Raw genomic sequence first — 109,513 nt, 5'->3', positions numbered from 1 at the left:
AAAGAAGGGCAAGTGCCGGTCCTTTGCCCATTCCTGCGCCTAAAAGACCTTGTAATATTGGTACTTCCGTTAGCGTGGCAAAATACATGAAGGCTCCAACGATCGAAGCAAAAAAGTTAGAAAAGATCGAGTTGCCGCCCACCAGATAAGAGACGTAAGCGCTTGGGATGATGCCTTCGTGTCCGGGGCGTCCGAAAAGAAAGCCTGCGATCAGTACGCCAACAAAAAGCAAGGGCAATACTTGAAGCGCATATCCCCAAGTTGCGTTGAACCATTCAGATCTTTCCTCCCTTGTAAACCATTTTTTTGTTGCGAAGGCCGTAAAGGATACGCTGATGAGGGCTAATATCCATTTAACGTCATAAAGGTATGCCCAAAAACCGATATTTGCATCCGGAGCTGCAAGATTTGCGAATATCAAAAAGCAAATCATACTAGCCATAACTGATGCCAGTTGCCACAAAGGACGAGATGTGGTATCTTCGACCGAAACAGCAAAACTTTCCTGCCTTTTTTCTTCGTCTTTTCTAAATATAATTGACATCGCTAATCCGATGACTACGCTGAAAAGAATGGCTCCGATTGCTCTGGCCAAGCCCATCTCAAGACCCAGTACCCTCGCTGTCAAAATTATGGCTAACACATTAATAGCCGGTCCTGAGTAAAGAAACGTAGAAGCAGGGCCTATTCCGGCTCCCCTAGCGTAAATTCCTGCGAATAAAGGAAGAACGGTGCAGGAACATACAGCTAAAACTGCGCCCGATACCGCTGCAACTGAATAAGATATGAATTTTTTTGCATTGCTTCCGAGATATTTTATAACGGATTGTTGACTGATGAAAACGGAAATGGCACCAGCTATAAAAAAAGCAGGGATCAGGCAAAGCAGAACATGTTCTTTGGCATATTCATGAAGCATTGCCAGGGCTTCCGAAGCGGCAATCGATACCCTAGGTGAATCGGCCGGTATAAAGTAGAAGAAGAGAAATGCAAGCAGGATCAATGCGAATTTTTTGCTGTCGCTCATCGAAATACCTCCTTTACTGCTTGTTTATTTTTGATAAATTTCGCTATTGTCTCTGGAGCAAGAACATTTGTAATCAAATTGAATTTTGACCGGATCGCCCAAAATGATACGTTCTATGCATTGAAGCATAGGAACTAAGCAACGCAAATTAAGTTTGTAATAGATGTATAATCCATCCCGTCTTTGTTCGATAATTCCCAAGTCTTTCAGAATGGCCAAATGTTTGCTGACGGTAGTTCTGTCATAACCGAACAGGCTGGCAATTTCACAGGCACACATCTCTTTTTCGCCCAACAATTCAATGATTTCTAAGCGGACTGGATGCCCCATGGCCTTTAATAGCTTTGCTTTTTTACGTTGAGTTTCGATATCCATAGCTATCTTCCCCCCCCTGATAAATATGTGGCAATATTATCACATATAATACAAATGCGCAATTTGCGTTTTAGCCAGATTGGTATGGTTGGGATCTTTTGCTGGTATTACTAAGGGAAGGTAAGGCATCGTACCATTTACGTGCCATTTAGGATGCACCAGTGGGTAGTCCCTAAAAACCTTACACAAACTTGATGTGGTTACGATAGACTGCAGTCCCCCTCATGAATGATGAATGTTGTATGTTCCAATAGAATTGGATGATATTCCGGGTTTTTTATGGGAAGTATAGGTCGTAACTGCTAAAATTTTTGTTATGCGGAAAATATTGGATTATAATCTTTATAGGCGTCAAGGTGCATTTTCTTAACTAAACTTCACGAAGCATTAGGCATGGCAAGCAGGGCATCATCCCTGCGGTGGTAGTTGTTTATAGGTATTTTAATAAAGGAGGTCGAACCGTCATGTTAAAACCACGTAAGCTCGTAATGATACCTGGCCCTACCCCGGTAGTGCGTTCCATTCAAGACCAAATGGGTCGTGAGACGATTGCTTTTGGAGACCCCGATTTTATTGAGGATTTCAAGAGTGTTGTTAGAGATTTAAAGGAGCTTTGGCAATGCAGCGGACAGGCATTCGTTCTCGCTGGTTCCGGGACCCTTGCCATGGAGATGGCAATAGCTAATATATCTAAGGCGGGAGACAAGGCGCTTGTGTGCTCAAATGGTTTCTTTGGCGATAGATATGCAGAAATATGCAGGCGACGTGGCCTGAAAGTGGACGTGCTAAGCGCTGAGTGGGGAAGTTCGGTGACTCCCGAAGATGTCAAAAACAAGCTATCGGAGAGTAAGTACGACATCGTCACAGTAACTCACGTGGAAACTTCAACGGGGGTTATGGCACCTATAGATGAAATTGGCAAAATTGTACAGGAACACGGGGCTCTTTTTGTGGTCGATGGCGTTGCTGCCTCCGGAGGTGCAGAAGAATATGTTGATCCCATGGGCATTGATGTGCTCATTAGTTGTTCACAGAAGGCCTTTGGGGTGGCTCCGGGATTAGCTATATTGTGGGCTTCTAAAAAAGCATTAGAGAAACGAAGATCACTAGGGACGATCCTTGATTCCTATATGGATTTCGAGAAATGGTTGCCCGTAATGGAAGATCCATCGAAATATTGGGGAACTCATCCTATTAACATGATATGGGCTTTAAAGGAATCTTTGCGGATTATAAAAGAAGAAGGCATTAAAGAGCGCTATGCCCGTCACGCAAGACAAGCGGTTATGGTAGATGAAGCCATCGCCTCCATGGGGTTTTCAATATTGGCCGATAAGAATTTTAGGGCTCCAACGTTATCGGTGTATCTTTATCCAAAAGAGGCCAATGTTGATGACGCGAAATTTAGGGCGTTGGTAGCTGAGGAAGGGGCTTATATTGCTTCTTGTCTTGGAGATTATGCCGGAAAGGGCTTTAGGATGGGTCATATGGGTAACATTGATAAGCATATATTAATATCTGCGGTAGCTGCGATTGAGAGGGCAGCTATGCGCGTCGGAATTAAACTAGAGCCAGGCAAGGCTTTGGGAATTTTGCAAAGTGGTTTTGTAGAAGAAAGCTCCAATTAGGTCTAGACGCGCAATTAATCTTATGATATCTTTAGCTAAGAAGTGCCGGGGTGGCGGAACAGGTAGACGCAGTGGACTCAAAATCCACCGGTACGTGGTACTGTGCGGGTTCGAGTCCCGCCCCCGGCACCAGACGTGAAAAAGCCGCTTTTTTACTCTCTCCCATCGCCAATGGGTGAAGGGAGAGAGTTTTTTTATGTCCGTAATTCCGTTTCGTGGAAATATGTTCTTTGAAAGATGCCGTGTGAATTCATTTATTTTAAAATGGCAGACTACAGGTCGAAGTGCATGATCAGTGGATAGTATTTATTAAAAAAGCTATACTTATTCTTGAGAATGGCATTGATTAAGAAGGGAAGGTTAATTTCTATGTTCAAAGTTTTAGTGACCGGCGGAGCGGGTTTTATCGGATCGCATATTGTCGATGCGCTTATTGAAGATGGACATAAAGCTGTCATCGTGGACAACCTGTTGCAAGGCAAACCTGAAAACATTAATCCTAAAGCCCTTTTTTATAATCTTGACGTATGTGATCCAGCGCTAGAAGGCGTCTTTGAGAAGGAACGTCCCGATTATATTTGCCATCACGCTGCGCAAATTGATGTCAGAAAATCAGTTGCCGATCCGCTGTGTGACGCTAGGATCAATATTTTAGGACTCCTTAATATCTTGTCTTCTTCGATGAAGACTGGCGTTAAGGGAGTGATATTTGCCTCCTCAGGCGGTGTAGTCTATGGTGAACCAGATGTTTTGCCGGTGCCAGAAGATCATCCCAAGGGCCCGCTTTCGCCTTATGGCGTAAGCAAGCTTTCGTCAGAATATTATTTATATTATTATAATAATGTTTTCGGGCTTCCCTATATTGCACTTCGATATGCCAATGTGTATGGCCCAAGACAAGATCCTATGGGAGAAGCGGGAGTTGTTGCCATATTTTCTAATAAGATGTTGCGTGGTGAGGAGCCCACTATCTACGGTGATGGCAATCAAGTGAGAGATTATGTGTTTGTAGGGGACGTGGCAAGGGCAAATTTACTATCTTTGCAACATTTAAGCAAAATGGGTTTTCCTTCCTCCATAGATGACCACGCTTTTAATATAGGAACATCGGCTGGCACATCAGTCAATGAATTGTACGCTCTTTTAAGTGAAATCATTGGTTTTACAAAAATGGCGAACCGTGATGAACCTAGAAAGGGAGAGCTGTATAAAATATATTTAGATATCAGAAAAGCAAGAGAGAATTTAGGATTTAATCCTTCCGTCTCTTTGCGCGATGGTTTAAAAGCGACGATAAGTTATTTTACTGGAATACGGTGATCTTGAACTGAGGAGTGAATCAAATGACTATACAAGGAATAAAAAAAGATCTCGCAAAGAAGGCCGCTAAGGCCATGGTTCCGCGTTTGAGAGAGGAATTCCTAAGTAAGGGAGGTCAGTTGGAGGATTTCGATGAGGAATTGGCCACAAGTAAATTGTGCGCCTTTTTTGAATCGCAACCTCCAGTTTTTTGGGATCAAATCGCTATCAGCGAAAATGCTTCTTTGGATGAAATTGCACAAGATATAGCTGATAGTTTAGAGGAAGCAATCTACTTAGAGAAGATGTCGGCCAGAGATATTATTGACATGCTCATGGAAGAAGAGGGAATTTCACGGCGTCTGAAGAGTGTTAAGCAATAATGAGAATGAACCGGCAAAAATGTCTTTCAAGGCATTTGCTAAATCATCTCAAAACCAGGGCGGTAAATTAAAACTGAACAAGGCGCATGACGAGCGATAGTGGTTGTGGTGCTTCCAACCAGAATATGTTCTATTGTGCTATGTCCTTTGAATCCAACTATTATGAGGGAAATTCCTTCCTCCTGCGCCTTCTGAATGATCACTTCTCCAGGGGATCCCTCTTCAATTAAGATCCTGTGTTCGTGAGGGGGCAAATCTTTGAATTGCGCTTCGGCCTTTTGGATCCAGTAGGATATCTTTTTGTGAGCAATGTGCCTGGCTTCATCCCCTATTTGTGGCGGGATCCAGGGCTCATAACCCCTCCATATCGAAGAAATACGCGGTAGGACATGAATATATATTACTTCATCATTAAGTCTATGTGCAATGCTGTGGGAATAAGCAATTAAGGATTCCGACATTTTGCTCATATCGATACCAACTAATATTTTTCTTGTCAATTTTTATCACCTCGCATCTTTAGATTTATCGAAGAATCGTGAAAAAACTCTTAAAGTATGCAATCTTCATTACTAAATTACTAAAGCATGGTTTATCAACAATCAGTCGTCTATTATTTTGTAAATAGAAGGGTACTTAAGAGCCAATCCTACCTTTTAGTAAGCTCAGTAAAAATGAGACTTGGCGTTTGAGTAGAAGGATTGAAAACAGATCCCGAATCATGCTTTATCTACACTTTAAAGCCATTGTATCACAAATAAACACCCATGTGGCGAATGGAAGCGAAGATCATCTTTTGCCCATATTTTTGAGTTGCTGCCCAGGAAAAAGATCATGTTTTTAGTATTAGTCCGTTTTTAAGTATTAATCTGTATGGTAACTTTGCGTGAAGGTTTCATGATTTATAATATGATATGTAATATAGTAAATGCAATTTATTTGTGTTTGAGTACAAAAGAGCTTTATATGCTTCGATAAAAGGTTGTTTTGGTCGTTGTGCTTTGACATGATGATTGTTTGTGGGAGTGTGGTTTAGGTTTGATACTATTTGAAAATGTTACTAAAAAATACGGCGATACCGAAGTTTTAAGGGGCATCGATCTTGAGATGCGAAGGGGTGAAATCACAATACTTATAGGCCCCAGTGGTTGTGGCAAGACAACCACGTTAAAGATGATAAACAAATTGACAGAGCCCACGGGCGGGAAAATTTTTATAGAAGGGCGAGATATTGGGGAATTAGATCCCATCGAACTTCGGAGGAACATCGGATACGTAATACAGCAAATAGGCTTGTTTCCTCATATGACTGTGGGCGAAAACATTGAGCTCGTGCCTTTTTTAAAAAAATGGCCCAAAGAAAAGAGGGTAAAGCGTGTTAGGGAACTATTGGAGCTTGTTGGAATGCCAGAGGCAGAATTCATGGATAGGTACCCAAGCGAACTTTCAGGGGGACAACAACAGCGTGTGGGTGTGGCGAGGGCTCTGGCGTCCGATCCGGAGATAGTTCTCATGGACGAGCCGTTTAGCGCTTTAGACCCCATTACGAGGGAACAACTTCAAGAAGAACTATTTAACCTGCAACAGGAGCTTCATAAAACTATAGTTTTTGTAACCCACGACATCGATGAAGCCCTCAAGTTGGGAGATAGGATTTGTATAATGAAAGACGGTAAAATTTTACAATTTGACGTTCCAGAGGTTTTGTTAAAAAGTCCAGCCCATGGATTTGTTGAAGAATTTATCGGAAAAAAACGTTTGTTGAGTTCGCCTGAGCTCATGACAGCGGAAGATGTCATGATCAAAGATCCTGTGAAAGCACATCCCAAGAGGACGTTGGCTCAGGCTGTTGAGATAATGAGAAGTCGCGGAGTTGACAGCGTGTTAATTGTAGATGAGGATAATAAGCTTTTGGGAATAGCAACGGCAAGAGATATCAGCGAAAGATTTGATGAAAAAAAATATTTAGAGGAAATATATACAAAAGATGTCATACACGTTCCTCCAAATGAATCACTATCAAAAGTTCTGAAAATAATGGCAGAAAAGAAGATTGGTTATATCCCGGTTGTGGATGAAGAGGGCATTTTGGTGGGTTTGATAACTAGGAGTTCTTTAATTAACGTTTTGGGCGAAAGCTATTTTTAAAGGCGTGATAATTATGAATATTTTGAGCGAATACATAAGTTTTATGCTTGAAAGACAGGATCAAATTTTATCTTTAACGGGTCAACATATATATCTGACATTCACAGCGGTTTTCCTGGCAATTTTGTTTGCCGTTCCGCTGGGTATAGCGATAACCAGATTTGAGAAAGTCGCTGGCATAGTCGTCGGAATTGCCAATGCCGTTCAAGCATTGCCCAGTTTGGCGCTTTTGGGCTTTTTAATTCCCATCATGGGGATTGGCTCTAAACCATCGGTTGTCATGATATTTTTGTATTCCCTACTTCCGATCATAAAGAACACCTACACTGGCTTAACGAACGTTGACAGGGCAATTTTAGAAGCGGGAAAGGGAATGGGCATGACGAACTGGCAATTGATGCGAATGGTACAACTACCCCTGGCTTTGCCTGTAATAATGACCGGGGTGAGGATATCCGCAGTTACGGCGGTAGGATTAACAACTATCGCTGCCTTAATTGGCGCTGGTGGTCTTGGCCAGCTGATATATCGCGGCATTTCCATGGTCAATAACAAAATGATAATTACGGGTGCTGTTCCGGCCATGGTACTGACTTTGATCGTGGATTATTTGTTAAATATTTTAGAACGGGCGGTAACGCCCAAGGGGATAAAGAAAAAATAAAAGAGCAGGAGGAGATTTAAGTGAAAAAGTACACGTCAATAATGTTAGCAATTCTTTTTGCCTTCGCTCATATCGTTTCTTTTAGCGGTCTGGCTTATGGCGCAAGCCCCGCCTCAGGGATCATCGTGGTGGGCTCCAAAAATTTCACCGAGCAGATGGTAGTGAGCAATATTGCAGCCGAATTACTCGAGGCACAGACCAATTTAAAAGTTGAAAAAAAGTTGCATTTGGGAGGCACTAACGTCTGTTTTGAGGCATTAAAAAGAGGAAGCGCAACCAACGGCATCGACATTTACGTCGAATATACGGGCACTGGCTTAGTCAATATACTTCAAATGGAAGCGAAGACCGACCCTCAAGAAGTATATGAGACGGTGAAAAAGGAATTTAAAAATAGATGGAACTTGATTTGGCTTGAACCTTGGGGATTCAATAACACTTACACCTTAGCCGTCAAAGAGGAATTTGCAAAGCAAAACAACATAGAGACTTTCTCCGATCTGGCTAAATTTGCTGATCAATTGATCTTTGGTTGCACCATGGAATTCATGGAGCGTCCTGACGGATATCCTGGCTTTAAAAAGGCCTACGGTTTTTCCTTCAAAGAAGCAAAGGCTATGGATCCAGGCCTAATGTATGCCGCGATCGACAACGATTTAGTCCAAGTTATAAGCGCTTTTGCTACCGATGGATTGCTTGTAGCCCATAACCTCAAGATTTTAAGAGACGATAAAAATTTCTTCCCCCCATACCATGCAGCGCCTTTGGTTAACGGCGAAGTTTTAGAGAAATATCCCGGCATCGCCGAGGTCCTTAACAAACTTGCAAACTCAATAACCGATGAGGACATGCAAAAATTAAACTACAAGGTTGACGGCGAAGGTAAAGATCCTGCTCAAGTAGCCAGAGAATTTCTAAAAGAAAGAGGAATTATTTAGTTTTTAATCCGGCTTGTGATTTTAGCGATCTGTCATTGTGGGAGTTTGCTTTAAAAATACAAAGGACCATCTAAAAAGTCAATTTTATTGAGCGAGTTGATTTTTTGAAATTCGGAGGCTAAGATAGTAAGCGGAGAAAATAAAATAACATGATCGTTTCGGTAACGGGAAACCGGTGAAAGTCCGGTGTGGCCCCGCCGCTGTAACCCTGACGAAATCGCAATATTGTCACTGCCTTTAGGTGGGAAGGCGCGAAAAGTAGGAAGAAGGGAAGCCAGAAGACCGACCGAAATGATAGTAGTGCCAGCGTCGTGCGGGGGGCGTGACGTGGCAGGGAAAAAGGGGTAACCTGTCGATTTATGGTAGGTTACCCCTTTTTTGATTTTATAGATCTAATGTAACGAATGGAGGGAAGGCATGTGAGGTTAATTTTGCGGTTTTCAAAGTTAGCAGCTTTTTTAAGCGTTCTTTTTCTTTTAAGTGTCGCGGGCGAAGTTTTAGCGCAGGAAGAACCTATCACGGTGGCCCCAGAGCTTGTGACTGGAAGCAGATTGGCCGAATCTCTGGATGAGGTCCCCCAGGCTGCATATGTGGTTACGGCTGATGAGATCGAAAAAAGTGGGGCTAAAACGTTGAGCGAGATCTTGGACAAAATCCCTGGCGTATCGACTTTAAGGAAAAATTCTTGGTCGCAGGACGACAAAGTTAAGATGCGCGGTCTTGACCTTGAGGTGTTGGTATTGGTCGATGGTGTTCCCTTTATGCCAACTCATTATGACGATATGTTTACCACCGATTTAAGATCTATCCCTCTTGAATCCATAGAGCGCATCGAAATCGTCAAAGGCGCCGGATCTGCGCTTTATGGCTCAATGGCTGCAGCGGGCGTCATCAATATCATTACGAAGACGCCCGACAAATACAAGACGTCCATATTGGCCGAGGGTGGCAGCAACGATTGGCGCAGGTATTCCGCCTCGGCTGGGATCAAAGGAGAGATATTTGATGTAGGGGTTCGTTATAGTCACAGAGAGGAGGGTGAAGTGCCTATACAGTATTTAGGGAGTAAAATTCTTAATGCCCTCGACTATGACCAAGATTCGGCAAGCATTAATATTTCTAAGGGCAACTGGCGCTTTGGTGCTGATTTTGGGTCTTATGACTCAAAGTGGGAAGCTGGCAACCCCTTAATTGACAAGCAGGAAGACGATTATAAGAGATTTTATTTGAGATATGCAGACCTCAGAAATGAAATAATAGCCTATGCCCATTTCCTTGATAAGAAATATATCCGAGGAGGAGAAGCTGGCTCATCTGATCCCGCTAGGCTGTTGCCTTACGACTATGACGAAGACATTTGGGGGTTAGAGTTTACTCAAAGGACTTCAATGGGAGATATTCCGCTTGCTTGGGGAGTTGCTTATCGCTTCGAAAAGCTTTCTGTTAATGGAGAAGGTTTCGATTTTAATACGTATGAATTTTACAATACTTCTTACAAGGGCGAACGATATAACATCGCTCCTTTTGCACAGTTTTCTTTTCTTTTAGGTGACGTTTTTGTGGACATAGGTTTGAGATATGAAAATTGGGATGTCGATGACGGAAAGGACGAGTCTGAATTTGCTCCTAAGATATCTTTTTACCGCCAGGCAGTTGATGGCAAGTTATGGTATTTAACGGCGGGCAAATTTCTTGCAATGCCCAGTTTGTATCAATTGCATGCAAAGGATTCCATGACTGAGCCTAACCCTGAGTTGCTTCCTGAAAAGGGGTATTCCTACGATCTTGGAGTCAAGGATCCAAATAATAAGTGGAACATAAATTTGTTTTACCTGACAATGGATGACAAGATAAAATGGGAAGACTTGGATCCTAATGATGGTATTTATTATGGCAAATATATCAACCTAGCTGAATTTCGTTCCTGGGGCATCGAAGGGCAACTCGAAAAACCACTCACCACTAACCTAAGTTGGATTAATGGAATGACCTGGCAAAAGGTGGAAGAGAAAAAAACTTCAAGTGACCCTTGGAGGAAGGGCGGCACCCCTCAGTGGGAGATTTATAGCGAACTCAATTACGATAACGGTCCCTGGTACGGCAGTTTGAGCGCTCATTATTATGGTGGGCGTGATATAGATGTCTTGGGACCTTATGATAACGACAGGGCAGACGATGATTTCATCATAGTTGATGCCTTACTTTCCTACAACATGAAAAACGACAGAATTACCCTGGCTGCCTACAATATCTTCGATAAGGAATACATCGTTGATACTGGCGGGTTTATAGGTCCTGAACGAAGGGTATATTTAACTTTAGAACATCTTTTTTGATTAACATAATTACAAAAGCTTGTGGTTTATATTAGTTTTACAAAAGACCGTTTGAAGCCAAGCGGTCTTTTGTGCTTTTATAAAGAGCAGTTCTGTTTTATCGCTTGTTATCAAGATGCGTTGAGCTATTGCAGTTTTTTCTAATTCGAGGTTTTAATAAAGGGCTTTTATTTCAAGGCAGTTTTGACCGGTTTGTTTTTTATGATAAAATTCACGATGTAAAGCGGTGATTTTTGATTATTGAAAAAAGACTTATATTGGTAGATGAAAAATTGCGTTTTCGGACATAATAAGATCGGTGACGGCAGATCCTTATTTTAGTTACGCAGATGGTGCCGCCAAGTTGGGAAGGCTTTGCCTGAAAGTTTAAGGGAGACATCGAAAGGAGGTTTTGTTGCAACGTCAGAGACAAAATCGCTTCCTTGATCTAGATTCAATCCCCCTAGAGATAACAAGCAGAGAAAGAGGTGTCTCAGTGATCATGACGAAGGTATTTATTTGCGGTCGTGGTGGCAGTGGAAAAAGCACTATTACTGCAATGCTTGCCAAGTTTTTAGTTTCAGAGGGAATGCGTGTGCTGGTTATTGATGCTGACGAAAGCAACCGCAGTTTGTATAAAATGCTCGGTTTGCAGGCTCCTAAAAGCACCTTAATGGAAGATTTAGGTGGCAGGGTTGCTGTAAAAAAGGTCGTGTTCGAAAAAAAAGATAATATGACTGCTGAAGAAGCTAAGCTTCATGTAGATGATTTGCCCCTAAGTTGCGTGAGCAGGCGGGATAATTTAGCGTTTTTGGCCATTGGCAAGATTGACAAGCCCGATGAAGGATGTGCTTGTCCTATGGGTGCACTTGAGAAAGGATTTCTTGAGAGGCTACATGTCCCTGGTTGGTGGGTTTTGGTGGATTGCGAAGCAGGCGTGGAACACATCGGACGCGGCGTATGGCATCACGCAGACATCTTTTTGGTAGTGTTGGAACCTTCTCATGAATCTATGGAAATGGCTAAATTTATGAATGAGCTTGCAATTGAGGTGGGTCGTCCAATGTTGACAGTTGTAAATATGGTCGACGAGGATATAGCCGAAAATGTCAAAGCGTCAATGAAATCAATTGACATAGACGTAAATGCATTCTTTCCGCGTGACAAAAGAATTGCCGCTGTCAATTTGAGTGGAGAGCCAGTGCCTTTATTGCCTGAATTCATGCCTCTTTTGCGATCCTGTCTGGACGCGATTTCAGACAAGGTTAAAGGAGGCGCATTATGAAAAGAGACGTCAATTTTGGTTGGGCAATATTTGGCATCTACGTTGCATCTTGGATAATAGGTCTTTGGCTTTCATCATCCTTTGGTGCAAGTGGCAAGGCTATTTTATGGCCGGCTGTGGTGTTTGTCATAGCATCTGCTATTTTGTTGGTAGGACTCAAGCTAAGAAGGCGTGATGAAATAAAAATAGTTCAGGTGTTTTTGGATCTGACCAAACGACTTGGCGTTAAAGATTTAACTTTGAGAGCGGATATCATAAAAGAAGGCTTTTTATCCCAAGCTAGCGATGGTTTGAATAAAATGGTTAAAACTATCTTGGGTATTCGTATATTTGCTAGCAAGATCGGAATAGCCACGGAGGAGGTGGTTGAGTCTGCCAAATTTAGCAGCGATACAATGCAAAGTGTAGCAGCCTTCGCTTCGGAGATCGCTGAGGCGGCTGACGAGATCAGCTCATTGGCTTCCGAGACAAGCATGAGAGTCCAAACTTTTTCGGCAGGGGTTCAGGAATCATCGTCTACAATAGAAAACGTCGCAACGCAGGGCAGATTTGTAGAGTCAGAAGCCGAAGAGGATGTGAGATTAGTCAAGGAAACGACCGAAGGCATAGTGGCTGTAGATGAGGCAACTAAACAGGTTTCTGAAGCGATCGGTCAGATGCAGAAGGTCTCGAGAGATATAGTAGAAATAGTTGGTAGTATAAAGGGCATAGCGGCGCAGACCAATTTACTTGCCCTAAATGCCGCCATAGAAGCAGCAAGGGCAGGAGAGCATGGGCGAGGTTTCGCAGTTGTCGCCGAAGAGGTGCGAAATCTGGCTGAAGAGTCCTCCCGAGCGGCTTCTAATATAGAAAATTTAGCGAACAATATTAAGGCTCTGGCCGAAGAGGGCGTAGGAAGCATTAACCTTGCAAGCGAGAGGGTGAAAGAAGCTAATGCTAAGGCCGGAGTTATGAGCGAAAGCATAAAAAAGGTTTTATTCATAGTAAGAGATTTGATTAAAGAAATAGAGTTAACGTCGGAAACGTTCCAAACTCAGGCCGAGTCAAGTGTAGAAATGGCCAATCTCATTATGCGTATAACTGAGAAAGTCGAACATCAAAACGAAAGGCTCGATGAAATCAATGCCCTATTGTATGATGAAGCGACATCTTCGGAAGTGATGGCTGAAAGGATGAAATTAATGCTTTCTTCAGCCCAGGTCATGGAAAAGGCGCTATTTGAGTTCAGGTTAAGTACTGGTGAGCTTTCCTCATCTTTGCTGAAGCAAAGAGGAATCCTGCGAATAGGTGTGGAGAACGTGGACCTGGGACGTTTTCACTTTTGGAGGGACGGTAAGGCTCAAGGGTTGGACATAGACTTAGGCAGAGAAATAGCAAATGCCTTGGGAGTTAGGATGGAGATCGTTCCAATTATCTGGGGCAACGGTGAAAAAGGCACTCTATCTGGCACGTGGCTTTCGGGGGATTGGAGTGAGTTCGATACTGTAATTTCAGGTATAACTAAACTTCCAGCCCGAGCTGAAAAGGTGACGTTTTCTGCTACCTATGCATCGATTGGGCTAAAGGTTCTCTTTAGAAAACAAGACGGATTTAATTCATTGAAAGATCTTGCTGACAAGAAGGTTGGCGCTCAGAAGGGCTCAACGAATGAGGCAGTGGCAAAAGCGAGGCTTACTGGGGCAACAATTGTGCCATATCCCGGCTCGCACGATCTCCTAGCGGCCTTGAAAAAGGGCGAAATCTGCGCTGCTGTGATTGATAGTCCGACCGTTCAAAACTATCTAGATGAAGATCCTTCTTTGTCGTCTCTTAGAACGGTTCTGGCATGGGAACATTTTGGCGTAGTGTTGCCCAAGTTTGTTTCTGGCGAGCTGAAGGAATTGATCGACGAAACTGTCTTGAAAAACAGGGATGAATTGGCTAATCAGTGGTTAAATACAACTCGAGAAAAAGCATCTTTAATTCCTTTGCGTTAGCAGGATTTTGTCCCTTGATGCTTTTAAAATCCATCAACGGAGGTGTTGGGGATGTCTTTACGAGAGGATCGTGCGGTACAAGTTATTTTGGGCAGAAGAAGTATAAGAAAGTTTCAGAAGGACAAAAAAATTGAGCCAGAAAAGCTGGATATTATATTAGAATGTGCTCAAGCAGCTCCTACGGCTGGAGGCACAAGGCCGTGGCATTTTGTGGTAGTTGACGATAGGCACCTACTTGATGCCCTGGCGGAAGCACATCCTTACGGTAAAATGCTTCGCGAAGCTTCATTGGCGATTGTTGTATGCGGAGATCCAACTCTGAGCGACAACGCAAGGCGATACTGGGAAGAGGACTGCTCGGCAGCTATGCAGAATATCTTGCTGGCGTCTTGTGCATTGGGATTGGGTTCGGTATGGCTTGGTGTTCATAACTCTCCAGGCCGTCCTGAGGCGATAAGACAAGTTTTAGGAATACCAGATTATATTAATGTACTGAGCATAGCCGCAATTGGCTACCCGGCCGAACTTAAAGAGCCTCACAGGGGTTACGATAGCAACAAGGTTCATCATAACAAGTGGTGAGAAAAGATCCCAATAACATGAATATGTGTGTTAAAATAGTTAGTGCAAGCGACGGGCTTCTAGCGACACCGTCGCTTATTTATTGCTAGTTATTATTGAAAAATCGCATTGGTTGATTTTGGCGGAGGTATTAAGATGCTAGAAAATAACAATATAGGCAAGGTAATAAGATTACCCATTGAGGAGGAAGTAAAGCATAGTTATTTAGACTATGCCATGAGTGTAATAGTAGGCCGAGCTTTGCCTGATGCTCGAGATGGGTTAAAGCCCGTGCAGCGCAGGATACTTTATGCCATGATGGAATTGGGCTTGAGATCCAATCAACCCTATAGAAAGTCTGCCAGGATAGTTGGCGAAACGATGGGAAAATATCACCCTCATGGTGATGCAGCCATATATGATGCCATGGTGCGAATGGCCCAAGATTTCTCCATGCGATATCCGCTGGTGGATGGTCAAGGCAACTTTGGCTCGATAGACGGAGATCCACCCGCAGCCATGCGTTATACCGAGGCCAGACTTTCTCCTTTGGGAGAAGAAATGTTAAGGGATATAAATGAGGACACGGTGGATTGGGGTCCTAACTTCGACGAAACCTTGCAGGAACCTCTCGTCTTGCCCTCGCTGCTGCCAAATCTTTTGGTCAACGGTAGCTCAGGAATTGCCGTGGGCATGGCAACCAACATCCCACCTCACAATTTATCCGAAGTGGTTGATGCTATTTGTTTGCTCATCGAAAGAGGAGAGGACCTGGAACTTGGGGATATAATTGAAGTCTTGCCAGGCCCGGATTTTCCCACTGGTGGATCCATAGCGGGGAGGGAAGGGATAATAAACGCCTATACAACTGGCCGGGGAAAAATCATTCTTCGAGGCAAGGTCTCCATTGAGCAGATGAAACGCGGCAAAGCTAACATCGTGATAACAGAAATTCCCTATATGGTCAACAAAGCATCGTTGTTAGAGGCTATAGCCAAGGGTGTGCAGCAAGAGCACTTATCGGGAATTGCTGATCTAAGGGATGAGTCCGACAGGGACGGTATCAGGATTGTGATTGAATTACAGCGAGACGCAGACCCTCATTTAGTGTTGAGACAGCTTTATAACAGGACGCCTCTTCAAACCACCTTCGGTGTAATAAATCTTGCCCTAGTGGATGGAATACCGAAGGAATTAAACCTCATTGATATGCTTGAGATATTTCTTGACCACCGAAGAAATGTTGTTCGTCGCAGGACAAATTATCGACTTAAAAGAGCGGAGGAAAGAGCCCATATAGTCGAAGGCTTGGTAAAGGCTTTAGATGTAATAGACGAGATCATAGCCCTTATAAAAAAGTCAGCAGATGTTCAAGAAGCAAGAGAGGGCCTTGTGGAACATTTTGGTTTCACGGAACTGCAGGCACAAGCTATTCTGGACATGAGGTTGCAGCGACTTACGAATTTGGAAAGAAATAAACTTGAGGAAGAGCTAAAACAACTCCTACAGGACATAGAAAGGTATCGTTCCATCCTTGACAATCCTTCTGTGTTGGATTCGGTTGTCCGCGAAGAGTTAATCGAACTAAAAAGGCGATATGGCGATTCCAGAAAGACGGAAATATTGGACGAAATTACTGAAGTGTCGGAGGATGATCTTATACCTGAAGAGGATATCATGGTGGTTTTGACCAGGGACGGATATTTGAGGCGAGCTTCCCTGGGAGATTATCAACTGCAAGCCAGGGGAGGCAAGGGAATAAAAGGGCTTAAACAAAAAGACGACGAAATAGAGATGTTTTCTGCCACAACGACGCATCATGACATATTTTTGTTCACCAATATGGGCCGTGTATTTGCCATAAAAGGGTATTTGCTTCCTGAGCCAAAAAATGGTAAGGGCAAACATGTCAGTGCCTTTTTCACGTTAGAAGAAAACGAACGCGTCGTGGCAATAAAGGATGATACGATGCGGGGTGCAAAATATGTGTTCTTTGCAACCAGGATGGGCATTGCTAAGCGGCTTGATGTAGGAGAGCTGGCAAATTTGACTCGCGCAGGGAGGCGCGTCATAAGCCTGGATGAAGGAAACACCATCGCCAGGGTAAGGTTTACCTCTGGTGATGACGAACTTTTATTTGTCTCTGCGAAGGGGAAAGCCTTGAGAACCAAGGAAGACGAGTTTCGACCTTTGGGTCGTCAGGCTAGGGGAGTCCGTGCTATGCGCCTCTCGCGGGGTGATGTCTTGGTCGGTTGCGAACCCCTACGTGAGGGAACGTCAATTTTGCTCATAAGCGAAAAAGGTTTGGGCAAACGGACCCGCTTTGATGAGTTTCCTTTATACCACCGGGGTAGCTCTGGAGTAAGGGCAATGAGATTATCGAACCGTACGGGATTGTTGGTAGGGGCGTGGAATGTAATCGAGGACGATGAGGTGATGATTGTAACGAGCAAGGGACGAGTAGTGCGCATAACTGTAAAAGATGTGCCTATATTGTCTAGAACTGCGATGGGCAATATTTTAGTCAGGCTTGATCGGGGTGACAGCGTAGCTGATGTAACTATTATTCGCGAAGACGCCATGGAGGAGGTCTAACGGGGGTGGCCTTGGCTCGCGAGGGAGTGGTGCCGGTAGTAACCGCAGCTTTTATGACGTGCGGGGCTTGGTTTGCCTCTTCCCTTTTAGGAGTTATTTTGGGCACCTGTACAATTTTTTTGGCCTGGTTTTACAGGGAACCCCGCGTAAGCATACCAAGGGATCCCTTGGTATTTGTCAGCCCGGCGAGCGGTAAGGTCGTTGAAATAATGGATGTTGACGATCCCTTCGTGGGGAGATCTGCTAAAATAGGCATATTCATGTCCGTTGCCGACGTGCACGTTAACCGGATTCCTTATGATGGCAAAATATCATTTTTAAAATATAAGCAGGGCAAGCATTTGGTAGCCTTTGCGCCCAAATCTTCCGAGGTTAATGAAAGGTTATATGCGGGACTAGAGACAAAATATGGCAACGTCTTGTTAGTGCAAATCGCTGGGTTGGTAGCCAGGCGAATAGCATGCAGAGTCAAAACTGGACAACTCGTGTCCAAGGGAGAAGCTTACGGTATGATCAAGTTTGGTTCCAGGGTGGATGTATATTTACCGCCTATAGTGAAACCTGTGGTGAAGATTGGAGATAAAGTCAAAGCGGGATCCAGCGTCATAGGTCATGTTTTTAAAAACGAAGGGAAGTGATCTAGGTGTACGAAAAGTTTTCTAGGAAGCGAATGATCAAAAAACCGATTCCTTTTCGCAGATTAGCCCCTAATATGATTACTAGCGGTAGCATTTTATGCGGAGTAATGTCTTTAGTATTGGCCTTTCATGGGCATGTAGTACCGGCTGTATGGTTAATTTTTGTGGCTGCCTTTTTTGATTTGATGGACGGAAAAGTCGCTAGATCTTTAGGAGGAGATAGCGCCTTTGGGATGGAATTCGATAGCCTCGCTGATGTAGTCAGCTTTGGAGTTGTGCCTGGCTTGATTTTTTATGTGTCCTATTTATATGCCTTCGGTGGAGTTTTAGGGGCTTTGGTTATATCGTTTTACGTTTTATGCGGGGCGTTGAGGCTAGCTCGTTTTAACGTGGTCCATTCCAGCGGTAACTTTCAGGGTCTTCCGATACCTGCCGCGGGGTTGTTTTTAGTATCCTTTGTCATGTCAGGTATTGCTTTGCCTTCATCGGCAGCTGCGATAATAGCAACTACGATAGGGGCGTTAATGATTTCCAGTATCTCCTACGGGAATATAAAACAGCTAAACAAAAACAACATCAACGTCTTAAGACTTTTGTTTCTGATTAGTTGCGTCGTCACCATTTCGGTATTTTTAAGGGAAAAATCCGCATTAGCTTACACGATGATATATGTCTTAAGCGGTCCTATTGGAATCGATTGGGGAAAGTGGCTTTCCTTGAAACGTAACGAGGTTACGGACAATCGATGATAATAATAAAGAGGGGGAAATTTCCCCCTCTTTATTATTATGCCCATTTAGAGATGTCCAGCTCCCCTTCGGTCTTGGCCACGATAGCCGTCCCTACAAGATCACCGGTAACGTTTATGCAGGTTCTTCCCATATCGAATATTGCGTCAACTCCCAATATCATCGCATAAGCTGCGGCGACAGGAGTGCCTGGATCAACGGGTAGTCCGACTGAATCCAAGACTAAAAGGAGCATGATTGCACCTGCACCCGGTACGCCGGCAGTTCCTATCGAGGCGAGCAAAGCAGTTACTATAATGATAAGTTGATCCGAAAGTGGCATGTGACGACCTACGGCGAAACAAATGAAAAGAGCGCAAACCCCTTGATAAATTGACGTTCCATCCATGTTGATCGTAGCTCCAAGGGGAAGCGTGAAGGAATAAATTCCCTTAGGTATACCCATGTTTTCGGCGCACGCCATCGTCACTGGTAAGGTCCCGCTACTGCTCCTGGTAACAAAGGCAGTTATCATGGCTTCCTTTGCGCGTGCTAGAAACTTGGTTAAACGTAGACCATAAAGCCTCAATACTAACCCGTAAACTAGTGCTACGTGAACGACTATGGCCAGATATTCCGTTCCGACTGCTGTTGCAAGCGGTCCGATTACCCTGGGGCCTTCTTTTGCCAGGACCACAGCCACTAATGCAAAAACTCCAATGGGGGCGTATTCCATTATTCCTCCTACAATTTTGTACATGACCTCGGCTGCGCCATTGGCAAAATCAAAGACCGTTTTTGCGGATGCCCTTAATTCTTCGTTGTCGCTTTCTAACAAAAAGGAAAGTCCTAATCCGAAAAGAAGCGCAAAGAAGATAATTGGCAAAACGTCGCCTTTGGACAAAGCCTCGACGGGGTTTGTCGGGACTATATTTAAAAACGTTGTTACCAATGAAGGTTTTTTAAGCTCAAATCCTGCAACTTCGCCTACGGCGAGCTCTAATCCCAACCCCGGTTTGAATAAATTAGCAAAAATCAAGCCTATAGCGACGGCAAAGACAGTAGTGAGTAAATAATAAACTATTATTTTTACGCCAACCTTGCCCAAGCGATAGGGACTGATGCTCGCCGTTCCAACGATAAGACTAAACAGTATCACTGGAACGACTATCATTTTTAGGAGCCTGATGAATAAATCCCCGAAAGGTTGGACCCAAAGTATCTTGTCCTTAAACAAAAGCCCAGCCACGATGCCAAGTATAAGTCCAATCAATATGCGCATCAACAAGTTTGACCCGAAATACCAACTCATGAAACCTCTTTTTTTCTCTCCCTCCGACATTGCTTCACCCTCCTTTTGTTTTTATAGTAATTTTGATGGGCTATATTGCGATGTTATATTAATTATAACTTATTATGCTAGGGTTTTTATGGTTTTAATTTAAAGACAACTGGAACTAAGATCTCTCTTTCCTCCGTGCTTTTGAAGACCCATTGTTTGACGGCTTTTAGCGCACTTTCGTCTAACAAGTCATATCCACTTGATTTATAAACGCTGGCCTCAATGACAGTGCCGTCAGATGAAACTCGCACGTATATTGTTGCGGTTCCTTCTTCGCCGTGCCTCCTTGAGATCAGAGGATATGCGGGTTTTACGCTTCTAAGGATATCAAGTTCGCTAGCCATTCGTAGCGACTTTTGTGGCCAGCTAGAGGAGTTGTTTGAAATATCATTGCTTAAGTTATCAGCACCGACCTGGCCGTTATTTTTTTCATGCTGTATCCCTTTCGTTTGAGAGAGATCGGTTTTTTGTACTGACTCGCCAGAGTCGCGATTTAGCGTTTCTTCCTGAACGTCTTTTCCGTTTCTACTTAAATGAGTAACTTGCGCATCGATGGAAGAGGGTTTTTTCGTGGGAATTTCTTTTTTAGTTTCGCTCGAAGATTTGATAGTTGCAGATTCTTTTTTTTGCACTGTTGGTTCCTTTTTTTCGTTGAGGGTCTCTGTGGGAGAAATTTTTTTTGGCATCACTTCAGAGGTAAGGAGGTTTTTGACTTCATCTTTAGAGTTTTTAGCGCTGCTTGCAACTTTGATCGTTTCGGCTGGCTCAAATCTTGCCAGCTTGACATTAAGGGGCTTACTCACGCTTGGCGTCTTGACTCGAGCGTGAGGAATCTCGAAGTTCCAAATTATTACAGTGTGTATTAGTAAACTTAATAACAGAGGGGCCATCCACTTTCCGATATTGTCTCTCATGGAATCGTTTTTTCGCCTCCACCCACTGCCAACGAGACTTCTTCAACTCCAGCTTGCTTTAATGCGTCTAATACACGAATTATTGCTTCATAGGGGGCCTTCTTATCTCCGGCTAAAAGTATCGATTGGCCTTGCGATCTTTCTTGTCGAGCAAGCACGACCGCGTCGTCAATGTCAACCGTTTTCTCGTTAATTATAACAGCACCATGGCGATCGACGTTTATCACAAAAGGTGTCCGTGATAAGGAGTCTCCAGTGCCTTCCGGAAGCATAACTGTAATGCTTCCTTGGACAAAGGTTGCAGTTAAGACGAAAAAGATGATCAATTGAAAGACGACATCTACTAAAGAGGTTAATTCAATTTCCGGAGAAGTCCTTCTTTTTGATCTCATCAGAGGGAACATTCCTCCTTAGAGGCCCTGTTCAAGGCTTTAATTAACATATCCGCACTTTCAAGCACTCTGGGTCCAGGGTGAAGGAGCACTTCTGCTTCGAAGGAGACAATTCCTCCATTTTTTGCCTTAATTGGCAGATCCCCCATTATGCTTATGAAATCCCTTGCCGTAATGGACATGCCCTTGCTTGCTTGCACCAAAAATATTACATCAGGGTTGAAGGACAGCAATTCTTCCTTGCTCATCACGGGAAAGGAAAACCTCTTGCTTCCCGCGGTATTTCTAATGCCCACTGCTTCCATGATATCGCTGATGTAACTCCACCCTCCGGCAACTATTAACGGGTCATGCCATACTACCACCAGCATCGACACGGGTTTTTTCAGATTTTTTGACGTCAAAAGCTTTCTTTCCTCTAGTCCTTTTTCAATTATTTCCCATACTTCCCTTGCTTTCCTCGTCTTGTCAATTTTAGCTGCTATCGCAAAGAAGGCTTCCTTTACGTCATTTAACCTGTGGTGCAGCGTCAATTCTAGGGTGTCAATGTTGAAGGTTCGGAGGCGCTCTAGCAGGTCGTGATGAAAAATCTTTTCGCCTATGACGAGATCGGGTTTTAAGTTAAGTATTTTTTCAAGCGAAGGATTTATATTGCCGCCAACACTTTGTATTTTTGATATTTCAGGAGGAAAGATATCATAATCCGTTACTCCCACTACGAAATCAATGCAATCCAAAAAATATAACGACTCGGTGATACTTGGTGCTAGCGAAACAATTCTTTCGTACTTTTGGTTTGCCGCTGCCGAGGGTAAAAAAACCCAACTTAGGATTGCCCACAAAAGATAGGCCCAACATGCCAGTTTCTTAAAATTATTCATGCTCCATTTTCCCTCGTAATAGCTTTTCCCTCAAGATGAAATCAGTCCCTCTCCAAAGGGATTCCTCCGCAGCGTCGATTTTCGATGAAAACCATGAATAACATAATACCGCAGGTATTGCGACGGACAATCCGGCAACGGTGGTTAGCAAAGCCTCCCAAATGCCTGAAGCAAGCAGAGCCATATTAGCTGCTCCTTCGGACTCTGCAACAGCTCGAAAGACATTGACAATCCCCAAAACAGTGCCCAAAAGTCCCAGCAAAGGTTCAACGCGGGCAATCGTAGAAAGAAGGGTTAGCCCCTTCTCCCACCTGTAAAGCTCATGTCGGACCTCTTGTTCTAATAACATTTTTAGCGCCTCAGATGGCGCCTGCCAATGATCTACCGCTGCCCGAAACAGGCGATGTAGTGAAGTCTCTTTTTCACGAACTAAGGAAGACGCCCCTTCGGCATCTCCTTTGTATAGCAATTCACCCAGTTTGCGCTCCAGCGGTTCCGGGTTTGTCCATGACTTCGTGTAAAACCAAAAGCGTTCGATGACAACTGCCAATCCGATTATGGAAACCAGCAATATTGCGTACATACACGGACCGCCCATTTCCATCAGGCGCATGAAATTCAAAGATTATCACCCCTGTATTTTTATATCAAAAAGAGAATAGCATCATATGCTCGATCTGCCAATGTTTTTCTGAAACCAGCCGGCCTTGCTAAAAGCGAGGAGTAGTGCAAACCCGAGAAGAGAGCCAGGAACGCTACTTAAAAGAAAGGCTGACATTATTAACCACAGCGCTGTCTCCTTACCGATTGCCGGCGCCAAGATATAAACGCTTATAATAGCTCCTATTATTCCCGTGCCCAGAGGTTCCGTTAAGGCGGCGTAGTGTCTCTTGTTTTTAAGGAGTCTAGCTGCGATGCCCACAACTAAAGCTCCTGGTATGCTGCCTGGAAAGGCAAATAACGTTCCTGTGCCTAAAGCATTTCTGATTATACTCGCAGTTAAAGCTGCACCTGCCGCCCACCATGGTCCAAGCAATACCCCAGATATAGCGTTAATAGCATGTTGAAAAGGGAAACAACGAGTTGGGCCTACGGGGATGCTAAATCCCGAAAGAAGAACTGCCATTGCAGCAAAAAGAGCCGCTAGAATAAGGTTTTTCAACGTGGTCTTCATAACTTTTATGTGCCTCCTTTGACCCGTTTTTGGGTTTTAGTCCTTCCACAAAAGCTGTTTTACGTCAACATGGTGTTTTATCAGCCCTACTTGAAGCGCAAAGTCTGCGAAGGCTTGCCATCGTTCAGCCTCAAGGTTTTGGTTTTCGGCGTAAAAAGGCAAAGTCTTTTCGAAAGCGCGTTTTTCAAGTTCTTTGTCCGATTCGGGTACGGCCTTGAAGTAATGGTCAAGAGCTTCTTCGGAAGTATCCTTACTTATTTCTATTGCCTTAGATAAAGCTCTTCTGAAGGAGGAGATCGCCTTCTTGTTTTCTTTGGCAAATTTCGGATTAGCAATTACTACAAGTTCATCGTAATCGGGGAAGCCATATTCTTCCAGTGCAAAGTAACCAGGCGCATATCCTTCAAGCTCTAGTTCCACTACTTCATAATTTCTAAAACCGCCCATCACGGAATCTATCCTTCCCGATACCAAAGAGGGTACGATCGCAAATTCCACATGTATTAGGGTGTAATCTTTAATTTCGTTTAGTTCGCAAAAAGCCCTGGCCAGCACATCTTCCATTCCAGCGACGGTATATCCCATTGACTTCCCATTTAGGTCTTGGGGTTTTTCTATACCGCGATCTTTGATGTACAAAACAGTTGATAGAGGATGGCCTATAAGCCTACCTATGACTAATACTGGAACACCCTCGGACGCCGCAACTAGAGCTTGTGGCTCGTAACTGATGCCTAATTCCGCTCTGCCTGCTGCAACCAGTTTCAACGCGTCAGCGCTTTCTGAGGGTGACGTTATGTTTACCTTTAGACCTTCCTCTGCAAAAAAACCCTTTTCTTGTGCCACATAAAGCGGCAAGTGGTCAACGTTTGGAAACCAGTCCAATACTAACGTCAAATTCTCTCCTCTCGCCGGAATCGCAAAAAGGAGAAAAATCAATACCGCCAAACCTATGCGTTTCACTTTTAAATCGCCTCCTGTCTGAATGTCGTTTAATTAACTAACGTAACATTTCATAGCGTTAAGTTAATCTTTCATATCGTTCAGCCAAAATAAAAAATGCTCTTCCAACTTGCTTACCAGCAACCATAGTCCCATGCCCATGACGCTTAGCCAAACCAGAGCCGCAAAAAGCATGTCAGTTCTCAATCTGGCGTTCATTTGAATCATCAAGTACCCTAAGCCCTTTTGAGCGCCTACCCATTCCCCGAGTACTGCCCCGATTGTAGCGACGGCGACGGCCATCTTAAGCCCGGCAAAAAATGAGGGCAGGGCGGCAGGCCAATAGAGAAGGCGCATCTTTTTCCAAAAAGATGCATCGAGGAGGTCGAAAAGCACCTCATAATCCGGGTCAACTTGTTTAAAACCAGAGTGCAGTGAAACGGTCAAAGGAAAAAATATTACTATAGTGGCCATGATGATTTTGCTCAAAAGTCCGTATCCAAACCACACGACAAGCAAAGGAGCCAAAGCGAAGATTGGTATGGCCTGCGATATGACGAGAAAGGGCGTTACTGCGGCATCGATGCTTGGAAAATTAAACATGACCATTGCAAGGGGTATGGATATGGCAAGGCTAATCAGTAAACCGAGTAAAATCTCGACCGCGGTAACTAGCGTGTTTTCTAAAAGCAAAGGTGCTTGAGAAAAACACGTATATAAAATAAGACTTGGAGCAGGAAGTATGAATTTAGGAATGTGCAAAAAGTTTACCGAAATTTCCCATATCACAAGGATAAATGTTAAGACTAAAAAGGATGTTCGCCTATACATTGACGAGCTCTCCTTTTAGCGTGGAAAATATATTTTCTGCCATCTCCCTTAACTCGAAGTCCAAATGATATCTGGGCTTTGGCAAATTGCTTAAGTCGATCTCCTTTATTATGCGCATGGGTAAGTGTGAAAGTAAAAATATCTTATCCGCAAGCATTAAAGCCTCCATTACGTCGTGGGTGATCATCAATACGGTTTTGTCGAATTCCAACTGGATGCGCAAAATTTCGTTTTGAAGCAATCGCCGGGTAAGTGCGTCAAGAGCTGAAAGAGGTTCGTCTAGCAAGAATATTTCTCTGTCAAAAAGCAAGGTGCGGACCAAAGCGGCTCTTTGGCGCATGCCTCCGGATATTTGATATGGAAAGTAATGCTCGAATCCTGATAAGCCAAATCGGGATAAAAGACGTTTTGCTTTGACTTCTCCGGCCTTTAAATCTCTCTTTAAAGTTTTTATCGGGATCAAAACGTTGTCCAAAATGTCGAACCACGGAAGCAGCAAATCTTTTTGGAGCATCATTGCGGTATTTTCTTTCAAGTTTAGTGCCTTTAGCCCCTCCCACTCTATGTGACCACCATTAGAGGGTTCTATCCCGGCAATGACACGAAATAAAGTACTTTTACCGCATCCAGAGGGTCCTAAGAAGGCGGCAAAACCTCCCTTTTCTACCATGAAGCTTATATTTGTAAATACCGTGAGATCTGAGTAAATTTTGCTGATGTCGCAAACCCTTAACAAACTAAAGCCGACCTCCTTATTTAAGGATCAGTCAGCATATTGGGGAAGGAATTATTTTTTGAAGGCCTAAAAATTTACACCTTCCCTACGCCGGCATGACCCGGATCAGGTTCTAAGGGTCGAAGCTTTTTAGCTTCCTCTCAGTCGGTAAACCGACTCCCCCAGGACACATTTAAAATTTTAACACAAAGTTTACCGCCTGTTAAATAAACATCTTTAAGTTTATGTTTTGGCAAGCTTATTTGGGTGGATCACATTCTTCAGTGAGTACGTATATCATTGACGGCTTTACGCTGAATGAAACGTTTTGGCCTTCGTTCAGGTTTAAAGTGGAATAAGAATCTTTGGGATGCTCCGTGTGCCATTCTATTCCGGCACTATGAATGTAAAGCCGTACTAAGTGGTTCATCTCAATTCTTTCTATTATCTTTCCCTCCATGACGTTGGGCTTTAATTCCGGGTCAACGGGAAGATCTGGGTAAAGCAATTTGATGTGCTCGGGAGGTATAAAAACGGTGGCCTTTCCTCTTGCCGGACTCGTGGGTTGTAATAGCTTTAGTTTTCCCTCAGGCCACCTGAACCAATGGTTTCCTTCTTCCGTTATGATTTCGCCCTGTATCAGTGTTCCCCAACCCAAGGAATGCCAAACATTTTCCTGGCTTTGGGGGTCCCAAAGTTTGTTTGCATCGATGGTGGCGGTTATAGACCCGTCGCGGATTAAAAACACCCTGGTTGCCAGTGAGCACACGTCTTCTACGTCATGAGTGACATATAAAGTCGGGATCTTTATTTCAAGAAATAAGTTTTTTAACTCTCTCCTTAAGGCCCGACGCATTGGTCCTTCCAGCGCGCTAAAGGGCTCATCAAGTAGCAAAAGATCGGGCTTGGGTGCAAGTGCTCGAGCTAAGGCAACGCGTTGCTTTTGACCACCTGACAGCTGATGAGGCATTCTCTCGTAAAGTCCGCTCAGTCTCATCTTGTCAAGCCACTCCTTGGCAAGCTGCCACTTATTTGGTTCCTTTAATCCGTATGCAACATTTTCTATCGCAGATAAGTGAGGAAATAGGGCCAATTCCTGAAAGACTAACCCGATCTTTCTTGCAGCCGGCTTCAGAAATACAGAAGAGGCGGAGTCGTACAAGATACGTCCCCTGAGGGTTATTTTACCGCGATCAGGTTTAACGAGGCCGGCTAAGACATTCAAAGTTAGACTTTTTCCGGCGCCGCTTGGACCAAAGAGCACACCTATTTCCTCTCCCAGATAGAGCGAAACATTTAAATGGAAATTTCCAAGGGTTTTAGAGAAATTTGCCTCAAGACAACTCTGCATGCTTTCCCTCCAACTTTTTAACAATTGATAGACTGGCTATTCCAAGAATAGTCAATAAAAGGGCCGCTAAGTTTGCCTCGAAAAACTTCATGGCCTCAACTCTGCTGTAAATATAAAGCGGTAATGTCTGAGTTCTTCCGGGTATGTTTCCCGCTATCATAAGCGTAACACCGAAATCCCCGAGGGCCCTCATGGAAGCCAGGGCAAGGCCAGCCATCAAGGAAGACCTTGCCAAAGGGAAGGTGACTCTACAGAACACTTTAAGTTCATTATCTCCTAAGGTGCGAGCGGCTTGTTCGAGCCTCTCGTCTACAGAGCAAAAGCCAGACTTCGCAGCTTGTATCATTATTGGCAAGGAAGGAAAAAGAGGCGCTAAAGCGGCTGCCGGAAAAGAAAAAAGTATCCTGGATTCCCTTATAAAAGGAATATGAGACAACGTCATAAGGAGGTACAATCCTAAAACGGAAGGCGGAAGGACGATTGGCAGCACCACTAGAGTATCGACTATTGCCCTACCCTTGAATTGCTTCTTAGCTAATGTCCAACCCATTAAAGTGCCGATGAAAAAAAGTATAGGAACATCTACTGCCAGCACCTTTAGGCTTATAATGAAAGATGGCCTCATCTTTATCGCACCGGCTCAAAACCCCATTTAATCCAAATGTCATAGCTAGCTTCGGACCTGATGTAATGCCAGAAAGCCTCGATATTTTTGGTGGCCTTGCTCTTTACAAGTCCACCGCTATTTTCTAGTGGGTCTACGGGTAAGATAACGTAACTTCCTTCATTTAATTTTTTTGCGACAGATAGCGAAAACATCCCGATATCGGCCCCGCCTGTTTTAGCTGCCAAGGCGGCTTGCTCTACATTGCCCATTATCACCAACCTTTTTTCTTTTAAAAGCTCGTCATAAATTCCTATTGCATTCAGATATTCTGCAGCGGCTTTGCCAAAGGGAGCTGCTTCCGGATCTGCAATGGCGATGCGAACGTCTTTTCTTTCTATCGTTTCCAAAGTGATGGTTTCATCTTTTGGCCACCATGCCACGACCGGGGACGTTGCCATTGGGAACACCTCATAAAGCAGTCCCTCGCTTTCAAGTTTTTTGGTCCATTCGGGGCTTGCCGATAAAAATAGCCCAAAAGGGGCTCCGGCTATTATTTGGGATGCTAGTTTGCCCGATGCTCCGGAAACGATTTTTGGGGAGGTTCCCAGACCATAGCTTTCAAATTCAGTAGCCAATTCGTTTATGCATTCGTGCATGCTCGAAGCGACAGCTACCACATCATCTGCTGAGTCAGCAAGGGCAAAAGAGGGGAACAAAAATGATACTATCACCACCATAACTGCTAAACCTTTACTTAACCGGGACAACACGAAAGGACGCCTCCTTTAATTGTATTTAGATGCTTTAAGTGATGCAATTTTGCAGGTCTCGTCGTCAGCATCTAAGCTTAAATATAAGCTACAGAAAGAGGAAATGCAACTATGTTGCAAATAATTAATTTCGTCCCGGTCATCCTTGCTAAATTGATTACCATTCTGATGTGTAATCGTCAAAGTAGCCCTGCACATGCACAATGGGAGTGCCTTTGTCTCCGCTTCCGCTTACAAGGTCGCATAAACTTCCTATAAGGTTGGTGTACATGCGTGGGGTGGTACCTAATGTTTCATTGGCATCCAAATTTGAAGCTTTTTTCTTAAGGATATGGTTTTTGACTATCTCATCAACACTACCTTCTTGCGCCTCAAGTTCTTTGTCGATGACGTATTTTAATTTGATCTCGCGGGGCGTCCCGATCAAGCCTTTGGTAAAACCGGGTGAGACCACTGGATCTGCAAATTCCCAAATTCCCGTCTTTGGATCCTTGAAGGCGCCGTCCCCGTACACCATGACTTCCACCTCAACTTGACAGGTATCTTTGATTAGAGACTGTATTTTCTCGCATATTTCTTGGCTGTTGCGGGGAAAAAGTTTCAACCTGTCTTCCGATGCCGTATTGGATCCCAGCAAGCCGTATTCCGGGTTATAACCACTGCCATTCACAGGTTCGGTGAGCAGGTCGTCCAAGCCGAGCACCACGGAAGCCCCAGCCTGTTTTGCGATCTTTTTTGTCCAATCCCTTTCATGAATGTTGGCTACCAGAATTTCCTTTGAGTATTTTAAGGCGATTTTCGGGTCGTTTGAAAAATATATGTGCATTTTGCCCTCAGGCGCAACGCTTTTATATAGATCGACGTAATCAACGTTTGTGAATGGATGTCTTAGCGAAAGTCCTTTTATGGACCTATAATCTTTTTCTTCGAGCGTGTCAACGTAAGGGTTTATGCCCTTCTCGTACATTACCTCTCTGTTCATTAGTGGGTTGCCAACCTCGTCGTTAGGATAGTTTAGAAAAAGATGAATGGTTTTGCCTGTCGCAATGATGCCTTTAAGGATTAAAAAAAACCTATTTCGGCTTAAGATCGGAAAAAGGACCGCGATTTCATCTGCCTTCATTTTTCGGGATAAATCATTAGCTACGTCGTGTATTGTTGCATAGTTACCCTGAGCTCTGGCGACAAGCGATTCAGTGATCCCTATTACGTCTTTGTCTCGCAAAGAAAAACCTTCTTCTTTGCATGCTCTTTTGATGGAGTCTACGACCACCGAAACTATGTCATCGCCTGTCTTTATCAAAGGTGCCCTGATGCCTCGCGCTACTGTGCCGACCCTTCGCGCCATGGCAATCACTTCCTTTCGATTCGATCGATGTCTTAACCCTTCATGACCGATGGATAATATAGCACAATTCGTTGTTTTTTATTTAATTTAGCCCAATATTTCTGAAGTTGCGACGTCTTTTTTAGGTATGTTGCATTTGTGTGGTACTTGGGCTACGAAAAAAAATATTAAGTTGGCAACGAAAGCCCAGATATCCCCTGAGAGGAAGAATGTAAAAAATACTGATATGATATGTCAAGTCCTTTATGATAATTTATATTAATATTGCTGCTATTCATGATTTGTTAAAAAATTTTTATAATGTTCTTTCGAGCTTGAAGGACATCTAAGGCGGTGATTTAGGGTTCATGACTAAAGATCTGATATGGTTTGGCATACAATATCTTAGCGTTCAATCGCGCATGTTGCCTCATTCTGCTGCTTTGTCCCTGGGTGGAAGTTTGGGGCGTATCGTGTGTGCGTTAAGTAAAAAGAGGGTCTCAAAAGCTGTCCGCAGATGCTCAAAGATCTTGGGTTGCAATTTAGCGGTAGCAAGAGATATTGTTACTAAATCTTACATCAATTTGGGCCGCAGTGTCGTGGAATTTCTCAGCCTGCCTAAATTAAGTAGCAGAATTGACGAAATAGTTACTGCACATGGCATAGAAAATCTCAATGATGCCCTTGCATGCGGTAGAGGGGTGATATTGCTTACGGCTCACCTCGGCAATTGGGAGCTGGCGGCGGCCTACTTGGGTATTAAAAGATATCCTATAAAGGCGATAGGCGCGGAACAAAGGGATCCCCGCATTACTGACTTAATTTCCGATCTTAGAGCTTCATGCGGTGTCGAAAGCATTGGGAAGGGCTTTGATTTAAGGAGTGCCATTCGTTGTCTTCAGGAGGGAAATATCTTGGGGGTGTTGCTAGACCAAGACGCGCGTGACAAAGGAATAATCGCTCCTTTCTTGGGGCATCCGGCGAGTACGCCCTACGGGCCTATAAAGATGGCACAAAAGAGGCGGTCCCCCATCGTCCCACTGTTCATAATTCGCAGGAAGGATGGCATCCGGCATGATTTATACTTTTTGCCTACTTTGGAAGAAACCATCAAGGATTTTTACGACAAACCCATTGAAGAAAACGTGCGCATATGCAATGATATCTTGTCTGACTGGATTTTGCGACATCCTGAACAGTGGCTGTGGCTATATCCCAGATGGGCATCTACGTTAGGTGATAGGTAATGTATCTAGGTTTGGACCCTGGCAGAGATAAGGTTGGTTTTGCCTTCGTAAATGAAGAGGGCGAACTCCTTTGTTCTGGCATATTTCAGGCGGAATCTTTTGAAGCATTCTTATCGGCTTTGATAGGGGAAAATTGGGATTACATAAGATCATACAAACTCGAGGGCAGTATTTCTGCACTTTTCGGCCAAAAACTTGAGGTTGTATTGCTTGGTGGAGGGACTACATTTAAGGATTTCGAACGGCTCTTGCGAAGATATGGAATTAGGTACGAAATTGTGGACGAGTCTTTCACAACGCTCAGGGCGAGGAAGGCCTACTTCCAGATTCACCCTCCAAAGGGGTTACGTAGATGCATACCGTTGTCTCTTTTAATTCCAAAACGAGATGTGGACGATTTGGCGGCTTGGGAGCTTGTCAAAAAATGGTTGCAGAATAAAGATATCCACGGAGGCGTATCATATGGATGCTGAACTTTTCGCAAAGATTGTCAATAGTTTTGCAGGGGCGCTTGTATCTGTTTGCAAAAGCATGGGCGTTGATATCACATTGGATAAATTGGCCATTACTTCCGACGTGAGCGTTGCTGGAAGCAGGGTTGCCGCGCTAATAGGCTTTGTAACGACAGCGGTTAAGGGAACAGTTGCTGTTATGGCAGACGAGACAAGCTTTAATCGAATTGTAATCGCAATGTCAGGAGGAAATATTACGCCCAAATTGGGTGATCCTCTTTCCATGAGCGTGTTGGGAGAGCTGGCGAACATGACTAGTGGACAGGCCTTCATTAAGCTCAGCGAAGTGGAGGGTCTAAACTTGACTCCCCCTCAGTTGTTGGTTGGCGAACATATTAAATCCATTCCTCCCAAAGAAAGATCTACACAAAGTTTTACTCTGCCCTTTAAACTAGACGGAGGAGGGATTTTATATATGGTCTTAACAGTGAGTTGAGGAACTTTATCATATGTTGCTTGTTAATTCAAATTTCTTTTTTCGATATAAAGTAAAGCATAAAGCAAACTTGTGGTTTATCGGCAAATTATACTAGCGAAAAATGCCGTGAGCGCGGCTAGCAAGCCACAAGTTATAATTCCCAGGGGAGGACGCTTGTTTATCCGCGTATTTAGCAACAGGAAAAATGCCAAGGGTGCCAACAAAAGATAAATTGGCCTGTTCAAGGTTGACGAAAATAACCTTAGAGTACTTGTCGTTAGAAGTGCTGCTACCCCAGGACGAAGCGAGAGCTTTGCATTTTGCTTGGCTGTTTCGCCGATTGGAAGGATTTTGATGATTAATAGCAATATCAACAATAATATGAGGGGAGTTGCAACTATAGCAGCAGTTGCGATTATGGCTCCGGGAAATCCTCCCAGTTTTTTGCCCACATAGGTAGCAGCGTTGACGGCAATTGGGCCTGGAGACATTTGCGCTAAACTTATCATTTGCTCAAATTCACCGGAAGTGAGCCATTGGTAATTTAGCACAATCTCATGATATATTAAAGCTATGGAGGATAACCCGCCCGCAAAGCTCCCCAAAGATATTCTCGCAAAGGCCAAGGCAAGGAAGAAAAGTTCACGCATCTTTGTTCTTCCTTGCAAGAAGCATGTTCATCGAAAAGCCCACAAAAAGAGCAATGAGCGGGTGAACTTTGACCAGCATCAAAATTGTCATCAAGATAAAACTTGCAAAGCTCACAAAGCCATATTCAAAGGCTTCCTTTATCCATCGCAAAGCTGTCAAAAAGACAAACACTGCTACACCAACTAGGCCGCCGTAAAAAAAAGATTCTATGAATAAACGAGTGGCTTCTTGATTCAAATTTAACAGGAGTGGCGCTAAGAAATATATTATTATAAATGGTGGCAAGATTGACCCTGTCACAGCTGCAAGACCACCTGTTATTCCAGCAAGTTTTTTGCCGATAAGATATGATAGGTTCGTAATTATTGGGCCAGGAAGGGATGTAGTGATTGCGATTAAGGAGTCGGTATCGCATAATGAGTCCCAGGATTTCTTTTTGATTTCGGCATCGATGACTCCGATGAATACGAAACCTCCTCCCAAGGCCCACAGACTTGCTTTGAAAAAAAGTAAAAATATATCTTTTATCACAATTATTACCCGCTTTCATAAATATCTCTTTCTTCATCGGATTTTCAAGTAAAATTTTATATGGACACGTTGCTTAACTTGGGATTTTTGATTTAAGCTTAATAGAAGCAGCTCTTTAGGTAAAGGCTTTAAATTAAATGACTGACGATGAGGAAGATGAAAATGTCTGAATGGTATACAAAGGGCTTGTTGGCATATATGTTGGGTCTTGGCGAGGAAGAAATAGAAGAATTGATGAATAAGTATCTCGAAGAAGTAGGTGTCGAAGACCCGAGAACTTTATTTGCCTATTTAATGAGGAAGTGCAAAGAATATGTAGCATTGTGGGCTTTACTATCATTTTCTAGTCAGGTTACCTTGCTACAGGTAGCTGTAATAGGTCCTGATGGCCAAATTATATGGACATCTCAATCCACCCTGCCCTACACAGCGAAAAATCTTTCTTTAAACAAGTGGTCTACCGTAGCTAATATCCTTACCAAGGGGTCAGAATTTTTGCCTTCATCAGTAAATGATGCCGAATTTATAGCTGCACAACATGCAAATCTGCAATTGAGAAAGGTGTGGCCTGATGTTGTAGATGAGGCATACATAGAATTTTTGCAAAGAGAACATGCAGATGCTTCGGTAGATGAGGAATTTTCGCCCAGAGAAAAGTTAATGGAGTTTGAAAAAAAGTTTCGCGAGGCCACCGGAAGGACCATCCCCATCGTAGCATTTAAATTTGACAAGCTGTCTTTGCCGGAGCTCAGGGAAAAGAGCATCAATTTGTTGTCTCTGGATTCTGCAATAACTAGATATCTTAAACAAGTAGTAAAAAAAGAAGAAATCGGCTCATATATTATAAATGAGCCGATGGATGGCGGTGCTTCGTTAATCGAGATAGATCCGCAACTAGATCCTATCAGGGGAATACCTCTATCCGAACTTCATCCTGGGGATGTTATTTTCCTTGCAAATTGTGATGAAGAGATAGCTGCGAAGGTCTTTATGATACGACTATTAAAAGATGGCCGATATGAAGTCCACGGTACGATAGAGGAAGAAGACAAAGAGGTTTACTTCAGATTTGTAGCGCCAGGAGATATAAAGGTTAAGGCTCTGCAATCAGGCGTAAAAAGCGGTTTGGATGCCGGGTTAATATTGTCTTTATTGTTTGTAATTCTAGTGTTTATAATTGTTTTGTTTTTGCCTTTTTAAAAGGGCTGCCAAAATAACAACCGAAATGGCTGCTATGTTAGTTAATTATCCCTGGTTAATATGGCAAAAATACTTTTTTAGATAAATCTAACCTAGAGCGCATCGTTGTAAATGATCGAAATGCACTTTAATGCCAAGGCCTCCAAGCTAGAGATCATTAAATCGGTATCCAGGTTGGTGGCTTTAAACGCCAGGGGAATTTCCGTACAAGCTGCTATGAACGGAAGATCTCCTTTCTTTTGCAACGAGAACAAAACCCTGGACAGCATGGATGCTGCCCCCCGCAAATCGTTTTTCTTCACAAGCTCGATGCTTCCATGAACTTCCTCTTGTTCTTTTGGATCGGGCAAAAAAAGCTCAACTTCCATTTGCTTGGCGTACTTTTGATAAAGTTCGGTCTTTATGGTTCCATTGCTAGCGAGAAGCCATGCGCCAGAAGGTGACTTTTGCTTTGTTTGTTCCAAGGTCGAATGAACTATGTGGACCAGGGGTCTAGGTAGTTGGTTTTTCATTTTATCAATGAAGTAGTAAGCGGTATTGCAAGGCACTGCCAGCAAATCAGCCCCCCAAGAAGCAAGTTTATTGAGGCCTTCCAGCAGGTAGGGCGAAGGATCTTTCCCGCCGTATAATATCGCCTCTGTTCTGTCCGGAATTTGTGGCCATGAAAGCAAAATTACCCGAGGGTGTTCCTGGTCACGACTTGCGGGCGCTAGTTTGGCCAATAAAACCATGAATTCTGCTGAGGCAGCAGGGCCCATGCCCCCCAATACACCGAGTGTCTTTTGAGGCACCATGTTTTAAACCTCCCTTAATTTTTAGTTAATCCATATAGCAGCCAGCGTTAACGTCTAATACCTCGCCGTTTACGTAATCGTTTTCAATTAAGAATCTCACCGCATGAGCTATTTCTTCGGGTCTGGCCAACCGGCCGTTGGGAGAAAGACTGGCGAGTCTTGATTTATCTTCCGGAGTCAGAAGATCTGTGTCTACCGGTCCCGGAGCTACCGCGTTGACCCCTATGTTATGTTCTAATAGTTCTCTGGCCAGGTGGAAAGTCATGCCAACTAGACCTGCTTTGCTTGCCGCGTAATGAACCCCCATGATGCCCCCGTCTTTTCCTGCTAAGCAGCTTACGTTGACAATTTTCCCCCCTTCGTTCCCTATCATATATGGCAAAACGCACTGGGTTAATATGAAGGCGCCTTTTAGGTTGACGTTTAAAACTTTGTCCCAGTCTGCTTCGTCTATTTCAAGCAAAATGGTGTTTTCCCCAAGAATGCCCGCATTATTGACCACTATATCGATGGTATCAAAATCTTCCACTATTGCTTGGACACACTTACTGATTTCAACTTTTTCAGTAAGAGCCATCTTATAACATTGTGCCTTTCTGCCTAGTTCTCCGATTTTCCTGGCTGTTTCAAGGGCATAAGCATCGTTTTTGTTGTATGTAAAGGCGACGTGAGCCCCATGAGACGCCAATTCAAGGCAGATGGCCTTACCTATACCTCTGCTTCCGCCAGTTATCAAAGCTACCTTATCCTTGAGCTTCACGGCGCTTCCTCCTTATATTCTATTTTAATTAAAGAGATATGAATTACAATCCCAAGTATAATAAACCAAAGAGTTAATTTTTTGGTCGGAGGTCAGTGTCATGTTTAGGAAGGTCAAAAAAGTCATGATCCTCATCGTGTTTATTTTTTTTGCCTTGTTTTTTGTGACTTCAAGTGCATTTGCTGACAGGGGAATTGTTTTAGCCCTTTCGGGAGGGGGCGCCAAGGGTTTGGCACATATAGGAGTCATTAAAGCTCTCGAGGAAGAGGGAGTGAAGATAGTCGGGATAGTGGGAACAAGCATGGGTGCTATTGTTGGCGGTTTGTCTGCTAGTGGGTATGACGGCGCTGAGATAGAGCGGATATTTCGGGATCTGGATTTGTATGAACTGTTTTGGGATGGCAGAGATGGCAATTCACCTTCCTCGGCAGAGCGGCCAATTATTAGGCTAAGTTACGATGAAGAAAGTCGGATAATGGGCAGGATGGGGATAATCGAGGGAAGGGATTTGTACGGGGAGATGTTGAAATATGCATCTCACATCAAAACTTATGACTTCATGAAGTTGCCCGTTCCCTTTGCTGCCGTAGCCACCGATCTTGAGACGGGCGAAATGGTTGTTATCACAAAGGGGAACCTTGCCTCCGCCATGAGAGCTTCCATGGCATTGCCGGGTATTTTCTCTCCTTGGCTATATGATGGCAAATTACTCATCGATGGTGGTTTGGTGGCAAATTTACCTGTTAGGGTGGCAAAAAATATATTTCCCGGTTATCCAGTTTTAGCAATAGACGTAACCGGTAAATTGGTCAAAAAAGAAGAGATCCGCTCAATGATTGATGTATTAGGCCAAACGGTGGGGATAATGACTGCCAAAAACGTTGAAGAAGATTTGCAATACGCCGATGCTGTCGTAAGACCCGCTGTGGATGATATATCTTTGATGGATTTCAGTAATATAGACGAGTTGATCGAGCGTGGAGCCAGGGCCACATTTGAGCAAATGGATCGGATAAAAGCACTCGTCGTAAAGGTTGTTGATGATGAGCAACCCCTTAAAAACCCGATTGTAAAGGATGTCAGACTGACTGGCATTCCCGACATACAAAAATCGTTCACAAGAGAAAGAAGATCGTGGATAGGTCGACCTTTGGACATGAAAGAAGTTAACAATACCCTTCTTGAGCTTCTAAAGCATGATCGTGTCGCTATGGCTGATTATAAACTCATAGAAGAAGATGAAAAGGTGATTGTGGAGTACGTGGTGAAAAGAAAACCTCAAAAAGAATATGCCTTTTCTGGCTATAGCACTAATATCTCTTCAGATAACAGATGGGCGACATTGGAATACATGCAAAGGGATTTATGGGATTCGGGCGATGAGGCTCGTTTGCAGTTTTGGCTTGGGGAAAATTTCTTTGCAAGAGCCAGTTACGTTGGAAGCGAGGGAAGTAGCTGGCGCTTCGAGTCAAGTTTGGCCTTTCAAGATTGGGAGATAACTCCAGAAAATTATGGCAAGGTCAGCTGGAAAAGGTATTTTGCTTACCTAGGGTTTGATAACGTCGGTGAAGACTACATATCTTTTAGCGGTGGCATTGCCTTTGATCACGTGGATGACGGCAAAGATGAACACCACTGGGGACCTATGATTAAATTCTCGTATAAAAACAAAAAAGACGACAAATCCGCTGGTTATTTCGAAACTGAAGGGCTTTTTTGGTATCCAGAGGGAGAAACATTGCTAGGTCGCGTTATCTTTGCGTCCTCTTTACCGTTAGGCGATGAGTGGAGTGCAGCCATTTCTGGAGGGGTAGAAAAGGGAGATGCGAGCACGCCCGCGTGGGCTGCTTATTTGGGAGGTTATGGAGAAATGCTTGGCCGATTGGGGCACCCCGTTATGGCAGAAAATGCTGCTTGGGTAAGGGTGAGCGTGCAAAATGCTTTGACTAGAGGTTGGTGGGGTAAACTGGAACCCGAAATTTTTGGTGCTATCGGCTATGCCTTGGACGATGACTGGCATAGGATCCAAGAGCTATGGGAAGTCGGGATAGGAGTGAATATTCCCAATAGGATTATTGACTTAAGCGTATTTGCTTTATATGATGATCGTAGCGATTGGACCTTTGGCTTTTCAGTGGGGACGCCGCCTGTTTCTTATGGACCGGTGATGCCATAGTCCTACTTTAAATCTTGGAAGGATTCTTTGAAGTTGACAAACTGCTAAGTCCTTGTATAATCATTCTCACAAGCCGGTGTACATGGTCGGTTGCGGGGGGATAGCCAAGCGGTCAAAGGCAGCAGACTGTAAATCTGCCGGCGTCTGCCTTCGCAGGTTCAAATCCTGCTCCCCCCACCATTAGGCCGACTTAGCTCAGCAGGCAGAGCACTTCCATGGTAAGGAAGGGGTCGCCGGTTCGATTCCGGCAGTCGGCTCCAGGAAGTTAGAGGTCCGAGACGTTGGATATGTTTCGGATCTCTTTTAGTATGTTGCCGTGAATTAGGACTATTGAGGACTTACTTGCAGCAATGATTGAATGAGGGGAAAATTCTGTTAGTATTTGGATAATGTTACAGGCGAATGGATCATTTAAGTGTCGTTATCGGTTGCAATCTACGATTAGGATAAGGGAGGCTGACAAGCATGGCAAAGGCAAAGTTTGAGAGGGTAAAACCACATTTAAACATAGGAACCATAGGGCACATAGACCACGGCAAGACTACCTTGACCGCTGCCATAACGAGGGTGCTGTCCACCGTAGGGTATGCCGACTTCACGGCCTTCGAAGAAATAGACAAGGCACCCGAGGAAAGGGAACGGGGAATAACGATAAGCATATCCCACGTGGAATACCAAACGGACGAGAGGCACTACGCCCACATAGACTGCCCCGGTCACGCTGACTACATAAAAAACATGATCACCGGAGCAGCTCAGATGGATGGGGCCATACTCGTGGTCTCAGCAGCAGATGGACCCATGCCCCAGACGAGGGAACACGTCCTTCTGGCAAGACAGGTCAACGTGCCGGTCGTAATAGTCTTCATGAACAAGGTGGACATGGTAGACGACGAGGAGTTGCTTGACCTGGTGGAGATGGAAGTAAGAGAGCTTCTTTCAAGCTACGACTTCCCCGGAGACGAAGTTCCCATCATAAGGGGTTCTGCCCTAAAGGCCCTAGAATGCGGATGCGGCAAGAGGGAGTGCGAGTGGTGCGGCAAGATATGGGAACTGATGGATGCCTGCGACAGCTACATACCTCTCCCCGAAAGGCCCATGGATCAACCCTTCCTCATGCCCATAGAGGACGTATTCTCCATAACGGGCAGAGGTACCGTGGTTACGGGAAGGGTAGAGAGGGGAAGGATCACCCCCGGAGAGGAAGTAGAGATCGTCGGAATGAGGGAAGACAAGATAAAGACCGTTGCCACTTCCCTTGAGATGTTTAGAAAAATACTGGACGAGGCCATAGCAGGCGATAACATAGGCATACTCCTTCGAGGCGTGGACAAAGATGAAGTAGAAAGAGGTCAAGTCGTGGCAAAGCCGGGGACCATCACTCCCCACAAGCGCTTCAGGGCCGAGATCTACGTCTTGAAGAAGGAAGAAGGCGGAAGGCACACTCCCTTCTTCAACGGATACAAGCCTCAGTTTTACTTCAGGACGACCGACGTCACGGGCGAGATAACCCTTCCCGAGGGCGTCGAGATGGTAATGCCCGGAGATAACGCCAACATAGAAGTCAAGCTCATAGTTCCCGTAGCACTCGAAAGGGGACTGAGGTTTGCCATAAGAGAAGGCGGTCGTACGGTAGGTGCCGGCGTAGTGACCGAGATACTGGAGTAATCCCCTTAAGGTGAAAGGGGGGACGTGGAATGGCCGATGTAGTGGGATTGGAGTGCACCGAGTGCAAGCGCAGAAATTACGTTACGACAGTGAATAAGAAAAAACAACCAAAGAAACTTGAAAAGAAAAAATATTGTCGTTGGTGTAATAAACACACCTTGCACAAAGAAACAAAGTAGGATAAAATAGTCTAGCGAGCAGGTCCGTAGCTCGAATTGGCAGAGCACCGGACTCCAAATCCGGGGGTTGCAGGTTCGAGTCCTGCCGGGCCTGCCAGAAATCAGTCCCTGACAGCCTTCTTGGCCTGTCGGGGATTTTTTATTTCCAATTTAGGAGCGCCGGACTGGGTTTTATATGGCAGCGATTTAAATGACTCCTAAAAATCCGCATCTTTCCGAAATGTAAGGTTTTCCCTCCCTTCGCTTTGTTTGGTATAGTATATTATAGTTAGTTTATATTCTATTTCTCTGTGTTATTCAAGCTCGAAGTTTGCCTTTGCATAATTCAAATAGGTGCTTGCGCAGCGCTCCTGCCGCCCGCAAACTACAGGACGCGGCCTCAGACCCGACAGAAGGCCTTAAAAGAAGGAAAGACGAAGGACGCATCGTCTCAACTGAAGATGGCGCCTCAAAAAGGCTCCTGGAGCTGATATACAGAGGTATGTTTACGTGGCTGCGCGGGTTACGCGTTCATGTCCCGCATGTCTGGGCCATACCGATCTTGCAATGACCAAACGTTACGTAGCCTACACGCTAGGCGGCATAAAAGAACAACATGCCCATGCCTCGCCTGTCAACAAGCTCGTGTCGGCGAGGAAGAGGGTAAGGAGGACAAAACAACCTTAAAACATGGGCAACAGATCGCATCGTTGCTTGTATGTTTTTCCATTGCGTAAACCGTGTTTCTTATATGAGGGTGTCCTGCTAATTTAAAGCCGAATATTGTTATAACGCAGCAAATAGGAGTTCAAAAATCGTTGTTAACTAGATATAATTTATTACAACATATGTCTGACTTTTGCGAATATTAGATATGCCATGATAAAGCTTAACGGCATTATGGTTTATATGTGGTGTGTCTTTTTGTCCTAATAGATATATTTCAAAAAAATGGAGTTGGTGTAAGTGGCAAAAAAGCGGGTCAATAATAATCAACGGGCCAATAATAATCAAGAAGAGCCTTTGGAAAAGCAGCTTTGGAAGGCTGCCGACAAGCTTCGCAAGAACATTGACGCTGCGGAATACAAACACGTAATTTTAGGCCTTATATTTTTACGGTACATATCAGAGGCCTTCGAAGAGTTGTACATGAAACTTAAATCAGGCGAAGGAGAATACGAAGGAGCCGATCCGGAAGACAGAGATGAATATAAGGCAGAAAACGTCTTTTTCGTCCCAGCGGAAGCTAGATGGTCCTACCTGCAATCAATGGCAAAACAGCCAGAGATAGGCAAAATTGTAGATAATGCAATGGATGCGATCGAGAAGGGAAACCCATCACTTAAAGGAGTCTTGCCCAAGGTATATGCCCGTGGCAACCTAGATCCAACAAGCCTTGGCGAACTAATAGACCTGTTTAGCAATATTTCCCTTAAGGAAGCTAAATCGAGGACCGGCGACATTTTAGGCCATGTGTTTGAATATTTTTTAGGAGAGTTTGCCCTTGCCGAAGGGAAAAAGGGAGGGCAGTTCTATACGCCGCGAAGCGTCGTTGAGCTTTTGGTTGAAATGCTTGAGCCATACAATGGCAGGGTGTTTGACCCATGCTGCGGCTCAGGCGGAATGTTCGTCCACTCCGAAAAGTTCGTAACCGAACATCAAGGACGAATGAACGACATATCCATATACGGGCAGGAAAGCAACCTTACCACGTGGCGACTTTGCAAGATGAACCTGGCTATAAGGGGCATCGACAGTTCTCAAGTGCTGTGGAATAACGAGGGTTCGTTCTTAAATGACGCTCACAAAGACCTAAAGGCTGACTACATCATCGCTAATCCGCCCTTTAATGATAGCGATTGGGGTGGGGAGCAACTTCGTAACGACGCTCGATGGAAATACGGCGTGCCGCCCGTTGGAAATGCGAATTACGCCTGGATTCAACACTTCATCTATCACCTTGCGCCAACCGGCATGGCTGGGTTTGTCATGGCCAAGGGGTCGCTTACGTCGAAAAGTTCGGGTGAGGGTGAGATCAGAAGGGCGATCATAGAGGATCGCCTCGTTGACTGCATAGTAAACTTACCCCCAAAGCTTTTCTTGAACACGCAGATTCCGGCCTGCCTTTGGTTTTTGAGCAGAAATAAGGCCAACGGAAAATACAGAAGCAGAACCGATGAAATACTTTTTATTGACGCAAGAAATATGGGATATCTCATCAATCGCAGGACACGCGCACTGTCGCGAGAGGACATAGAAAAGATTGCCAATACCTACCACAACTGGCGCAACCCTGACGGTCATTATGAGGACGTAAAGGGATTTTGTAAGTCCGCAACGATAGAAGAAGTGCGAGAGCTTGATTATGTGCTCACACCTGGTCGTTACGTTGGCTTGCCTGAAGAGGAAGACGACTTTGACTTTAAGGAGCGATTTACAAAGCTTAAAGCCGAGTGGGAAGAGCAACTTAAAGAAGAAGCAAGGCTTAACGCCCTCATCGCTGAAAACCTAAAGAAGGTGAAGGTGGATGAGTGAGTGGAAGGAAATCGAACTTGGACAAGTAGCAGATGTAAGGGGTGGAAAACGACTGCCAAAGGGTGAAGCTCTTTCTGAATTTCCAACAAATCACCCGTATATTAGAACAAGAGATATAGCGAATCATAAGATTAAAATAAACGAATTATTATTTGTTCCCGATGATATTTTTTCTTCCATATCAAATTACACTGTTGAAGAAAATGATTTAATTATATCAATTGTCGGCACAATCGGGCTTTGCGCTGTCATTCCAAAAGAACTTCATTTGGCAAGCCTAACTGAGAATTGCGCTAAGATAGTAAATATCAACAACAAACAAATTAATAGAACATTTCTATTTTACTATCTGATATCTGAAGAAGGACAGGCAGAAATTGAATCAAGAAGTGTTGGTTCCACTCAGCCTAAGTTACCATTGTACAATATTAAAAGTATAAAAATACCAGTCCCTCCCCTTCCCGAGCAGCGCGCCATTGCCTCTGTCCTCTCCAGCCTCGACGACAAAATAGACTTGCTCCACCGAGAAAACAAGACGCTTGAAGCTATGGCAGAGACGCTCTTTCGGCAGTGGTTCGTGGAGGAGGCTAAGGATGAGTGGGAGGATGCCAAACTGGGCGAAGTTGTAACAATTACTTATGGTAAAAATCTACCAATAAAAAAGTTGTTAAAGAGTGGGTACCCTGTATTTGGGGGCAATGGTCAAATTGGTTTTTATAACAAATATTTATATGTTGAACCACAGGTTTTGGTTTCTTGTAGAGGAGAAGCGTCAGGGAAAGTTAACATTAGCTTGCCTAGATCATTCATCACGAATAATTCTCTAATTTTGGTACGGGATAAAAGAAAAGAGATAACTTTTGAATACCTAAAATATCACTCTTTAAACTATGATTTTACTCTTCACATATCAGGCTCTGCACAACCACAAATAACAATTGATAATTTGTATGATGCGGCGTTTTTAATTCCGCCAGTTGATTTGATTAATAAATTTACTGAAGTTGTTAGAGGATGCGAAGAAAAGCGCGCTAATAACTTGAAACAAATCCACACCCTCGAAAAACTCCGCGATACATTGCTTCCTAAACTAATGAGCGGCGAAGTAAGGGTGAAATACGAGGAAGAAGAGATGGCGTCATGTCGCGCATAACAGAATCCGCCATCGAGGATTTTGTCATAGAGTTACTGATATCTCAAGGCTATCAGTACATCGGCGGTCCGGACGTCGCTCCTGATGGTAGTAAACCGGAAAGAACAACCTTTGGAGATGTAATTTTATCTGGCCGACTGCGAAAGGCCGTCGAGCGGATAAACCCTCATATACCGACAGAGGCAAGAGAAGATGCCATCAGACAGCTTCAACGGTTCAGTGCGCCCGACCTCGTCGCCAACAATGAAGCCTTTCACAGGATGCTTACAGAAGGGATAAACGTTAGCTACCACAAGGATGGCATCGAAAGAGGCGACCTTGTGTGGCTGATAGACTTTAACAACCCGGAAAATAACGACTTTCTTGTCGTTAATCAGTTTACCGTCATTGAAAACAACATCAACAAGCGGCCTGATGTGATCATCTTCGTTAACGGTTTGCCGTTGGTGGTAATCGAGCTTAAGAACCCGGCTGACGAGAATGCGACGCTAAAGTCTGCTTTTGACCAAATTCAAACCTATAAACGGATGATACCGAGCCTATTTATATACAACGCATTTATAGTCATCTCTGATGGCCTGGAGGCGAAAGCCGGCACGATTTCATCAGGCTTCAGCCACTTTATGGCGTGGAAATCAATTGACGGCAAGACTAATGCCTCGCATCTGATCGGTCAAATTGAAACGCTCGTAAAAGGTATGTTGAATATCCCCACATTGCTTGATATCACGCGTTTCTTCATTGTTTTCGATAAAACAAAAACCGAGGATAAGGAAACCGGCCTTACAACCATAAAAACCGTGAAGAAGCTCGCATTTTATCACCAATACTTTGCTGCAAACAAAGCCGTCGAGAGCGTAATGAGGGCAGCATCCGAAGGCGGGGACAGAAAGGGCGGCGTCATCTGGCATACGCAAGGCAGCGGCAAATCTCTCTCTATGGTCTTCTTGGCCGGCAAGCTTATTCTCAAGCTAAATAACCCGACAATAGTTGTCATTACCGATAGAAACGACCTTGACGACCAGCTATACGATACCTTCGTCTCTTCAAAGCAACTTCTTAGGCAGGACCCGGTCCAAGCTCAAAGCAGGGATGACTTAAAACAGCTTTTGAGGGTGGCATCCGGCGGAGTGGTCTTTACGACTATTCAAAAGTTCTGGCCCGAAGAAGGAAACGCCTATCCCATGCTTTCAGACAGGCGAAACATCGTCGTCATCGTCGACGAAGCGCATAGGACGCAATACGGTTTCAAGGCGAGAGTTGTAGAGGAGAAAGACGAACAGGGCAAAGTTATCGGCAACAAAGTCGTATATGGTTTGGCGAAATATCTGCGCGATGCCCTGCCAAACGCGACCTACATTGGCTTTACCGGCACGCCAATTGAAAAGGAAGACCGAAACACACCGGCAGTCTTTGGCTGCTATGTCGATATCTACGATATAGCCCAGGCTCAAGAAGATGGCGCCACTGTTAAGATTTACTACGAAAGCAGGTTGGCAAAGATCGGTTTAAGTGAAGAGGGCAAGAAGCTGATCAAGGAGCTTGACGAAGACCTGGCGTTGGAGGACCTGTCAGACATCCAGAAAGCCAAATGGACGCAGCTTGAGGCCTTGATCGGAAGTAAAGAGCGCTTGAGGCAGATCGCACAAGATATAGTGGCCCACTTTGAGGAGCGTCAGAAAGTCTTTGAGGGCAAGGGCATGATCGTTACTGCGTCAAGACGCATAGCCGCAGATCTTTACGATGAGATCATAAAGTTGAGGCCGGAATGGCACGATGACGACATCAAAAATGGCGCGATCAAGGTAGTTATTACGTCATCATCTTCAGACGGACCTGCTATAGCCAAACACCATACGACAAAAGAACAAAGACGAGTGCTGGCGGATCGTATGAAAGACCCTAAAGACGATCTTAAGCTTGTAATCGTTTGCGATATGTGGCTTACGGGGTTTGACGTTCCCTGCCTTCATACGATGTACCTCGACAAACCGATGAAAGGCCACACCCTAATGCAAGCCATTGCGAGGGTGAACCGCGTCTATAAAGACAAACCCGGGGGACTGATCGTAGACTACCTGGGCGTTGCGGGAGACTTGAAAGAGGCCTTGGCCTTCTATTCAGAAAGTGGCGGAAGGGGAGACCCCGTCGTCCTTCAGGAAGAGGCTGTTAAGGTTATGAAGGAAAAGCTAGAGATTGTCTCTCAGATGTTCCACGGCTTTGACTATAAGAGCTATTTTACGGCGGACACATCACAGAAGCTTTCTATCATCCTTGCAGCGGAAGAGCACATCCTCGGCCTTGAGGATGGCAAGAAGCGGTTTATTGACCAGGTTACGGCGCTATCTAAAGCCTTTTCCATAGCTGTTCCTCATGAAGAAGCCATGGCCGTCAAAGACGAAGTGGCATTTTTCCAAGCAGTGAAGGCACGACTCGTCAAGTTCGACAGATCAGATGTACGCAGGGGTGGCGATGACTTAGAAGCCGCGATTAAGCAGGTTATCGACCAAGCCCTTGTTACAGAGCCCGTAATAGATATATTTGACGCAGCTGGTATAAAAAAGCCCGACATCTCCATACTTTCGGAAGAGTTCCTCATGGAAGTAAAGAACATGCAGCACAAAAACATAGCTCTGGAGACGTTAAAAAAGCTTCTCAACGATGAAATAAAAGCAAGGAGTAAAACAAATTTGGTCCAGAGCAGGACGCTAATGGAAATGCTCGAGAATTCCATCAAAAGGTATCAAAATAAGATAATTACTGCCGGAGAGGTTATCGAAGAATTGATCGAGCTTGCTAAAAAAATCAAGGAAACGGACAAGATACCGGAAGAAATGGGATTAACCGATTATGAATATGCCTTCTATACTGCTATAGCCGACAACGAGAGTGCCAGAGAATTAATGGGAAAAGAAACCTTACGCGAACTGGCTGTTGTTCTCTATGAACAAGTAAAAAAGAATGCCTCCATTGATTGGACCATAAAAGAGAGCGCAAGGGCTAAGCTAAGAGTAGTAGTGAAAAGAACTTTGCGGAAGTACGGCTATCCTCCGGATATGCAAGAGTTGGCCACAGAAACCGTCATCAAGCAGGCGGAAATGATCGCGGATGAGCTGGTGCAGTCGAATCTTATACAAGCGGGGAGCGCATAGTGGCTTAAATAAGGTGTGAGGAATAATAGAGAAGTAATAAGGTTACTTAGAAGGCTTGAGAAAATGGTGCTTTGGTCAGTCATATTTTTACGGTTTAATCTGTTTTTAAAGGGAATCTACCGCTATATTTAAAAGTTTTCCCGTAAGCATCAAGGATCTCGATCTCAAATGTTCCCTCTATAATAGCTTGTTGCTCCTTTACGGGGAAAATGACACTACGGGTAATATAGTCCCCGGGTTCGAGTCGTGTCGGCTTAAAGTTTGCGCAAATAAGTCTTAAGTCTTTATTAATTATAGCAACTATTTGTTTGATCGTGGTTGCTTTTTCGCCTATGTTTGAAATCGAAAGCTTAACATTGTAATAACTAGGATAAGGAGTAATAAATGCAACAGGACTTCCTGGTTTATTCTTTATCAATCTATAGCAGAAGCAGGTTACCTCGACGGTAAGTTTAGTTTTGGTCAAGCGATTGAAAAGCTTGTCTCCCAATTTGCCGAGAAGTGCACTAATGACACTTTCATGCAACATATTAGATATAATCACTCCCAACTGCCAGTATATTAATCACTTTGATATACGTGATAATCTCTTTAGTTTTTGCTTTCTATTATTTATTTTATCGTCTTTCTCAAAGTTCCACCAATCAGTGCTGTTCTTCCTTATCGTTATTGGAAGTCCTAAGGTTGAGCGTCATCCACTAATAAACGCCCTGACAACATAGCTTGATCAAACCAATTGTCTATTTCCCGCTCTTCGGTCATCGACGTAAACGGCTTTTCAGTAAGTATACGCATTATACAGATGATCGTTAATTCTCTAATCTTTCCAACATCCGCATCGGTCACCTCATAATGGCCAGAGTGAACGATTTTTGACCTTATGCCGTATAAATCTCTGACTTCCTTTTTAATTTCTGCCCGCTTTTCCGGTGTATCTCCAGCCAAAAGCGCCGTGTGCATGCTTAACCGATACGCAAGCTCATCGTGTTGCCGGCGTCCTAATATTATGGTCTCAAGTGCGATAGCATAATGGAGGAACGCCTCTTCGGGACGTTGTTGCAGTTCTACGACAGCTCTGCCTGCCCATTGAACGGATGCCAATATTCGCTCATCAATTGGGATTCTGTCATCTTTTGCAAGGATTTCATTTATACGATAAAAACCTACCTTTTCTGCTCTGGATGGTTCTATACCTTTTAAAGATAAAAGGACGAAAGGCCCTACGTTCCTGAATTATTTGAAAGAGACTCCTCCTCGTCCAATTCAATCAAATCATAGGAAACGCGTGTAACTCCAATTCCATGTTCAACCAACAATAGAACTAGTTGCTCTCCGTTCATTAAGGCAACCGGTATAGTGTCTGGACGAGCAGCTTCTTTACGTGCGCCATCACTAAAGTTGCTGGTGGTAATTATTAAACCTTGCTCATGGGCGCCGAGGCTTCCTCTTACTTGCTGAACTATCGGTGCTTGGATATTTTGCTTCCATCTCTTAACCTGAATGGCCATGCGAGTACGAATTACATCTCCTACTACTAAGGTGCCTCGCACATCGATGCCCCCATCCCTGGTGGAGTTGGTAACTTCAATGTCTTCAAAGCCAATTTCGGCCAAAGCCTGCCAATTAACTCCTCGAATTTATACCATTCCATATTCAACAGGCGATTGCGTAACTCCTGACGCACTTTTTTATTATGTTGTTCGATTTTGGAAACCAGGCCATGTTCTATCCATCGTGAAAGGCTAATATATCCTTTACCATGCTGGACAAAACGCGGTTGTTCTCCGCGTGCCCTGTAGCGTTTTATCTCGGAGATAATTTGTGCGTACATCGTGGCTTCGGGAAGTTTTACCCTCGGTGGTTAACAACCCCATTTCTAAGGCCTTTTTCGTTATATCACGATAATGCATAGGTTCCCCCTTACCGAACTCTTCCAGCACTTTTTCGGCTGCATTGGTAAACGAATACGTTTTTATGCTTCTATGATTTTCTGATCTTAACTGTTTTTCATAAGTACGCAGGCCAAAAGTCCCAGGAGCTGTTAAAACAAAGGGAGATTGCTCCCCCTTGTTTTTGATATCCATATAAATTCGAGCACCTACAGTACGGTCCGGGGTTTTTCCCTTTGTAGTCCATAGATTTTTAGAAAGAATGCGTCGTGTTATTTCAGTAATATGAAGCGGTTCGCCCGCCTCCTGCAATACCTGAATGACAGCATCAAGCAATTTCATTATTGCTTCCTCCTATTTATTATTACACGACTTTGTCTTTGCATGAGCATTCTTAAGCAATCGACTTTTTCTGGCAAAAGTCAGATGTTTTTTATGAACGGTTCGAAGAAAAGACTTGTGATCAAGATCGCCACAAGCACCAGGAACTTTTAGTAATTAATTTATCAGAAATCGTTATCCAGTAACAAGGTTTTATAACTATATCTTTAATGCTAATCTAACTAAATTATACCGTCCCACGTGGGTCCTTGCACACCAACCCAAGCTCTTTGAGCCTTATCTCCATGGCCTGCATGGAAACCATGTAGCGTCGGGCAAGCCCTCGAAGGCTGTATTTGTGCGCCTCGCGGGACAGGGCGATTTTGGGCATTAGAAACTCGGCGGGCAAAGGCGTTGGCCGCGCGTTCTTGTTTTGGGTCGCGCTTTATCATTCCCTCTCCGCCGCTTCCTGAAAACAAAAGCGAGTTGTGTCCAAGGATGTAGTGTCCTATCTCGTGCGCAATAGAAAACCGCCTCCTGCACAGGGGGCGAGCAGAGTTGACGGCTATGACGGGCCTGCCGGGCGGGATGTGGACGAGCATGGCGTCAACCTGGTCTGCTTTATCCTCGATCAACACGATATCGAGCTTCCTCAGTGCCAATACGACAACATCTTCATCGCAGGGCGCCCCGATCTCCTCCATGAGTCGGCGCGCCGCTATTGACGGGTTCATAAGAGCTCCTCCTGTTATATGATTGTTTTATGGACTTTATTATTCTAAACGATCTTTTACCGATTTCAGCGCAAACGATATGGTGTTGATGATAAACTTTTTATCCGCCGGCGGCAAGCTTGTCCCAGTTTTCCATGACGCTCCGCAAATTTGCCACGGCCTCGGCGTCGCGCTCCATCAGGACGGCCAAGAGCTTTTCCATCTCGGCCGTGTACTCGTCCGCTGCTTTCGGTCATCTCCTCTTCCGCACCTGTCAGGAAGTAGGAAACAGGGACATTTAATGCCTTTGCGAAGGCCACCAGCTGGGGAATTGTCGTAAAACGCCGGCCCGATCTCTATCGCGCTGATGCTCATGCGGTGAAAACCTACCTTCTCGGCCAGGTCTTTCTGCAGCATGCCCGCCTTGAGCCTGGCTATCTTTATCCTCAAGCCTATGCGCTTGGCAAGCTCCATGCCTTCGTGTTCTTCCTTGTCTTCCTTTTTCTTCAAAGGCGTAGCCCTCCTTTTCCGTATTTGCCAATTCTCATCTCTTATGTCTCTTAGATTATATATTATTCCAAATAGGCGCATTTTACAATATATATACTTGCGTTATTCATAGTATATCATACTGACTTACCTATTGATAAGTAAGCCAAAAACCCGTATAATGATAAAGTATTATTTACTACAAAAGGAGGCAGTCTTAATGTATACCTGGGACAAGAGGAAGATCGGCAGGAACCTCAAGCTCATGAGGGTTAAAAAGGACATTTCACAGATGGAGCTCTCCAAGGCGCTCGGCATCGCTCAGGGCCACTACTCAAACATAGAATCGGGCAAGCGTCAGCTTTCGCTGCACCTCCTTGCGAAGATTTGCGAGATGTTCGGCGTCAATCCTTCAGACATCATCGCCGACACGGACGACGAGGGCGACGCCGTCAGCTTTGAGCCTGAGGCAGCGGTAGAGAAAGAGCAGGATTAGGCGCCATGCTTACGCTTGAACTGGCAGCGAAGTTGGGCAAGGGCAAAAACAGGGTTGCGTGCGTGTATCGGCAGGCAGCCTGGATGCTCGTGCGCAAGTTCGACATGCCGGCAAACCCGGACGAAATATTATTCCTCGTCGACTGCGTATCGAAGAAAGCAAAGGAGGCCGCATCCGTTTGGCGCCTGCCCGAATGGGTGGAAGACGTCTTGTACCAGGCGACAGGTGTCAGGCTCAAGTTCGCCATTAAGCTCCGCCTCGCCATGTTAGACCGCCTCCCGCCGTCTGCCGTTACAGCCGTTTTATATCACCAGCTGAGGCACATAAAGGAAGACGCAGACGGGACGACTTACCTCGACATGCGCCATGACGTCGAAGACTTCCAGGAACTTGTGCCCTTCCGCAGGCTACGCTTACGGCGCCGACATACCGAACCTGCTCGAAGTTGACCCGGTGGAAGTCTTTGCGGACGTCCCGCTGCAGCTTCAGCTGCCGGTGAGCGGAAGAGAGCAAGAGCGCAGGCACGGACGCGGTGGAAGGCGAAGAGGTGGGAAGCTATGAAGTGGTTTAAGCACGACACGGCGGTGTCAAGAAACGAAAAGCTGGCCATGCTTAAGGCGACATCCGGCCTCGAAGGCTACGGCTTTTACTGGAACGTGCTTGAGATCATAGCGGAGAAGACGGAGGAAGTAGGCGAGAGTGCGGGAGGTTCCGTGCGCTTTCCGCTTCAAAGTTGGTGCGGATTTGTCGGAGTTTCGCCTCAAACCTTCCGAAAACTCGCCGGAAACTGCCAAGAACTTGGCCTGTTTTCGGTGAGTTTCAGCGAAGTTTCCGGAAAAGAAGTTGCGGAAATATCCACAGACGGCCTTGAGGAGATAGCGGACGAATACAGTACACGCAAGGCTTCCAGGAAGAAAAGGCAGGCGGAAACTTTAGAAGATTGTCGGGACAATGTCGGGACAATGTCCCGAGCAGATAAGAATAGAATAGAAGAGAATAGAATAGATAAGAATAGAGTAAGTACTTCTTCCGCTTACGCGGAAACGTCCGCGGACGAATCCGCCGGACAATCAAGTAGGACAGAAAAACCGACAGGTACATCTCAAAATACGGCAGATAAAGCAAAGGCCGAAACTTCCGAAACAAAACTGACGCCGAAGTCAAAAGAAGCCGAAGACAGCCTTTGCCCTAACCAGCCTAAAGATCTTGAAACCGACGCCACGGGTGGCCGTGCCGGCTCGGTTGGCCCGCAGGCTTCAAGCGGGCAGGCGTGCCACCGCAGACGGCGATGAGGCCTACCCTGACGGCGAAACTTACCCGGCCCGTGATGCCGGCTCACCGGAAGGCAGGACAGACCGCGCACGCAGCGGTCACTGCCACAGCTCAGACGACTGCACGAAAACAGCAAAGAAAAAACCAAAGGCCTTTTCCGTCCCGGCATGTCCGCACAAAGACATCGCCGCACTCTACCACGAGATCTTGCCCGAGCTCCGCTCGCTTAAGGTCTGGAACTCGACGAGAGAAAAGCGCTTGAGGGCGAGGTGGCGCGAGGACAAAAGCCGTCAGACGCTCGACTGGTGGCGGAAGTACTTCGAGTCCGTGAGGCAAAGCGATTTCCTGATGGGCCGTAAGACCGACTGGTCTGCCGACTTTGACTGGCTCATTTGTCCCACGAACATGGCCAAGGTGCTTGAAGGCAGGTACCGCAGCGTGCCTCATGCGCCCTCCCTGCCCGAAGGGTTAGCAGACCGCCTTGAGGCCCTCTTCCGCGACCTCGTATCGGCCTGGCCCGCAGACAGGGCAGGCGACACGAAGGAGGCAAGAAGGCTCTTTTTCGCCCTCTTTTCGCCCGATGTGCTGGCCGACAAGGCACGAGCAAACGGGCGGCTTTCAAACATCGAAGCCTGGGCGCAGGTCGTCTTGGGGCGGGACGCGCAGTACGTACCGCGCCTTGACCGCTGGATGTCAGGCCTGGACCCTGACATCGCGCCTGCAGAGGCGCAAGAGGAGGAAGTGGCATGACTGACGAAACACGCATGCAGGCAGAAACCTGCCGAAGCGGCAGAAGATCCCACCTGGGACACGAAGCTGGACGTCTGCAAATGTCAAGGTCGAACCGGAAGAAGGCGAGTCGGAAAATGAGCGGATAGCGCGGATCGTGTACTTCACGAAGACCATGCTCGCCGAGATGCCGGCAGAAGAGGGCAGATTTGTCATCGAGCAGATGGCAGAGTCCGAGACAAAAAGGCTTTACGGTTTCGGCTGGAAGGCACATGACATCGTAGGCTACGTGCGCTACATCCTGACCAAGGTCGATTATGCCATGTCTGATACCGCCTTGAGGCGCCTGGTGACGCGCTCGGCAGTGCCAGGAGGCAGGTGCCTCGCATGACAGCGCGTTCCTGCTCACAGTGCCCGCATACGTACGGCGCCTCAAAGAGGAGGTCGGCAGGCTGGGACGAGGCGGACAAGTTCGGCTTCGGCATTGACGAGCTTGACAACTCCTTCGGCCGGCTGCTTCCCGGCGAACTGCTGGTCTTAGTCGGCGCTCAAGGGTCGATGAAGACGTCGCTCATGCTTTCAGGCGTCGAGCACTACCTGCAAAACAACCCGAACGGCACAGCCATGCTTTTTTCGCTGGACATGGCGCCCGAGGTGGTCGCGGAGAGGCTGCTCCAGCGCGAGATGCACATGACGGCGGAACGGGTGCGCTGGCACGCCCGCCGGGAAACGGAGCAGTTCAAGGACGCAGTAACACGGATGCGCAGAAAGTTCTCGGACAGGCTTTTGATCTACGGGTCAGAGCCGCCGGGGTCTCAACTGCTTGGCAAGTGCGAGCGCATGACCATAGAAGACGTCCGAAGAGAAGTTGAAGCCTACATGCCTTCGCTCGTGGCGATAGACTACCTGACACTTCTTAGGAAACCGCGCCAGTCCGACCTAGACTGCGTAAACGAAGGCCATGCCAACCTTGAAGGAGATGGCCCAGAGGTACGGCATTATGTTTCTCCTCTTGTCGCAGATGGGAAGGGCAAGCAAACAGCTCCAGGCTTCCGGTTCGGCGCTGGTCGGCAGTGCCAAAGGCGGCGGCATAGTGGAGGAGTTAAGCAGCGCCCAAATTGACTTGTTTAAGGACGCACCCATTGAACCTTACGGAGCGCCGCGCATCATCGCGACCGGTGTCGAAGACCGTTGGCGGCGTGGCAGGACGCGTCATTTGAGCTCGCTTATGACGGCGAGCCCATGAGCTTTACCGGGACGGGCAAAGCCCGTAAGGCGCGAGCGTGAACAAAAGCCGATCTTCAAGTCAGGACTTTTTTAGGAGGCCTGTCATGAGTGAAAAGGCAAGAACACATCAGAAACGCCAAATAAACGGCCGATCTTTGAGGCGGAAATTCCCGGAGTACCGCCATCACTTTGGCGCTGCTACGGAGTAAACCGACATGGCGGGATATTTCTCACGAAGACGGGGCGCAGCTGGAAGCGGGAGGCGATGTTTGCACTGCTTCAGGCTCAGCACGAGAAACCGCTGAAAGGGCGCATAGCCGTGCGCGTGCGCTTTGAGGCACATTCGCGCGGGAGGTGGGACATAGACAACAGGTTTAAGGTCTTGTTTGACGCCATGACGGAGGCGGGCGTGTGGTCCGATGACTCGCAAGTTGACCGGCTTGAGTCCGAGGTCGTGGTCGTGCCCGCTGAAGGTGGCGTCGAAGACAGTTGTAGCCGTGAGCGAAATAGAAGAAGGGAAGTGAGAGCCATGCTTTTATTCGTCAAATGCAGCAAATGCGGGGCAAAGACGGAAGACGAGGACACCTGCATGCTCGCCACGCATTTTCCCTGGACGTGCCAGGCATGCGGGGCAAAAAATAGGCCTCTGGCCGTGCATTTTGAGACGGAAGACGAAGAGACAGACGCATGAGCAAGAAGCTCAAGGCGATGTGCGGTAACTGCGCTCAAAGGGTGGGCGGAAAGTTCTGTAAGGTTGTGGGCGGCGATGTGCCCGCCTGGGGCCTGCCCTGTTTTCTTTACACGCCCGTCGTGAGGGACGACCATGACAGCGAAGCGTGAGGCTGAAAAAGACGACGCGGGAAAGCTCAGATACGACCTGATGCCTCCCTTTGCCCTAAAAGAATTGGTTCGCGTCTTTTCTTGCGGTGCCGAAAAATACGGAGAAAGAAACTGGGAGGCAGGCCTTGATTGGAGCAGGCTTTATGCTGCGGCTCAAAGGCACCTCTGGAGCTGGTGGGCAGGCGAAGACGCAGATCCTGAGACGTCTTTAAACCACCTGGCGCATGCCGCCTGGAACTGCCTCGCCCTGCTTGAGTTTGCCCGCACACACCCGGAAAGAGACGACAGACAGCTTTAAAAAATATGTGGGCCTTAATGCACGCCTAAAAGGATCAAGCGCCGGCCTCGGGACACAGCCCGGGGCCTTTTTATTTGCCGACACTCTCCGCCGCCATGCGCGCGCCAGCTCGCACAGTGCAAGCCCTCGCCCACGCACAGGGGCGTGTGCTCGGGGGCGGTCAGTGCTCGCAGGCTGCGCGCATTATGGCGGCGGAGACCGCGCAAAAAAATGCGCGGCCAAAAAAACACGGCGAGCCGCTTTCGGTTTTCGCGCCTCCCTGGCTGTTCCTGCGGTGTCTCGTGACATGCCGGTGAGTTTGCCACGAGAAGGAAGGTCAGTAATGGTCATAGGCTAAGGTCAGTAATGGTCATGATACAAATGCGTATCTTCTATTGACAGTATATCTAAAAGACGTATAATATAATCATAACGACAACTCAAGGAGGACAACACATTGAAGATCGCAAAAGAAAACGGCGCGGTTGTGGTAAAAGCGGGGAAGTGGACAGTACGGATAGCGAATGACGAGCAGGCCATAGCGGCACAGCTTGCCGCGGCACGCTGGATGAAAAGAGGAAAGCGCCATGGCGGTTAAAAGTGGCTTTAAACGGGCAAGGGCACACCAAAGGTATAGGCTGAAAGACGGCACCATCGTTCCAGGCGTAACCACAATAGTAGGACTTTTAAACAAGCCTCACCTTGTGGCATGGGCGAACAAGATGGGCCTTCAGGGCATAGACACCACCGCCTACACAGCGGCCGCAGCGGGGGCGGGCACGTGCGCCCACGAGATGATCCAAGCCATGGTCGGCGGCCCTGAGGTGGACTTTTCAAAATACACGGGAGAAGAGATCGAGGCGGCGACAAAACGCCGCCGATAAATTCCGCGCGTGGCTTGAAAAACACGAGATGTTGACCCACCTGATAGAAGAACAGATGGTAAGCGAACGCTACCGTGTAGGCGGGACGATCGACTGGTACGGAGAGCTTGACGGCAGGTTGGCCCTCGTTGACATCAAGACCTCCGGAAACATATACGCCGAGCACATCATACAGGTAGCAGCCTACGCGCAGATGCTCAAAGACGAAAAATACCCGATAGATGGCGTGAGGATCCTGCGGTTTTCCCGCGAAGACAACGATGACCATAGGGACTTTGTCGTCACAGATCGCCTGCTTGAGGCGGGTTTTGGCATTTTTCTGCGGCTAAGGGACGTTTACGACCTGCGAAAAGAGATCAAGATATAAAACATAAAAGGGAGGACATAAAGATGACGACAGCAAGGGAAGAAACGATGGTCAACAGGGCGGAAGACGAGCTTTCAATCGTAGCCAGAAAGGATCCGCGCGAGCTTGCCGCGGCGCTTTCAAAGATCGGGGCCTTTCAGGATCTTATCAAGACGCAGCTGCTGGAAGGAAGAGACTACGGCGCCATACCCGGGGCAGGCGACAGAAAGGTGCTCTTGAAGCCGGGCGCAGAAAAGATAACGGTGTTACTGGGACTGCGCAGCCGGTTTGAGATAGTTGGCAAGGTGGAAGACTTTGAAGCCGGATTTTTTGCCTACATGGTGCGCTGTTCGCTCGTTGCCGCAAACGGCGAGACCATAACCGAGGGGCTGGGGCAGGCGAACACGAAAGAGCGCAAGTACGCCAGACAAGACCCATATACGCTTGCGAATACTGTTTTGAAAATGGCACGCAAGCGCGCCCTTGTGGACGCAGCCCTAACCGTAGGGTCCTTATCCGATATCTTCACCCAAGACCTCGAGGATGCAGACCTTGCCGCGGAGGTGCGAAAAAGCCAGCAAACAGGTGCGCACCTATACGCCAGCACCGTGCCTCTGCAGGGCGAGCGCATGGCGACGGAAAACCAGCGCAAGGCCATATTTGCGATCTCAAGAAAGATGGGAGTGGACGAAGAATTTATCAGAGACTGCATAAAAGAAAGGTACGACATAGAAAGCACGGCTGACCTCACGATGGCACAGGCAAGCGAGCTCATAGACTTTCTAGACGAAAACTTAAAGCAGGCAGTTAACGCAAAATAAGGCAGAGCAAGGCAGGCCCGGCGCACAGCCGGGCTTTTCTTTTTGCCCTCCACCCGCGAGCGAGCGAGCGGGGAAAGAGAAACCACAGAGGCAACAGCGCGCCAACGAGCGCGCCCACGAAGGCCAGAAGAAGACGATAGAGAAGTGGAAACCTAAACATTTTTCCCAAACGGGGGCGGATGCCTTTGTCTTTGCGAGAGCAAAGGCGCCTTGTCAAGCGTCGCGCCAGCGACCCGAAGGGCCTGCGCTTGACAAGGCGACTGCTCGAGCATGCTTTTTTAGTCCGCCCACCGTTTGGGGGGTGGAATATGTGATGTTTCCTTATCTTTTTCTCCCCCCTTTTGGGGGGAGATCCCGAGAATCGGGAGAGGGGGGTTATTATGAAGGCCGCCGCCGTGCGAAGCGACCACGCGCTTTTGCGAGCGGGGGCGGGTGGGGGGAGCGAGCTAAAGCGCGTGGGAGCGAAGCGAGGCGGCGGGCAACCTCCAGGCCTTGAGGCAGCAAGAGATACGAACCCTGCGACTGTTTTTCTCCCTTTCCCTTGCCCTCCGTCGGCAAGCCATGCGCCATATGCGCCTTTGCCCGCCTTTGCTGCGCTGGCTTTTGCGCATGGCGCCGACGGGGCTAGGCCGCCTGTGAGCGCGCAGGGCCTGCTTGCTTTTTTTGACCGCTGTTATGTGCTGTTATGTTGGGAAGGCTCTTTGCGGTATCCTGCGCGCTCGTGGCGGCCGTGAAAGCTCCTCATGCATATATGTTCTTTCGGCGCTCGCATAAATTATGCGAATTGAATACATTATCTGCCTCGTGTATTGTGTGCTTAAAGGACTTTTGAAAGGAGGGGTGAACATGGCCACATACCAGCCTATAGCAAGCCGCATGACTTTGAGGATCAAGGTAGGAGAGGACGATTGGGGCAAGCCCGTGCTTCGCAGCAGGTCCATCGCTGGCGTTGACGTAATCGCCGAGCCCGATGACGTCGCAGCTGTGGGTCAGGCGATAGCCGGACTGCTTGACTGCGATGGATTGGTTGAAGTGCAGAAAGTAGACACCAACAGAGTCGAGTAGTACGCAGCAGCTGATTTGACCGAAGGGAGGTGTAACGATGGAGACTAAGCGAAGACTGCGAATGATATTTGATACCGAAGACGGCAAGTGGATGCTTTCTTTGAGCGACCCAAAGCCCGGCATTACCGCGCAGGAGGTCGAAGCTGCCATGAACACCATCATCACTAGAAGCATATTTGGCATACCGCCTTTAAGCATCGTCGGCGCCGAGCTCGTAGAGACCGGAACCACGAAGCTCATTTAGTGCATGCCTATGCCTTGCCTGTGTGGTGTTGTTTTGCGTTTAAGGCGGGAAGACACTCCCGCCTTTACCTTTAAATGGCGCTAATTTACGGAGGTGAAATTAAGTCATGGAAGATTTTATCACGTCTACCGTGCAGACGACCTTTTCTATAGCCGTGGCAGCTTACCTGCTCGTTCGCATGGAAACGCGCATGAGCGAGCTCACCAAGGCCATAAACGAGCTCCAAGCCGGCTTGAAAAAGTGCATCGAATGCGACTTTTACAAGACAAGCGAAAGGAAGTAAAAAGATGACTCAAGACGCGGCATCATTCATTCTGATGGTAGAAGGCGGATTCGCTGACCGCCCAGGCGACCCGGGCGGTGCCACAAACTACGGCATAACCACGGCCACCTTGAGGCAGGCAAGAAAGCAGATGACGGACCTGCCCGAGCACGTCAGGGACTTGACGAAAGACCAGGCAATAAGGATATATGAGGCCTTTTACTGGAAGCCTGCAGGCTGTGACAAACTGCCCAGCCCTATCGACCTGCTCGTCTTTGACGGCGCCGTAAACTGCGGGGTCAGGCGGGGCGTGAAGTTCCTGCAGGAGGCCTTAAACATAGCAAATGAAGGAAAAGACCAGCTCGTAACCGACAGGCATCATCGGCAAAAAGACTTTAGCGGCTGTGGCCGAACATCTAGACGCCTTGAGGCCTATATGTGCCATTACGCTGTGGCGCAGGACTTTGTACTACCAAAGCCTCGCCGCCAGCAAGGAGACCTTCCGCGCCTTCCTGCGAGGCTGGATAAACAGGCTGGCAAAGCTGTGGGAGAGGTGCCGGTAACGACAAATTTGATCGGCCCTCCAGGGTGGTCTTGTGATACTTCGATGCGAGAGGCCACCGCGAAGGGCCGAGTTAATTTATGTTCCAACATGAAAATATCAATTTTTCAGAAAGCGACAAAAAATCCTTCTGTTACATTTCTTTTTGAGCATCATCAAGCAGACCTTCCACATACAGAATACCTTTAGATTTTAGGAGCCATGCATATGGGTTTTGCAAATCTCCTGCATCGATAATCCAGTCTTTCTCTTTCGCTGCTTCTATTGCATTTAGGACATCGAGCTTTTTAAGCCCCGCATCACGCTGCAAAGCTTCAAGATCGACCGGTCTTTTGCCATTATTTCCTAGTTTGTAAATAGCCGTTAATACCTTATCAAAGTTTTGTTTCTCTTTGCTTTCCGATTTCTTTTTATAAAACCTGTCTATCAGGTCAAATAAGAATTTAATATCATCAAGCATTATATTCTCCACCTCATCTAATTTTTTGTATAACCAATTGTATCACTTACAAAATCAAGTACATGCTGGCTGGATATGTCTAAAGTTGCTACGGTATCATTACCTCACCCGCTTGTTCTTTCCCATTAACCTCTTCACCGGCGATGCCGTCTCGTGTGCCTCGCGTATGTCTGCCTCAACCAGCGCTATGTAATGCTTTGTGGTCTCTAAGTTTGTGTGTCCCATGATGGCCTGCAGTGCAAAAGGGTTCATGCCGTTGCGCAGGAAGTGCAGTGCCGCGTCGTGGCGAAGGTCGTAGGGAGAAAGACGCTTTAGGCCGAGCTTAGGCGCGTAGTGTCTCTGAAGCCTCTGCCTCCAGCCGGAAACAGTTAACCTGTCTCCCTCGTGGTTGGTAAAAAGCAGCTTCGTGTCCCACTCCTGTGGCCGTGCGGAAATCATCGCCTTAAGCGCCTTTGCCGTCTCAAGAGAAAATGGAAGCGTCCTGCTTTTCCGCGTCTTTGAGACGGAGGCTCGTACCAGAGCGGTCATCTCGTCTAAATCCACGTCGTCAAGGGTAAGAGAGAGCGCCTCACCCGGCCTGATTGCCGTATCTATGGAAAGACACAATAAGGCATAATCCCGCCTGCCGCAGTAAGTTGACTTGTCCGGAAGCTTTAAGAGCTTCGTCAGTATCTCTGCTGAGTGCTGGACGATTCTTGGTTCGGTCTTTCTTCTTTTGATTCCCCATGCCGGATTTTCCGGGAAGGCGCCTTCCTCCACCAGCCAGGAGAAGAAGGCCTTTATGTAGTTCAGCCTCAGATTAAACGTGGCGGGAGCGATGCCGTCTTGAGCCAAATACGACAGCACCGCCGCCCTGGCCTTGCCGGGGCATGTCGGGTCCCAGGTCTCCGGGCATTCTTTAAACAGGTGCGTGATGTGGTAGCGGTAATCCTCGATCGTTCTCTTCGAGTATCCTTCGGCTTTCCTGAAGAGGATAAATGCCTCAAGCGCCTCCTCCCATGAGGCAAATTTCTCGTTAAACAGTACAATCTTTCCCTTTTCTTCCATAATGTCAACCCGACATTTCGTGAAAAACTGCGTTTTTAGGAGCGCCGGTCTCGCCCTTTTTTATAAAAATTTTGCTAAAGGGGGTTGAACAAAAGTCCGCATATATGCTAATATAAACTTCGTTGTGGGATCGGTCAGCCGAATGCGGACTCCAAATCCGGGGGTTGCAGGTTCGAGTCCTGCCGGGCCTGCCAGAATTTTAAGATTACAGATGTAACTGGAATTGTTTATCGATGCCTTTTTGCAATCACGCAAATACGCATAAAAACTCTACTCAAATAGTGCATGGCAGTACATGAACAAGTAGTTTGTTACACTCCTACCTTTCACTCCCTTGCCGCCGGCAGAGGCGCAGGGGAGTGTTTTTATGGCTGTTATACCTTTGAGGAGATAGCCACCTTTAACAGGTTTTGTAATACACTCTGGCAAGTTTTCCAACCTGGAAACCTTCGTCAACTAGGGCCTGCAAAAGGGATCATCCAGGATCTTGTTAGCTTATTTCTGCTTTCCTGCGTAGTATAGTCTGGTCAAGCACGTCACAGCGAGGCTGAATAGAAATCAAGAGAATAAAAAATATAATGATTAAACATGACCATAAATAACCTCCTTGACCAGGCGTATATTCTACATTTAAAATAAAAACATAAACCTTTCGCGTTGGCTTCATAACCTTGTGTTTTTTAGGCTTGACATTGACTTTTAAAATGCGGGCATGGTAATATACGCTAGCAACCCGAAGAATGCGCTTCGTCGCTGGCGATAAGTAGTGTGGGTAGTGATACCGTAAAGATGTGCGGGAAAGGGCTGGCATTGTTATAATCTGTATGGTATCTTTGGGACTCAAAAATTCAGGGGTTGCAGGTTCGAGTTTATAGGAGGCAAAAGGCTTGGATAAGATTTTTAGTTTTTTGAGAGAAGCGCGAGCAGAGCTAAAAAGAGTTACATGGCCAAACAAAAAGCAGGTTTGGATTTCTACACTGCTGGTCATAGTGGTAACTTTATTGGTTTCAGCATATTTGGGAGTTCTCGATTTGATATTTACTGCGGTTTTCTCAAAAATCGTGGGTTAGCAAATCTTTTTAGAGTAAAGTTTCTTGAATCCATAGGTAAAAATAATCTAAACAGGATTTTAATATTCCTTAATAGCGTTGACAACTTGGGAAATATCAATCAATTGACTAGGGGGGTGAGGGGGCCCAAATGGCCCCCTTTTCGGTGATGATTGACAAGAACGAGCGTCGTTGGTATGTTGTTCAAACGTACGCAGGATATGAAAATAAGGTAAAAGCCAATTTAGAGCAGCGTATAGCTACAATGGGCATGGAGGATAAAATCTTCCGAGTGCTCGTGCCGATAGAGGAACGAGTTTACGTTAAGGACGGAAAGCAAAAGAGAGTGAAAAGAAAAGTCTTTCCGGGGTATATACTTGTGGAAATGATCCTTGACGACCAATCCTGGTATGTAGTGAGACACACTCCTGGCGTCATGGGTTTCGTGGGCGCTGGAAATAACCCCGTTCCTTTATCAGAACGGGAAGTACAGGATATTTTTGCGAAGATAGGCAAAGAACAGATGAAGCCAAAAGTGGAAATCGATCTCAAGCCAGGGGATGTGGTTCGCGTTAGAAGCGGACCCTTCGAGGGGCAAGTCGGCACGGTAGTAGAGGTTATTCCGGAGAAAGGAAAGATCAAATTTTCAGTGACACTTTTTGGACGAGAAACTATAGTTGAAGCCGATTATAGCGATTTAACAAAAATATAAGGGCGTTCAAGCTACACGGGAGGGAAAACTATATGGCTAAGAAGGTAATAGCACAAATAAAACTACAATTGCCGGCAGGCAGAGCAACGCCAGCGCCGCCTGTGGGCCCAGCACTTGGCCAACATGGCGTAAATATTATGGAGTTCTGCAAACAATTTAACGCAAAGACTGCAGATAATGCGGGCATGATAATTCCAGTGGTGCTAACTGTTTATGCGGATAGAAGTTTTACTTTTGAGCTTAAAACACCTCCAGCTAGCATATTGCTCAAAAAGGCCGCAGGTATCGAAAAAGGTTCTGGTGAGCCAAACAGAGATAAGGTTGGCAAGGTTACCAGAGAGCAATTAAAAGAGATAGCTAAAATCAAAATGCAGGATTTAAATGCTAATGACATAGAAGCAGCCATGCGAATGATCGAAGGCACTGCCCGATCTATGGGCATAGAAGTTGTAGGCTAGTGCATATCATGTGGCAGGGGCAACCCGTTACAGACCACAAGGAGGAATAGAAAATGGCAAAGAAATCAAAACGTTATTTAGCAATGCTCGAAAAGGTTGATAAGACGAAACTTTACGGTCTTCGCGAAGCCATTGAGCTTTTAAAAGAACTGCCAACCGCAAAGTTTGATGAGACAGTGGAAATGCATATTCGTTTGAACGTTGATCCTCGTCATGCCGATCAGCAGGTGAGGGGCACCATCACCCTGCCTCATGGCACTGGTCAGGAAAAAAGGGTTCTTGTTATAGCATCGGGCGAGAAGATGAAGGAAGCCGAAGAGGCAGGAGCTGATTATGTTGGCGGAGAGGACATGGTGCAGAAGATCGAAGGGGGATGGTTGGATTTCGATGCCGTAATAGCCACCCCTGATATGATGCGCGTTGTAGGGCGTCTTGGGCGCATCCTAGGTCCTCGCGGCCTCATGCCAAGCGCAAAAACTGGCACAGTTACATTCGATGTGGCTGAGGCCATTAAAGAAATCAAGGCGGGACGTATTGAGTATCGCGTCGACAGATACGGTATAATTCACGTAGTGATCGGCAAGATGAGCTTTGCGCCTGATATGTTGTTTGATAATGCTAAAGCTTTATTGCACGCTGTGTTGCGTGCGCGCCCTGCGGCTGTTAAAGGACGGTACGTGCGGAGCATTGCCATAGCGCCGACCATGGGCGTTGGGATCAAGATAGATCCGATACGAGCTCAAAAAGAAATCGTTGAAGAGTAAAAAATAATAAAAGCGGCAAAGGGTTGTTTGTGTGATATTTTTGATGTCTAGAGCGAATTCTTTTTTGCTTTAGCCTTCTTTGTTTTTTAGTTTTGACGTAAACTTAAAAAGTCATACTTGAAGAAAATGCCATAGATTAATAAAATTAATTCTGTCATTGGGCTTAAGACAGCGGGTGGAAAACTTAAATGGTTTCATGACCAGCCCGCCGAGGCCAGGAGAGTGTTTTTGTATTGGCGATAAAGCTCCTGGGTTTTGCCCAGGAGCTTTATTTTTTAAAAAAGGAGGTGAAGGGATGCCTTCAAAAGCTAATATTCAAGAATTGCAGAAATTGATCGAGACGCTTCAAGGAGCACAGGCAGTATTTTTTAGCGAGTATAAGGGATTAACAGTCGAGCAAATAGGAGAATTAAGGTCCAAAATTAGGGAAGCAAAGGGCATCATGAGGGTGGCCAAGAATACGCTTTTCGGTTTGGCTCTTAAGGAAGTAGGATTGTCTGTTCCTGAAGAGGTGCTTTCTGGGCCCAACGTTTTTACGGTGGCATACGGAGATCCTGTCGAAGTAGCTAAGGTACTAGCTAATTATGTTAAAGCAACAAGAGGCGAAGCCTTAAAGTTAAAAGGAGCCCTGTTGGACAAGAGATTTATAGATGCCGGAGAGGTAAATACTCTTGCTACGTTGCCAACTAGGGATGTCTTGTTGGCCCAAGTGTTTAGTGCCATGGAAGCGCCCATACGAGGATTGGTTACGGTTTTGTCCGGAACTGTACGTGGTTTGGTAACGTGCTTGGACCAAATAGCAAAAGAAAAAGAGAAGCAAGCAGCGTAAAGGGTTCGACCAACTGTTAATGGAATTCAATATTTATAATGTTACATACCTAAAAGGGAGGAATCAAACAATGACCAAAGAGGAAATCATTAAGGCGATAGAGGAAATGTCGGTTCTTGAACTATCGGAGTTAGTTAAGGCCTTAGAAGAGCGGTTTGGTGTATCCGCCGCGGCTCCTGTGGCCATGATGGCTGCAGCTCCTGCAGCAGGGGCTCCTGAGGTGGCCGAGGAAGAGGAAAAGACTGAATTCGACGTAGTCTTAAAATCTGTTGGCGCGAGCAAGATAAATGTAATCAAAGTTGTTCGCGAAATTACAAGCTTAGGCTTAAAGGAAGCAAAGGAGTTGGTTGACAGCGCTCCAAAACCTGTGAAGGAAGGAGTTTCCAAGGAGGAAGCTGAGGAAATCAAGAAGAAATTGGAAGAAGCAGGCGCTGAGGTAGAAATAAAGTAACTTGCAAACGAAGGGTGTGGGGTGAATTAAACTTCATCTCACGCCCTTATATTTTTAGGGGTAGCAAACTTTGCTTAAGTTACCGGATGATCCAAAAGAGGCAATAAAATTACAAAACGAGTTGCGCAGCTTCGTAAGAATAAGGAATTATCCCAATATCGCTCAAATAAGATTCATTGGCGGTGTTGATGTTGCTTATTTTAGCCGAAAGATGACTCGCGCATATGCGGCTGCGGTCGTTTGGGATCGACTTTCTGGCGAAGTTATAGAAAGAGCATATGCTGAAAGAAATGTCACCTTCCCTTACATACCAGGCCTGCTTTCTTTCAGAGAACTCCCCATTATAATAGATGCTTACGATAAACTTTCCTTTAAAGCAGACGTTTGGATGATAGACGGTGCTGGTGTTGCCCATCCGCGAGGGCTCGGCATTGCGGCGCATTTTGGGGTTTTTTTAGATCTGCCCTCAATAGGAGTTGCTAAAAGTCGTCTTGTGGGAAATCATCTTCATGTTCCACGAAACAAGGGATCATGGGTGCCCTTATGGCAGGATAAAAAAGTGATAGGACATGTCGTTCGTACGCGAAACGAAGTTAGGCCTTTGTATGTGAGCCCAGGGCATGAGATCTCCATTAGACAGGCAACTGAGCTGGTCTTAGCTTGTTGTACGCGTTATCGGTTGCCAGAACCTACGCGTTTGGCACATCATTTGGTGACTCGTCGTGCTCATTCACTTTAGTCTTTCCTAGTGAGTTTGATGATCTCTTCGTCCTCATAAGCCCTACTCGCGGTGGCCCGCGTATCAAAGGCGTACTTTCCCTTGTAGGCTTGCACTTCGCCTTCTAACTTGTGAAAGACCAATTGAGCTATGCGAGTTCCCGGATATAAGGATATGGGGACCTCGCCTTCATTGACTAACTCAAGTGTTATGACTCCTTGAAATCCCGGGTCAACAAATGTTGCCGTGGCGATTACAAGTCCTGCTCTTCCCCACGAGGATCTGCCTATGACATAAGCCATTACGTTTCGAGGCAAACGTAAGAACTCCAAGGTTGAACTTAAGACGAACTGCCCGGGATGCAATATGAAAGCCTGACCGTATTCTCGCCTTATACGATCGTAGTAATCGACCCAAGCGGCGTCGTTAAAAGCGTCCTTTACATCCATAACGGGTATTTGACCCTTGCGAAACAGGACAAAATCTTGCCCGAGCCTTACGTCCAGGGAAGCCCTTCCTATCTGACGATTTAAATCCAATAAGGGCATGACTACTAAGTCGCCCCTATCTAGCATGCTTCTTATTTCATTTGAACCTAATGCGTTTGTCATGCTTTATCAGCTCCTTTTTTAAACCTTACGAGCCTCGATATTTGGATAAAAATAAGCTCCCATCGCAAGCGAAGGCTATCAGCCTTTCCAAAGAAGCTATTTCCTCGAAAGAGGCGCCTTTATGGATTTCGTAAGAGGCTACTATGGAGCCCGCAATGAGAATGCTGATAACCTCTAGGGGATCGTCTTTTATTTGGCTAGGTGGTATATTTTCCAGCAGTAAAGCAGTTGCGTGACATATTTCGTCCCACTTCCAATCCCAGGCTTTCGGAGAAACTTCGCTTTTTCGTGAAGATCTTGCTATTTCTTCAATCCAATCTTTCATCTCTTTTGGCCAATTGATATCTGTTGCTTGCTTCCAATCAAACATATCATAGTTAGAGGTCATGATAGAAATCCCAGGAGCAAAGATTAGGGCAAAACGATCGGAAAGCTCTTGATTGTACATGGACCACGCTTTATCTAAATGCTTTGAAAAAAACTGAAGGTCTAGTGGCGAGTCCTGTTCTTCCGCGTGAAAGGGAAGTAAATAGCATTCGCAAGGTTGCTTCCACCATGGCAGATATTTTTGAATGTCGCTAGTGGCAAGATGTTCAGTTATAAAGGGAATGACGAGACATTTAATCGGTGGGCCGTACAAATCTAATAACTTGTTCGGCCACTCAGGTGCGCCATAATTTATCCCTAAAATTATTTTATCGATAAGGGATAAGCCATTTGCTATATTATCAATGGATCCAACTACATTCATTTCTATATCCCTTAAGTTGTCATATATGGTTTTAAGGATTTTCCTGCTCCTTGACGGAATGGAGGGTTTCTCCAAGGTATTTTTGAGTTTCTTTAATGTGTAAAAAATGTGCCATCGAAGATTGATTTCGTCATTATTTGCGCATTTCATATGAAAATCTCCCTTCACTTAGAGTAAAATACATTTCATTAAGGGTCTAGCTTATGCGTATATATCATAACAAAGGAAAGGTGGAATTTTGCCTTGTCGCTAAATCTTGTTAACCAAATCTTTACTGATTGTAAGATTTTAATATTGGACGGAGCTATGGGGACAATGTTGGCAGATAAAGGCTGGCGACCTCCCCTATTGCCTGAAGAGATGAATTTGACTGCTCCCGATGTAGTCATGTGCATTCACAGGGAATACTTGAATTCGGGGGCAAACATAATCGAGACGAACTCTTTTGGCTCCAACCCAATTAAATTGGCTTACAGAGGTCTCGAAGGAAAGACCCACCAGATAAATGAGGAAGCTGCTCGTATAGCAAGGCGTGTAGCCGACCGATACGGAGCTTTCGTTGCCGGCTCGATGGGCCCGTTGGGAGAATTGGTAAAGCCCCTCGGAAAGTTGACCTTCGGGGAGGCTTACGAAGCTTATAAAGAACAGGCTCTTGGACTCAAAAACGGCGGAGTAGATTTTTTTCTCATAGAGACGCAGATGGATATTAAGGAGGCAAAGGCTGCAGTCTTAGCCGTGAAAGACGTTGCTCCTGAAATTCCTTATGTGATTTCTTTTACTTTCGAGCGAAATGGTCGGACCATCACCGGAAGTTCGCCCGATATAGTTGCTCACTGGGCACGCCTTGTTGGTGCAAGCGCGGTGGGCGTAAATTGCAGCTTTGGGCCGGATCTTGCAGAAGGAATAGTAAAGGGCCTTTACTGCAACGCGGGGATTCCAATTTTTGCCTACCTTAACGCTGGCACCCCTGGTGGTAGGAATTTTAACCCAGAGGAGTTTGCAAAAGAAACCTTAAAATTAGCTAAAACCGGAGCTTGCATCGTTGGAGGTTGCTGTGGCACTACGCCCGAACACATCGCTTATCTAAAAGAAATTACTTCCGGTTTAAAACCCCTTCGGCCAATCGAGATTAAAAAGGCGGCTTTGGCCAGCAGAAGTCGATTGGTTTTGGCGGGTAACGATGAACCTATAGTCGTCGTTGGCGAGAGAATAAACGTATCCAGGAAGTCGCCCATGAGAGATGAGGTTGCTCAATATAAATGGGATGCCTTATCAAAGGAAGCGAGAAAGCAGAGCGAATCGGGAGCCAGCGTGATAGATATAAATGTGAGCCTTCCTAACATAGACAGAAAAAAGGCTATGCGTGAGGCTATTGAGGTCGTAGAAAACGCTTGCACGTTTCCAATATCAATAGATGCCGATGAGCCAGAGGTGCTCGAGGAAGGTTTAATTCATGTATCGGGCATACCTCTCATTAATTCTGTCACTGCAGAAAGGCAGAAGTTGGTGGGGGGAATAAAGCTTGCAAAGAGGTATGGAGCTTGCCTCGTTGTGCTCACGATTGATGAAGAAGGCATAGCAACAATCCCGGAAGAGAGGATAAGGGTGGCCGAAAGGGTGGGTTTAACAGCTGATGAGTTAGACTTCCCAAGAAATAGGATATTCATAGATCCATTGACGATGTCGATTGCTGCGGACGCGAAGGCGGGTATCGTGACATTGGAAGTCTTAAGAGCCCTTAAAAAGCTCGAACTTTTTACTATAATGGGCGTGAGCAACGTATCTCACGGCCTGCCTGAGAGATCTCTTTTAAACAAGACATTTCTTGCCATGGCAGCCGGGGCATGCTTAGATGCCGTGATTGCTGATCCATTGGATGAAGGTTTTTATCCTCTAATGATGGCATGTAACTTGCTGACGGGACGAGACGAAAAGGCCTCTCACTATATAGCGTGGGTAAACTCTTTAAAGATAGAAGAAAAGAAAGTTATCTCAAAGACAGAAGAACGTATCCTTGGCCCGATTGAGCAAATGCAGAAGTTGATCGTCCAGGGTGACAAAGTCAGCGTTTTGGATAAAGCACAAAGATTTTCGGCTGAGGGGGGTGGCCCTTTAAGCCTAATAAACGACGTCGTGCTTCCGGCATTAGAGGAAGTAGGCAGATTATACGAATGCGGGGAGTACTTTTTACCTCAGCTCATTTCTTCCGCTGAGGCTGCCCAGAGCGTATGTGACCTTGTAGAAAGGACAGTGTTAAGCGAAGGCGGGAAGCTAAAAGACAGGGGATGTATTATAATGGCCACTGTAGCTGGAGACATTCACGATATCGGAAAAAACATCGTTTCAATGGTCTTAAAAAGCCATGGCTATCGCGTCATAGATCTTGGGAAAGACGTTCCACTTGAGCGAATACTGGAGGAAGCTAAAAAAGGAGAAGCTCAAATTGTGGGGTTGTCGGCCCTGATGACTACTACAATGCGCGAGATGGAAAGGGTTATAAAAAAGATTAAGGAAGAAAACCTTCCGGTTAAAGTTATAATAGGCGGGGCAGCGGTCTCGCAAAGTTACGCGGATGACATAGGCGCAGACGGTTATGCCCAAGATGCGCTAGGCGCTGTTCGTCTGGTGGAAAAATTACTTGATGGATAGGAGGTAAAATAATTGAAAATAAAGGACATATTTGAGAAAAAGAGATTAGTTTTTTCCTTTGAGATTTTCCCGCCAAAGACCACGACACCCTTGGAAAAAATCTATGAGACATTGGATGAATTAAAAGGGCTTCAACCCGATTTTATAAGTGTAACCTATGGAGCTGGCGGGTCAACTCGCGATAGAACCCCTCAAATAGCAATGGATGTTAAAAACAAATACGGCATAGAATCTTTGGCGCATCTGACATGCGTTGAGGCTACACGCGAAGATACGGAAAAAATTGTAAGTTTTCTGCTCGACAACGGCGTTAATAACATTTTGGCTTTAAGGGGTGACCCTCCAGAGGGAGCAAAGGATAATTTTGTCAAGGGCGACTTTGAACACGCTATCGATTTAGTTCGGTTTTTGCGGGAAAAGTATGGCGAAACCATCTCTATCGGTGGTGCTGCCTATCCTGAAGGGCACATCGAATGTGACGATCCCATCAAAGACTTGCATTTTTTGAAGCAAAAGGTCAATGCGGGAGTAGATTTCTTAATTACTCAGCTATTTTTCGATAACGAACTCTTTTATCGTTTCATGGAAAGAGCGTACATAGCAGGTATAAATGTGCCCATATCGGCAGGGATCATGCCCGTGGTAAGCAAAAATCAGATAGAAAGAATAGTAACTTTATGTGGCGCCTCGCTACCAAAGAAATTCGTAAGGATACTTCATAGATATGCCGATGACCCACGCGCCCTGGAGGAAGCAGGCATTGCTTATGCCACGGATCAAATTGTTGACCTCATTGCCTTTGGGGTTAAGGGGATTCATTTATATACCATGAACAAGGCGCACGTGGCTCGAAGGATTACATCGAACATCTCGACCTTGCGCGAGGCAATACCGGATCCAAAAGGAGAGAAAGTCCTTTCATGAAGATCGTTGATTGCCACGTTCATGTCTATCCCCCGGAGGTAATATCGAATTGGGAAAGAATTGCTGAAGTTGAACCTTATTTTGGCATGCTCGCAAAGAGCAAAGTACACAAATGGGCGACGGTAGAAGATGTTATTGCCCAAATGGATGCTGATGGGATAGAACAAAGCTTTGTATTTGGCTTTGCCTTTAGCGACTTGTCTTTATGCAAGTTGTGTAACGATTACGTAATATCCGCGGTAAAAAGCTATCCAGATCGCCTTAAGGGATTGGCAGTGTTGCCCCCCCTTGCCAAAGGTGCATTAAAGGAGATCGAAAGATGCAAGGAAGAAGGTCTTGTTGGAGTAGGGGAGCTTTTTCCGCAAGGGCAGGATTTCGATATTGCTGATGCCAGAGAAACCTGGAGGCTCGCTGCTGCCTGCCATGAGACGGGAATGTTTTTGCTGATCCATACGGCAGAGCCCGTTGGCCACGATTATCCCGGAAAGGGGAACGTAGGCCCGAAAGAGGCTGCCGCTTTTTGTCTTAATCATCCTGAAGTCAGGGTGATATTTGCGCATTTTGGCGGAGGACTTTGGGTGTACGAGCTCATGCCCGAGATGAAGTTAGCTTTATCTAACGCTTATTATGATACAGCGGCAGCTCCGCTTTTGTATGAGCCGGAAATTTTTAAGGCCATCGAAGCATCCGGCTTAACTCATAAATTTCTTTATGGGAGCGACTACCCGATTCTTTCCATGGCCAGGTACAAAAAACTTTTTAATCGGTTTGAAGGAAATAAAAGTTTTTTCAAGTCCATCTTTTTCGATAACTTCAAAAAGTTTTGTGCCCTTTGATGGACTTTCGATAAAAAGATGGTATCATTAGGCAACACATGCTAAAGGGTATTAAAAAACTCTTATCCAGAGCGGCGGAGGGACTGGCCCTGCGAAGCCCGGCAACCTGCCCTTATTTGGGGCGTGGTGCTAACACCTGCAGCCGAAAGGTTGAATGATAAGAGGGATGAATAAAAAGCCTTTTCCCTCTTAGGGGAGAAGGCTTTTTGATTAATCTGTAGTTAAAAACAAAAGGAGGTCAATGTATTGAAAAGAAATCCCAAAGGGTTTTCGACAAGAGCACTTCATGCAGGATGGGATCATGATCCAACCACAGGAGCCTTTGGGCTTCCGATTTATTTGACGGCCGGGTACAAATTTAATTCGGTAGAAGATGCCTCTTCGCTTTTTGAACTTGATAAAGAAGGATTTACATACTCGCGAATCGCTAACCCAACCGTTGCTGTTTTTGAAAGCGTCATATCCAATTTAGAAGGTGGAGTGGCTGCTGTGGCCACCTCTTCGGGACAAGCGGCGTTCAATCAACTTTTGGCATTGATATGCAAAAGCGGCGATCACGTCATAGTGGGACGTAAAGTTTACGGAGGCACGCTTACGCTGCTTTTAAACTGCATGACCAGATTTAATGTGGAAGTAAGCGTTATAGATACTGACGACCCAGGGGAAGTTGAAAATGCCATCAGACCTATGACACGTTGTATCATTACCGAAAGCGTGGGTAATCCTGGTTTAAATGTGGCGCCCTTGGAGGAGATTGCGGCCATCGCTAAAGACAAGGAAGTCTTGTTTGTTGTGGATAATACCTTTTTATCGCCAGCTTTGTGTCAGCCCATTAAGTGGGGTGTAAACGTGGTCGTTCATTCGGCCACCAAATATTTAAGCGGCTTTGGCAATATCATTGGTGGAGTTGTAGTTGACGGAGGCAATATGGATTGGTTTGCCTCTGGAAAGTGGACCGAGTTTACGAAACCTGATGCGGCTTATCACGGTGTGATTTTTGCTGAGCGATTTGCCAACCAGGCCCTGGCTGCCAAGATGCGTGCCTGTAGCCTCAGGGACTTGGGAGGTTGCATGTCGCCTTTTGAAGCCTATCTTTTGTGGATGGGCATGGGTACTTTGCCTTTGAGAATGAAAAGACATAGCGAAAACGCGCTTGCAGTGGCGCAATTTCTTGAAGAACACAGTGAGGTAGCCTGGGTTTCGTATCCAGGGCTAAAAAGCCATCCTCACCACGAAAGGGCAAAAAAATACTTTCAGGGTGGTTTTGGCGGAATGGTGGCTTTTTGCTTAAAAGGAGGCTTTGAGGCGGGGAAGAAGTTTTTAAATAACCTGGATCTTTTTTCAATAGTTGCTAACTTGGGAGATGCCAGGAGCATGGCCATACACCCAGCCTCAACCACACATAGCCAACTGACCAAGGAAGAACTAAAGGAAGCCGGAATAGAAGAGGGATTGGTGCGATTGAGCATCGGTCTTGAAGACATAGAAGACATTGTAGAGGATTTGGCTCATGCTTTAAATGCAATTTAAAAAAGAAAGCGGGTAAGGTTATCAGTGTTAAGCGGGGTTCTTAAAGAAAATATAGGAGCTATAGAAATTCCCGAATTGCGCTTAGAGTCGGGCAAGATTTTAAAAAGGGTGAAACAGGTTTATGCCATGTACGGTTCCTTAGATGTAGGCAGGGTCGTACTGGTGTGCCACGCCCTTACGGGGAGTCATCATGCCGCTGGTCCGAATATTCCGGGGTTGCCTGAAGCCTGGTGGGATCCTCTGATAGGACCTGGAAAGGCCATTGATACCAATAAATTTTGCGTTATTTGTTTTAATATGCTGGGTAGCCCCTACGGCAGCACTTCTCCGACTACTCTTTGCGAAGACGGACGACCTTATGGCATGCGTTTTCCACTCATATCGGTGAGAGATATGGTAAGAGCGCAATACGAAGCGCTTAAACTCATGGAGATAAAGGAGCTTGAGTGCGTCGTTGGCGGATCTTTAGGTGGAATGCAGGCCTTGGAATGGCCTGTAAGTTTTCCAGAAATGGTTAGAGGGGCTATAGTCATTGCTGCTCCAGCCTTTACTTACCCGCAGGCAATAGCGCTCAATGAAGTACAGCGTCAGGCCATTATGGCAGATCCTCAATGGAAAGGCGGAGATTACTATGGATCAACGCCTCCCGAAAGAGGGCTTGCCATAGCTAGAATGCTTGCCATGATCACTTACAGGAGCGAAGAGAGCTTTGCAAAAAGATACATGAGGGAACTTGCCTTCGGCGCTCCATGGGATTGGAACGGCAAGTTTAAGATTGAGACCTACATACATCATCATGGCGAAAAACTGGTACAGAGGTTTGATGCTAATTGTTATTTATACTTGACCAGGGCTATGGATTTGCACGATATTGGAGAAAGAAGGGGAGGCGTAAGGAACGCACTTTCAAGGTTCAAGGGTCATCTTTTGGCCGTAGGTATATCAAGTGACTTGCTCTTTCCAAACTGGCAAGTCGAAAAAATAGCACTTGAGGCAAGAGAAGCAGGCGTGTCAGCCTACTACGATGAAATCGAAAGCGATAACGGCCATGATGCCTTTTTAATAGACATTGATCAGCTTGACGAGATGATTCGAGGTTTTTGGAGAAAAACTGAGTCTTAGTTAGCGTTAAATTGGTTCTAGAAGGCTTTATTTCAAATAATGCGGAAAATTTCTAGGGGTAAGAACTCAAGCATAATCTTTCTGATAGGCTCTATTTCAAATAGTGTGGAAAAATTTCTGTGGCAAGAACCCTAGCATCATCTTTCTGACGTAGACCTCTATGTTTCTAAGGCCAAAAGAGATTCGTTTTAGCATCTTCACCTTCGTATTGCATCCTTCGGTATAGGCGTTGGTAGTATTGTTGTCGAAGTAATTTAAGATGGGCTCACGCCATCTTTTAAGCGTATTTGCCCACCTTCGGGCTTCAGCGTCGTCAGAGGCCTTTAAGTTTATGATGACTAGCTCCAACTGCCTTAAAGCTTCTTTTTTGTCCCTTGCACTGTAAAGTTTCCTCAAAGCTTCCTTAGCCCAGTAAAAGTCCTTGAGGTTTGGGTATTGGCTTAAAAGCTCGTCTAGCTTTTCTTTTCCGCCTTCGCTTAACCGCTCAAATCCCACGAGGAATATCTTTTTGGGTATCCTTACTTTTTCTTTTGTTACGTACGTCTTGTTCTATCCTCCTTGCCTCGTCCATGCGTCTGTTTCCGTCTGCTATGATGTGGAAATGGTCTACGACTACATTGGCTTTGGGGAAAAGCCTTTGAGCCAACTTTCTAAAGCCCTCCTTCATGTCTATGCATACTTCCTTGACCCTTTGGCTTGGGATCTTCTTTAAAAACTCCTCCAGGGTAGAAAGGCGATCGTCCTTTAGTATTCCAAGCACCCTCTTTGCCATTACGTCTGTCACCACTATCACCATGTCCTGATGCCTGAAACTGTGTTCATCTATCCCTAGGTGAAGTTCTTCTAAGTCGTCTATCATTGATCCCGGTAAGTCAGCCATCCTCACGAAGTCCATCAACACCTTTTTAATTTTGCCGTAGGATATGTGAAGAAGCTTTGCCACCTCTTTGAAGCTCATGAACTTTAGCAACCACAGTACCCACATCTCGGCCATATTGGTAAGCCTGCTCCTTGGCCTTAGGATTTCAAGCCTCCAAGTGAAGGTGCGACCACAGGACCTGCACTTCCACCTCTGCAGTCCCCATATTTCAAGATATACCCTCTTGCCACAGATAAAAGCATGCAGCACCCTTCTTTGGTCTTGCATGGCCGTGTCTGTAAAGGTGCTTTGAGCCGCAATGAGGACAAAACGCCCTTTCCCCTTTGGCCTGAACTTTAATTACTACAAAATCTTCCTCTTTAACTACTTGTATGACCCTTAGACCTTCCAACCCAAGCAAATTAGTGATATCATTTAAATGGCCTTTGGCCATGGTGGTAGGAGCCTCCTTTCTTAATGGGTTTGGTTGGTTCTTACCACCATTATATTTTTAAGTCAAATTTTCCACACTAAAGATTATAGAGCCTTTCTGATATTGACAGAATTGATTGGTCGTGGTTATACTAATACGAGTCAAGGGCGGATAGCTCAGCGGAAGAGCACCTGCCTTACACGCAGGGGGTCATAGGTTCGAACCCTATTCCGCCCACCATGAAGTAGTTTCAAGCGGGGCTGTAGCTCAGCCGGTTAGAGCGCTGGCCTGTCACGTCAGAGGTCGCGGGTTCGAGTCCCGTCAGCCCCGCCAGTTAATGAGGTGGCGAGAGGCGAGATAGCTCAGTAGGTAGAGCAGCGGACTGAAAATCCGCGTGTCCCCAGTTCGATTCTGGGTCTCGCCACCATTAAAGAGTTAGAAATTGCGGAAGTAGCTCAGCGGTAGAGCATCACCTTGCCAAGGTGGGGGTCGCGGGTTCAAATCCCGTCTTCCGCTCCAGAAATTTCGGCGGCATAGCCAAGTGGTAAGGCAGGGGACTGCAAATCCCTTATTCCCCGGTTCGAATCCGGGTGCCGCCTCCAAATATAAACCTTACTCCGGCGTAGCTCAACCGGCAGAGCGGGTGGCTGTTAACCACTAGGTTGCAGGTTCGAGTCCTGCCGCCGGAGCCATTTTTTTAGTTTGAATAGAGTGTCTGCCATATAGAAGAAGTCATATCAGGTGACTTACATATTTTTAAAGTAATAAATTAAAACCTCGTGTTGTAGTTTCACGAGGTTTTAATTTATTTGACCCTTAAAGGCATCAGAAACGCCGGTTATCTGAGAGCCTATGTCATGGACGTTGCTTCAAAGATTTTGTTACAATGAATTGTAGGTCCAAGATGAGGGGGTGAGGTAATGAAAAGAGGATTATTGGGTATCGCTTTAATGCTGGTGCTTTTATGTGTTTTGGGCGCTACTTCCGCCAATGCAATGACGATCAAAATGTCTTATAACGGGCCAGCCGATGAAGTGAACAACGCAGTGCATTATTATGCAGTGAACTTCAAAAAGATGGTGGAAGAAGGCACCAAAGGGGAAATTCAGATCCAACTCTATCCCGATAGCCAGCTCGGTAACGAGGAGGAACGCATGGAACTTTTAACGAAAAGCGGGCTTAATCAGCCAATCATCAATGTAGCTTCTTACGCCGGAATGGCTCCTGTACTTCCCGAACTTTACGCCGCGTCGATACCTTTCATGTTCGATAGTTACAAGGCGGCGCACATATTTTTTGATACTGGCAGCTACTGGACCAAACTGAAAGATGAATTCAAGAAACGAACTGGAGCAGTCTTACTTGAAGCGGTTGAGGAGGGAGGATTCCTTGCCTTTACAAATTCTAAACGTGAAATAAGGCATCCAAAGGATTTTAAAGGGCTGAAATTTAGGGCCATGGATGAAGGGCAAGTAACACTCTACAAAGCCTTTGGGGCCAGCGGCATTCCTATTCCATGGACAGAGCTTTACATGGCACTTAAGACAGGTGTGGTGGACGGACAGATGAACCCGGCTACATATGTTATCATCGGAAGTCTTTATGAAGTTCAAAAATATATGACGTTAGCCAATATCCAATATTCCGATCAGTTTTTGGTGATGAACGGCGATTTATTTGACGAATTTCCCGAAGAGAATAAAAAAATTGTCATCAAAGCGGCTCATGAGGCAAATGTTGCCACTCGTCAAATGGTCGAAGCTCAAGATGCAGAGCAGATCAAGTTTTTGGAGAGCAAGGGCATGCAGGCTTATACGCCTAATGCTCAAGAGATGGACGCCTTCAGGGAAATTGGACAGTCAGCTTACGTTGAATGGCTAAAATCAAAAGTGGGACAAGAGTGGCTCGACATGGCATTGAATGATGCCAAAATTGCTAATGAAAAGGCCAAGTAGCGATGTCAAAAGGTTTTTGCGATAAGGTGGTATATAAGATAGAGCGAGGATGTGCCCTTATATCGTGCTCGCTCTTATCTTTGAACATATGCGACATATTGATTGGCGTTTTTTCGAGGTACTTTTTTCACACTTCATTTATATGGACAGAGGAATTGGCCCGTTATTCCTTAATATGGATGGTAATGATGGGAGCTAGCTGCGCCCACGTTAGGGGCGATATGATGGCCATTGATTTCGTAATGCCGAAATTTCCCCTCTTTTTGCAGCGATTCTGTAGTTTGTTAAGAGCTGTTATAAGCGTTGCAGTTTTAGGGCTGATGATCTACCTGGGAACGGTAAACGCTTTGGGAAATTGGAAAGTGATGACCATGGGCATGGGAATTCCTAAGACGATTCCGCTTCTTTCGCTTCCCGTGGGATTGGGCGTTTTGTTCGTTGAATTTGTTCTTTATCGAGATAAGAGGGGAATTGAACAATGAGCCTTTTGATACTGTTGCTCTTGTTTTTTGGGTTGATGATAATAGGGCTTCCTCTCTATCTTGCGCTTCTTTCCGTTGCCTTTCTGGGCGTTATAGTACTGGGCGATGTTTCCCTTCTTAGAGCGGTAAGCCAGCAGTTTTTTGGTGGTATGGATTCATTTACTTTAATGGCCATCCCATTTTTTGTATTGACTGGATCGTTAATGAACATGTCCGGGTTAACTGACAGGCTTATAATTTTTTCCAAGCTTTTAGTGGGTTCAATACGGGGAGGATTGGGATATGTCAACATCGTCGGTGGGATAATATTAGCCGGGGTTAACGGTTCGGCTGCAGCCGATGCTTCAGCCCTTTCGTCAATACTTGTCCCGGCGATGAAGAAGGAAGGATACAACCCTGGATATGCAGCGGGTTTAACGGCCGCTAGTTCCTTGATAGGCCCCATAATACCTCCTTCGATATTTATGATCATCTATGCTTCTATGACCAACACGTCGATCGGGGGATTGTTTGCAGCAGGAATAATACCTGGATTAATTCTTGGTTTAGCCTATGCAGTGATGAATTATTTCTACGCTGCGATGTATAGGGCTCCTGTTTCTACTAGCGAGGAAAGGTTAAAAATAAAGGAGACGTTGATATATTCAATACCGGCCTTGATAGCGCCTGTCATCATAATCGGAGGAATCGTAACCGGCGTGGTGACTCCCACTGAGTCTGGAGCTCTGGCTGTTGCCTATTGTCTGTTGATCGGATTATTTTATACAAGGGAACTTAACAAAAAAGGAATTTTTGCTGCCCTCTATGAGACCGTTCGTACGACCAGTTCAATTTTTCTAATCATGGGCGCTGCTCAAGCAGTTGGGTGGCTGCTCAAATGGGAGAGGATACCACAACGTTTCGCCGAATTATTGGCAGGAGCAGGCCTTGTAGTCAAGCCCTGTTTTGCTCATGTTAACCTTTACCGGTATAATATTTGTCGTTGGATGCTTCATGGAAGAAGTGGCGACTTTGACGTTGCTCACTCCCATTTTTTATCCGCTGGCGGTGCAGGCGGGCATTGATCCGCTTCATTTTGGGATTGTGATGACATTGAACGTAACCATTGCTTTGGTTACACCCCCAATGGGTGCATGCAATTACATAGTATCAGCTGTTGGCAAAGTACCCTTAGGGGAAGTTTTAAAGTTCGTATGGCCTTTCGTAGCGGTGTCTGTAGTAGTTGTTGTAATAATAATTTTATGTCCTATCGTCGTCACCTTTGTGCCTCACGTTTTGGGGTTGTGAAGAAAGGTTCTGCTGATGGAGACATGTTTGGGTTAACCGGAAGAAAAGCTGGAGCACTTTTCATTATGTCTGTCATGACAATAAAAATGGGTTCGTATTCATGCCTCTGATGGGAGTGAGGTGAATTATCAAGAAAAGTTGTAAATTGGAGAGGAGCATAATAAACAAAGAAAATGAAGAAGGTGGCAATTTACACTGATGGAGCATGTTTAGGCAATCCCGGTCCCGGAGGATACGGCGTGGTACTGCTTTATAACGACCATAGAAGGGAGATATCCGGCGGGTTCAGGCTCACGACGAACAATAGAATGGAGATATACGCTGCGATCGCGGGATTGAGCGCGTTAAATTGCAGTTGTGAAGTGACTCTTTATACGGATTCAAGGTACCTTGCCGATGCCATGAACAAAGGGTGGGTAAAGCGATGGAAGGCAAAAGGTTGGATGCGTAATAAAAAGGAAAAGGCATTGAACGTGGATTTGTGGGAAAAATTGCTGGAGTTGTGCGATAAGCACGTAGTTAAATTTGTATGGATTCGGGGCCACGATGGCAATCCGGAAAACGAACGTTGTGATGAACTTTCGACGTTAGCGGCAAGACAAAAAGATTTGCCCATAGATGAAGGCTATGAAAGAACATTGAATTTTCATGAATAAACTTATTTACTTATAAAGCAGCAAAGTGCGGGTATGAGATTTTGCGCTGATAACAGGCCCGAATTGCTTTTATTTCCAGTTTCATTGAAACTTAGGCAATTTGTACATCGCTTGATGTGGTATTATGTGCTGCTTTTCGAGCAAGTTTGTTTGCTTGACTACGGGGCTAAGAGTAGTAAGATATTTTATAGAAAATTAAATATATCGCCAGGGGGTGCTCCGATAAGAATCGGGGCTGAGAGAATACTCCTAGAACTTGATCCAGGTAATGCTGGCGGAGGAATTGGCGAGCCAAAGAAGTTTAAATAGAAATTAAAGTTGCTGGTTGAAACTTTGATGCCGCCAAGAAGGCGGTTTTTTTATTGCCTCGACTTTCGCTGTTTCCCCGCCAAAATTTCACAAAATTCTTAAGGGGGTTGCGCGGTAATGAAGTTGGATGAATTAATAATAACCAAAGCTATAGTTGATAGGTATTTCAGAAAGCTGACGGAACATCTTGATCTAGATGTGGCCGTCGTAGGTGGAGGGCCATCGGGTTTGGTTGCTGCTTATAAATTGGCCAAAGCTGGCAAAAAGGTTGCTCTTTACGAGCGGAAGCTTAGCGTTGGTGGTGGTATGTGGGGAGGCGGAATGCTTTTTAACGAAATAGTAATCCAAGAAGAGGCCAAACAAATTTTAGACGAACTGGAGATAAGGGCTTTTCCCTATGAAGTGCAGGGTTATTACACCGCTGATTCCGTAGAAGCAGTGAGCACTATCACCAGTAAAACCATCAAAGCAGGGGCGGTGATATTTAACGGGATTAGCGTGGAGGATGTTGTAGTCCACGATGAAGGTCGCATACAAGGACTTGTAGTAAATTGGACGGCCATTGAAATGGCAGGGCTCCACGTCGACCCTTTATCGATTCGTTGCAAGTATGTAATAGACGCTACCGGGCATGATACGGAGGTTGTTAAAGTTGTGGCTCGCAAAATGCCCGGAAAATTGCTGACCACCACCGGTAATGTGGTGGGAGAAAAATTTATGTCAGCGGACAAGGCCGAAAAATTGACCATAGAAAACACTCGCGAAGTTTTCCCCGGACTTTATGTTGCTGGGATGGCGGCTAACGCTACATTTGGGGGCCCGAGAATGGGGCCAATCTTCGGGGGATGCTTCTTTCAGGTGTGAAAGTAGCAAGAGATATTGTGGAAAGGCTGTGAGTCGAAAAAATACTAACCGCTAAATTTGGGGCAAGTCCAAGGTGCATTTGGAGCTTGCCCTTGAATTTTTTTGCTATTAGCATGATCAACCAATTGGCAGAATTGTCATGTTGTGGTAAATTTAAATTAATAAAAGATTGCATTGGAGGTGTCAAAGATGTTGGATATCGCCCAATTGCTTTCGGTGGGAACGGAAAGGGTTGTTAAAAAGACCGTAACCGCAGAGGATACCGTGGGGAACTCTTCGCTTTACCTCGAACAATTTTTATCGACTTCGGCTTGTATAAATATGATTGTGCGAATGGCTACGGAGATGGTAGATGGGGCTCTGCCTCAAGGTTTTATCTCGGTTGGTTATCACACCGAGATAACCCATGAAGAGCCCACGATGATGGGGGCAGAGGTTTCATACAAAGTTACTTTAAAAGAAATAAACGGCAATAGGTTAATCTTCGATTTTGAGATAAGTGATAAAAACGGAATCGTGTGTTACGGTAAACATGTTAGGGCCATCGTCAACTATCCGAAATTGCTTGAAAAGGCGAAAGAAAGAACGGGCGCGTAAGTTCTAAAGTCCTCCTGCTTTATTTGCGACAAATGACTTATTAGAACGAGTCAAGAGAGGTGTAAGGGGGAATTGGATTTGGCGATACCTGAGGGCGAAATCATGGCCGTTGAAGGAAAAAAATTTCGAATTGAGATGAGAAGGGACAGATGTAAGGGGTGTGAAATATGCGTTGAATTTTGTCCCAAAAAGGTGTTTGAAGCTGATGAACTTGGCCGCCCTGTTCCTGTAAGGATTGATGATTGCATCGGATGTGGCACATGCGAATTACGATGCCCTGATTTTGCCATTGAGGTTAAGTCAAAAGGAGTGTCGTGACGTTGACTGGGAAAATTGGATTCATACTTGGGAACGAAGCCATCGTTGAGGGAGCGTTGGTATCGGGTGCAACGTTTTTTGCGGGTTATCCCATTACACCCTCGTCCGAGATAGCAGAAAGGGCTTCCAGGAGGCTGCCGCAAGTTGGCGGTTACTACCTTCAAATGGAAGATGAGATCGCGAGCATCGCTGCCATTATAGGTGCTTCCATAGGCGGCGCTAAGGCCTTCACGGCAACCTCCGGCCCTGGTTTCTCCTTGATGCAGGAAAATATTGGGCTAGCCATCATGGCAGAAGTTCCTTGCGTGATAATAGATGTTCAAAGGTCGGGTCCAAGCACGGGATTGGCCACTCGCCCTGCGCAAGCTGACATAATGCAAGCCCGATGGGGTCGTCATGGAGATCAGTCCATAATTGCCTTGTCTCCCTCTTCGGTGCAGGAATGTTTTGACCTTACAGTTTGTGCCTTCAACTTGGCCGAAATTTACAGGTGTCCCGTGCTTTTCATGGCTGACGAAACGGTAGGGCATTTGCGTGAGGGATGTGTCCTGCGGTCCAAAGATGAAGTCGAAATCATAGACAGAAAACGTCCACCTGAAGGGTTGGATGAGTATTATCCCTACGGGGCGGACAAAGATTTAGTGCCTCCTATGGCCACCCCGGGCGGACAGTATTTGGCTAGATTTCATTCTTCATCACATAACGAAAAAGGTTTGCCCACCAGTTCTCCGGAGGAGGCTAAAAATTTGATCAAGAGGCTATACGATAAGATAGAAAAGAATAAAGATAAAATCGTAAAATATAAGACCTTCGACATCAATGATAGCGAATATTTGTTAATCGCCTTTGGTGGAGCGGTTAGAGCGGCAAGACAAGCTGCTCTGGATGCCAAAAATAAAGGACTTAAAGTGGGCGTCTTGCAACTTCAGACTGTTTGGCCCTTTCCGGCGGAATATGTCTGCGACTTAGCAAAAGGTAAAAAGGGAATCGTTGTGCCCGAGATGAACGTGGGACAAATAATCGGAGAAGTCAGAAAAGCAGTTCCTGATGCAGTTCCAGTCGTTGGGGCGAACCGTTACGATGGCGAACCTCTCGCTCCTTATGAAATAATGAAAGCTCTGGACGAGGTGCTATCCCTATGAGCAGGAGATCAAAAGAAGTCAGTTGGAAGGCCTTCTTGAGAGAAGAAAGCCTTCCCCATCAGTGGTGTGCTGGTTGTGGATATGGTGTAATCTTGAAAAGCATGCTCTATGCCTTTGAGAAATGCGGGCTTGCACCGAAGGATGTCGTGGTGGTAACTGGCATCGGTTGCTGGGGCAAAGCGGACGATTATTTGTACACTAATACGGTTCACGTAACTCACGGTAGGGCCTTACCTGTAGCCACAGGCATAAAGGTGGCAAATCCGTCCTTAAAGGTTTTGGCCTTGATGGGCGATGGCGATAGCGCAACGATTGGTGGGAATCACTTAATTCATTCTTCGCGCAGAAACATAGACGTGACAGCCATAATAGCGAATAATTTAAATTATGGCATGACGGGAGGCCAGTATTCCTGCACCACTCCTTTGGATTCTAGGACATCTACTTCTTGGTATGGAGATCCGGAGCCGGCACTCGACATTTGTCGTCTCACCGAAACAGCTGGAGCAAGCTTTGTTGCGAGGACTACTGTCTATCACATGACCATGATAGAAAAATATATTTTAATGGCGCTTTCTCACGAGGGGTTCTCTTTGGTTGAAGTCATTTCCCCTTGCCCCACTTACTTTGGCAGGTATAATAAGATGCCCAAAGCGTCCATCATGCTCAATTGGTTAAAGGACAAAGCAATATCAATTGAGCGCGCAAAGAACTTATCGGAGGAAGAGCGCAACGGAGCCATTGTAACCGGAGTGTTTGCGGATAAAAAAGGACATTCTTTCTTGTCTCGCTACAAAGAAATTCAAGCCAGAGCGAGAAAAGACCCTGAAAGCGAGTGAACAGCCATGAAGTATGAAGTCATCTTCGCCGGGATTGGCGGTCAGGGAGTTATTTTAGCTGGGTCTTTGCTCGGAGAGGCCGCCGTCAGTTGCGGATTGCGAGCGGCTCAAACCCAAGCCTACGGGGTATCCGCAAGAGGAGGTTTTACCAAGACAGATGTTATCATTTCCAATGATGAAATCTTATATCCATATGCTTTAACCCCCGACCTCATCATTGCATTAGCCGAGGAGGCTTTAGTGCGCTATCTTGATATCGATAGCGATAGATTGTATGGTGATTTACGATTCCAGTGTCATCGAAGCTTCTAGATACGACCTCGGTGTAAGGTTTATAGGTCTTCCAATAGCTGAAACCGCTATAAAGTTTGGATCTCCTAGGAGTGCAAACATTCTTTCCCTGGGTGTGGCCGCGAGCTTCATCGAAGAAATATCGGAGGAAACGTTAGGCAAAGTTTTGGCGAAAAGACTCCCCGCGAAAGTTTTGGACAAGAACATTGAGATTTTGAACAAGGGCATTGAACTGGGAAAAACTATAAGTTCAAAGAGCTGATTTTTCAGGCAAAGGATTTATGAAAAGACAATGATTTTAAAAGCATGGCGAAAAGAGAAGCAAGATCCAACTCGATTTTCGCCATAAATCACTTCACGTTGCCCCGCCTGCGATATGATTACGAGAGATGCGTGCCATTTGGTTACACTTTTGTGTTGTTAAATAAGGCAGGCAAATTGCTGTGCTAGTTAACCAAACTAATTAATAAAGTAAGTAAAGGGGGCCACAATTGGCCCCCTTTACTGGCCGTTCGTTACTTCATTAGCAACAAAAACTGCAACCTGAGGAAGCCTTTTCAATTATGGCCTTGCAAAAGTAAGGAAGATCATTGGGGGTCCTACTGCTTATGAGGTTTCCGTCTACTACTACGGCCTCATCCACCCAGTTGGCGCCAGCGTTCACCATATCGTCTTTTATGGCTCCGACAGAAGTAGCCTTTCTTCCTCTTCAGTATTCCCGCTGAAATAGGCACCCATCCTGCATGGCAAATAAAAGCGATGATTTTATTGGCATCATTCAGCTTTTTAACTATCTCAAGTGCCTTTGGGTATCTTCTAATCTTATCGGGAGCATATCCTCCGGGAATCACAATACCATCGTAATCATCAGGGTTCACTTCATCGAAGGATATCTCGCTTTTGCATGGATAGCCGTGTTTACCTCGATATAGCTTGCCCTTTTCGGGGCTTGCTACTACGGTCTCTGCTCCTTCCTCGATCAATCTTATCTTTGGGTACCATAGCTCCAAATCTTCGTAATCCTCTTCTACGAAGAATATAAAACGTTTTCCGCCGAGTTTAGACATAGATTTCACCTCCATGCGAAAGTTTGACAGTACTTATTTTATTAGTTTTGCCAAACATTTGCAAAGCCCTACAATGTTGAGTTAAAGCATTAATCTTCCTTCTAATTCACCTCTAAGCTCATCATACCGTTTTCTGACGAATTCCATGTGACTTCTTTCCATCTTCGCAAGATCCCTAAACATGAGCTTCGTTTCTTCTGGACTCTGCCTTCTCGGCCAATTCTTCGTAAAATTCCGCTGCCCGGAGTTCAGAAAGGTAAGCGGTGGATATCAATCGGAGGAGGGAATAGTAATCCTTAAATTCGTCGGCCTGAACGCGAAGTGCTGGGTCCACGACTACATTTGGATCAGGCGTGAAGGGTTCGCCAAAAAGCTCTTCGTAATATTTTGATAAAGTGTCTTTGTGCGTTTCTTCCCAGTCTGCCAAGTTCTGAGATTTCCTTTTTTAGAGCCGGCGTTCTGGCGTTTTGGGCCCAGGTTTTGTAAAATTCGTTTGCCTGAATCTCAGCGTGTATCGCATAAGTAAGGGCACTTTTCATATCGAATCCACATTCTGCCATTTCATGCTCGCCTCCTTGTAAATGATTGAACATTATTGAAGCGCTTTTATAATAGCATATCACGCCAAATCAGATCAATGATAATTTAGAATACTTTGGTCATGGACGAGCCTGTGATATAATGAAATCACAACAGCGGAGCAGTCATTGTATGCATCTTAGCATGAAGGGAGGATTTCGATGATGAGCATCGACATGAAAACAGAGCGCCTGGGCATAGAGCCCATAAGCAAGCTGCTTTTATACTTTTCACTGCCAGCTATGGCCGGATTGTTCGCAAACGCTCTCTATAACATAGTTGATAGGATATTTGTCGGGCAAAATGTTGGACAAGCAGGACTTGCTGCTGTTACAGTTGCTTTTCCACTTTTTGAGATATGCATTGCACTATGTGTTTTGGTGTGTGTTGGTGCCGCATCCATTGCCTCAAGAAGCCTTGGAGCGGGTAAGAAAAAGAGGGCCGAGCTTGTCCTGGGGAATGCCTTGACTATGTCTGTTGTCTTTGCATTACTTGTTTGCGTTGGCATGTTGTGTTTTCTTGATTCTGCATTGAAGTTTTTTGGAGCAAGCGAAGCGATACTTAAACCTGCGTGCGACTATATGATCATAGCGTTGATCGGTATGCCATTTTTCATCATTTCCTTTGTGCTTAATTCTATGATTAGGGTAGAAGGATCACCAAAATGGGCCATGGGTACTCTTGTCATAGGAACGGGAGCCAATATTTTCTTGGACTGGCTTTTCATTTGCGTGTTTGGTTGGGGTGTAAAGGGAGCCGCTTGGGGAACGACCCTTTCTGAATTTTTATCGTGCCTTTGGGTTGCATTATATTATTTAAAATATAGCGTGCTGAGATTCAGATACGAAAACTTGAAACCAAGAAAGCCTCTTATCGTTAATATGTTAGCTATAGGAGTGACTCCCTGTATAACTTCTCTATCCTTTGCCGTACTCCTAGTTCTTCTAAATCAAGCAGCTTTAAAATTAGGTGGTGATATGGCCGTTTCTTCGGTAGGAATATTTCTTGCTCTGGACAGTTTGTTCTTTTTGCCAGCACTGGGAATTAGCGAAGCAGCACAGCCCATCATTGGGTACAATTATGGGGCAGGCCTTTACCGTCGCGTCAGAAAGGCCATTATACTGGCCCTTTTTGCATGCTTGCTCGTGTTTTCTTTTTCCTGGGTTTCAACTCAACTCTTCGCGCGGCGGATCGTTCAAATTTTCTGCGATGATCACCAGGCTTTGATCGAGATGACAACACGCGCCTTGAAAATTGGATATACTTTTCTGCCAGCGGCTTCCATATTTGTGGTGACTTCCTACACGTTGCAATCCTTAGGCAGAGCCAAAGAAGCATTATTTATTCAACTAGTACGCCAACTTGGTGTCTGCTATCCGGCCATCTTATTGATGCCTCGTATATTTGGTTTGGATGGAATTTGGATGGCTTTTCCAGCCACAGACTTGGGAGGTTCAGTTTTGGCTTTCTTTGCACTTCAGCGTGAACTAAAAAAACTTAAGAGAAACGAAGGAATGGCACATCCACTGTTGGAGGTTGCCTCAAATAGGTCAAGCAGCTGTCCTTAGTTCAACTCATCTACAAGCGAAGCTGCTCCCAGTATGGCAGCGTCGTTGCCGAGGAGAGCTAATTTTTAGGTTAAATATGTCCCTGAAGTGAGGCGCTAAATATTTGAGCGCCATGGGTTTTAGGATTGAAAGCAGCTCTTCAGCCCTGCTAAATCCGCCGCCTAAAATGATCATCTCAGGATCAAAAAGGTACACTATGGAGGCGATCGCCTTGGCCATCGTTTGAAGTGAAGGCATTATTATCTCTGCGATGGCAGGTTCGTCTCTGCGCGCCCATAAAATCTTCATATCCTCGGGCAAGCCGATTTGCCCCGCTTTTCTTTCCATTGCGTCGGTCCCGCTTATAGCTTCGAGGTGACCATAACATCCACATCCGCAAAGTTCGGTTTCGTCCAAGACCATATGGCCCGGTTCTCCTGCGAATCCATGAGCGCCTTTAAGCAATCTTCCGTCTACAACGATGCCGCCGCCTATTCCTGTGCCGAGAGTTAAGACGACGAAATCCTTAAGACCTTTGGCCAGTCCAACTAATTGTTCGCCCAAGGCGTAACAGTTTGCGTCGTTTTCGATCATTACCTTTCTTTTTAGTCTATCCTCGAGTAAGGCTTTGAGGGGGAGACCCTTCCAATCAGGAAAGTTGGGTGAAAGCACGAGATGCTCTCTTTGTAAATCTAGAAATCCCGGCATTCCGATTCCAATGGACAGAGTGAAACCCGGGGGCTCAAGCTCCCCTGCGATCTTTTGAAGTTGTCCAGCTACACCCTCGATAGTCCTTCCTTCAAAAGTTGGTTCTTCCCATCTCCGCAGAAATTTATACTCTTCTATGAGAGCTGCTTTAATATAATGTCCCCCTACGTCTATTCCTATCGAGAGCTTGCTCATATTATCTCCTTTTTACTTCATTGTTAAATACTGCTTAACGATTCTTAATAACTAAAAATAAAAAATGGCGGAGGACGAGGGATTCGAACCCCCGGTGCCTTTCGGCACAAGTGATTTCAAGTCACCCGCCTTCGACCACTCGGCCAGTCCTCCGTACGAATCATTATAACAACTACTTTAATTTTAGTGAAGGCAGGAAAGCGCCACTTCCAGATTTCCATGTTAGCATTTTTTGGTGGGGCAATTCTTTGGGTTAAAGATGGCCCTGGGATTTTCTAAGAATAACTCGTAAAATAATTTTAAAGGCGTTACAGATGAAGAGGTGAGATAAATCATGAAAGAAAAAAGATTCCTATACGTTGCCTTCTTTCTTTTGGTGGTCACATCAACTTGTCTTGTATTTGCAGGTTCCTCTTTTTCTGAAGTGCACGAAACTAAAATAGCCTTGATTACGTCTTCGTTTTGGTATGATAATGAAGGAAAAGTTTTAGAGTTGAAGGCCACCATAAAAAATGTTACTTCGAAAGAAATAGCGGGCCCCGGAATAGTTGTTAGCATCTACAGCATCGATAATAAGTTAGCTGCGCAGCGAACCTTTAGGGCAAAAAGAGTTTCGTTATTACCCGGAGAAGAAGCAGAGATCAAAGCAGCGATTTACATGGAGGGACCTTTTTGTGACATTCGCTTCACTGCTATAGAGGGCTTATGCGGCCCCTGAATGTGAGAAGGGGCACTGTAAGTGCTCATATCATCGAGGATTTAAAGAGGAGTGAAAGAAATGGTATGGGAAAGAATAGTAAAAGAATATGTATGTTCCCCTTCTAAGGTGGCCGTTCTTGGCGCGACGGTCGAAACGGGAAGGCCCGTTTCAATGGTGATACGCTATCTTAAGTCGCAAGGCTTTTCCCTCTATCCTGTAAATCCCAAATACAAGGGTCTTAAAATATTAGGATTAAGTTTTTATGCCTCGGTACGAGACATTCCTGAGAATCTAGATATATTATCTTTATTCATAGGTCCCAAAAATCAAGCATTTCTGTTAGATGAATTAAAGAGCCTTTCTTACAAGCCAATAGTATGGATGCAACCGGGGGCTGAAAACCATGAACTTGAAGAGGAATTAGAAAATTTAAATTATACCGTCGTCAGTGGGCAGTGCATAATGGCAGTGCATAAGGCGCGTTGCTCACGTCTTGACACTTAAGATGACAAGTGAGGTGGGATAAAATACTTTTTGGCAAATTCATGTGGAATTATTATTGATCGATATGTTATGATGAATTTGTTCAACTTTTATCATGCGTAAATCACACTTTCCATGAGGAGATGAAGCAGATGCCCTTGAGCGCCTCCTTTGTTTTAAGAGTGCCATACAGTGCTACGGATCAAATGGGTGTTGTCTATTATGCTAATTATCTGAACTGGTTTGAAATGGGGCGAACGGAATTTTGCAGAAAATATGGCATGCCCTACGTCAATTGGGAAGAAAAAGGTGTCTTTATGCCGGTTGTAGAGGTGAGATGTAGATATAAACACCCCGCTCGATACGATGACCTCATCAGAATAGATACCTACTTGAAAGAAGTAAAACCTTATAGTCTTTCCTTTGAATTTAAAGTTTATCGTGATTCCGATGGTATGTTTTTAGCGGAAGGATTTACTAAGCACGGCTTTTGCGACAAAAGAGGAAAGTTGTTAAAAAAACCGGAACCCTTCTATGACAAGTTGATATGTTTATTGCAACAATAAAATGGAAAATGGCGAGAGAGGTGAATATTAGTGGCGATTGAAAAGGCTGTTCTTCTTGGTAATGAAGCTATTGCCAGAAGTGTTGTGGAAGCGGGCTGTGAAGTAGCTTGTGCCTATCCGGGCACACCTTCGTCCGAGATCTTGCCGGCCATAGCCAAGTTCGCCGATTCGCTCGGCATTAAAATGGCTGTGGAATGGGCTACGAACGAAAAGGTGGCATTTGAGGTTGCAGCAGCAGCCTCTTTTACGGGTAAAAGATCCTGTGTTGCCATGAAACACGTTGGTCTTAATGTCGCAGCAGATCCTTTTACGAGTTTGGCTCACTTTGACATTGAGGGCGGTCTGTTGTTGATCGTCGCAGATGACCCCGGCCATCACAGCTCTCAAACGGAGCAAGATAGCAGGTTATTTGGTTTATTTGCAAAAATTCCCGTCTTTGATCCCTCTTCCGCCAGAGAAGCAATGGAGATGGTTAAAGATGCCTTATGAGCTATCCGAAAAGCATCGATATACCTCGTGATGCTGCGTCCGACAGTTCAGGGTGGACCATTGCAGGCAAGATGTTGAATATAGCGATCCAATTAAGCTTAGACAGGCCAGCAAAGTTCGCCAAAGATCCTAAGCGTTGGAATTGCCTTCCTGCTAACGTCAAAATAAACCACCCTAGACTAAACCAAAAGATGGACGCTATTAGGCAGGATTTTACTAAAAGTTTTTCGAAGTACAACTACGAAGTGCCAGCGCAAGAAGAGGCCAAACTTGGCATTGTAGCTGGAGGTATATCCTTTGCGGTGGTCATGGACTTGCTGTCCAAAATGGGAAGAAAGGACATCTCCGTCTTGAAAATAGGTACCCCACATCCATTGCCAATCGACCTTGTAACTGATTTTATCGCCCGACATAAAAACGTTTTAATATTAGAGGAAACCTATCCTGTAATAGAACTTCAGATTCCCGATCGTACGAATGTCAAGGGGCGATGGAATGGATATGTGCCGCGAGCTGGCGAACTGGTACCCGAGGTGGTTGAAGAGATAATTTATAAAGCCCTGGGAGAAGATTTCTCTCGCCCGGTGGATGAGGATTTAAAGAAGGCAATCGAAGAGTTGAAAATAACGCCCAAACCACCTATGCTCTGCCCAGGATGTCCACACAGGGCTAGCCTTTTTGCCATACGGAAAGCTTTCCCGGACGGGATATATCCTTCTGACATCGGATGTTACACTTTGGGCGTAAATCAAAAGGCCAGTCGATAGCTCAATTTGCATGGGCGCTTCCGTTACGCAGTCTTCCGGCTTTTATCTTGCACATAAGATCGATGGCAAACTACGTCCCATCATAGCTACTATAGGGGACTCAACATTTTTCCACATGGGTTTGCAGGGACTTGTCAACGCGGTTTATAACAAGCACGCCTTCGTCTTGGCCATTCTGGATAACAGGATTACCGCCATGACGGGCGGACAGCCTCACCCGGGTACAGGCGAAAAATTAAGAAAGGGCGAAACCGGCAGAGTTGTTCCCATAGAAGGAGCTGTTAGGGGATGCGGTGTAAAGTTTGTGCGCACCGTTGAGTCCTACGATATAGACAAGAACGTGGAAATTTTGAAAGAAGCCTGGGAATATGCCAAGGATCACGAAGAGCCTGCCGTGGTTATTTTTACTCACCCCTGCATGTTACTTAGACAAGAGCAGCCCAAAATTCCCGTGCGCGTCAATGACGATACATGTATAGGTTGCAAATTTTGTATCAATTTCTTCAACTGTCCCGGCTTGGCCTTCGATGAAAGCTCAAAGAAGGCATTTATAGACGAACGATATTGCGTTAAGTGTGGCGTGTGTACAAACGTATGCCCTCACGGGGCTATTGAGGTCATATCGGAGGAGGGAAGGTAATGCAATACATCATCGTTGGTCTTGGAGGGCAGGGAATACTTTTCACTAGCCGCATGTTTGGGAGAGGTTGCATTGAAAAGAGGGCGAGAATGTGATAGGAAGCGAGGTCCACGGAATGGCTCAGCGTGGCGGTTCTGTCATAAGTCACTTTAAAATTGGGCCCTACAAAAGCCCCCTTATAAGCGCCGGAGATGCTGATATCCTGCTGGCCTTTGATCAGAATGAAGGCATAAGGAATTTGCACTTTCTAAATGATGGCGGCCATAGCGTTATAAACGTGCATAAACGTGAAGTCTTTCAAAACGAAAACCTAAAAAGGTATTTGACTAAGGAGAAATATTTCTACATTTTTACTGAACGGATATGAGATATTAGATAAACATATGGGTGGTAATTATTTGTTCTTGAACGTATTGTTACTTGGTGCGATGTCCGCTTTGGGCATTGGCGGGATCTGCTTTGAGGAGATTGAAGAGGCTGTTTCAAGTTTGAGCCCTGCGAAGTTCAGAGAGGATAACCTAAGGGCGCTTGAGCTAGGCAGAAGTGTAGCTCAGTGGGTCATGAGAACCTGAATTTAAATAAGGTCCTCTCCGGGCCGGAGAGGACCTTATTTATGTTGTCAAGAAGGGGATTGACGCTTGTAGAACTTTTGATAGTAATTTCTCATCTTTATGGGAAGTGCAGGTTGTTTTGTTTCTTGCCGGACGGTCAGCTAAGAGATTTGCTAGCTGTTATCGAACTAACGAAAGCTCGCGCTTGGCTTCAGGGAACCTTCATCGAGGCAGTACAAACCGGTAGACCTTTTATGTTAAAATACACGACTCGCTCTGTCTCTGCCAGTAAATTACAAGTGCAGTGGCTTGATACCCTTGAAGAAGAAATCTTTGACTCGGGCCGCATGTGCTATTTTAGAGGTATGAGCGCTACGGAGAGCTCTTCGATTTATTCTCCGCAATGGTATACACTTACACCCGGACTGACCTTGAAAGTAACAACGGGGCCAAAAAGCAATTCCAGGCTGCTCGGTTATATAGTAATATCTCCTTATTGTCGGATAACGATTAGAAGGCGTCTTTAGGGAAAAATGAACATTTTCCCTTGATTTTATAAGCCAAATGGGGTTATAAAGACATGCATATGCTGAAGTCTGAGCAATCTGCTCGCAGGGGGAGTTCTATTAAGATGAAACCATGGTGGAGAGAACTGATCGAAACATTAATCTGGGCTTTGATTTTGGCGCTAATTTTAAGAACCTTTGTGGTTCAGGCTTTTTGGATACCAAGCGGTTCCATGATACCCACCCTTATGCCTGGTGATAGAGTGCTGGTGGCTAAGTTCTGGTATCATTTTACGGAACCGAAAAGGGGACAAATTGTCGTCTTTAAATACCCATTGGATCCCACGCGTGATTTCGTTAAGCGTTTGATTGCTCTGCCTGGTGATACTGTGGAGATAAAAAATGGAGTGGTTTATATAGATGATGTGCCCCTAGAAGAGCCTTACGTTAAAAACAGGGATTTTTTTAGCATGGAAAAAATTACAGTCCCAAATGGACAGTATTTCGTCATGGGCGATAATCGTCCTAATTCTCAGGACAGCCGTTTTTGGGGTTTTGTGCCAAAAAACTATTTGCTCGGGCCGGCTTTTTTCCGATACTGGCCTTTAAGCAGATTAGGAGTGCCCGAATAATGGCTAGGACAGTTTGGTATCCGGGCCATATGGAAAAAGGAAAAAGACAACTTAAGGAAATGGCCTCGCAAGTGGACGTTTTCATAGAGGTAAGGGATGCCCGAGCTCCGAAATCGACATCTTCGCCCTTTGCGCAAGAGCTTGCCAAATTGAAACCGGTTTGCGTGGTGTTAAGTAAACGGGATCTAGCGGAAGAAGATAAGACAAGGCTTTGGATTAAGGAGCTTGCTTCCTCAGGTCACTCCTGCCTTCGCACTGAACCTTAAAAGGGGAGTCTCAGGGGAATTGCGAAGAAAGTTGTTCGAGGTTTGCGAGGGCAAACCTCGATGGAGGGAACTAAGGGTTGCCATAGTTGGGATACCAAACGTAGGCAAGTCCATGTTGCTAAATGCTTTAATAGGCAAAAAGAGCCTCCAAAGTAGGAGGACTTCCTGGCATAACCAAAGGAGTCTCTTGGCATAAAGCTGGCAGATTGCTTGTTGTCGATTCTCCAGGCATTTTAGACCCCAAGACCGATAGGGAGACTCATGCGATGCTTGCGTGGCTCGGGTGTATTAGGGTAAGTGTCGTAGGAGATTATGAGAGTTTGTCCTTAGAATTTCTGAAGTTTATGCAAGCATCGAGTTTTATCTCCAGAATGCTGGAAAAATTCTCGCTAACTCCAGCCGACGAAATAGCAGTTGAAGAATATCTTAAAGCCATAGGTCGTAAAATCGGTGCTCTTCTTCCAGGTGGCGAAGTAGATATGTCGAGAGCAGGTAAATTTTTACTTGAAAGCTTTGCCACCGGAAAACTAGGCGCTTTTACCCTGGAGTTGCCTTGATATGATAGTAGTAGGCGTGGATGAAGCTGGAAGAGGTCCTTTAGCAGGTCCCGTGGTAGCAGCAGCTGTAGCGGTGTGCAAAGAGGATATTTACACCTTAAAGTCACTCGGCGTGGCTGATTCAAAGGCACTATCTCCTAAGATGCGGGAAGAAATATTTGCTCTTATTATGCAACGAGGTTTTATTTATAAAGTTCAAGCTGCAAGTCCATTGCGTATCGATAAAGACAATATCCTGCAGGCTACCTTATGGGCCATGAAGCGTGCCGTTTGTTCGCTTCCCGTGACGCCGGATTTGGTCATAGTCGATGGCAATTTCGATATACCTGATCTACCCTATCTTCAAAGGGCTATTCCAAAGGCGGACAGAAATATTTCGATTGTCGGTGCGGCATCCATAATTGCTAAGGTGATAAGAGACAGGGTGATGGTTGCTTACGATAAATTGTATCCCGGGTATGGTTTTGCATCCAATAAGGGCTATCCAACAAAAGAACATAAGAGGGCATTAACTTTAAGGGGCATCTCACCCATTCACAGAAAAACTTTTAAGTGGGGAAATGTGGAGAAATGACTTCATATAGTTTGCAAGGTTCCGAGTCAGTGAGATTTCAAGGCCAGGAACCACTGACATATACATCTTTCACTTCCATTCCAAACGGTTCTTTAGTTAAAGGTAGTATTGTGCTTGAGCGTCAAGGCGATAGTTATATCGTAGAAATACAAGGTCAAAAAATGTATGCTACCTCTTCGCTTAAGCTCGAGGTGGGAGAACAATTTACTGGCATATGGGATTCGACACGTATGCCTCCGCTTCTGAAATTAAAACCCGAAGAGATAGCCGCATACGGGAAACTAAACGAATTCGAGCAGTCAATTGTTAGTGCATTGTTAGATAGGCATCTGGCCCTAACGGAAGATCTGGTAAAGAAACTGTCCTACCTTTTGATGAAAATGGGAGGGGATATGGGTAATTTACCTGCCCTCATTGAGCTTTATGCACGCGGTCTTCCTCTTGAAGAACCCTACGTGAAGATTCTTTCTTGGTACTTTAGTTTAACTGTAAAACAGATAAACAAGTACTTTAGGGCTTTAAAGGATAAGTTAAAAAATCTTCAAGACGAAAAGAGCATCGAAAGTTTTTTTGAAGGAAACGCCGAAGAAAGTGCTTACGTTAAATCTTTGCTTTTGTTGGCTCGGCCGCTAAAAAATGTGTAATTTTCCCTTATAATTTTGCGCCACTCATCTTTAGCTTGGAAGATGGAAAAATTGTAAGTGTGTGGATTTCCTCTCAGGAGGAACCAAAGAAAATAGTTCGATTAATATTTCATTTTAAAGGTGCAAACATAGGATTGATTGAAGGTGAGTTGGTCTTTGATGCAGATGCTTACGGAGTGACGTTGCGTTCAAATTCAAAAGTTGTTGAAGAGCTTCTTTCAAAAAACCTGACTACGCTTAAAGAAACCCTCGAAAGCTTGTCGATCAGATTGATATACCTCAACTTGGGCTTGATTAAGGAGCCTAAAGGGGTAGCTTATTTGGGATTTGATGTGAAGGCATGATGGAAGATCAAAAGAGCGAAAAATTTATGAAAGCTGCAGCTCTGCGTTATGATCGAAAACTAGATAAGGCTCCCAAGGTTATTGCGTCGGGACGAGGATGGCTGGCCGAGAGGATAATAAAAGAGGCCAAAAAAGTGGGCATCCCAATAGTTGAGGATCCCGCTTTGGTCGCTGTGCTTTTGGGGGTTGGTCTGAGTGAGGAAATACCGGAGGAAGCTTATCTTGCCGTTGCGCAAATATTAGTCTTCCTTGATAGGATCGATGCGAGCAAGGGAAATGATCTTGAAAGATATGAACGAGAAGACCAAAAAGGATTTAGGTAATTGGGGCGAAGATCTGGCATCCTCTATATTATCGAGTAGGGGTTACAAGATCTTGATGAGAAACGTAACTTTCAAAAGAGGAGAGCTGGATATCGTAGCAATAGACGACGATGAACTCGTCATAATTGAAGTAAGAGTGCGTACGAATGGGAAGGTTCAATCTCCTATCGAAAGCGTCGGTCCAAGGAAAATTAAGGCCCTCATCCGTTCGGGTAGATTGCTTATCGAACAGCTGAAGTGGGAGGGCCCCTGGAGAATAGATATTTTGGGCATAACCTTAGAAGCCAGCAATGCCGATGGATACGATCTAGAGTACGTTAAAGATGTCACGTTAGGGATGATATAGATGAGTCGCATTTATGGGCTTACATTGAGGGGTATAGATGCTCTTCCAGTTGAGGTGGAAGTTTGTCTCACGGGAGGATTGTTTTCCATATCGATTGTTGGGTTGGCGGATACTGCCATTAAGGAGTCTCGCGAGAGAGTGCGTATTTCCCTAGGAACATTGGGCATAAAACTCAAGGGTCACATCTCGGTAAACTTAGCTCCGGCAGATTTACCCAAAGAAGGCGCCTTGCTTGATTTACCGATAGCTGTGGGCATTGCCAAGGAGGTTGGTTTCATACCGGAAGGCGTCAATGGAATTTTCACGGGAGAGTTGGCTTTAGACGGAAGGTTGCGCAAGGTAAGGGGAGGCGTGCCTGCGGCCTTTTTGGCCAGGCAGTTAGGGCTTCCCCTTTTCGTACCCCAGGGAAATGTTGCGGATGTTTCGATGGTGCAAGGGGTTGAAGCTTATGGTTGTTCAAACATCGGTGAACTATTTTGCCATTTAAGAGGCGAAAAAACATTACAAAAGCTGGATTTCACGCTACCTCAAGCTAAAGAGATAGCAGTAGAACCGGATTTTGCCGATATAAAGGGACAAGCTGCGGCCAAGAGGGGCCTAGAAATCGCGGCTGCAGGACATCATAACGTCTTTCTTGTAGGTGCTCCTGGATCAGGAAAGACCATGTTGGCGAAGGCTCTTCGCGGGATCCTCCCTCCGCTCTCAGATGATGAACTAATAGAAGCAATGAGGATAAGAAGTGCCCGTGGATTGCCACTTGAGACTGACCGCTTCAGGCCTTTTAGGTCAGTGCACCACACGTCAAGCGCCGTAGCTATTTGCGGAGGCGGAATCGATCTTAAACCGGGAGAACTTAGTCTTGCCCATAGAGGCGTTCTTTTCTTGGACGAGATAACGGAATTCAGGAGGGACGTTATCGAAGCCCTAAGACAACCACTTAGAGGATGGATGCATAACCGTAAGCAGGGCTTCGGGGAGTGCAACCTATCCGGCTTCCGTGTTGCTTATTGCTGCTTGCAATCCCTGTCCCTGCGGTTACTTGGGAGACACTGTAAAGGAGTGCACTTGTTCTCCAGGAGATATAGATAGGTACTTTAAAAAGCTTTCCGGACCTATCCTGGATCGCATAGATCTTCACCTGCAGATCCCGAGGTTGACGCCTGAAGAGCTTTTAGAATTGGACGGCGATGCTGAAAGCAGTTCAGCAATCAGATATCGGGTCATGCGTGCCAGATCCATACAGCTTGAAAGATGGCGTTACTTTGGCATAAAGTGTAACGCTGAGTTGACAGAGAGGATCATGAAAAAACACTTAGGGCTATCGAAAGATGGCAGAGCATTTCTCAAGTCCATTGGAGCGAGTCTTCGGTTGACAGGGCGGGGTTTAAGCAGGGTGTTAAAAGTAGCTCGAACCATAGCCGATTTGGCCGGAGATAAGGCCGTAAAAGGCTCTCATTTGGCCGAAGCGTTAGCTTACAGGGGGGGTTTTCCCTTTGAAAGATGATGATTTATCGGTTTTCCTTGCCCTTAATTCTCTTAAACAATTCGACGGCAATTTGATCGCTGCTTTGCGCTCAAGATCCATCGCTCCTTCTGACTTAATGAGCTCTCCTTCTTTGCTCAGGGAGTTTATAAATTCTGAAAGGGCCATGGAAAGATGGTATGAAGTTCTATCGAGTGGATGGCATCTAAGGGAGTTGGAAAGCTGCAAGAAAAAGGGGATAAAAATTCTGGTATTTAACGAGGAAGGATATCCTTCCTCGTTAAATCGATTATCTAATCCACCTTTACTGCTTTATTGGTGGGGAAGGCTTGAATGTATTAAAAAATTTGCTGTGGCGGTGGTTGGAACAAGGCGCTGCAGCAACTATGGGCGAAGGATAGCACATATGCTTGGCTTTAAAGTAGCGGAAGAAGGCTTTCCCGTAGTGAGTGGAGGTGCCTTTGGAATAGACGAAAAGGCTCACAGGGGAGCTTTAAAAGCTCAAGGCGCCACCGTAGCTGTATTTGGAACCGGAGTGGATCAGTGTTATCCGGCTAAAAACCTACCCTTATTTGATGAGATTAAAGAAAGCGGAGCTCTGATCTCAGAATATCCATTAGGCACAAAAGGAATGCCATGGAATTTTCCGGAGCGCAACAGGATTATAGCTGGTTTGGCAGACGTTGTGGTTATCGTTGAAGCACCTATTAAAAGTGGTGCAATGATAACTGGACGCATTGCAATGGAGTGTGGAATAGAGACATGGTCAGTTCCAGGAAGGATTGACGAGGGCGTGGCGAAAGGGATCTAATTTGATAATATTTGACGGTGCCTATCCATTGGTCGATGTGGATTCCTTTATTCATTTAATAAAGGGTTCACCCGAAGGATTTCTAATCGGAAGGAAAGAAGATAAGGCTGAGGAACTGCCACTTGAGGAAAAGCGGATATACGAGATGTTAAGGGAAAAGGGCGATAGGACCGTTGACAATATAGCTAGAGAGTGTAAAATATCGCCTGCTTTAGCTCTAGAATTGTTGGGAAAATTGGAGTCGCGCCGCCTTGTTACGACGACAGGACCCGGCAGATGGGGAATTAGGCTTTGATGGAAGGTGAAAAAAGTGTCAGATAAAACTCTCATAATAGTTGAATCTCCGACTAAAGCTAGGACCCTAAAAAGGATATTAGGTCGCAAGTATGAAATAAAGGCAAGCAACGGACACGTGAGAGACTTGCCTAAAAGTAGGATCGGCATAAATATAGAAAAAAACTTTGAACCGGAATACATATTAGTCAGGGGCAAAGGTCCAGTGGTCAGAGATCTAAAGCAAGCTGCAAAAAAGGCCAAAAATATTTTGCTTGCCTCGGACCCTGACAGAGAAGGAGAAGCCATTGCGTGGCATTTGACAAATATCTTATCGATACCTGAGGATGAACCTTGCCGGATTCGCATGTACGAAATAACGCCCAGAGCCGTAAAAGAAGCTTTGACCAAACCTGAGCTGATAGACATGAATAAGGTGAATGCTCAGCAGGCTCGAAGGCTAGTGGACAGGTTGATGGGATATAATTTGAGCCCCCTGTTATGGAAGAAGGTCAAATCGGGCCTTTCAGCCGGTAGGGTCCAGTCCGTCGCCTTGAGGCTCATTTGTGAGAGAGAGGCCGAGATAGATGCCTTCGTCCCAGAGGAATATTGGGTGATTTCTGCATTGACGAAGGGCGAGAATGGAGAGTTTCTATTAAGGCTCATCAAAAAAGATGGGAAAAACATCAGGATTACTAACGCCATAGACGCACAAACAATATACAATGAATTGCTTTCCTTTCCTTTTGTCGTTTCAAAGTTCGACGTAAAAGAAGGCAAAAGAAACCCTCTGCCGCCTTTTAAAACGAGCACCTTACAGCAAGAGGCTGCAAGGCGTCTAGGTTTTTCTCCCCAAAGGACTATGCGCATAGCTCAAAGCCTGTACGAAGGCGTTGATTTGCCTGGTCAGGGATCAGTAGGTCTCATCACCTATATGCGTACGGATAGCCTACGTTTAGCCCCTGAAAGCATCGCCATGGCTCGTAAGTTTATAGAAGAAAATTATGGGAAGAAATTTTTGCCAGAAAAACCGCATCAATACGTTTCAAAAGAACGTTCTCAAGACGCCCACGAAGCCATCAGGCCCACGGACGTTCGTTTGGTGCCGGATGAAATCAGTCAGCATTTAACTAAGGATCAAAAAGCTCTGTACGAATTGATATGGAAGCGCTTTTTGGCCTCTCAAATGGTTCCAGCGATCGTAGCTCGAACCAATGTAGAGGTCCAATCTGGTCCCTACACTTTAAAGCAAAGTGGCGTTACTTTGATATTTGAGGGCTGGAGTAAGCTTTGGCCCTTGGACTTAAAAGAAGAGATACTTCCGGAAGCCACAGTTGGCGAGAAGTTAACATTATTAAAGCTCGATAAAGAACAAAAGTTCACCAAACCGCCATCCAGATATACAGAGTCCGGTTTGGTAAAAGTCATGGAGGAAAAGGGCATAGGTCGTCCCTCCACGTATGCTACCATCGTACAAACACTATACGATAGGTACTACGTGGAAAGGGATGAAGCAAAAAAGCTTTTTCCAACGGAGCTTGGAGTCACCGTTAGCTCTTTTTTGGTTGAACATTTTCCTTCCCTCATCAACGTAGAATTTACCGCCAAGATGGAAGACGAATTGGACAAGGTAGAAAGCGGCGAAATGTCGTGGCTATCGATCGTTAAAGGGTTTTGGGAGCACTTTGAAAGTATTTTAAAAAGCGTCGAAAACACAGCAAAAGTTGAAGTACCGCTGGAAACGATCGATGAAGAGTGTCCCAAGTGTGGGGCTCAGCTGGTCATAAAGCACGGCCGTTACGGGAAATTTATTGCCTGCTCGGCTTTTCCGGAGTGCAAATATACCAGGAACTTTACGAATAGCCTCGATATCAATTGTCCGAAGTGCAAAGAGGGAGAAGTTGTGTTGCTTCGCTCCAAAAAGGGGAAGCCCTTTTATGGTTGTTCCAGATATCCTCAGTGCAATTTTGTCAGTTGGTATAAACCCACTGGCGAGGTTTGCCCCAAATGCGGAGGGCCATTTGTGGTGAAAAGAAAAGCTATTAAATGCGCTGATTGTGGGTTTAAAAAGGAGGACATTCTCGATGATGTGGGAGCCATCGGCGAAAAGTGACGATCCTATAATGATTATAGGAGGAGGGCTTGCCGGAAGCGAGGCTGCTTACCAGCTTGCAAAAAGGGGTGTCAGGGTAAAGCTTTATGAGATGCGTCCCAAGAAATATCCTCCTGCACATAGGACCTCAAAATTGGCAGAGCTAGTCTGCAGTAACTCGCTAGGCTCTGATATGCTCTCAAGCCCTGCTGGCATCTTAAAGGCGGAGATGCGTGCATTGGATAGCTTGATCATAAAGTGTGCGGACCTGCACAAAGTGCCGGCGGGTTGGGCTCTGGCGGTCGATAGGGAAGCCTTTAGTGAAGAGGTCACTTCCAGAATTAGCTCCATGCCTCTTATTGAAATCGTTATTGAAGAAGTAACGCGTATCGAGGGTGGCCCCGCGATCATTGCAACCGGTCCTTTGACTTCTGCAGCCTTGACTTCCAGCCTCAAGGAAATGGTCGGCGAAGGTTTCCTCTATTTTTACGATGCGGTAGCCCCCGTGGTGTTGCGCGAAACCATAAACATGGACATCGCTTTTTATGGCAGTCGTTACGGTCACGGAGAAGATTATATAAACTGTCCTTTGACCGAAGAAGAATATCAACGTTTTTACGAAGCCTTGATAAATGCCGAAGTAGCTGCACGTCACGATTTCGAGGAGGAACGCTTCTTTGAAGGTTGTTTGCCTATAGAGGTAATAGCAAAAAGAGGGCGTGATGCGCTTCGATTTGGACCTATGAGGCCTGTTGGCATAAAAGATCCCCGAACGGGAAAAGAGCCCTACGCCGTCGTACAGTTGCGACAAGATGATAAAGAAGGCAGACTTTACAATATGGTTGGCTTTCAGACGAATTTGAGATGGTCTGAGCAAGACCGGGTCTTTCGCCTGATCCCGGGCTTAGAAGAGGTTGAGTTTGCAAGGTACGGCGTGATGCACAGAAATATTTATGTAAATGCCCCCACAGTATTGGATGAATGGCTAAGGTTAAAGGGCTTTAAAGACGTTTTCATGGCAGGCCAGATAGTTGGAGTTGAAGGTTACGTTGAAAGTACCGCCATGGGGTTAGTCGCTGCCCTTAATATGTTTTGCTTGCTTAAAGGTCTTCCCCTTTTATCTTGGCCAAGAGATACTGCTATAGGTTCGCTGTTGTGGTATTTGAAGAATGCGAATCCCTCTTCTTTTCAACCGATGAACATAAATTTGGGCCTATTTCCGCCGTTGCCTCAAAAGATAAAGGACCGGAGAAATCGCTGTGAATTTATTGCTCAAAAGGCGTTAAGCTCGCTTGAGGTTTTTATGAAAGCCCACGAGAATGTTTTTTGTTCTTAACATGAGTAAGTTGATGGACGAACAGTAAATCGTGGATTCGCTGGAAGTAATTTCTTCCAAAAATTTGCCCCCTCCAAACTCCAGACGCAGTTGGCTAAAGTGGGATTTTACTAAAAAGACTCAATTAGTCAGAATATACCTAAGAATATGATATAATTTGCCCATGAGCGAGAATATATCGTCTTCGGTTGATGCCTTTTTGGAATATTTAAAATACGCAAGCGGAAGAACTGATAACACGGTTATAAATTATGCCGTTGATTTATCGCAGTTCGTCGATTACCTTTTGGCCGAAGGCGTGAAAGATCTCGAGGAAATCAGACAATCCCATGTTAGAGGTTTTTTAAGAGAGCTTTTAGCCTACGGGTACTCCAAAAGTACCGTTCTGCGAAAGTTATCGTCTTTGCGAAGTTGGATGAAATTTTTACAGCAAAGCGGAGTTGCAATGTCTGATCCCACCAAGGGCGTGCGTGGTCCGAAAGAGCCCAAGAGGCTACCCAGGGCTTTGGCTTACGAAGACATCAAATTACTACTTGAAGAGGGGCCCCGCGGAGAGTTTGAGATACGCGATAGAGCAATCCTTGAACTTTTATATGGTTGCGGTTTGAGAGTTGCCGAGTTGGTGGCCTTAGATTGGGAAGATGTGGACATAAAAGAAAGATGGTTGCGAGTGCAGGGAAAGGGAGAAAAGGAGCGTCTTGTTCCAATGGGAAGATTTGCCCAAAAGGCATTAATGGATTGGCAGGCGGTTTTAGGGAAAAACAGCGGTCCCTTGTTTCCCGGGGAAGGTTGCGAGCGCATAGCTGTTCGGACTGTGCACAGGATCGTTTCCCGAGCCGCAAAAAGAGTTGGGCTCGTAGGCGTAAGCCCTCACGTGCTTCGCCATAGTTTCGCCACACATATGCTTGAGGGAGGGGCTTCTTTAAGGGTTTTGCAAGAATTGCTAGGTCACCAAAGTTTGGTCACCACCCAAAGATACCTTAAGATAAGTTATGAGCAATTAAAGAAAGGTTATGTAAGCGCCCACCCAAGAGGAAGAGGTGAAAGTGATGTTTAAGGGCACTACGATCATTTGCGTTCGCAGGGGCAACGAAGTAGCAATAGCAGGTGATGGGCAAGTTACTCTGGAGCATCAGATCATCAAAAGTGGGGCTAAAAAAGTAAGACGCCTTGCCGGTGGGAACGTACTTGCAGGTTTTGCTGGAAGCACCGCCGATGCAATGACCTTGCTTGAGCGTTTCGAAAAGTATCTTCAAAGCCACAGCGGGAATTTGATGCGTGCCGCTGTAGCATTGGTGAAGGAATGGCGTACTGATCGAGCTTTGCGTAGGCTGGAAGCCATGATGCTTGTGGCCGATTTGCATCAAACACTTTTGCTTTCAGGTGCCGGAGATGTTTTGGAGCCAGATAGCGAAGTAGCTTCCATAGGGTCTGGCGCAGGCTATGCCTTGGCTGCCGCCAAAGCCTACCTTGAAACTTCCGATATGAGCGCTAGTGAGATAGCCAAAAAGTCCTTGCAAATTGCTTCAGAGATCTGCATATACACAAACGACGTCATCACGTTAGAGGTGATTAGGAGTGAATGAGGCTGTAATAAAAGAAGGCAACCTTACGCCATCTCAAGTTATGGCGTATTTGGATAGATATATAATAGGGCAAACAAAAGCAAAAAAAGCAGTAGCTGTGGCCCTGCGTAATCGCATCAGGCGAAAGAAACTCCCAAAAGAGTTAGCCAAGGAGATAATTCCTAAGAACATCTTGATGGTGGGGCCAACAGGCGTCGGTAAAACCGAGATTGCAAGGCGATTAGCTCAGCTTGTTGATGCACCCTTCGTGAAGGTTGAAGCCTCCAAATACACTGAAGTTGGATATGTTGGCAGGGACGTGGAGTCCATGATACGCGAAATGGTGGATATCTCCGTCCACATGGTCAAGTCTAGGAAGATAGAGGAAAACAGCGCCCTCGCAGCTGCTTTAGCCGAAGAGAGGGTTTTGGATGCCTTACTTCCCTCCAGATCAAAGACAAGACACCCGCAGGATTTTATGAGGCTTTTGCTTGGCGATACCATAGATGAAGAGGAAGTAGAAGAAGTAGACGAGACCAAGAAAACGACGAGAGAAAAGTTCAGAAGGTTGCTGAGAGAGGGAAAACTAGACGATAGAGAGATAGAAATAGAGGTAGTCGAAAGCCCTCTGTCAAACGTCCCCTTTGTGGGCGCTGGAATGGAGGAGATGGGCTTAAATTTGGGCGAAATGCTAGGTGGCATTTTGCCCAAGAAAATTAAACGCAAAAGGGCCACCGTTGCAAATGCCTTAAAGATCTTTCAACTGGAAGAGGCGGAAAAGTTAACAGATATGGATGCGGTGATCCAGGAAGCTTTGGAAAAAGTTCAAGAAGAAGGTATTGTGTTCATCGACGAGCTAGATAAGATTGCCTCTGTTGATGGGCACAAGTATGGTCCTGATGTAAGTCGTGAAGGCGTACAGCGCGATTTACTCCCTTTGGTTGAAGGAACAACGGTGCAGACCAAATACGGTCCCGTCAAGACCGATCATATCTTGTTCATAGGCGCTGGCGCATTTCATGCGGCTAAACCGTCTGACCTCATACCTGAACTCCAAGGTCGGTTTCCCATAAGGGTTGAACTTGACTCCCTGGGAGAAGAAGAGCTGTTGCGCATATTGGTGGAACCCGAAAACAGTCTCATTAAGCAATACAAAGCGCTGCTTGGAACCGAAGGGATAGAACTTATATTCACCGATGAAGCTCTCAAAGAAGTTGCCTCTTTAGCTGCTAAAATGAACAGGGAGATGGAAAACATCGGGGCAAGAAGACTTCACACTATGATGGAACAACTTTTAGAGGAGATAAGCTTTAGAGCACCCTGAGTTGACGGAAAAGGAAGTGTATATCGACGAAACCTTCGTTCGTGAACGCCTAGTTCCGTTAGTTGAAAACACTGACTTGAGAAGATATCTATTATAAATTTAAGAAGGTGAAAATTAATGACAATGGAAACTCCTCGTGAATTGATCGAATCAAGGCCCAAAATCGTAAATCCAACCGCGATGGAAGACTTGCTAAATAAGACGCGCATCATAAATCGTACGCTTCAATCTTCAGCCATGACGCCTCACCCGGATTACCAGAAAATTGCTAGGTTGCTATGCGATTTGTCTACGGCGAATGTTTACATAATAAATGAAGAGGGCAAGATTTTGGGGTATGCTTGGATAAGTGACTACCAATGTGACTACATGGAACAGCTCCTTAAGGATGGCTACATGCCGAAAACCTACACCCAGAGGCTAAATCGCCTTCACGAATCTGTGTTAAACCATAGTGACCATGGTAACTGTGCTTATTCTGATGAACCCTGCCGATATTTTAATAAGCATGTGGTTTATGTGCCAATTTATAGCGGTGGCGAGAGATTGGGCACGCTGATATTGGCACGCTTCGGAACGCCCTTTGATACGCGCGACCTCGTCTTGTCTGAGTATCTTGCAACGGTAGTGAGTATCGTGATTCTATATGATAGGGCATACCATATTGAGGAAAGAGCAAAAGAAAGGTTTATGGTGCAAATAGCCGTTCGTGCCCTGTCTTATTCCGAGATGGAATCTATTAAAGTAATACTTAAAGAGTTAGGAGGATCTGAAGGAGTTGTCGTAGCAAGCAGGGTTGCAGACAGAATTGGCGTGACCAGGAGCGTCATTGTAAACGCGCTGCGCAAGCTCGAAAGCGCTGGTTTGATAGAAAGTAGAAGTTTGGGCATGAAGGGAACCTATATCAAAATATTGTCCCCTGTATTTTTAGATGAGATAAATAAATAGGAAAACCGCGGAATGCATAAGCTGTCGAAACGGTTTAGTGCAGTTGCTCAAAACATTGCTAACGTAAATACATCCGGATACGCACGTAGCGAAGCTGCATTCTAAGGACGAATTATTTTTTTTGAGAAAGGGACTATTCCTATCGCCATGTTTTGCCCTATAATAAAAAACAAAGCTCTAAAGTTGATTTTAAATAAAAAAGAGGGCGTAATTTTAGTATGGTATTCTAGGGCACGAGGAAGCGACGAGCCTTACTATTTGTTTTTGTGTCGCAAACTCGGACAGCAAGCTTTGGAGGAGAGCATAGTGTGGACTTGGGTTTCGATGGGATGCGAAAGGAGCGGAGGTGGTTAAGGCTACGTCGAAGTAAAAGTCAGCTCGAGATAAACACCTTACGAGAACCTGGTCAAGAATTAAATAAGTAAAAACTATAATATAATTATAATACAAAATGGAGGTAAAAAGTATCAGATGAGCAATGGGCAAGATGTAACCACCTCAGTAAAGGTCAACGAAGTGGTTAAATGTGTAGTGGAGAAGATAACTCCTTACGGAGCCTTCGTCAGGCTTGAGAATGGTCAAAGAGGAATGATCCATATATCTGAAATATCTCAGGGATATGTTAAGAAGGTAGAAGATGTATTAAGCTTGGGCCAAGAGTTGAAGGCAAGAGTAATTAAGATTGACGAAAAGGGTCGAATCGATCTTTCGTTAAAATCGCTTCACGGCTCGACGGGCGGTGAGATTGAAGCTAAATTATCTCATCAGCACGACGAAGAAGATTTTGAAAAAAAGCTCATGAAGTTTATGAAAATGAGTGACGAAAAGATTTCGGATCTATACCAAAAGCTTGGTGATAGTAAAAAAGGCGGCAGGCGTAAAGCTGGTGGCAAAAGGTCGTAAAGACAAGAGCCATTCATACAGCATAAGGGGGGCTAGAGGGCTCCCCTTATGCTTTCAAGAGCTCAGCCCCAAGGATAAAGCGACGCTTTCGTATCAAATGAGAGGCAGGATCTTTGATCCTACTATCGCGATAGGAATTGCAAAGTACTGCAAGTGGGGAAAACCTCAAGTTTTGCTATGCGCCCCCCTTTGCCGAATGAAACCCTTTCCCACAACTTTTTGGTTATCCTGTCCGTTTTTGGCAATGCGTTGCAGTAAGCTAGAAGCCTCGGGCGGAGTAAGAGAGCTAGAAGAGTTTTTAAAAAAGCGTAAAAGCAAATGGGAATGGAATGCCTTTAACGTAAAACACGCCATTTTTCGCCTTTCTTTATTGTCCTTGGGGGAAAAAAAGTTTTTGTTTAGAGCGCGGAAGAACATGCTGGACAAGCTGCGCCTTTCCGGCATTGGAGGCATAGCTTACCGCGATGGGATTTCCATAAAATGCTTGCACCTCCAGGTAGCCTCATGGATTGCGTTAAGGGAGCACCCTGCCGATGATTGGCTTAAGGCTCGTTTTGCTGACATTGAGTGTGAAGATCCTGGTAGTTTTTGTCAATAAACTTTTTCTAGCAGACTTTGGACTTTATTGTTGAAATTGGTACTAACAAAATAGACAGACGTTTAGGTGGCTTGCACAGGAGATGAAGCAGGTGTCTCGTTTTGGAGCTATAGACATAGGTTCTAATTCCTTGAGGTTTTTGGCAGTTGCAAGCGAAGACGATTTCTTGCACTATTTAGATTCTGGCATTTGGACGGTTCGTTTGGCCCAAGGGATGAGCTTGAGCCAATATGAGGTAAAAGGGGAAGCTTTAAATAGAACCTTGAAGGCACTTGAAAGGGTGCGAGAAAGGATTGAGGTCCTTTGTGTGCCGCCTGAAAACAGGATTTTGTTTACCACAGAATCGTTGAGATCATCCCTAAACGTGTCCGAAGTAACATATGCTATCGAGAAAAAAGCGGGCATGAAACTTCGGATATTACGAGGGCGAATGAAGAAGCTTTTTATAGCTACAAAGGCGCTTTGCTCGGTATAAACGCCAATGATGTCGCAGTCTTTGACCTTGGCGGTGGAAGCTTGGAACTTTGTGGCAAGAGGTGGAGTTGCTCTCTTCCGCTAGGTGCACTAAGGGTAAAAGCCCTTTTTGATGAAGATGTGACGGCCATTAAAGATCATGTTGGCTCTCAACTGCGATCCGCCCTTAAAGACATTCCAGATATTGAAGACGTCAAAGAGATCATTGGAGTGGGAGGAACATCTTCGACGACGGCCATGATTTTAAAGAAAGTATCCATAGACCAATACCATCCATCGACGGGTTCACGGCATGAAGATCAAAAAAACTGAAATAAAAGACTTAGTGGAAGCGTTAAGGCAAATGGATGCTAGAAGCCAGAAAGCGCCTAATAGGCCTTGAGCCAGGGAGATCCGATATTATTGTAAGCGGCCTTTGTGTGATATTAGCGCTTCTTGAGTTTTTGGGATTCAACTATTACTTTCACAGCGAATGCGATGCATTGTGTGGCATATTGGCAGAAGTGGTTGAGCGAAGGAGTGCAAAGTATATAAAAATAAAGGGCATAAATTGGGGAGTGTGAGCAAACATTGTGGAAGGGCAGATTTAGCGAGGATACAGCCGATGTGGTACTTAAATTCACCCAGTCTCTCGACATGGACTGGCATCTTGCCGAAGCAGATATAAAGGGAAGTAAAGCTCACGTAAAGACACTAGCTTCAGCAGGGTTGATCACCCAAGAAGAAGAAAAAGCCCTTTTAACCGGCTTGGATCAGGTGCTAGATGAAATAAAAAGCGGTAAGCTGGAGCCACTCATTGAACTTGAAGACGTTCATATGAACATAGAGGCTCGCCTTACGGAAATCTTGGGTGACATAGGCAGAAAACTTCACACGGCAAGGAGTCGCAACGATCAAATCGCAACCACTTTGCGCTTGTTTTTAAGGGAACAACTTCTTGAAATTGCGAGCAAGGTCGAAACGTTTCTTGAGTCCATCTTGGATCGTGCTGAAAATCATGTGAACTTTGTCGTGCCGGGTTACACACATTTGCGCCGTGCTCAGCCCATAAGCATGGGTCATTACTGGATGTCACATTTTT

137 protein-coding genes, 11 tRNA genes, 2 pseudogenes, 4 riboswitches and 1 other annotated feature (1 of these 155 cut by a window edge) are annotated in these 109,513 nt (G+C 45.5%); of the genes and pseudogenes, 114 read left to right on the top strand and 36 right to left on the bottom strand.

Features of this window, described 5'->3' with window-relative positions; translation table 11 throughout:
• Both AC5SXE_RS01680 and AC5SXE_RS01675 read right to left on the bottom strand, forming a co-directional pair.
• Positions 1–1,027 carry the 5' portion of a permease gene (locus tag AC5SXE_RS01680; protein ID WP_493916421.1) on the bottom strand. The gene continues 134 nt to the left of window position 1, outside the view, so only the first 1,027 of its 1,161 coding nucleotides appear in the window; the start codon lies at positions 1,025–1,027; its stop codon lies off the left edge, out of view.
• A gap of 24 nt (positions 1,028–1,051) precedes the next feature.
• Positions 1,052–1,402, bottom strand: a complete 351-nt coding sequence (locus AC5SXE_RS01675) for an ArsR/SmtB family transcription factor (RefSeq protein WP_493916420.1) — start codon at positions 1,400–1,402, stop codon at positions 1,052–1,054.
• Between the two features lie 464 nt (positions 1,403–1,866).
• Here AC5SXE_RS01675 and AC5SXE_RS01670 point away from each other — a divergent pair, with 464 nt between their 5' ends.
• The 4 genes from AC5SXE_RS01670 (at position 1,867) to AC5SXE_RS01655 (ending at position 4,712) form a co-directional block, all read left to right on the top strand.
• Positions 1,867–3,030: a pyridoxal-phosphate-dependent aminotransferase family protein gene (locus AC5SXE_RS01670; protein ID WP_493916419.1), complete on the top strand. Its 1,164-nt coding sequence runs from the start codon at positions 1,867–1,869 to the stop codon at positions 3,028–3,030.
• A gap of 44 nt (positions 3,031–3,074) precedes the next feature.
• Positions 3,075–3,162 (top strand) — tRNA-Leu (locus AC5SXE_RS01665).
• A 237-nt stretch (positions 3,163–3,399) separates the two neighbouring features.
• On the top strand, positions 3,400–4,350 hold the full coding sequence (locus tag AC5SXE_RS01660) for an NAD-dependent epimerase/dehydratase family protein (protein WP_493916418.1): 951 nt from the start codon (positions 3,400–3,402) through the stop codon (positions 4,348–4,350).
• Positions 4,351–4,373: 23 nt separating this feature from the next.
• On the top strand, positions 4,374–4,712 hold the full coding sequence (locus AC5SXE_RS01655; protein WP_323721646.1) for an XRE family transcriptional regulator: 339 nt from the start codon (positions 4,374–4,376) through the stop codon (positions 4,710–4,712).
• A 38-nt stretch (positions 4,713–4,750) separates the two neighbouring features.
• Here the strand turns inward: AC5SXE_RS01655 and AC5SXE_RS01650 are convergent, their stop codons facing one another.
• Positions 4,751–5,212: a universal stress protein gene (locus AC5SXE_RS01650; protein WP_493916417.1), complete on the bottom strand. Its 462-nt coding sequence runs from the start codon at positions 5,210–5,212 to the stop codon at positions 4,751–4,753.
• A gap of 538 nt (positions 5,213–5,750) precedes the next feature.
• Between AC5SXE_RS01650 and AC5SXE_RS01645 the strand changes: the two genes are divergently transcribed.
• The 10 genes from AC5SXE_RS01645 (at position 5,751) to pssA (ending at position 18,581) form a co-directional block, all read left to right on the top strand.
• Positions 5,751–6,860 carry a betaine/proline/choline family ABC transporter ATP-binding protein gene (locus AC5SXE_RS01645; protein WP_332636433.1) on the top strand — a complete coding sequence of 370 codons (1,110 nt, stop codon included), beginning with the start codon at positions 5,751–5,753 and terminating at the stop codon, positions 6,858–6,860.
• Positions 6,861–6,873: 13 nt separating this feature from the next.
• Positions 6,874–7,524, top strand: a complete 651-nt coding sequence (locus AC5SXE_RS01640) for an ABC transporter permease (RefSeq protein ID WP_310848623.1) — start codon at positions 6,874–6,876, stop codon at positions 7,522–7,524.
• 20 nt (positions 7,525–7,544) lie between these two features.
• The gene (locus AC5SXE_RS01635) at positions 7,545–8,462 is read left to right on the top strand and encodes a glycine betaine ABC transporter substrate-binding protein (RefSeq protein ID WP_493916416.1); all 918 of its coding nucleotides are present in this window, start codon (positions 7,545–7,547) and stop codon (positions 8,460–8,462) included.
• Positions 8,463–8,604: 142 nt separating this feature from the next.
• A riboswitch (cobalamin riboswitch) is annotated at positions 8,605–8,767 on the top strand.
• A 114-nt stretch (positions 8,768–8,881) separates the two neighbouring features.
• On the top strand, positions 8,882–10,798 hold the full coding sequence (locus AC5SXE_RS01630) for a TonB-dependent receptor plug domain-containing protein (protein WP_493916415.1): 1,917 nt from the start codon (positions 8,882–8,884) through the stop codon (positions 10,796–10,798).
• A 481-nt stretch (positions 10,799–11,279) separates the two neighbouring features.
• Positions 11,280–12,062, top strand: coding sequence for an ATP-binding protein (locus tag AC5SXE_RS01625; RefSeq protein ID WP_493916414.1), 783 nt, complete (start codon positions 11,280–11,282; stop codon positions 12,060–12,062).
• Entirely contained in the window at positions 12,059–14,038 is a 1,980-nt protein-coding gene (locus tag AC5SXE_RS01620) for a methyl-accepting chemotaxis protein (RefSeq protein WP_493916413.1), read from the top strand. The genes AC5SXE_RS01625 and AC5SXE_RS01620 overlap by 4 nt, the downstream gene beginning before the upstream one ends.
• A gap of 51 nt (positions 14,039–14,089) precedes the next feature.
• Positions 14,090–14,620: a nitroreductase family protein gene (locus AC5SXE_RS01615; protein ID WP_493916412.1), complete on the top strand. Its 531-nt coding sequence runs from the start codon at positions 14,090–14,092 to the stop codon at positions 14,618–14,620.
• 135 nt (positions 14,621–14,755) lie between these two features.
• Positions 14,756–17,194 (top strand): DNA gyrase subunit A, encoded by a 2,439-nt coding sequence (gene gyrA / locus AC5SXE_RS01610; RefSeq protein WP_493916411.1) that lies wholly within the window; start codon positions 14,756–14,758, stop codon positions 17,192–17,194.
• A 5-nt stretch (positions 17,195–17,199) separates the two neighbouring features.
• Entirely contained in the window at positions 17,200–17,832 is a 633-nt protein-coding gene (locus AC5SXE_RS01605) for a phosphatidylserine decarboxylase (RefSeq protein WP_493916410.1), read from the top strand.
• A gap of 5 nt (positions 17,833–17,837) precedes the next feature.
• A complete protein-coding gene (gene pssA / locus AC5SXE_RS01600; protein ID WP_493916409.1) occupies positions 17,838–18,581 on the top strand; it encodes a CDP-diacylglycerol--serine O-phosphatidyltransferase in 744 nt (247 codons plus the stop codon).
• Positions 18,582–18,618: 37 nt separating this feature from the next.
• Here pssA and AC5SXE_RS01595 read toward each other — a convergent pair whose 3' ends face one another.
• The 13 genes from AC5SXE_RS01595 to AC5SXE_RS01535 form a co-directional block, all read right to left on the bottom strand.
• On the bottom strand, positions 18,619–19,902 hold the full coding sequence (locus tag AC5SXE_RS01595) for a dicarboxylate/amino acid:cation symporter (RefSeq protein ID WP_493916408.1): 1,284 nt from the start codon (positions 19,900–19,902) through the stop codon (positions 18,619–18,621).
• An 86-nt stretch (positions 19,903–19,988) separates the two neighbouring features.
• Positions 19,989–20,816 (bottom strand): energy transducer TonB, encoded by an 828-nt coding sequence (locus AC5SXE_RS01590; protein WP_493916407.1) that lies wholly within the window; start codon positions 20,814–20,816, stop codon positions 19,989–19,991.
• Positions 20,813–21,208, bottom strand: a complete 396-nt coding sequence (locus tag AC5SXE_RS01585; protein ID WP_493916406.1) for an ExbD/TolR family protein — start codon at positions 21,206–21,208, stop codon at positions 20,813–20,815. The genes AC5SXE_RS01590 and AC5SXE_RS01585 overlap by 4 nt, the downstream gene beginning before the upstream one ends.
• Positions 21,208–22,089 carry an ABC transporter substrate-binding protein gene (locus tag AC5SXE_RS01580; RefSeq protein ID WP_493916405.1) on the bottom strand — a complete coding sequence of 294 codons (882 nt, stop codon included), beginning with the start codon at positions 22,087–22,089 and terminating at the stop codon, positions 21,208–21,210. The genes AC5SXE_RS01585 and AC5SXE_RS01580 overlap by 1 nt, the downstream gene beginning before the upstream one ends.
• Positions 22,082–22,702, bottom strand: coding sequence for a MotA/TolQ/ExbB proton channel family protein (locus AC5SXE_RS01575; protein ID WP_493916633.1), 621 nt, complete (start codon positions 22,700–22,702; stop codon positions 22,082–22,084). Before AC5SXE_RS01575 ends, AC5SXE_RS01580 begins: the two co-directional genes overlap by 8 nt.
• A gap of 51 nt (positions 22,703–22,753) precedes the next feature.
• Positions 22,754–23,263: an energy coupling factor transporter S component ThiW gene (gene thiW / locus AC5SXE_RS01570; RefSeq protein ID WP_493916404.1), complete on the bottom strand. Its 510-nt coding sequence runs from the start codon at positions 23,261–23,263 to the stop codon at positions 22,754–22,756.
• 36 nt (positions 23,264–23,299) lie between these two features.
• The gene (locus tag AC5SXE_RS01565) at positions 23,300–24,226 is read right to left on the bottom strand and encodes an ABC transporter substrate-binding protein (RefSeq protein ID WP_493916403.1); all 927 of its coding nucleotides are present in this window, start codon (positions 24,224–24,226) and stop codon (positions 23,300–23,302) included.
• A gap of 63 nt (positions 24,227–24,289) precedes the next feature.
• The gene (locus AC5SXE_RS01560) at positions 24,290–25,036 is read right to left on the bottom strand and encodes an ABC transporter permease (RefSeq protein WP_493916402.1); all 747 of its coding nucleotides are present in this window, start codon (positions 25,034–25,036) and stop codon (positions 24,290–24,292) included.
• Complete coding sequence (locus AC5SXE_RS01555) at positions 25,029–25,772, bottom strand: ABC transporter ATP-binding protein (RefSeq protein ID WP_493916401.1); 744 nt, start codon at positions 25,770–25,772, stop codon at positions 25,029–25,031. Before AC5SXE_RS01555 ends, AC5SXE_RS01560 begins: the two co-directional genes overlap by 8 nt.
• Before the next feature lie 65 nt (positions 25,773–25,837).
• Positions 25,838–25,945, bottom strand: a riboswitch (TPP riboswitch).
• Between the two features lie 65 nt (positions 25,946–26,010).
• The gene (locus AC5SXE_RS01550) at positions 26,011–27,102 is read right to left on the bottom strand and encodes an ABC transporter ATP-binding protein (protein ID WP_493916400.1); all 1,092 of its coding nucleotides are present in this window, start codon (positions 27,100–27,102) and stop codon (positions 26,011–26,013) included.
• Positions 27,086–27,727: a molybdate ABC transporter permease subunit gene (locus AC5SXE_RS01545; protein ID WP_493916399.1), complete on the bottom strand. Its 642-nt coding sequence runs from the start codon at positions 27,725–27,727 to the stop codon at positions 27,086–27,088. The genes AC5SXE_RS01550 and AC5SXE_RS01545 overlap by 17 nt, the downstream gene beginning before the upstream one ends.
• 2 nt (positions 27,728–27,729) lie before the next feature.
• Positions 27,730–28,479 (bottom strand): molybdate ABC transporter substrate-binding protein, encoded by a 750-nt coding sequence (gene modA / locus AC5SXE_RS01540; protein WP_493916398.1) that lies wholly within the window; start codon positions 28,477–28,479, stop codon positions 27,730–27,732.
• A gap of 157 nt (positions 28,480–28,636) precedes the next feature.
• Positions 28,637–29,827, bottom strand: a complete 1,191-nt coding sequence (locus AC5SXE_RS01535; RefSeq protein ID WP_493916397.1) for a coenzyme F420-0:L-glutamate ligase — start codon at positions 29,825–29,827, stop codon at positions 28,637–28,639.
• 347 nt (positions 29,828–30,174) lie between these two features.
• Between AC5SXE_RS01535 and AC5SXE_RS01530 the strand changes: the two genes are divergently transcribed.
• The 3 genes from AC5SXE_RS01530 to AC5SXE_RS01520 are packed head-to-tail and all read left to right on the top strand — an operon-like array spanning position 30,175 to position 32,001.
• The gene (locus AC5SXE_RS01530) at positions 30,175–31,053 is read left to right on the top strand and encodes a lysophospholipid acyltransferase family protein (RefSeq protein WP_493916396.1); all 879 of its coding nucleotides are present in this window, start codon (positions 30,175–30,177) and stop codon (positions 31,051–31,053) included.
• Positions 31,053–31,526 (top strand): RuvC family protein, encoded by a 474-nt coding sequence (locus AC5SXE_RS01525; protein WP_323721700.1) that lies wholly within the window; start codon positions 31,053–31,055, stop codon positions 31,524–31,526. The genes AC5SXE_RS01530 and AC5SXE_RS01525 overlap by 1 nt, the downstream gene beginning before the upstream one ends.
• Entirely contained in the window at positions 31,516–32,001 is a 486-nt protein-coding gene (locus AC5SXE_RS01520) for a chemotaxis protein CheX (protein WP_323721699.1), read from the top strand. Before AC5SXE_RS01525 ends, AC5SXE_RS01520 begins: the two co-directional genes overlap by 11 nt.
• 77 nt (positions 32,002–32,078) lie before the next feature.
• On the opposite strand, the gene AC5SXE_RS01515 is transcribed toward AC5SXE_RS01520, so the two are convergent.
• Complete coding sequence (locus AC5SXE_RS01515) at positions 32,079–32,633, bottom strand: chromate transporter (RefSeq protein WP_493916395.1); 555 nt, start codon at positions 32,631–32,633, stop codon at positions 32,079–32,081.
• Complete coding sequence (locus tag AC5SXE_RS01510; protein WP_493916394.1) at positions 32,626–33,165, bottom strand: chromate transporter; 540 nt, start codon at positions 33,163–33,165, stop codon at positions 32,626–32,628. The genes AC5SXE_RS01515 and AC5SXE_RS01510 overlap by 8 nt, the downstream gene beginning before the upstream one ends.
• Positions 33,166–33,327: 162 nt before the next feature.
• Between AC5SXE_RS01510 and AC5SXE_RS01505 the strand changes: the two genes are divergently transcribed.
• Positions 33,328–34,365, top strand: a complete 1,038-nt coding sequence (locus AC5SXE_RS01505) for a hypothetical protein (protein ID WP_323721696.1) — start codon at positions 33,328–33,330, stop codon at positions 34,363–34,365.
• Positions 34,366–34,457: 92 nt separating this feature from the next.
• On the opposite strand, the gene cuyB is transcribed toward AC5SXE_RS01505, so the two are convergent.
• Together cuyB and AC5SXE_RS01495 are read right to left on the bottom strand one after the other, a co-directional pair.
• Positions 34,458–35,159: a cysteate racemase gene (gene cuyB / locus AC5SXE_RS01500; protein WP_493916393.1), complete on the bottom strand. Its 702-nt coding sequence runs from the start codon at positions 35,157–35,159 to the stop codon at positions 34,458–34,460.
• A 25-nt stretch (positions 35,160–35,184) separates the two neighbouring features.
• Positions 35,185–35,919 (bottom strand): SDR family NAD(P)-dependent oxidoreductase, encoded by a 735-nt coding sequence (locus tag AC5SXE_RS01495; protein ID WP_493916392.1) that lies wholly within the window; start codon positions 35,917–35,919, stop codon positions 35,185–35,187.
• A gap of 100 nt (positions 35,920–36,019) precedes the next feature.
• Here AC5SXE_RS01495 and AC5SXE_RS01490 point away from each other — a divergent pair, with 100 nt between their 5' ends.
• From AC5SXE_RS01490 to AC5SXE_RS01445, 10 genes are all read left to right on the top strand, one after another.
• Entirely contained in the window at positions 36,020–38,095 is a 2,076-nt protein-coding gene (locus AC5SXE_RS01490) for a patatin-like phospholipase family protein (protein ID WP_493916391.1), read from the top strand.
• Positions 38,096–38,189: 94 nt separating this feature from the next.
• Positions 38,190–38,275, top strand: a tRNA-Tyr gene (locus AC5SXE_RS01485).
• Positions 38,276–38,279: 4 nt separating this feature from the next.
• Positions 38,280–38,355: transfer RNA gene (locus AC5SXE_RS01480), tRNA-Thr, on the top strand.
• 205 nt (positions 38,356–38,560) lie between these two features.
• Positions 38,561–39,763, top strand: a complete 1,203-nt coding sequence (gene tuf / locus AC5SXE_RS01475) for an elongation factor Tu (protein WP_493916390.1) — start codon at positions 38,561–38,563, stop codon at positions 39,761–39,763.
• 29 nt (positions 39,764–39,792) lie between these two features.
• Positions 39,793–39,942, top strand: a complete 150-nt coding sequence (gene rpmG / locus AC5SXE_RS01470; RefSeq protein ID WP_310848685.1) for a 50S ribosomal protein L33 — start codon at positions 39,793–39,795, stop codon at positions 39,940–39,942.
• 20 nt (positions 39,943–39,962) lie between these two features.
• Positions 39,963–40,039: transfer RNA gene (locus tag AC5SXE_RS01465), tRNA-Trp, on the top strand.
• Positions 40,040–40,431: 392 nt separating this feature from the next.
• Complete coding sequence (locus AC5SXE_RS01460) at positions 40,432–40,608, top strand: hypothetical protein (protein WP_493916389.1); 177 nt, start codon at positions 40,432–40,434, stop codon at positions 40,606–40,608.
• Between the two features lie 279 nt (positions 40,609–40,887).
• Positions 40,888–42,456: a class I SAM-dependent DNA methyltransferase gene (locus AC5SXE_RS01455; RefSeq protein WP_493916388.1), complete on the top strand. Its 1,569-nt coding sequence runs from the start codon at positions 40,888–40,890 to the stop codon at positions 42,454–42,456.
• Positions 42,449–43,609, top strand: coding sequence for a restriction endonuclease subunit S (locus tag AC5SXE_RS01450; protein WP_332636407.1), 1,161 nt, complete (start codon positions 42,449–42,451; stop codon positions 43,607–43,609). The genes AC5SXE_RS01455 and AC5SXE_RS01450 overlap by 8 nt, the downstream gene beginning before the upstream one ends.
• The gene (locus tag AC5SXE_RS01445; protein WP_493916387.1) at positions 43,597–46,761 is read left to right on the top strand and encodes a type I restriction endonuclease subunit R; all 3,165 of its coding nucleotides are present in this window, start codon (positions 43,597–43,599) and stop codon (positions 46,759–46,761) included. The genes AC5SXE_RS01450 and AC5SXE_RS01445 overlap by 13 nt, the downstream gene beginning before the upstream one ends.
• A 94-nt stretch (positions 46,762–46,855) precedes the next feature.
• Here the strand turns inward: AC5SXE_RS01445 and AC5SXE_RS01440 are convergent, their stop codons facing one another.
• From AC5SXE_RS01440 to AC5SXE_RS01415, 6 genes are all read right to left on the bottom strand, one after another.
• Complete coding sequence (locus AC5SXE_RS01440; protein WP_493916386.1) at positions 46,856–47,290, bottom strand: hypothetical protein; 435 nt, start codon at positions 47,288–47,290, stop codon at positions 46,856–46,858.
• 149 nt (positions 47,291–47,439) lie between these two features.
• A complete protein-coding gene (locus AC5SXE_RS01435; RefSeq protein WP_332636404.1) occupies positions 47,440–47,862 on the bottom strand; it encodes a hypothetical protein in 423 nt (140 codons plus the stop codon).
• 119 nt (positions 47,863–47,981) lie between these two features.
• Entirely contained in the window at positions 47,982–48,374 is a 393-nt protein-coding gene (locus AC5SXE_RS01430; protein ID WP_493916385.1) for a restriction endonuclease, read from the bottom strand.
• 141 nt (positions 48,375–48,515) lie between these two features.
• Positions 48,516–48,992 (bottom strand): winged helix-turn-helix domain-containing protein, encoded by a 477-nt coding sequence (locus AC5SXE_RS01425; protein WP_493916384.1) that lies wholly within the window; start codon positions 48,990–48,992, stop codon positions 48,516–48,518.
• 221 nt (positions 48,993–49,213) lie between these two features.
• Positions 49,214–49,705, bottom strand: coding sequence for an ImmA/IrrE family metallo-endopeptidase (locus AC5SXE_RS01420; protein WP_493916383.1), 492 nt, complete (start codon positions 49,703–49,705; stop codon positions 49,214–49,216).
• A gap of 177 nt (positions 49,706–49,882) precedes the next feature.
• Positions 49,883–50,194 (bottom strand): helix-turn-helix transcriptional regulator, encoded by a 312-nt coding sequence (locus tag AC5SXE_RS01415; RefSeq protein ID WP_493916382.1) that lies wholly within the window; start codon positions 50,192–50,194, stop codon positions 49,883–49,885.
• A 199-nt stretch (positions 50,195–50,393) separates the two neighbouring features.
• Between AC5SXE_RS01415 and AC5SXE_RS01410 the strand changes: the two genes are divergently transcribed.
• The 20 genes from AC5SXE_RS01410 (at position 50,394) to AC5SXE_RS01315 (ending at position 59,387) form a co-directional block, all read left to right on the top strand.
• The gene (locus tag AC5SXE_RS01410; protein ID WP_493916381.1) at positions 50,394–50,669 is read left to right on the top strand and encodes a helix-turn-helix domain-containing protein; all 276 of its coding nucleotides are present in this window, start codon (positions 50,394–50,396) and stop codon (positions 50,667–50,669) included.
• Positions 50,670–50,674: 5 nt separating this feature from the next.
• Positions 50,675–51,118 carry a putative metallopeptidase gene (locus AC5SXE_RS01405; protein WP_493916380.1) on the top strand — a complete coding sequence of 148 codons (444 nt, stop codon included), beginning with the start codon at positions 50,675–50,677 and terminating at the stop codon, positions 51,116–51,118.
• Positions 51,119–51,226: 108 nt separating this feature from the next.
• Positions 51,227–51,961, top strand: a complete 735-nt coding sequence (locus tag AC5SXE_RS01400) for a hypothetical protein (RefSeq protein ID WP_493916379.1) — start codon at positions 51,227–51,229, stop codon at positions 51,959–51,961.
• Positions 51,912–52,691 carry a hypothetical protein gene (locus AC5SXE_RS01395; RefSeq protein WP_493916378.1) on the top strand — a complete coding sequence of 260 codons (780 nt, stop codon included), beginning with the start codon at positions 51,912–51,914 and terminating at the stop codon, positions 52,689–52,691. Before AC5SXE_RS01400 ends, AC5SXE_RS01395 begins: the two co-directional genes overlap by 50 nt.
• Positions 52,688–52,819 carry a hypothetical protein gene (locus AC5SXE_RS01390; protein ID WP_493916377.1) on the top strand — a complete coding sequence of 44 codons (132 nt, stop codon included), beginning with the start codon at positions 52,688–52,690 and terminating at the stop codon, positions 52,817–52,819. The genes AC5SXE_RS01395 and AC5SXE_RS01390 overlap by 4 nt, the downstream gene beginning before the upstream one ends.
• Before the next feature lie 8 nt (positions 52,820–52,827).
• Positions 52,828–53,061, top strand: coding sequence for a hypothetical protein (locus AC5SXE_RS01385; RefSeq protein ID WP_493916376.1), 234 nt, complete (start codon positions 52,828–52,830; stop codon positions 53,059–53,061).
• On the top strand, positions 53,058–53,792 hold the full coding sequence (locus AC5SXE_RS01380; RefSeq protein WP_493916375.1) for a DnaB-like helicase C-terminal domain-containing protein: 735 nt from the start codon (positions 53,058–53,060) through the stop codon (positions 53,790–53,792). The genes AC5SXE_RS01385 and AC5SXE_RS01380 overlap by 4 nt, the downstream gene beginning before the upstream one ends.
• On the top strand, positions 53,764–53,916 hold the full coding sequence (locus AC5SXE_RS01375) for a hypothetical protein (protein WP_493916374.1): 153 nt from the start codon (positions 53,764–53,766) through the stop codon (positions 53,914–53,916). The genes AC5SXE_RS01380 and AC5SXE_RS01375 overlap by 29 nt, the downstream gene beginning before the upstream one ends.
• A 147-nt stretch (positions 53,917–54,063) precedes the next feature.
• Positions 54,064–54,588: a RusA family crossover junction endodeoxyribonuclease gene (locus tag AC5SXE_RS01370; protein ID WP_493916632.1), complete on the top strand. Its 525-nt coding sequence runs from the start codon at positions 54,064–54,066 to the stop codon at positions 54,586–54,588.
• Positions 54,585–54,737: a hypothetical protein gene (locus AC5SXE_RS01365; protein WP_332636393.1), complete on the top strand. Its 153-nt coding sequence runs from the start codon at positions 54,585–54,587 to the stop codon at positions 54,735–54,737. The genes AC5SXE_RS01370 and AC5SXE_RS01365 overlap by 4 nt, the downstream gene beginning before the upstream one ends.
• Positions 54,721–55,035, top strand: coding sequence for a dATP/dGTP diphosphohydrolase domain-containing protein (locus AC5SXE_RS01360; RefSeq protein ID WP_332636392.1), 315 nt, complete (start codon positions 54,721–54,723; stop codon positions 55,033–55,035). Before AC5SXE_RS01365 ends, AC5SXE_RS01360 begins: the two co-directional genes overlap by 17 nt.
• 436 nt (positions 55,036–55,471) lie before the next feature.
• Entirely contained in the window at positions 55,472–55,612 is a 141-nt protein-coding gene (locus tag AC5SXE_RS01355; protein ID WP_332636391.1) for a hypothetical protein, read from the top strand.
• Positions 55,602–55,898, top strand: coding sequence for a hypothetical protein (locus AC5SXE_RS01350; protein WP_493916373.1), 297 nt, complete (start codon positions 55,602–55,604; stop codon positions 55,896–55,898). Before AC5SXE_RS01355 ends, AC5SXE_RS01350 begins: the two co-directional genes overlap by 11 nt.
• A gap of 28 nt (positions 55,899–55,926) precedes the next feature.
• Positions 55,927–56,265: a hypothetical protein gene (locus AC5SXE_RS01345; RefSeq protein ID WP_493916372.1), complete on the top strand. Its 339-nt coding sequence runs from the start codon at positions 55,927–55,929 to the stop codon at positions 56,263–56,265.
• Between the two features lie 23 nt (positions 56,266–56,288).
• Positions 56,289–57,065, top strand: coding sequence for a hypothetical protein (locus AC5SXE_RS01340; RefSeq protein WP_303884449.1), 777 nt, complete (start codon positions 56,289–56,291; stop codon positions 57,063–57,065).
• 380 nt (positions 57,066–57,445) lie between these two features.
• Complete coding sequence (locus AC5SXE_RS01335; RefSeq protein ID WP_332636389.1) at positions 57,446–57,799, top strand: hypothetical protein; 354 nt, start codon at positions 57,446–57,448, stop codon at positions 57,797–57,799.
• Between the two features lie 112 nt (positions 57,800–57,911).
• Positions 57,912–58,130, top strand: coding sequence for a DUF1659 domain-containing protein (locus AC5SXE_RS01330; RefSeq protein ID WP_303884445.1), 219 nt, complete (start codon positions 57,912–57,914; stop codon positions 58,128–58,130).
• Positions 58,131–58,167: 37 nt separating this feature from the next.
• Complete coding sequence (locus AC5SXE_RS01325; RefSeq protein ID WP_303884443.1) at positions 58,168–58,374, top strand: DUF2922 domain-containing protein; 207 nt, start codon at positions 58,168–58,170, stop codon at positions 58,372–58,374.
• A gap of 106 nt (positions 58,375–58,480) precedes the next feature.
• The gene (locus AC5SXE_RS01320; protein ID WP_303884441.1) at positions 58,481–58,657 is read left to right on the top strand and encodes a YvrJ family protein; all 177 of its coding nucleotides are present in this window, start codon (positions 58,481–58,483) and stop codon (positions 58,655–58,657) included.
• Between the two features lie 4 nt (positions 58,658–58,661).
• Positions 58,662–59,387 carry a glycoside hydrolase family 108 protein gene (locus AC5SXE_RS01315; protein ID WP_493916371.1) on the top strand — a complete coding sequence of 242 codons (726 nt, stop codon included), beginning with the start codon at positions 58,662–58,664 and terminating at the stop codon, positions 59,385–59,387.
• Here AC5SXE_RS01315 and AC5SXE_RS01310 read toward each other — a convergent pair.
• Both AC5SXE_RS01310 and AC5SXE_RS01305 read right to left on the bottom strand, forming a co-directional pair.
• Positions 59,332–59,658, bottom strand: a complete 327-nt coding sequence (locus tag AC5SXE_RS01310; RefSeq protein ID WP_332636384.1) for a hypothetical protein — start codon at positions 59,656–59,658, stop codon at positions 59,332–59,334. The two genes, AC5SXE_RS01315 and AC5SXE_RS01310, sit on opposite strands and share 56 nt — an antisense overlap.
• 99 nt (positions 59,659–59,757) lie before the next feature.
• A complete protein-coding gene (locus AC5SXE_RS01305; RefSeq protein ID WP_332636383.1) occupies positions 59,758–60,705 on the bottom strand; it encodes a tyrosine-type recombinase/integrase in 948 nt (315 codons plus the stop codon).
• 887 nt (positions 60,706–61,592) lie between these two features.
• Here AC5SXE_RS01305 and secE point away from each other — a divergent pair.
• From secE to nfi, 7 genes are all read left to right on the top strand, one after another.
• Positions 61,593–61,775 (top strand): preprotein translocase subunit SecE, encoded by a 183-nt coding sequence (gene secE / locus AC5SXE_RS01300; protein ID WP_303882422.1) that lies wholly within the window; start codon positions 61,593–61,595, stop codon positions 61,773–61,775.
• 130 nt (positions 61,776–61,905) lie between these two features.
• The gene (gene nusG / locus AC5SXE_RS01295) at positions 61,906–62,466 is read left to right on the top strand and encodes a transcription termination/antitermination protein NusG (protein ID WP_310848687.1); all 561 of its coding nucleotides are present in this window, start codon (positions 61,906–61,908) and stop codon (positions 62,464–62,466) included.
• Positions 62,467–62,498: 32 nt separating this feature from the next.
• On the top strand, positions 62,499–62,924 hold the full coding sequence (gene rplK / locus AC5SXE_RS01290) for a 50S ribosomal protein L11 (protein WP_493916370.1): 426 nt from the start codon (positions 62,499–62,501) through the stop codon (positions 62,922–62,924).
• 53 nt (positions 62,925–62,977) lie between these two features.
• On the top strand, positions 62,978–63,688 hold the full coding sequence (gene rplA / locus AC5SXE_RS01285) for a 50S ribosomal protein L1 (protein ID WP_493916369.1): 711 nt from the start codon (positions 62,978–62,980) through the stop codon (positions 63,686–63,688).
• Between the two features lie 144 nt (positions 63,689–63,832).
• Positions 63,833–63,970, top strand: a sequence feature (ribosomal protein L10 leader region).
• A 13-nt stretch (positions 63,971–63,983) separates the two neighbouring features.
• Positions 63,984–64,517, top strand: coding sequence for a 50S ribosomal protein L10 (rplJ, locus tag AC5SXE_RS01280; RefSeq protein WP_310848690.1), 534 nt, complete (start codon positions 63,984–63,986; stop codon positions 64,515–64,517).
• Between the two features lie 70 nt (positions 64,518–64,587).
• Positions 64,588–64,968, top strand: a complete 381-nt coding sequence (rplL, locus tag AC5SXE_RS01275) for a 50S ribosomal protein L7/L12 (protein WP_303882414.1) — start codon at positions 64,588–64,590, stop codon at positions 64,966–64,968.
• 70 nt (positions 64,969–65,038) lie between these two features.
• On the top strand, positions 65,039–65,707 hold the full coding sequence (gene nfi / locus AC5SXE_RS01270) for a deoxyribonuclease V (RefSeq protein WP_310848692.1): 669 nt from the start codon (positions 65,039–65,041) through the stop codon (positions 65,705–65,707).
• Here the strand turns inward: nfi and dcd are convergent.
• Positions 65,704–66,297, bottom strand: a complete 594-nt coding sequence (gene dcd, locus AC5SXE_RS01265; protein ID WP_310848694.1) for a dCTP deaminase — start codon at positions 66,295–66,297, stop codon at positions 65,704–65,706. The genes nfi and dcd overlap by 4 nt on opposite strands.
• A gap of 25 nt (positions 66,298–66,322) precedes the next feature.
• Positions 66,323–67,198, bottom strand: coding sequence for a hypothetical protein (locus tag AC5SXE_RS01260; RefSeq protein WP_493916368.1), 876 nt, complete (start codon positions 67,196–67,198; stop codon positions 66,323–66,325).
• A 93-nt stretch (positions 67,199–67,291) separates the two neighbouring features.
• Here AC5SXE_RS01260 and AC5SXE_RS01255 point away from each other — a divergent pair, with 93 nt between their 5' ends.
• The 5 genes from AC5SXE_RS01255 to metX all read left to right on the top strand — a co-directional run bounded on the left by AC5SXE_RS01255 (position 67,292) and on the right by metX (position 74,109).
• Entirely contained in the window at positions 67,292–69,697 is a 2,406-nt protein-coding gene (locus AC5SXE_RS01255; protein ID WP_493916367.1) for a homocysteine S-methyltransferase family protein, read from the top strand.
• A 12-nt stretch (positions 69,698–69,709) separates the two neighbouring features.
• Positions 69,710–70,621 carry a methylenetetrahydrofolate reductase [NAD(P)H] gene (gene metF / locus AC5SXE_RS01250; RefSeq protein ID WP_493916366.1) on the top strand — a complete coding sequence of 304 codons (912 nt, stop codon included), beginning with the start codon at positions 69,710–69,712 and terminating at the stop codon, positions 70,619–70,621.
• Positions 70,618–71,457 (top strand): amidohydrolase family protein, encoded by an 840-nt coding sequence (locus AC5SXE_RS01245; protein WP_493916365.1) that lies wholly within the window; start codon positions 70,618–70,620, stop codon positions 71,455–71,457. The genes metF and AC5SXE_RS01245 overlap by 4 nt, the downstream gene beginning before the upstream one ends.
• A gap of 59 nt (positions 71,458–71,516) precedes the next feature.
• Positions 71,517–71,621, top strand: a riboswitch (SAM riboswitch).
• Between the two features lie 82 nt (positions 71,622–71,703).
• Positions 71,704–72,987 carry an O-acetylhomoserine aminocarboxypropyltransferase/cysteine synthase family protein gene (locus AC5SXE_RS01240; protein ID WP_493916364.1) on the top strand — a complete coding sequence of 428 codons (1,284 nt, stop codon included), beginning with the start codon at positions 71,704–71,706 and terminating at the stop codon, positions 72,985–72,987.
• A 24-nt stretch (positions 72,988–73,011) separates the two neighbouring features.
• Positions 73,012–74,109, top strand: a complete 1,098-nt coding sequence (gene metX, locus AC5SXE_RS01235) for a homoserine O-acetyltransferase MetX (RefSeq protein ID WP_493916363.1) — start codon at positions 73,012–73,014, stop codon at positions 74,107–74,109.
• A 96-nt stretch (positions 74,110–74,205) separates the two neighbouring features.
• Here metX and AC5SXE_RS01230 read toward each other — a convergent pair.
• A pseudogene (locus tag AC5SXE_RS01230) lies at positions 74,206–75,422 on the bottom strand (ISL3 family transposase).
• A 144-nt stretch (positions 75,423–75,566) separates the two neighbouring features.
• Between AC5SXE_RS01230 and AC5SXE_RS01225 the strand changes: the two are divergent.
• The 18 genes from AC5SXE_RS01225 (at position 75,567) to AC5SXE_RS01140 (ending at position 84,403) form a co-directional block, all read left to right on the top strand.
• Positions 75,567–75,641: transfer RNA gene (locus tag AC5SXE_RS01225), tRNA-Val, on the top strand.
• Between the two features lie 16 nt (positions 75,642–75,657).
• Positions 75,658–75,734: transfer RNA gene (locus tag AC5SXE_RS01220), tRNA-Asp, on the top strand.
• A gap of 18 nt (positions 75,735–75,752) precedes the next feature.
• Positions 75,753–75,828, top strand: a tRNA-Phe gene (locus AC5SXE_RS01215).
• A gap of 17 nt (positions 75,829–75,845) precedes the next feature.
• A tRNA-Gly gene (locus AC5SXE_RS01210) sits at positions 75,846–75,920 on the top strand.
• An 8-nt stretch (positions 75,921–75,928) separates the two neighbouring features.
• Positions 75,929–76,003: transfer RNA gene (locus tag AC5SXE_RS01205), tRNA-Cys, on the top strand.
• 14 nt (positions 76,004–76,017) lie between these two features.
• Positions 76,018–76,093: transfer RNA gene (locus AC5SXE_RS01200), tRNA-Asn, on the top strand.
• Between the two features lie 228 nt (positions 76,094–76,321).
• Positions 76,322–77,356 carry a TRAP transporter substrate-binding protein gene (locus AC5SXE_RS01195; RefSeq protein ID WP_493916362.1) on the top strand — a complete coding sequence of 345 codons (1,035 nt, stop codon included), beginning with the start codon at positions 76,322–76,324 and terminating at the stop codon, positions 77,354–77,356.
• Positions 77,357–77,358: 2 nt separating this feature from the next.
• Positions 77,359–77,838, top strand: coding sequence for a TRAP transporter small permease (locus tag AC5SXE_RS01190; protein ID WP_493916361.1), 480 nt, complete (start codon positions 77,359–77,361; stop codon positions 77,836–77,838).
• Positions 77,835–78,902 carry a TRAP transporter large permease gene (locus tag AC5SXE_RS01185; protein ID WP_493916360.1) on the top strand — a complete coding sequence of 356 codons (1,068 nt, stop codon included), beginning with the start codon at positions 77,835–77,837 and terminating at the stop codon, positions 78,900–78,902. Before AC5SXE_RS01190 ends, AC5SXE_RS01185 begins: the two co-directional genes overlap by 4 nt.
• A complete protein-coding gene (locus AC5SXE_RS01180; protein WP_493916359.1) occupies positions 78,790–79,125 on the top strand; it encodes a TRAP transporter large permease subunit in 336 nt (111 codons plus the stop codon). The genes AC5SXE_RS01185 and AC5SXE_RS01180 overlap by 113 nt, the downstream gene beginning before the upstream one ends.
• A 173-nt stretch (positions 79,126–79,298) precedes the next feature.
• Positions 79,299–79,781 (top strand): ribonuclease HI, encoded by a 483-nt coding sequence (rnhA, locus tag AC5SXE_RS01175; protein WP_493916358.1) that lies wholly within the window; start codon positions 79,299–79,301, stop codon positions 79,779–79,781.
• A gap of 200 nt (positions 79,782–79,981) precedes the next feature.
• A riboswitch (TPP riboswitch) is annotated at positions 79,982–80,082 on the top strand.
• Positions 80,083–80,207: 125 nt separating this feature from the next.
• Positions 80,208–80,954 (top strand): sulfide-dependent adenosine diphosphate thiazole synthase, encoded by a 747-nt coding sequence (locus AC5SXE_RS01170; protein WP_493916357.1) that lies wholly within the window; start codon positions 80,208–80,210, stop codon positions 80,952–80,954.
• A gap of 189 nt (positions 80,955–81,143) precedes the next feature.
• The gene (locus AC5SXE_RS01165; protein WP_493916356.1) at positions 81,144–81,551 is read left to right on the top strand and encodes a thioesterase family protein; all 408 of its coding nucleotides are present in this window, start codon (positions 81,144–81,146) and stop codon (positions 81,549–81,551) included.
• 78 nt (positions 81,552–81,629) lie between these two features.
• On the top strand, positions 81,630–81,869 hold the full coding sequence (locus AC5SXE_RS01160) for a 4Fe-4S dicluster domain-containing protein (RefSeq protein WP_493916355.1): 240 nt from the start codon (positions 81,630–81,632) through the stop codon (positions 81,867–81,869).
• Between the two features lie 2 nt (positions 81,870–81,871).
• On the top strand, positions 81,872–83,011 hold the full coding sequence (locus AC5SXE_RS01155; RefSeq protein WP_493916354.1) for a 2-oxoacid:acceptor oxidoreductase subunit alpha: 1,140 nt from the start codon (positions 81,872–81,874) through the stop codon (positions 83,009–83,011).
• Positions 83,008–83,850, top strand: a complete 843-nt coding sequence (locus AC5SXE_RS01150) for a thiamine pyrophosphate-dependent enzyme (RefSeq protein WP_493916353.1) — start codon at positions 83,008–83,010, stop codon at positions 83,848–83,850. The genes AC5SXE_RS01155 and AC5SXE_RS01150 overlap by 4 nt, the downstream gene beginning before the upstream one ends.
• Positions 83,851–83,856: 6 nt before the next feature.
• Positions 83,857–84,162 carry a 2-oxoacid:acceptor oxidoreductase family protein gene (locus AC5SXE_RS01145; RefSeq protein WP_493916352.1) on the top strand — a complete coding sequence of 102 codons (306 nt, stop codon included), beginning with the start codon at positions 83,857–83,859 and terminating at the stop codon, positions 84,160–84,162.
• Entirely contained in the window at positions 84,125–84,403 is a 279-nt protein-coding gene (locus AC5SXE_RS01140; RefSeq protein ID WP_493916351.1) for a 2-oxoacid:acceptor oxidoreductase family protein, read from the top strand. The genes AC5SXE_RS01145 and AC5SXE_RS01140 overlap by 38 nt, the downstream gene beginning before the upstream one ends.
• Before the next feature lie 261 nt (positions 84,404–84,664).
• Here the strand turns inward: AC5SXE_RS01140 and AC5SXE_RS01135 are convergent, their stop codons facing one another.
• The 3 genes from AC5SXE_RS01135 to AC5SXE_RS01125 all read right to left on the bottom strand — a co-directional run bounded on the left by AC5SXE_RS01135 (position 84,665) and on the right by AC5SXE_RS01125 (position 85,635).
• A complete protein-coding gene (locus AC5SXE_RS01135) occupies positions 84,665–84,808 on the bottom strand; it encodes a DJ-1/PfpI family protein (protein ID WP_493916350.1) in 144 nt (47 codons plus the stop codon).
• Complete coding sequence (locus tag AC5SXE_RS01130) at positions 84,777–85,208, bottom strand: DJ-1/PfpI family protein (protein ID WP_493916349.1); 432 nt, start codon at positions 85,206–85,208, stop codon at positions 84,777–84,779. Before AC5SXE_RS01130 ends, AC5SXE_RS01135 begins: the two co-directional genes overlap by 32 nt.
• 175 nt (positions 85,209–85,383) lie before the next feature.
• Complete coding sequence (locus tag AC5SXE_RS01125) at positions 85,384–85,635, bottom strand: hypothetical protein (RefSeq protein WP_493916348.1); 252 nt, start codon at positions 85,633–85,635, stop codon at positions 85,384–85,386.
• A gap of 316 nt (positions 85,636–85,951) precedes the next feature.
• On the opposite strand from AC5SXE_RS01125, the gene AC5SXE_RS01120 reads away from it, so the two are divergent.
• Positions 85,952–87,355: an MATE family efflux transporter gene (locus tag AC5SXE_RS01120; RefSeq protein ID WP_493916347.1), complete on the top strand. Its 1,404-nt coding sequence runs from the start codon at positions 85,952–85,954 to the stop codon at positions 87,353–87,355.
• A gap of 6 nt (positions 87,356–87,361) precedes the next feature.
• Here AC5SXE_RS01120 and AC5SXE_RS01115 read toward each other — a convergent pair whose 3' ends face one another.
• Positions 87,362–88,237, bottom strand: coding sequence for an ROK family protein (locus AC5SXE_RS01115; RefSeq protein WP_493916346.1), 876 nt, complete (start codon positions 88,235–88,237; stop codon positions 87,362–87,364).
• A 65-nt stretch (positions 88,238–88,302) separates the two neighbouring features.
• Positions 88,303–88,390: transfer RNA gene (locus AC5SXE_RS01110), tRNA-Ser, on the bottom strand.
• Between the two features lie 181 nt (positions 88,391–88,571).
• Here AC5SXE_RS01110 and AC5SXE_RS01105 point away from each other — a divergent pair.
• The 35 genes and pseudogenes from AC5SXE_RS01105 to AC5SXE_RS00935 form a co-directional block, all read left to right on the top strand.
• Positions 88,572–88,955, top strand: coding sequence for a hypothetical protein (locus AC5SXE_RS01105; RefSeq protein ID WP_493916345.1), 384 nt, complete (start codon positions 88,572–88,574; stop codon positions 88,953–88,955).
• A gap of 60 nt (positions 88,956–89,015) precedes the next feature.
• Positions 89,016–89,441 (top strand): CoA-binding protein, encoded by a 426-nt coding sequence (locus AC5SXE_RS01100; RefSeq protein WP_493916631.1) that lies wholly within the window; start codon positions 89,016–89,018, stop codon positions 89,439–89,441.
• Positions 89,442–89,572: 131 nt separating this feature from the next.
• Entirely contained in the window at positions 89,573–89,986 is a 414-nt protein-coding gene (locus AC5SXE_RS01095) for an acyl-CoA thioesterase (protein ID WP_493916344.1), read from the top strand.
• A 30-nt stretch (positions 89,987–90,016) separates the two neighbouring features.
• Positions 90,017–90,475 carry a hypothetical protein gene (locus AC5SXE_RS01090; protein ID WP_493916343.1) on the top strand — a complete coding sequence of 153 codons (459 nt, stop codon included), beginning with the start codon at positions 90,017–90,019 and terminating at the stop codon, positions 90,473–90,475.
• Positions 90,472–91,242 (top strand): hypothetical protein, encoded by a 771-nt coding sequence (locus tag AC5SXE_RS01085; RefSeq protein WP_493916342.1) that lies wholly within the window; start codon positions 90,472–90,474, stop codon positions 91,240–91,242. Before AC5SXE_RS01090 ends, AC5SXE_RS01085 begins: the two co-directional genes overlap by 4 nt.
• 10 nt (positions 91,243–91,252) lie before the next feature.
• Positions 91,253–91,882: a thiamine pyrophosphate-dependent enzyme gene (locus tag AC5SXE_RS01080; protein WP_493916341.1), complete on the top strand. Its 630-nt coding sequence runs from the start codon at positions 91,253–91,255 to the stop codon at positions 91,880–91,882.
• A gap of 91 nt (positions 91,883–91,973) precedes the next feature.
• On the top strand, positions 91,974–92,249 hold the full coding sequence (locus tag AC5SXE_RS01075; RefSeq protein ID WP_493916340.1) for a 2-oxoacid:acceptor oxidoreductase family protein: 276 nt from the start codon (positions 91,974–91,976) through the stop codon (positions 92,247–92,249).
• 31 nt (positions 92,250–92,280) lie between these two features.
• Positions 92,281–92,454: a hypothetical protein gene (locus tag AC5SXE_RS01070; RefSeq protein WP_493916339.1), complete on the top strand. Its 174-nt coding sequence runs from the start codon at positions 92,281–92,283 to the stop codon at positions 92,452–92,454.
• 41 nt (positions 92,455–92,495) lie between these two features.
• The gene (locus AC5SXE_RS01065) at positions 92,496–92,960 is read left to right on the top strand and encodes a prepilin (protein WP_493916338.1); all 465 of its coding nucleotides are present in this window, start codon (positions 92,496–92,498) and stop codon (positions 92,958–92,960) included.
• 104 nt (positions 92,961–93,064) lie between these two features.
• A complete protein-coding gene (gene lepB, locus AC5SXE_RS01060) occupies positions 93,065–93,571 on the top strand; it encodes a signal peptidase I (protein WP_493916337.1) in 507 nt (168 codons plus the stop codon).
• Complete coding sequence (locus AC5SXE_RS01055; RefSeq protein ID WP_493916336.1) at positions 93,571–93,837, top strand: hypothetical protein; 267 nt, start codon at positions 93,571–93,573, stop codon at positions 93,835–93,837. Before lepB ends, AC5SXE_RS01055 begins: the two co-directional genes overlap by 1 nt.
• Positions 93,838–93,856: 19 nt before the next feature.
• A complete protein-coding gene (locus AC5SXE_RS01050; protein ID WP_493916335.1) occupies positions 93,857–94,033 on the top strand; it encodes a GTPase in 177 nt (58 codons plus the stop codon).
• 70 nt (positions 94,034–94,103) lie between these two features.
• Positions 94,104–94,394, top strand: a complete 291-nt coding sequence (locus tag AC5SXE_RS01045) for a hypothetical protein (RefSeq protein ID WP_493916334.1) — start codon at positions 94,104–94,106, stop codon at positions 94,392–94,394.
• Position 94,395: 1 nt separating this feature from the next.
• Entirely contained in the window at positions 94,396–94,968 is a 573-nt protein-coding gene (gene rnhB, locus AC5SXE_RS01040; protein ID WP_493916333.1) for a ribonuclease HII, read from the top strand.
• On the top strand, positions 94,965–95,612 hold the full coding sequence (locus tag AC5SXE_RS01035; protein WP_493916332.1) for a hypothetical protein: 648 nt from the start codon (positions 94,965–94,967) through the stop codon (positions 95,610–95,612). The genes rnhB and AC5SXE_RS01035 overlap by 4 nt, the downstream gene beginning before the upstream one ends.
• A gap of 134 nt (positions 95,613–95,746) precedes the next feature.
• The gene (locus AC5SXE_RS01030; RefSeq protein ID WP_493916331.1) at positions 95,747–95,956 is read left to right on the top strand and encodes a hypothetical protein; all 210 of its coding nucleotides are present in this window, start codon (positions 95,747–95,749) and stop codon (positions 95,954–95,956) included.
• On the top strand, positions 95,953–96,279 hold the full coding sequence (locus tag AC5SXE_RS01025) for an EscU/YscU/HrcU family type III secretion system export apparatus switch protein (RefSeq protein WP_493916330.1): 327 nt from the start codon (positions 95,953–95,955) through the stop codon (positions 96,277–96,279). Before AC5SXE_RS01030 ends, AC5SXE_RS01025 begins: the two co-directional genes overlap by 4 nt.
• Positions 96,233–96,625 (top strand): YraN family protein, encoded by a 393-nt coding sequence (locus AC5SXE_RS01020; RefSeq protein WP_493916329.1) that lies wholly within the window; start codon positions 96,233–96,235, stop codon positions 96,623–96,625. The genes AC5SXE_RS01025 and AC5SXE_RS01020 overlap by 47 nt, the downstream gene beginning before the upstream one ends.
• Positions 96,626–97,714 carry a YifB family Mg chelatase-like AAA ATPase gene (locus AC5SXE_RS01015; protein ID WP_493916328.1) on the top strand — a complete coding sequence of 363 codons (1,089 nt, stop codon included), beginning with the start codon at positions 96,626–96,628 and terminating at the stop codon, positions 97,712–97,714.
• Complete coding sequence (locus tag AC5SXE_RS01010; protein WP_493916327.1) at positions 97,623–98,129, top strand: magnesium chelatase subunit ChlI family protein; 507 nt, start codon at positions 97,623–97,625, stop codon at positions 98,127–98,129. Before AC5SXE_RS01015 ends, AC5SXE_RS01010 begins: the two co-directional genes overlap by 92 nt.
• Positions 98,119–98,919 carry a DNA-processing protein DprA gene (gene dprA / locus AC5SXE_RS01005; RefSeq protein WP_493916326.1) on the top strand — a complete coding sequence of 267 codons (801 nt, stop codon included), beginning with the start codon at positions 98,119–98,121 and terminating at the stop codon, positions 98,917–98,919. The genes AC5SXE_RS01010 and dprA overlap by 11 nt, the downstream gene beginning before the upstream one ends.
• 1 nt (position 98,920) lies before the next feature.
• Entirely contained in the window at positions 98,921–99,214 is a 294-nt protein-coding gene (locus AC5SXE_RS01000; RefSeq protein ID WP_493916325.1) for a hypothetical protein, read from the top strand.
• A gap of 15 nt (positions 99,215–99,229) precedes the next feature.
• Positions 99,230–101,305 (top strand): type I DNA topoisomerase, encoded by a 2,076-nt coding sequence (gene topA / locus AC5SXE_RS00995; RefSeq protein WP_493916324.1) that lies wholly within the window; start codon positions 99,230–99,232, stop codon positions 101,303–101,305.
• Entirely contained in the window at positions 101,277–102,620 is a 1,344-nt protein-coding gene (gene trmFO, locus AC5SXE_RS00990) for a methylenetetrahydrofolate--tRNA-(uracil(54)-C(5))-methyltransferase (FADH(2)-oxidizing) TrmFO (RefSeq protein WP_493916323.1), read from the top strand. Before topA ends, trmFO begins: the two co-directional genes overlap by 29 nt.
• 163 nt (positions 102,621–102,783) lie before the next feature.
• The gene (locus AC5SXE_RS00985; RefSeq protein ID WP_493916322.1) at positions 102,784–103,677 is read left to right on the top strand and encodes a tyrosine recombinase XerC; all 894 of its coding nucleotides are present in this window, start codon (positions 102,784–102,786) and stop codon (positions 103,675–103,677) included.
• Positions 103,670–104,206 carry an ATP-dependent protease subunit HslV gene (gene hslV / locus AC5SXE_RS00980; protein ID WP_493916321.1) on the top strand — a complete coding sequence of 179 codons (537 nt, stop codon included), beginning with the start codon at positions 103,670–103,672 and terminating at the stop codon, positions 104,204–104,206. Before AC5SXE_RS00985 ends, hslV begins: the two co-directional genes overlap by 8 nt.
• Before the next feature lie 40 nt (positions 104,207–104,246).
• Positions 104,247–105,606 (top strand): annotated as a pseudogene (gene hslU, locus AC5SXE_RS00975) (ATP-dependent protease ATPase subunit HslU).
• A 26-nt stretch (positions 105,607–105,632) separates the two neighbouring features.
• Positions 105,633–106,457: a GTP-sensing pleiotropic transcriptional regulator CodY gene (gene codY / locus AC5SXE_RS00970; protein ID WP_303884301.1), complete on the top strand. Its 825-nt coding sequence runs from the start codon at positions 105,633–105,635 to the stop codon at positions 106,455–106,457.
• A 12-nt stretch (positions 106,458–106,469) separates the two neighbouring features.
• Positions 106,470–106,562 (top strand): flagellar basal body protein, encoded by a 93-nt coding sequence (locus AC5SXE_RS00965; protein WP_303884288.1) that lies wholly within the window; start codon positions 106,470–106,472, stop codon positions 106,560–106,562.
• 366 nt (positions 106,563–106,928) lie between these two features.
• On the top strand, positions 106,929–107,360 hold the full coding sequence (locus AC5SXE_RS00960) for a S1 RNA-binding domain-containing protein (protein WP_493916320.1): 432 nt from the start codon (positions 106,929–106,931) through the stop codon (positions 107,358–107,360).
• Positions 107,344–107,958, top strand: a complete 615-nt coding sequence (locus AC5SXE_RS00955) for a DUF501 domain-containing protein (RefSeq protein WP_493916319.1) — start codon at positions 107,344–107,346, stop codon at positions 107,956–107,958. Before AC5SXE_RS00960 ends, AC5SXE_RS00955 begins: the two co-directional genes overlap by 17 nt.
• Positions 107,959–108,049: 91 nt before the next feature.
• Positions 108,050–108,433, top strand: coding sequence for a Ppx/GppA phosphatase family protein (locus AC5SXE_RS00950; protein WP_493916318.1), 384 nt, complete (start codon positions 108,050–108,052; stop codon positions 108,431–108,433).
• Entirely contained in the window at positions 108,421–108,744 is a 324-nt protein-coding gene (locus AC5SXE_RS00945; RefSeq protein ID WP_493916317.1) for a hypothetical protein, read from the top strand. Before AC5SXE_RS00950 ends, AC5SXE_RS00945 begins: the two co-directional genes overlap by 13 nt.
• A gap of 35 nt (positions 108,745–108,779) precedes the next feature.
• On the top strand, positions 108,780–108,995 hold the full coding sequence (locus tag AC5SXE_RS00940; RefSeq protein WP_493916316.1) for a hypothetical protein: 216 nt from the start codon (positions 108,780–108,782) through the stop codon (positions 108,993–108,995).
• 7 nt (positions 108,996–109,002) lie between these two features.
• Positions 109,003–109,513: lyase family protein (locus AC5SXE_RS00935; RefSeq protein ID WP_493916315.1), on the top strand; the 511-nt coding region annotated here is incomplete at its 3' end.

Source organism: Acetomicrobium sp., from assembly GCF_059026225.1.
This window is presented reverse-complemented; position numbering and strand designations above follow the sequence as displayed.

What these genes read in the sequence shown, in the direction of transcription:
- AC5SXE_RS01620 (WP_493916413.1), top strand. Translation starts at nt 12,059, where the DNA reads ATGAAAAGAGACGTCAATTTTGGTTGGGCAATATTTGGCATCTACGTT.
- AC5SXE_RS01140 (WP_493916351.1), top strand. Translation starts at nt 84,125, where the DNA reads ATGGTGATTTACGATTCCAGTGTCATCGAAGCTTCTAGATACGACCTC.
- AC5SXE_RS00965 (WP_303884288.1), top strand. Translation starts at nt 106,470, where the DNA reads ATGCATAAGCTGTCGAAACGGTTTAGTGCAGTTGCTCAAAACATTGCT.
- AC5SXE_RS01115 (WP_493916346.1), bottom strand. Translation starts at nt 88,237, where the DNA reads ATGAGCAAGCTCTCGATAGGAATAGACGTAGGGGGACATTATATTAAA.
- AC5SXE_RS01130 (WP_493916349.1), bottom strand. Translation starts at nt 85,208, where the DNA reads ATGTCTAAACTCGGCGGAAAACGTTTTATATTCTTCGTAGAAGAGGAT.
- AC5SXE_RS01080 (WP_493916341.1), top strand. Translation starts at nt 91,253, where the DNA reads ATGGGCGCTTCCGTTACGCAGTCTTCCGGCTTTTATCTTGCACATAAG.
- AC5SXE_RS01675 (WP_493916420.1), bottom strand. Translation starts at nt 1,402, where the DNA reads ATGGATATCGAAACTCAACGTAAAAAAGCAAAGCTATTAAAGGCCATG.
- AC5SXE_RS01135 (WP_493916350.1), bottom strand. Translation starts at nt 84,808, where the DNA reads ATGGTGAACGCTGGCGCCAACTGGGTGGATGAGGCCGTAGTAGTAGAC.
- AC5SXE_RS01515 (WP_493916395.1), bottom strand. Translation starts at nt 32,633, where the DNA reads ATGCGTGAACTTTTCTTCCTTGCCTTGGCCTTTGCGAGAATATCTTTG.
- AC5SXE_RS01035 (WP_493916332.1), top strand. Translation starts at nt 94,965, where the DNA reads ATGACTTCATATAGTTTGCAAGGTTCCGAGTCAGTGAGATTTCAAGGC.
- AC5SXE_RS01365 (WP_332636393.1), top strand. Translation starts at nt 54,585, where the DNA reads ATGAGCAAGAAGCTCAAGGCGATGTGCGGTAACTGCGCTCAAAGGGTG.
- AC5SXE_RS01640 (WP_310848623.1), top strand. Translation starts at nt 6,874, where the DNA reads ATGAATATTTTGAGCGAATACATAAGTTTTATGCTTGAAAGACAGGAT.
- AC5SXE_RS01625 (WP_493916414.1), top strand. Translation starts at nt 11,280, where the DNA reads ATGACGAAGGTATTTATTTGCGGTCGTGGTGGCAGTGGAAAAAGCACT.
- AC5SXE_RS01180 (WP_493916359.1), top strand. Translation starts at nt 78,790, where the DNA reads ATGTTAACCTTTACCGGTATAATATTTGTCGTTGGATGCTTCATGGAA.
- AC5SXE_RS01405 (WP_493916380.1), top strand. Translation starts at nt 50,675, where the DNA reads ATGCTTACGCTTGAACTGGCAGCGAAGTTGGGCAAGGGCAAAAACAGG.
- AC5SXE_RS01015 (WP_493916328.1), top strand. Translation starts at nt 96,626, where the DNA reads ATGAGTCGCATTTATGGGCTTACATTGAGGGGTATAGATGCTCTTCCA.
- AC5SXE_RS01450 (WP_332636407.1), top strand. Translation starts at nt 42,449, where the DNA reads ATGAGTGAGTGGAAGGAAATCGAACTTGGACAAGTAGCAGATGTAAGG.
- AC5SXE_RS01095 (WP_493916344.1), top strand. Translation starts at nt 89,573, where the DNA reads ATGCCCTTGAGCGCCTCCTTTGTTTTAAGAGTGCCATACAGTGCTACG.
- AC5SXE_RS01055 (WP_493916336.1), top strand. Translation starts at nt 93,571, where the DNA reads ATGGCTAGGACAGTTTGGTATCCGGGCCATATGGAAAAAGGAAAAAGA.
- AC5SXE_RS01490 (WP_493916391.1), top strand. Translation starts at nt 36,020, where the DNA reads ATGTTTAGGAAGGTCAAAAAAGTCATGATCCTCATCGTGTTTATTTTT.
- gyrA (WP_493916411.1), top strand. Translation starts at nt 14,756, where the DNA reads ATGCTAGAAAATAACAATATAGGCAAGGTAATAAGATTACCCATTGAG.
- AC5SXE_RS01260 (WP_493916368.1), bottom strand. Translation starts at nt 67,198, where the DNA reads ATGAAATGCGCAAATAATGACGAAATCAATCTTCGATGGCACATTTTT.
- AC5SXE_RS01335 (WP_332636389.1), top strand. Translation starts at nt 57,446, where the DNA reads ATGAAGGCCGCCGCCGTGCGAAGCGACCACGCGCTTTTGCGAGCGGGG.
- AC5SXE_RS00940 (WP_493916316.1), top strand. Translation starts at nt 108,780, where the DNA reads ATGCTAGAAGCCAGAAAGCGCCTAATAGGCCTTGAGCCAGGGAGATCC.
- AC5SXE_RS01655 (WP_323721646.1), top strand. Translation starts at nt 4,374, where the DNA reads ATGACTATACAAGGAATAAAAAAAGATCTCGCAAAGAAGGCCGCTAAG.
- AC5SXE_RS01410 (WP_493916381.1), top strand. Translation starts at nt 50,394, where the DNA reads ATGTATACCTGGGACAAGAGGAAGATCGGCAGGAACCTCAAGCTCATG.
- AC5SXE_RS01575 (WP_493916633.1), bottom strand. Translation starts at nt 22,702, where the DNA reads ATGCGCCTGATGGAAATGGGCGGTCCGTGTATGTACGCAATATTGCTG.
- AC5SXE_RS01505 (WP_323721696.1), top strand. Translation starts at nt 33,328, where the DNA reads ATGTCTGAATGGTATACAAAGGGCTTGTTGGCATATATGTTGGGTCTT.
- rnhA (WP_493916358.1), top strand. Translation starts at nt 79,299, where the DNA reads ATGAAGAAGGTGGCAATTTACACTGATGGAGCATGTTTAGGCAATCCC.
- AC5SXE_RS01550 (WP_493916400.1), bottom strand. Translation starts at nt 27,102, where the DNA reads ATGCAGAGTTGTCTTGAGGCAAATTTCTCTAAAACCCTTGGAAATTTC.
- AC5SXE_RS01670 (WP_493916419.1), top strand. Translation starts at nt 1,867, where the DNA reads ATGTTAAAACCACGTAAGCTCGTAATGATACCTGGCCCTACCCCGGTA.
- AC5SXE_RS01105 (WP_493916345.1), top strand. Translation starts at nt 88,572, where the DNA reads ATGAAAGAAAAAAGATTCCTATACGTTGCCTTCTTTCTTTTGGTGGTC.
- rpmG (WP_310848685.1), top strand. Translation starts at nt 39,793, where the DNA reads ATGGCCGATGTAGTGGGATTGGAGTGCACCGAGTGCAAGCGCAGAAAT.
- AC5SXE_RS00960 (WP_493916320.1), top strand. Translation starts at nt 106,929, where the DNA reads ATGAGCAATGGGCAAGATGTAACCACCTCAGTAAAGGTCAACGAAGTG.
- AC5SXE_RS01420 (WP_493916383.1), bottom strand. Translation starts at nt 49,705, where the DNA reads ATGAACCCGTCAATAGCGGCGCGCCGACTCATGGAGGAGATCGGGGCG.
- hslV (WP_493916321.1), top strand. Translation starts at nt 103,670, where the DNA reads ATGTTTAAGGGCACTACGATCATTTGCGTTCGCAGGGGCAACGAAGTA.
- AC5SXE_RS01360 (WP_332636392.1), top strand. Translation starts at nt 54,721, where the DNA reads ATGACAGCGAAGCGTGAGGCTGAAAAAGACGACGCGGGAAAGCTCAGA.
- AC5SXE_RS01400 (WP_493916379.1), top strand. Translation starts at nt 51,227, where the DNA reads ATGAAGTGGTTTAAGCACGACACGGCGGTGTCAAGAAACGAAAAGCTG.
- AC5SXE_RS01190 (WP_493916361.1), top strand. Translation starts at nt 77,359, where the DNA reads ATGTCAAAAGGTTTTTGCGATAAGGTGGTATATAAGATAGAGCGAGGA.
- AC5SXE_RS01530 (WP_493916396.1), top strand. Translation starts at nt 30,175, where the DNA reads ATGACTAAAGATCTGATATGGTTTGGCATACAATATCTTAGCGTTCAA.
- AC5SXE_RS01085 (WP_493916342.1), top strand. Translation starts at nt 90,472, where the DNA reads ATGAGCTATCCGAAAAGCATCGATATACCTCGTGATGCTGCGTCCGAC.
- AC5SXE_RS01520 (WP_323721699.1), top strand. Translation starts at nt 31,516, where the DNA reads ATGGATGCTGAACTTTTCGCAAAGATTGTCAATAGTTTTGCAGGGGCG.
- AC5SXE_RS01330 (WP_303884445.1), top strand. Translation starts at nt 57,912, where the DNA reads ATGGCCACATACCAGCCTATAGCAAGCCGCATGACTTTGAGGATCAAG.
- AC5SXE_RS01615 (WP_493916412.1), top strand. Translation starts at nt 14,090, where the DNA reads ATGTCTTTACGAGAGGATCGTGCGGTACAAGTTATTTTGGGCAGAAGA.
- AC5SXE_RS01170 (WP_493916357.1), top strand. Translation starts at nt 80,208, where the DNA reads ATGAAGTTGGATGAATTAATAATAACCAAAGCTATAGTTGATAGGTAT.
- rplL (WP_303882414.1), top strand. Translation starts at nt 64,588, where the DNA reads ATGACCAAAGAGGAAATCATTAAGGCGATAGAGGAAATGTCGGTTCTT.
- trmFO (WP_493916323.1), top strand. Translation starts at nt 101,277, where the DNA reads ATGATGTGGGAGCCATCGGCGAAAAGTGACGATCCTATAATGATTATA.
- tuf (WP_493916390.1), top strand. Translation starts at nt 38,561, where the DNA reads ATGGCAAAGGCAAAGTTTGAGAGGGTAAAACCACATTTAAACATAGGA.
- AC5SXE_RS01350 (WP_493916373.1), top strand. Translation starts at nt 55,602, where the DNA reads ATGGCGGTTAAAAGTGGCTTTAAACGGGCAAGGGCACACCAAAGGTAT.
- AC5SXE_RS01440 (WP_493916386.1), bottom strand. Translation starts at nt 47,290, where the DNA reads ATGTTGCATGAAAGTGTCATTAGTGCACTTCTCGGCAAATTGGGAGAC.
- AC5SXE_RS01195 (WP_493916362.1), top strand. Translation starts at nt 76,322, where the DNA reads ATGAAAAGAGGATTATTGGGTATCGCTTTAATGCTGGTGCTTTTATGT.
- AC5SXE_RS01315 (WP_493916371.1), top strand. Translation starts at nt 58,662, where the DNA reads ATGACTCAAGACGCGGCATCATTCATTCTGATGGTAGAAGGCGGATTC.
- AC5SXE_RS01560 (WP_493916402.1), bottom strand. Translation starts at nt 25,036, where the DNA reads ATGTATAGGCGAACATCCTTTTTAGTCTTAACATTTATCCTTGTGATA.
- rnhB (WP_493916333.1), top strand. Translation starts at nt 94,396, where the DNA reads ATGATAGTAGTAGGCGTGGATGAAGCTGGAAGAGGTCCTTTAGCAGGT.
- AC5SXE_RS01425 (WP_493916384.1), bottom strand. Translation starts at nt 48,992, where the DNA reads ATGAAATTGCTTGATGCTGTCATTCAGGTATTGCAGGAGGCGGGCGAA.
- lepB (WP_493916337.1), top strand. Translation starts at nt 93,065, where the DNA reads ATGAAACCATGGTGGAGAGAACTGATCGAAACATTAATCTGGGCTTTG.
- AC5SXE_RS00985 (WP_493916322.1), top strand. Translation starts at nt 102,784, where the DNA reads ATGAGCGAGAATATATCGTCTTCGGTTGATGCCTTTTTGGAATATTTA.
- AC5SXE_RS01305 (WP_332636383.1), bottom strand. Translation starts at nt 60,705, where the DNA reads ATGGAAGAAAAGGGAAAGATTGTACTGTTTAACGAGAAATTTGCCTCA.
- AC5SXE_RS01590 (WP_493916407.1), bottom strand. Translation starts at nt 20,816, where the DNA reads ATGAGAGACAATATCGGAAAGTGGATGGCCCCTCTGTTATTAAGTTTA.
- AC5SXE_RS01595 (WP_493916408.1), bottom strand. Translation starts at nt 19,902, where the DNA reads ATGTCGGAGGGAGAGAAAAAAAGAGGTTTCATGAGTTGGTATTTCGGG.
- AC5SXE_RS01585 (WP_493916406.1), bottom strand. Translation starts at nt 21,208, where the DNA reads ATGAGATCAAAAAGAAGGACTTCTCCGGAAATTGAATTAACCTCTTTA.
- rplK (WP_493916370.1), top strand. Translation starts at nt 62,499, where the DNA reads ATGGCTAAGAAGGTAATAGCACAAATAAAACTACAATTGCCGGCAGGC.
- AC5SXE_RS01535 (WP_493916397.1), bottom strand. Translation starts at nt 29,827, where the DNA reads ATGGCGCGAAGGGTCGGCACAGTAGCGCGAGGCATCAGGGCACCTTTG.
- AC5SXE_RS01345 (WP_493916372.1), top strand. Translation starts at nt 55,927, where the DNA reads ATGTTGACCCACCTGATAGAAGAACAGATGGTAAGCGAACGCTACCGT.
- AC5SXE_RS01525 (WP_323721700.1), top strand. Translation starts at nt 31,053, where the DNA reads ATGTATCTAGGTTTGGACCCTGGCAGAGATAAGGTTGGTTTTGCCTTC.
- AC5SXE_RS01445 (WP_493916387.1), top strand. Translation starts at nt 43,597, where the DNA reads ATGTCGCGCATAACAGAATCCGCCATCGAGGATTTTGTCATAGAGTTA.
- thiW (WP_493916404.1), bottom strand. Translation starts at nt 23,263, where the DNA reads ATGAAGACCACGTTGAAAAACCTTATTCTAGCGGCTCTTTTTGCTGCA.
- AC5SXE_RS01245 (WP_493916365.1), top strand. Translation starts at nt 70,618, where the DNA reads ATGAAGATCGTTGATTGCCACGTTCATGTCTATCCCCCGGAGGTAATA.
- rplA (WP_493916369.1), top strand. Translation starts at nt 62,978, where the DNA reads ATGGCAAAGAAATCAAAACGTTATTTAGCAATGCTCGAAAAGGTTGAT.
- AC5SXE_RS01325 (WP_303884443.1), top strand. Translation starts at nt 58,168, where the DNA reads ATGGAGACTAAGCGAAGACTGCGAATGATATTTGATACCGAAGACGGC.
- AC5SXE_RS01150 (WP_493916353.1), top strand. Translation starts at nt 83,008, where the DNA reads ATGAGCAGGAGATCAAAAGAAGTCAGTTGGAAGGCCTTCTTGAGAGAA.
- AC5SXE_RS01320 (WP_303884441.1), top strand. Translation starts at nt 58,481, where the DNA reads ATGGAAGATTTTATCACGTCTACCGTGCAGACGACCTTTTCTATAGCC.
- AC5SXE_RS01545 (WP_493916399.1), bottom strand. Translation starts at nt 27,727, where the DNA reads ATGAGGCCATCTTTCATTATAAGCCTAAAGGTGCTGGCAGTAGATGTT.
- AC5SXE_RS01100 (WP_493916631.1), top strand. Translation starts at nt 89,016, where the DNA reads ATGGTATGGGAAAGAATAGTAAAAGAATATGTATGTTCCCCTTCTAAG.
- AC5SXE_RS01165 (WP_493916356.1), top strand. Translation starts at nt 81,144, where the DNA reads ATGTTGGATATCGCCCAATTGCTTTCGGTGGGAACGGAAAGGGTTGTT.
- dcd (WP_310848694.1), bottom strand. Translation starts at nt 66,297, where the DNA reads ATGACAAACGCATTAGGTTCAAATGAAATAAGAAGCATGCTAGATAGG.
- AC5SXE_RS01120 (WP_493916347.1), top strand. Translation starts at nt 85,952, where the DNA reads ATGAGCATCGACATGAAAACAGAGCGCCTGGGCATAGAGCCCATAAGC.
- AC5SXE_RS01580 (WP_493916405.1), bottom strand. Translation starts at nt 22,089, where the DNA reads ATGAATAATTTTAAGAAACTGGCATGTTGGGCCTATCTTTTGTGGGCA.
- AC5SXE_RS01145 (WP_493916352.1), top strand. Translation starts at nt 83,857, where the DNA reads ATGAAGTATGAAGTCATCTTCGCCGGGATTGGCGGTCAGGGAGTTATT.
- nusG (WP_310848687.1), top strand. Translation starts at nt 61,906, where the DNA reads ATGGCCCCCTTTTCGGTGATGATTGACAAGAACGAGCGTCGTTGGTAT.
- codY (WP_303884301.1), top strand. Translation starts at nt 105,633, where the DNA reads ATGGAAACTCCTCGTGAATTGATCGAATCAAGGCCCAAAATCGTAAAT.
- AC5SXE_RS01340 (WP_303884449.1), top strand. Translation starts at nt 56,289, where the DNA reads ATGACGACAGCAAGGGAAGAAACGATGGTCAACAGGGCGGAAGACGAG.
- AC5SXE_RS01020 (WP_493916329.1), top strand. Translation starts at nt 96,233, where the DNA reads ATGATCTTGAAAGATATGAACGAGAAGACCAAAAAGGATTTAGGTAAT.
- AC5SXE_RS01065 (WP_493916338.1), top strand. Translation starts at nt 92,496, where the DNA reads ATGTTGTCAAGAAGGGGATTGACGCTTGTAGAACTTTTGATAGTAATT.
- AC5SXE_RS01045 (WP_493916334.1), top strand. Translation starts at nt 94,104, where the DNA reads ATGCTTGCGTGGCTCGGGTGTATTAGGGTAAGTGTCGTAGGAGATTAT.
- AC5SXE_RS01185 (WP_493916360.1), top strand. Translation starts at nt 77,835, where the DNA reads ATGAGCCTTTTGATACTGTTGCTCTTGTTTTTTGGGTTGATGATAATA.
- rplJ (WP_310848690.1), top strand. Translation starts at nt 63,984, where the DNA reads ATGCCTTCAAAAGCTAATATTCAAGAATTGCAGAAATTGATCGAGACG.
- AC5SXE_RS01025 (WP_493916330.1), top strand. Translation starts at nt 95,953, where the DNA reads ATGATGGAAGATCAAAAGAGCGAAAAATTTATGAAAGCTGCAGCTCTG.
- AC5SXE_RS01380 (WP_493916375.1), top strand. Translation starts at nt 53,058, where the DNA reads ATGACAGCGCGTTCCTGCTCACAGTGCCCGCATACGTACGGCGCCTCA.
- AC5SXE_RS01660 (WP_493916418.1), top strand. Translation starts at nt 3,400, where the DNA reads ATGTTCAAAGTTTTAGTGACCGGCGGAGCGGGTTTTATCGGATCGCAT.
- AC5SXE_RS01310 (WP_332636384.1), bottom strand. Translation starts at nt 59,658, where the DNA reads ATGCTTGATGATATTAAATTCTTATTTGACCTGATAGACAGGTTTTAT.
- cuyB (WP_493916393.1), bottom strand. Translation starts at nt 35,159, where the DNA reads ATGGTGCCTCAAAAGACACTCGGTGTATTGGGGGGCATGGGCCCTGCT.
- AC5SXE_RS01390 (WP_493916377.1), top strand. Translation starts at nt 52,688, where the DNA reads ATGACTGACGAAACACGCATGCAGGCAGAAACCTGCCGAAGCGGCAGA.